The organism is Methanohalophilus levihalophilus (assembly GCF_017874375.1).
Taxonomy (GTDB): domain Archaea; phylum Halobacteriota; class Methanosarcinia; order Methanosarcinales; family Methanosarcinaceae; genus Methanohalophilus; species Methanohalophilus levihalophilus.
Map to the genome: position 1 here is coordinate 115,343 of NZ_JAGGLK010000001.1, position 111,588 is coordinate 226,930.

Annotated in this window: 133 protein-coding genes, 4 tRNA genes and 2 pseudogenes (2 of these 139 only partly in view); 83 read left to right on the top strand and 56 right to left on the bottom strand. The window is 42.5% G+C overall.

All coding sequences use genetic code 11. The annotated features are described in order from the left end of the window. Together J2755_RS00540 and J2755_RS00545 are read right to left on the bottom strand one after the other, a co-directional pair. Nucleotides 1–216, bottom strand: the beginning of a protein-coding gene (locus tag J2755_RS00540) for a metal ABC transporter ATP-binding protein (protein WP_209678022.1). Its footprint begins 534 nt before the window's first position; the window shows 216 of its 750 coding nt (coding positions 1–216); it begins with the start codon at nt 214–216; its stop codon lies off the left edge, out of view. Between the two features lie 12 nt (nt 217–228). Continuing rightward, nucleotides 229–1,188 carry a metal ABC transporter solute-binding protein, Zn/Mn family gene (locus J2755_RS00545; protein ID WP_209678023.1) on the bottom strand — a complete coding sequence of 320 codons (960 nt, stop codon included), beginning with the start codon at nt 1,186–1,188 and terminating at the stop codon, nt 229–231. A gap of 272 nt (nt 1,189–1,460) precedes the next feature. Between J2755_RS00545 and J2755_RS00550 the strand changes: the two genes are divergently transcribed. Beyond that, entirely contained in the window at nt 1,461–2,618 is a 1,158-nt protein-coding gene (locus J2755_RS00550; RefSeq protein WP_209678024.1) for an LL-diaminopimelate aminotransferase, read from the top strand. A gap of 39 nt (nt 2,619–2,657) precedes the next feature. Here the strand turns inward: J2755_RS00550 and aroC are convergent, their stop codons facing one another. From aroC to J2755_RS00575, 5 genes are all read right to left on the bottom strand, one after another. Next, complete coding sequence (gene aroC, locus J2755_RS00555) at nt 2,658–3,755, bottom strand: chorismate synthase (protein WP_209678026.1); 1,098 nt, start codon at nt 3,753–3,755, stop codon at nt 2,658–2,660. Nucleotides 3,756–3,803: 48 nt separating this feature from the next. After that, nucleotides 3,804–4,667: a cation diffusion facilitator family transporter gene (locus J2755_RS00560; RefSeq protein ID WP_209678027.1), complete on the bottom strand. Its 864-nt coding sequence runs from the start codon at nt 4,665–4,667 to the stop codon at nt 3,804–3,806. A 342-nt stretch (nt 4,668–5,009) separates the two neighbouring features. Then, complete coding sequence (locus J2755_RS00565) at nt 5,010–5,435, bottom strand: sensor histidine kinase (protein ID WP_209678029.1); 426 nt, start codon at nt 5,433–5,435, stop codon at nt 5,010–5,012. Nucleotides 5,436–5,486: 51 nt separating this feature from the next. Then, nucleotides 5,487–6,368 carry a GAF domain-containing protein gene (locus tag J2755_RS00570; RefSeq protein ID WP_209678044.1) on the bottom strand — a complete coding sequence of 294 codons (882 nt, stop codon included), beginning with the start codon at nt 6,366–6,368 and terminating at the stop codon, nt 5,487–5,489. Between the two features lie 63 nt (nt 6,369–6,431). Beyond that, nucleotides 6,432–7,682: a PAS domain-containing protein gene (locus J2755_RS00575; RefSeq protein WP_209678047.1), complete on the bottom strand. Its 1,251-nt coding sequence runs from the start codon at nt 7,680–7,682 to the stop codon at nt 6,432–6,434. 312 nt (nt 7,683–7,994) lie between these two features. Here J2755_RS00575 and J2755_RS00580 point away from each other — a divergent pair, with 312 nt between their 5' ends. Beyond that, a complete protein-coding gene (locus J2755_RS00580; RefSeq protein WP_209678050.1) occupies nt 7,995–8,771 on the top strand; it encodes an ATP-binding protein in 777 nt (258 codons plus the stop codon). Nucleotides 8,772–8,781: 10 nt separating this feature from the next. Here the strand turns inward: J2755_RS00580 and J2755_RS00585 are convergent, their stop codons facing one another. Further along, a complete protein-coding gene (locus J2755_RS00585) occupies nt 8,782–9,351 on the bottom strand; it encodes a YbhB/YbcL family Raf kinase inhibitor-like protein (protein WP_209678053.1) in 570 nt (189 codons plus the stop codon). Between the two features lie 103 nt (nt 9,352–9,454). Between J2755_RS00585 and J2755_RS00590 the strand changes: the two genes are divergently transcribed. Next, complete coding sequence (locus tag J2755_RS00590; RefSeq protein WP_209678056.1) at nt 9,455–10,129, top strand: 4Fe-4S binding protein; 675 nt, start codon at nt 9,455–9,457, stop codon at nt 10,127–10,129. Nucleotide 10,130: 1 nt separating this feature from the next. Here J2755_RS00590 and J2755_RS00595 read toward each other — a convergent pair whose 3' ends face one another. Beyond that, on the bottom strand, nt 10,131–11,456 hold the full coding sequence (locus J2755_RS00595) for a tripartite tricarboxylate transporter permease (protein ID WP_209678059.1): 1,326 nt from the start codon (nt 11,454–11,456) through the stop codon (nt 10,131–10,133). 139 nt (nt 11,457–11,595) lie between these two features. Between J2755_RS00595 and J2755_RS00600 the strand changes: the two genes are divergently transcribed. Beyond that, nucleotides 11,596–12,489 carry a TIGR00269 family protein gene (locus J2755_RS00600; protein ID WP_245312577.1) on the top strand — a complete coding sequence of 298 codons (894 nt, stop codon included), beginning with the start codon at nt 11,596–11,598 and terminating at the stop codon, nt 12,487–12,489. A 1-nt stretch (nt 12,490) separates the two neighbouring features. Here the strand turns inward: J2755_RS00600 and J2755_RS00605 are convergent, their stop codons facing one another. Then, entirely contained in the window at nt 12,491–13,396 is a 906-nt protein-coding gene (locus J2755_RS00605) for a DUF7847 domain-containing protein (RefSeq protein WP_209678065.1), read from the bottom strand. 115 nt (nt 13,397–13,511) lie between these two features. Here J2755_RS00605 and J2755_RS00610 point away from each other — a divergent pair, with 115 nt between their 5' ends. Further along, nucleotides 13,512–13,964 carry a hypothetical protein gene (locus J2755_RS00610; protein ID WP_209678068.1) on the top strand — a complete coding sequence of 151 codons (453 nt, stop codon included), beginning with the start codon at nt 13,512–13,514 and terminating at the stop codon, nt 13,962–13,964. 533 nt (nt 13,965–14,497) lie between these two features. Here the strand turns inward: J2755_RS00610 and J2755_RS00615 are convergent. Beyond that, nucleotides 14,498–16,516 carry a sodium-translocating pyrophosphatase gene (locus J2755_RS00615; protein ID WP_209678071.1) on the bottom strand — a complete coding sequence of 673 codons (2,019 nt, stop codon included), beginning with the start codon at nt 16,514–16,516 and terminating at the stop codon, nt 14,498–14,500. 293 nt (nt 16,517–16,809) lie between these two features. On the opposite strand from J2755_RS00615, the gene J2755_RS00620 reads away from it, so the two are divergent. Together J2755_RS00620 and acs are read left to right on the top strand one after the other, a co-directional pair. After that, entirely contained in the window at nt 16,810–17,253 is a 444-nt protein-coding gene (locus J2755_RS00620) for a hypothetical protein (RefSeq protein ID WP_209678074.1), read from the top strand. Between the two features lie 222 nt (nt 17,254–17,475). Continuing rightward, the gene (acs, locus tag J2755_RS00625; RefSeq protein WP_209678077.1) at nt 17,476–19,413 is read left to right on the top strand and encodes an acetate--CoA ligase; all 1,938 of its coding nucleotides are present in this window, start codon (nt 17,476–17,478) and stop codon (nt 19,411–19,413) included. 30 nt (nt 19,414–19,443) lie between these two features. On the opposite strand, the gene J2755_RS00630 is transcribed toward acs, so the two are convergent. Then, on the bottom strand, nt 19,444–19,923 hold the full coding sequence (locus tag J2755_RS00630) for a bacteriohemerythrin (protein ID WP_209678080.1): 480 nt from the start codon (nt 19,921–19,923) through the stop codon (nt 19,444–19,446). A gap of 191 nt (nt 19,924–20,114) precedes the next feature. Between J2755_RS00630 and pyrF the strand changes: the two genes are divergently transcribed. The 7 genes from pyrF to J2755_RS00665 all read left to right on the top strand — a co-directional run bounded on the left by pyrF (nt 20,115) and on the right by J2755_RS00665 (nt 25,099). After that, complete coding sequence (pyrF, locus tag J2755_RS00635; RefSeq protein ID WP_209678083.1) at nt 20,115–20,768, top strand: orotidine-5'-phosphate decarboxylase; 654 nt, start codon at nt 20,115–20,117, stop codon at nt 20,766–20,768. Nucleotides 20,769–20,837: 69 nt separating this feature from the next. Further along, nucleotides 20,838–22,019: an adenosylcobinamide amidohydrolase gene (locus J2755_RS00640; protein ID WP_245312579.1), complete on the top strand. Its 1,182-nt coding sequence runs from the start codon at nt 20,838–20,840 to the stop codon at nt 22,017–22,019. 54 nt (nt 22,020–22,073) lie between these two features. Further along, complete coding sequence (locus tag J2755_RS00645; RefSeq protein ID WP_209678087.1) at nt 22,074–22,946, top strand: HD domain-containing protein; 873 nt, start codon at nt 22,074–22,076, stop codon at nt 22,944–22,946. Nucleotides 22,947–22,978: 32 nt separating this feature from the next. Continuing rightward, nucleotides 22,979–23,761, top strand: coding sequence for a helix-turn-helix transcriptional regulator (locus tag J2755_RS00650; protein WP_209678090.1), 783 nt, complete (start codon nt 22,979–22,981; stop codon nt 23,759–23,761). 110 nt (nt 23,762–23,871) lie between these two features. Further along, nucleotides 23,872–24,069: a hypothetical protein gene (locus tag J2755_RS00655; protein WP_209678092.1), complete on the top strand. Its 198-nt coding sequence runs from the start codon at nt 23,872–23,874 to the stop codon at nt 24,067–24,069. Nucleotides 24,070–24,136: 67 nt separating this feature from the next. Then, entirely contained in the window at nt 24,137–24,658 is a 522-nt protein-coding gene (locus tag J2755_RS00660) for an Hsp20/alpha crystallin family protein (protein ID WP_209678095.1), read from the top strand. Between the two features lie 84 nt (nt 24,659–24,742). Beyond that, the gene (locus J2755_RS00665) at nt 24,743–25,099 is read left to right on the top strand and encodes a response regulator transcription factor (RefSeq protein WP_245312581.1); all 357 of its coding nucleotides are present in this window, start codon (nt 24,743–24,745) and stop codon (nt 25,097–25,099) included. On the opposite strand, the gene J2755_RS00670 is transcribed toward J2755_RS00665, so the two are convergent. After that, nucleotides 25,100–26,113 (bottom strand): methyltransferase domain-containing protein, encoded by a 1,014-nt coding sequence (locus J2755_RS00670; RefSeq protein WP_209678098.1) that lies wholly within the window; start codon nt 26,111–26,113, stop codon nt 25,100–25,102. It abuts the gene before it with no gap. 400 nt (nt 26,114–26,513) lie between these two features. Between J2755_RS00670 and rpl3p the strand changes: the two genes are divergently transcribed. The 30 genes from rpl3p to J2755_RS00820 all read left to right on the top strand — a co-directional run bounded on the left by rpl3p (nt 26,514) and on the right by J2755_RS00820 (nt 44,704). Then, the gene (gene rpl3p / locus J2755_RS00675) at nt 26,514–27,527 is read left to right on the top strand and encodes a 50S ribosomal protein L3 (protein WP_209678101.1); all 1,014 of its coding nucleotides are present in this window, start codon (nt 26,514–26,516) and stop codon (nt 27,525–27,527) included. A 5-nt stretch (nt 27,528–27,532) separates the two neighbouring features. Further along, nucleotides 27,533–28,294 (top strand): 50S ribosomal protein L4, encoded by a 762-nt coding sequence (gene rpl4p, locus J2755_RS00680; RefSeq protein WP_209678104.1) that lies wholly within the window; start codon nt 27,533–27,535, stop codon nt 28,292–28,294. Then, a complete protein-coding gene (locus tag J2755_RS00685; RefSeq protein ID WP_209678107.1) occupies nt 28,291–28,539 on the top strand; it encodes a 50S ribosomal protein L23 in 249 nt (82 codons plus the stop codon). The genes rpl4p and J2755_RS00685 overlap by 4 nt, the downstream gene beginning before the upstream one ends. Before the next feature lie 11 nt (nt 28,540–28,550). After that, a complete protein-coding gene (locus tag J2755_RS00690; protein WP_209678110.1) occupies nt 28,551–29,264 on the top strand; it encodes a 50S ribosomal protein L2 in 714 nt (237 codons plus the stop codon). Between the two features lie 16 nt (nt 29,265–29,280). Beyond that, nucleotides 29,281–29,694, top strand: coding sequence for a 30S ribosomal protein S19 (locus J2755_RS00695; RefSeq protein ID WP_209678113.1), 414 nt, complete (start codon nt 29,281–29,283; stop codon nt 29,692–29,694). Between the two features lie 10 nt (nt 29,695–29,704). Beyond that, nucleotides 29,705–30,160, top strand: coding sequence for a 50S ribosomal protein L22 (locus J2755_RS00700; RefSeq protein WP_209678116.1), 456 nt, complete (start codon nt 29,705–29,707; stop codon nt 30,158–30,160). 1 nt (nt 30,161) lies between these two features. Continuing rightward, nucleotides 30,162–31,133, top strand: a complete 972-nt coding sequence (locus J2755_RS00705; RefSeq protein WP_209678118.1) for a 30S ribosomal protein S3 — start codon at nt 30,162–30,164, stop codon at nt 31,131–31,133. 2 nt (nt 31,134–31,135) lie between these two features. Continuing rightward, entirely contained in the window at nt 31,136–31,339 is a 204-nt protein-coding gene (gene rpmC / locus J2755_RS00710) for a 50S ribosomal protein L29 (protein WP_209678120.1), read from the top strand. A 1-nt stretch (nt 31,340) separates the two neighbouring features. Continuing rightward, the gene (gene rnp1, locus J2755_RS00715; protein WP_209678122.1) at nt 31,341–31,646 is read left to right on the top strand and encodes a ribonuclease P protein component 1; all 306 of its coding nucleotides are present in this window, start codon (nt 31,341–31,343) and stop codon (nt 31,644–31,646) included. 5 nt (nt 31,647–31,651) lie between these two features. Further along, on the top strand, nt 31,652–31,981 hold the full coding sequence (locus tag J2755_RS00720) for a 30S ribosomal protein S17 (protein ID WP_209678124.1): 330 nt from the start codon (nt 31,652–31,654) through the stop codon (nt 31,979–31,981). Further along, nucleotides 31,978–32,376, top strand: a complete 399-nt coding sequence (locus J2755_RS00725; protein WP_209678126.1) for a 50S ribosomal protein L14 — start codon at nt 31,978–31,980, stop codon at nt 32,374–32,376. Before J2755_RS00720 ends, J2755_RS00725 begins: the two co-directional genes overlap by 4 nt. A gap of 11 nt (nt 32,377–32,387) precedes the next feature. After that, entirely contained in the window at nt 32,388–32,741 is a 354-nt protein-coding gene (gene rplX, locus J2755_RS00730) for a 50S ribosomal protein L24 (RefSeq protein WP_209678128.1), read from the top strand. Nucleotides 32,742–32,748: 7 nt separating this feature from the next. Continuing rightward, nucleotides 32,749–33,456: a 30S ribosomal protein S4e gene (locus tag J2755_RS00735; protein ID WP_209678130.1), complete on the top strand. Its 708-nt coding sequence runs from the start codon at nt 32,749–32,751 to the stop codon at nt 33,454–33,456. Continuing rightward, on the top strand, nt 33,453–33,962 hold the full coding sequence (locus J2755_RS00740; protein WP_209678133.1) for a 50S ribosomal protein L5: 510 nt from the start codon (nt 33,453–33,455) through the stop codon (nt 33,960–33,962). Before J2755_RS00735 ends, J2755_RS00740 begins: the two co-directional genes overlap by 4 nt. Further along, a complete protein-coding gene (locus J2755_RS00745) occupies nt 33,962–34,114 on the top strand; it encodes a 30S ribosomal protein S14 (protein ID WP_209678136.1) in 153 nt (50 codons plus the stop codon). Before J2755_RS00740 ends, J2755_RS00745 begins: the two co-directional genes overlap by 1 nt. Nucleotides 34,115–34,125: 11 nt before the next feature. Next, nucleotides 34,126–34,518 carry a 30S ribosomal protein S8 gene (locus J2755_RS00750; protein ID WP_209678139.1) on the top strand — a complete coding sequence of 131 codons (393 nt, stop codon included), beginning with the start codon at nt 34,126–34,128 and terminating at the stop codon, nt 34,516–34,518. Nucleotides 34,519–34,532: 14 nt separating this feature from the next. Then, nucleotides 34,533–35,063 (top strand): 50S ribosomal protein L6, encoded by a 531-nt coding sequence (locus J2755_RS00755; RefSeq protein ID WP_209678142.1) that lies wholly within the window; start codon nt 34,533–34,535, stop codon nt 35,061–35,063. Between the two features lie 15 nt (nt 35,064–35,078). Next, nucleotides 35,079–35,510, top strand: a complete 432-nt coding sequence (locus J2755_RS00760) for a 50S ribosomal protein L32e (protein WP_209678145.1) — start codon at nt 35,079–35,081, stop codon at nt 35,508–35,510. Nucleotides 35,511–35,512: 2 nt separating this feature from the next. Then, nucleotides 35,513–35,959 carry a 50S ribosomal protein L19e gene (locus J2755_RS00765; protein WP_209678148.1) on the top strand — a complete coding sequence of 149 codons (447 nt, stop codon included), beginning with the start codon at nt 35,513–35,515 and terminating at the stop codon, nt 35,957–35,959. Between the two features lie 46 nt (nt 35,960–36,005). Next, entirely contained in the window at nt 36,006–36,527 is a 522-nt protein-coding gene (locus J2755_RS00770; protein ID WP_209678151.1) for a 50S ribosomal protein L18, read from the top strand. 9 nt (nt 36,528–36,536) lie between these two features. Further along, a complete protein-coding gene (locus tag J2755_RS00775; RefSeq protein WP_209678154.1) occupies nt 36,537–37,169 on the top strand; it encodes a 30S ribosomal protein S5 in 633 nt (210 codons plus the stop codon). 2 nt (nt 37,170–37,171) lie between these two features. Further along, the gene (locus J2755_RS00780; protein WP_209678157.1) at nt 37,172–37,633 is read left to right on the top strand and encodes a 50S ribosomal protein L30; all 462 of its coding nucleotides are present in this window, start codon (nt 37,172–37,174) and stop codon (nt 37,631–37,633) included. A gap of 5 nt (nt 37,634–37,638) precedes the next feature. Continuing rightward, nucleotides 37,639–38,073, top strand: coding sequence for an uL15m family ribosomal protein (locus J2755_RS00785; RefSeq protein ID WP_209678160.1), 435 nt, complete (start codon nt 37,639–37,641; stop codon nt 38,071–38,073). A gap of 76 nt (nt 38,074–38,149) precedes the next feature. Next, on the top strand, nt 38,150–39,628 hold the full coding sequence (secY, locus tag J2755_RS00790) for a preprotein translocase subunit SecY (RefSeq protein WP_209678163.1): 1,479 nt from the start codon (nt 38,150–38,152) through the stop codon (nt 39,626–39,628). Between the two features lie 15 nt (nt 39,629–39,643). Next, entirely contained in the window at nt 39,644–40,291 is a 648-nt protein-coding gene (locus tag J2755_RS00795) for an adenylate kinase (protein ID WP_209678166.1), read from the top strand. Between the two features lie 26 nt (nt 40,292–40,317). Further along, entirely contained in the window at nt 40,318–40,938 is a 621-nt protein-coding gene (locus J2755_RS00800; RefSeq protein ID WP_209678169.1) for a DUF106 domain-containing protein, read from the top strand. 1 nt (nt 40,939) lies between these two features. Then, nucleotides 40,940–41,470, top strand: a complete 531-nt coding sequence (cmk, locus tag J2755_RS00805) for a (d)CMP kinase (RefSeq protein WP_209678172.1) — start codon at nt 40,940–40,942, stop codon at nt 41,468–41,470. 15 nt (nt 41,471–41,485) lie between these two features. Continuing rightward, the gene (locus J2755_RS00810; RefSeq protein WP_209678175.1) at nt 41,486–42,490 is read left to right on the top strand and encodes an RNA-guided pseudouridylation complex pseudouridine synthase subunit Cbf5; all 1,005 of its coding nucleotides are present in this window, start codon (nt 41,486–41,488) and stop codon (nt 42,488–42,490) included. A 28-nt stretch (nt 42,491–42,518) separates the two neighbouring features. Further along, nucleotides 42,519–42,602 (top strand) — tRNA-Ser (locus tag J2755_RS00815). A gap of 146 nt (nt 42,603–42,748) precedes the next feature. Then, nucleotides 42,749–44,704, top strand: coding sequence for an ATP-binding protein (locus J2755_RS00820; protein WP_209678179.1), 1,956 nt, complete (start codon nt 42,749–42,751; stop codon nt 44,702–44,704). A gap of 202 nt (nt 44,705–44,906) precedes the next feature. Here the strand turns inward: J2755_RS00820 and J2755_RS00825 are convergent, their stop codons facing one another. Together J2755_RS00825 and J2755_RS00830 are read right to left on the bottom strand one after the other, a co-directional pair. Next, entirely contained in the window at nt 44,907–45,086 is a 180-nt protein-coding gene (locus J2755_RS00825; RefSeq protein ID WP_209678182.1) for a hypothetical protein, read from the bottom strand. Between the two features lie 13 nt (nt 45,087–45,099). Further along, the gene (locus tag J2755_RS00830) at nt 45,100–45,933 is read right to left on the bottom strand and encodes a TrmB family transcriptional regulator (RefSeq protein WP_209678185.1); all 834 of its coding nucleotides are present in this window, start codon (nt 45,931–45,933) and stop codon (nt 45,100–45,102) included. Nucleotides 45,934–46,096: 163 nt separating this feature from the next. Between J2755_RS00830 and J2755_RS00835 the strand changes: the two genes are divergently transcribed. After that, on the top strand, nt 46,097–46,843 hold the full coding sequence (locus J2755_RS00835; protein ID WP_209678188.1) for a class I SAM-dependent methyltransferase: 747 nt from the start codon (nt 46,097–46,099) through the stop codon (nt 46,841–46,843). Between the two features lie 58 nt (nt 46,844–46,901). On the opposite strand, the gene J2755_RS00840 is transcribed toward J2755_RS00835, so the two are convergent. Beyond that, nucleotides 46,902–47,114, bottom strand: coding sequence for a hypothetical protein (locus tag J2755_RS00840; RefSeq protein WP_209678190.1), 213 nt, complete (start codon nt 47,112–47,114; stop codon nt 46,902–46,904). 191 nt (nt 47,115–47,305) lie between these two features. Between J2755_RS00840 and J2755_RS00845 the strand changes: the two genes are divergently transcribed. The 4 genes from J2755_RS00845 to J2755_RS00860 are packed head-to-tail and all read left to right on the top strand — an operon-like array spanning nt 47,306 to nt 50,760. Continuing rightward, nucleotides 47,306–48,238, top strand: coding sequence for an NAD(P)-dependent alcohol dehydrogenase (locus J2755_RS00845; protein WP_209678192.1), 933 nt, complete (start codon nt 47,306–47,308; stop codon nt 48,236–48,238). 51 nt (nt 48,239–48,289) lie between these two features. Then, on the top strand, nt 48,290–48,748 hold the full coding sequence (locus tag J2755_RS00850; RefSeq protein WP_209678194.1) for a flavodoxin family protein: 459 nt from the start codon (nt 48,290–48,292) through the stop codon (nt 48,746–48,748). Nucleotides 48,749–48,762: 14 nt separating this feature from the next. Continuing rightward, a complete protein-coding gene (locus J2755_RS00855) occupies nt 48,763–49,743 on the top strand; it encodes an NAD(P)-dependent alcohol dehydrogenase (protein WP_209678195.1) in 981 nt (326 codons plus the stop codon). A 15-nt stretch (nt 49,744–49,758) separates the two neighbouring features. After that, the gene (locus tag J2755_RS00860) at nt 49,759–50,760 is read left to right on the top strand and encodes an NAD(P)-dependent alcohol dehydrogenase (RefSeq protein WP_209678198.1); all 1,002 of its coding nucleotides are present in this window, start codon (nt 49,759–49,761) and stop codon (nt 50,758–50,760) included. A 46-nt stretch (nt 50,761–50,806) separates the two neighbouring features. On the opposite strand, the gene J2755_RS00865 is transcribed toward J2755_RS00860, so the two are convergent. From J2755_RS00865 to J2755_RS00875, 3 genes are all read right to left on the bottom strand, one after another. Next, on the bottom strand, nt 50,807–51,334 hold the full coding sequence (locus J2755_RS00865) for a DJ-1/PfpI family protein (RefSeq protein WP_209678201.1): 528 nt from the start codon (nt 51,332–51,334) through the stop codon (nt 50,807–50,809). A gap of 63 nt (nt 51,335–51,397) precedes the next feature. Continuing rightward, nucleotides 51,398–52,090: an HAD family hydrolase gene (locus J2755_RS00870; protein ID WP_209678203.1), complete on the bottom strand. Its 693-nt coding sequence runs from the start codon at nt 52,088–52,090 to the stop codon at nt 51,398–51,400. 18 nt (nt 52,091–52,108) lie between these two features. Next, nucleotides 52,109–54,031: a PAS domain-containing hybrid sensor histidine kinase/response regulator gene (locus tag J2755_RS00875; protein ID WP_209678206.1), complete on the bottom strand. Its 1,923-nt coding sequence runs from the start codon at nt 54,029–54,031 to the stop codon at nt 52,109–52,111. A gap of 266 nt (nt 54,032–54,297) precedes the next feature. On the opposite strand from J2755_RS00875, the gene J2755_RS00880 reads away from it, so the two are divergent. The 5 genes from J2755_RS00880 (at nt 54,298) to J2755_RS00900 (ending at nt 56,656) form a co-directional block, all read left to right on the top strand. After that, a complete protein-coding gene (locus J2755_RS00880; protein WP_209678208.1) occupies nt 54,298–54,744 on the top strand; it encodes a 30S ribosomal protein S13 in 447 nt (148 codons plus the stop codon). A 12-nt stretch (nt 54,745–54,756) separates the two neighbouring features. Next, nucleotides 54,757–55,311, top strand: coding sequence for a 30S ribosomal protein S4 (locus tag J2755_RS00885; protein WP_209678211.1), 555 nt, complete (start codon nt 54,757–54,759; stop codon nt 55,309–55,311). A gap of 16 nt (nt 55,312–55,327) precedes the next feature. Next, nucleotides 55,328–55,708 carry a 30S ribosomal protein S11 gene (locus J2755_RS00890; protein ID WP_209678214.1) on the top strand — a complete coding sequence of 127 codons (381 nt, stop codon included), beginning with the start codon at nt 55,328–55,330 and terminating at the stop codon, nt 55,706–55,708. 17 nt (nt 55,709–55,725) lie between these two features. Beyond that, the gene (locus J2755_RS00895; protein ID WP_209679828.1) at nt 55,726–56,529 is read left to right on the top strand and encodes a DNA-directed RNA polymerase subunit D; all 804 of its coding nucleotides are present in this window, start codon (nt 55,726–55,728) and stop codon (nt 56,527–56,529) included. A 39-nt stretch (nt 56,530–56,568) separates the two neighbouring features. Beyond that, nucleotides 56,569–56,656 (top strand) — tRNA-Leu (locus tag J2755_RS00900). Between the two features lie 44 nt (nt 56,657–56,700). Here J2755_RS00900 and J2755_RS00905 read toward each other — a convergent pair. Further along, nucleotides 56,701–57,078: a VOC family protein gene (locus tag J2755_RS00905; RefSeq protein WP_209678217.1), complete on the bottom strand. Its 378-nt coding sequence runs from the start codon at nt 57,076–57,078 to the stop codon at nt 56,701–56,703. A gap of 368 nt (nt 57,079–57,446) precedes the next feature. Between J2755_RS00905 and J2755_RS00910 the strand changes: the two genes are divergently transcribed. Together J2755_RS00910 and J2755_RS00915 are read left to right on the top strand one after the other, a co-directional pair. Beyond that, a complete protein-coding gene (locus J2755_RS00910; protein WP_209678221.1) occupies nt 57,447–58,313 on the top strand; it encodes an amidohydrolase family protein in 867 nt (288 codons plus the stop codon). A 157-nt stretch (nt 58,314–58,470) separates the two neighbouring features. Then, nucleotides 58,471–58,629, top strand: coding sequence for a hypothetical protein (locus tag J2755_RS00915; RefSeq protein ID WP_209678224.1), 159 nt, complete (start codon nt 58,471–58,473; stop codon nt 58,627–58,629). A gap of 454 nt (nt 58,630–59,083) precedes the next feature. Here the strand turns inward: J2755_RS00915 and uppS are convergent, their stop codons facing one another. The 3 genes from uppS to J2755_RS00930 all read right to left on the bottom strand — a co-directional run bounded on the left by uppS (nt 59,084) and on the right by J2755_RS00930 (nt 61,396). After that, a complete protein-coding gene (gene uppS, locus J2755_RS00920) occupies nt 59,084–59,914 on the bottom strand; it encodes a polyprenyl diphosphate synthase (RefSeq protein ID WP_209678227.1) in 831 nt (276 codons plus the stop codon). Between the two features lie 13 nt (nt 59,915–59,927). Next, complete coding sequence (locus J2755_RS00925) at nt 59,928–60,233, bottom strand: DUF2551 domain-containing protein (protein WP_245312649.1); 306 nt, start codon at nt 60,231–60,233, stop codon at nt 59,928–59,930. Between the two features lie 80 nt (nt 60,234–60,313). Next, on the bottom strand, nt 60,314–61,396 hold the full coding sequence (locus J2755_RS00930) for a radical SAM protein (RefSeq protein WP_209678233.1): 1,083 nt from the start codon (nt 61,394–61,396) through the stop codon (nt 60,314–60,316). Nucleotides 61,397–61,481: 85 nt separating this feature from the next. On the opposite strand from J2755_RS00930, the gene J2755_RS00935 reads away from it, so the two are divergent. After that, nucleotides 61,482–61,664, top strand: coding sequence for a 4Fe-4S binding protein (locus J2755_RS00935; RefSeq protein ID WP_209678236.1), 183 nt, complete (start codon nt 61,482–61,484; stop codon nt 61,662–61,664). Between the two features lie 126 nt (nt 61,665–61,790). Then, nucleotides 61,791–61,865, top strand: a tRNA-Arg gene (locus J2755_RS00940). 18 nt (nt 61,866–61,883) lie between these two features. On the opposite strand, the gene J2755_RS00945 is transcribed toward J2755_RS00940, so the two are convergent. Both J2755_RS00945 and J2755_RS00950 read right to left on the bottom strand, forming a co-directional pair. Continuing rightward, entirely contained in the window at nt 61,884–62,372 is a 489-nt protein-coding gene (locus tag J2755_RS00945; protein ID WP_209678239.1) for a sensor histidine kinase, read from the bottom strand. A gap of 69 nt (nt 62,373–62,441) precedes the next feature. Next, nucleotides 62,442–63,820 (bottom strand): annotated as a pseudogene (locus J2755_RS00950) (PAS domain S-box protein); the annotation flags it as partial. A 543-nt stretch (nt 63,821–64,363) separates the two neighbouring features. On the opposite strand from J2755_RS00950, the gene J2755_RS00955 reads away from it, so the two are divergent. Next, on the top strand, nt 64,364–64,834 hold the full coding sequence (locus tag J2755_RS00955) for an N-acetyltransferase (protein ID WP_209678243.1): 471 nt from the start codon (nt 64,364–64,366) through the stop codon (nt 64,832–64,834). Between the two features lie 32 nt (nt 64,835–64,866). Further along, a complete protein-coding gene (locus tag J2755_RS00960) occupies nt 64,867–65,811 on the top strand; it encodes a nucleotidyltransferase domain-containing protein (protein ID WP_209678246.1) in 945 nt (314 codons plus the stop codon). Here J2755_RS00960 and J2755_RS00965 read toward each other — a convergent pair whose 3' ends face one another. Both J2755_RS00965 and mptA read right to left on the bottom strand, forming a co-directional pair. Then, nucleotides 65,812–66,126, bottom strand: a complete 315-nt coding sequence (locus tag J2755_RS00965; protein WP_209678249.1) for a DUF2098 domain-containing protein — start codon at nt 66,124–66,126, stop codon at nt 65,812–65,814. Nucleotides 66,127–66,143: 17 nt separating this feature from the next. Then, the gene (mptA, locus tag J2755_RS00970) at nt 66,144–67,097 is read right to left on the bottom strand and encodes a GTP cyclohydrolase MptA (RefSeq protein ID WP_209678263.1); all 954 of its coding nucleotides are present in this window, start codon (nt 67,095–67,097) and stop codon (nt 66,144–66,146) included. A gap of 240 nt (nt 67,098–67,337) precedes the next feature. On the opposite strand from mptA, the gene J2755_RS00975 reads away from it, so the two are divergent. Then, on the top strand, nt 67,338–67,628 hold the full coding sequence (locus J2755_RS00975) for a non-histone chromosomal MC1 family protein (RefSeq protein ID WP_209678276.1): 291 nt from the start codon (nt 67,338–67,340) through the stop codon (nt 67,626–67,628). 135 nt (nt 67,629–67,763) lie between these two features. Continuing rightward, nucleotides 67,764–68,654 carry an acetylglutamate kinase gene (argB, locus tag J2755_RS00980; RefSeq protein ID WP_209678279.1) on the top strand — a complete coding sequence of 297 codons (891 nt, stop codon included), beginning with the start codon at nt 67,764–67,766 and terminating at the stop codon, nt 68,652–68,654. A 398-nt stretch (nt 68,655–69,052) separates the two neighbouring features. On the opposite strand, the gene J2755_RS00985 is transcribed toward argB, so the two are convergent. The 4 genes from J2755_RS00985 to J2755_RS01000 all read right to left on the bottom strand — a co-directional run bounded on the left by J2755_RS00985 (nt 69,053) and on the right by J2755_RS01000 (nt 71,915). After that, a complete protein-coding gene (locus J2755_RS00985) occupies nt 69,053–70,096 on the bottom strand; it encodes an archaeosine biosynthesis radical SAM protein RaSEA (RefSeq protein ID WP_209678296.1) in 1,044 nt (347 codons plus the stop codon). Next, nucleotides 70,093–71,007, bottom strand: coding sequence for a glutamine-hydrolyzing GMP synthase (gene guaA, locus J2755_RS00990; protein ID WP_209678297.1), 915 nt, complete (start codon nt 71,005–71,007; stop codon nt 70,093–70,095). The genes J2755_RS00985 and guaA overlap by 4 nt, the downstream gene beginning before the upstream one ends. Nucleotides 71,008–71,242: 235 nt before the next feature. Beyond that, entirely contained in the window at nt 71,243–71,581 is a 339-nt protein-coding gene (locus tag J2755_RS00995) for a type II toxin-antitoxin system PemK/MazF family toxin (RefSeq protein WP_209678298.1), read from the bottom strand. Between the two features lie 13 nt (nt 71,582–71,594). Beyond that, on the bottom strand, nt 71,595–71,915 hold the full coding sequence (locus tag J2755_RS01000; protein WP_245312584.1) for an AbrB/MazE/SpoVT family DNA-binding domain-containing protein: 321 nt from the start codon (nt 71,913–71,915) through the stop codon (nt 71,595–71,597). Nucleotides 71,916–72,116: 201 nt separating this feature from the next. Here J2755_RS01000 and recQ point away from each other — a divergent pair, with 201 nt between their 5' ends. Continuing rightward, nucleotides 72,117–73,916 (top strand): DNA helicase RecQ, encoded by a 1,800-nt coding sequence (gene recQ, locus J2755_RS01005; RefSeq protein WP_209678300.1) that lies wholly within the window; start codon nt 72,117–72,119, stop codon nt 73,914–73,916. Here the strand turns inward: recQ and J2755_RS01010 are convergent. Both J2755_RS01010 and hxlA read right to left on the bottom strand, forming a co-directional pair. Further along, on the bottom strand, nt 73,906–74,667 hold the full coding sequence (locus J2755_RS01010; RefSeq protein WP_209678302.1) for an A24 family peptidase C-terminal domain-containing protein: 762 nt from the start codon (nt 74,665–74,667) through the stop codon (nt 73,906–73,908). The two genes, recQ and J2755_RS01010, sit on opposite strands and share 11 nt — an antisense overlap. Before the next feature lies 1 nt (nt 74,668). Beyond that, nucleotides 74,669–75,949, bottom strand: a complete 1,281-nt coding sequence (hxlA, locus tag J2755_RS01015; protein ID WP_209678304.1) for a 3-hexulose-6-phosphate synthase — start codon at nt 75,947–75,949, stop codon at nt 74,669–74,671. Nucleotides 75,950–76,056: 107 nt separating this feature from the next. On the opposite strand from hxlA, the gene pyrB reads away from it, so the two are divergent. Both pyrB and pyrI read left to right on the top strand, forming a co-directional pair. Then, a complete protein-coding gene (gene pyrB / locus J2755_RS01020; protein WP_209678306.1) occupies nt 76,057–76,983 on the top strand; it encodes an aspartate carbamoyltransferase in 927 nt (308 codons plus the stop codon). Further along, the gene (gene pyrI, locus J2755_RS01025) at nt 76,980–77,450 is read left to right on the top strand and encodes an aspartate carbamoyltransferase regulatory subunit (RefSeq protein WP_209678308.1); all 471 of its coding nucleotides are present in this window, start codon (nt 76,980–76,982) and stop codon (nt 77,448–77,450) included. The genes pyrB and pyrI overlap by 4 nt, the downstream gene beginning before the upstream one ends. Before the next feature lie 2 nt (nt 77,451–77,452). On the opposite strand, the gene dapB is transcribed toward pyrI, so the two are convergent. The 4 genes from dapB to J2755_RS01045 all read right to left on the bottom strand — a co-directional run bounded on the left by dapB (nt 77,453) and on the right by J2755_RS01045 (nt 79,721). Then, entirely contained in the window at nt 77,453–78,247 is a 795-nt protein-coding gene (dapB, locus tag J2755_RS01030) for a 4-hydroxy-tetrahydrodipicolinate reductase (RefSeq protein ID WP_209678310.1), read from the bottom strand. Then, nucleotides 78,244–79,119 (bottom strand): 4-hydroxy-tetrahydrodipicolinate synthase, encoded by an 876-nt coding sequence (gene dapA / locus J2755_RS01035; RefSeq protein WP_209678312.1) that lies wholly within the window; start codon nt 79,117–79,119, stop codon nt 78,244–78,246. The genes dapB and dapA overlap by 4 nt, the downstream gene beginning before the upstream one ends. Nucleotides 79,120–79,132: 13 nt before the next feature. Further along, a complete protein-coding gene (locus J2755_RS01040; protein ID WP_209678314.1) occupies nt 79,133–79,327 on the bottom strand; it encodes a 30S ribosomal protein S17e in 195 nt (64 codons plus the stop codon). A gap of 82 nt (nt 79,328–79,409) precedes the next feature. Then, a complete protein-coding gene (locus J2755_RS01045) occupies nt 79,410–79,721 on the bottom strand; it encodes a hypothetical protein (RefSeq protein WP_209678315.1) in 312 nt (103 codons plus the stop codon). Nucleotides 79,722–79,818: 97 nt separating this feature from the next. Between J2755_RS01045 and dinB the strand changes: the two genes are divergently transcribed. Further along, on the top strand, nt 79,819–80,907 hold the full coding sequence (gene dinB, locus J2755_RS01050; RefSeq protein ID WP_209678328.1) for a DNA polymerase IV: 1,089 nt from the start codon (nt 79,819–79,821) through the stop codon (nt 80,905–80,907). On the opposite strand, the gene J2755_RS01055 is transcribed toward dinB, so the two are convergent. From J2755_RS01055 to J2755_RS01070, 4 genes are read right to left on the bottom strand one after another with little or no spacing between them, the layout of a single operon-like run. Further along, nucleotides 80,908–81,663, bottom strand: coding sequence for a heparan-alpha-glucosaminide N-acetyltransferase (locus tag J2755_RS01055; RefSeq protein WP_209678331.1), 756 nt, complete (start codon nt 81,661–81,663; stop codon nt 80,908–80,910). Between the two features lie 27 nt (nt 81,664–81,690). Further along, a complete protein-coding gene (locus J2755_RS01060; RefSeq protein ID WP_209678334.1) occupies nt 81,691–82,116 on the bottom strand; it encodes a Zn-ribbon domain-containing protein in 426 nt (141 codons plus the stop codon). A gap of 52 nt (nt 82,117–82,168) precedes the next feature. Continuing rightward, complete coding sequence (gene mtnP, locus J2755_RS01065) at nt 82,169–83,026, bottom strand: S-methyl-5'-thioadenosine phosphorylase (protein WP_245312586.1); 858 nt, start codon at nt 83,024–83,026, stop codon at nt 82,169–82,171. Nucleotides 83,027–83,035: 9 nt separating this feature from the next. Then, nucleotides 83,036–83,734: a phosphoribosyltransferase gene (locus J2755_RS01070; protein ID WP_209678337.1), complete on the bottom strand. Its 699-nt coding sequence runs from the start codon at nt 83,732–83,734 to the stop codon at nt 83,036–83,038. Between the two features lie 129 nt (nt 83,735–83,863). Between J2755_RS01070 and J2755_RS01075 the strand changes: the two genes are divergently transcribed. From J2755_RS01075 to J2755_RS01105, 8 genes and pseudogenes are all read left to right on the top strand, one after another. After that, nucleotides 83,864–83,938, top strand: a tRNA-Met gene (locus tag J2755_RS01075). Nucleotides 83,939–84,040: 102 nt separating this feature from the next. Further along, complete coding sequence (locus J2755_RS01080) at nt 84,041–84,607, top strand: DUF4386 domain-containing protein (protein ID WP_209678340.1); 567 nt, start codon at nt 84,041–84,043, stop codon at nt 84,605–84,607. A 52-nt stretch (nt 84,608–84,659) separates the two neighbouring features. Then, nucleotides 84,660–85,352, top strand: coding sequence for a class I SAM-dependent methyltransferase (locus J2755_RS01085; RefSeq protein WP_209678343.1), 693 nt, complete (start codon nt 84,660–84,662; stop codon nt 85,350–85,352). An 82-nt stretch (nt 85,353–85,434) separates the two neighbouring features. Then, complete coding sequence (locus J2755_RS01090) at nt 85,435–85,941, top strand: hypothetical protein (RefSeq protein ID WP_209678346.1); 507 nt, start codon at nt 85,435–85,437, stop codon at nt 85,939–85,941. 39 nt (nt 85,942–85,980) lie between these two features. Continuing rightward, a pseudogene (locus J2755_RS11575) lies at nt 85,981–86,091 on the top strand (hypothetical protein); the annotation flags it as partial. A 39-nt stretch (nt 86,092–86,130) separates the two neighbouring features. Beyond that, on the top strand, nt 86,131–86,631 hold the full coding sequence (locus J2755_RS01095) for a hypothetical protein (protein ID WP_209678348.1): 501 nt from the start codon (nt 86,131–86,133) through the stop codon (nt 86,629–86,631). Nucleotides 86,632–86,687: 56 nt separating this feature from the next. Beyond that, nucleotides 86,688–87,548: a DMT family transporter gene (locus J2755_RS01100; protein WP_209678351.1), complete on the top strand. Its 861-nt coding sequence runs from the start codon at nt 86,688–86,690 to the stop codon at nt 87,546–87,548. An 86-nt stretch (nt 87,549–87,634) separates the two neighbouring features. Then, nucleotides 87,635–88,954 (top strand): signal recognition particle protein Srp54, encoded by a 1,320-nt coding sequence (locus J2755_RS01105; RefSeq protein ID WP_209678368.1) that lies wholly within the window; start codon nt 87,635–87,637, stop codon nt 88,952–88,954. 9 nt (nt 88,955–88,963) lie between these two features. On the opposite strand, the gene rpiA is transcribed toward J2755_RS01105, so the two are convergent. After that, on the bottom strand, nt 88,964–89,659 hold the full coding sequence (rpiA, locus tag J2755_RS01110; RefSeq protein WP_209678371.1) for a ribose-5-phosphate isomerase RpiA: 696 nt from the start codon (nt 89,657–89,659) through the stop codon (nt 88,964–88,966). A gap of 20 nt (nt 89,660–89,679) precedes the next feature. Beyond that, the gene (gene aspS, locus J2755_RS01115; protein WP_209678374.1) at nt 89,680–91,011 is read right to left on the bottom strand and encodes an aspartate--tRNA(Asn) ligase; all 1,332 of its coding nucleotides are present in this window, start codon (nt 91,009–91,011) and stop codon (nt 89,680–89,682) included. 263 nt (nt 91,012–91,274) lie between these two features. On the opposite strand from aspS, the gene gyrB reads away from it, so the two are divergent. From gyrB to J2755_RS01140, 5 genes are all read left to right on the top strand, one after another. Beyond that, on the top strand, nt 91,275–93,182 hold the full coding sequence (gene gyrB, locus J2755_RS01120) for a DNA topoisomerase (ATP-hydrolyzing) subunit B (RefSeq protein ID WP_209678377.1): 1,908 nt from the start codon (nt 91,275–91,277) through the stop codon (nt 93,180–93,182). 11 nt (nt 93,183–93,193) lie between these two features. Next, a complete protein-coding gene (gyrA, locus tag J2755_RS01125) occupies nt 93,194–95,674 on the top strand; it encodes a DNA gyrase subunit A (protein WP_209678381.1) in 2,481 nt (826 codons plus the stop codon). A 57-nt stretch (nt 95,675–95,731) separates the two neighbouring features. Next, nucleotides 95,732–96,628, top strand: coding sequence for a pyridoxal 5'-phosphate synthase lyase subunit PdxS (gene pdxS / locus J2755_RS01130; RefSeq protein WP_209678384.1), 897 nt, complete (start codon nt 95,732–95,734; stop codon nt 96,626–96,628). 20 nt (nt 96,629–96,648) lie between these two features. Beyond that, complete coding sequence (pdxT, locus tag J2755_RS01135) at nt 96,649–97,248, top strand: pyridoxal 5'-phosphate synthase glutaminase subunit PdxT (RefSeq protein WP_209678386.1); 600 nt, start codon at nt 96,649–96,651, stop codon at nt 97,246–97,248. A 65-nt stretch (nt 97,249–97,313) separates the two neighbouring features. After that, on the top strand, nt 97,314–97,718 hold the full coding sequence (locus tag J2755_RS01140; RefSeq protein ID WP_209678397.1) for a pyridoxamine 5'-phosphate oxidase family protein: 405 nt from the start codon (nt 97,314–97,316) through the stop codon (nt 97,716–97,718). 3 nt (nt 97,719–97,721) lie between these two features. Here the strand turns inward: J2755_RS01140 and J2755_RS01145 are convergent, their stop codons facing one another. The 5 genes from J2755_RS01145 to J2755_RS01165 all read right to left on the bottom strand — a co-directional run bounded on the left by J2755_RS01145 (nt 97,722) and on the right by J2755_RS01165 (nt 103,423). Then, nucleotides 97,722–98,501: a helix-turn-helix transcriptional regulator gene (locus tag J2755_RS01145; RefSeq protein WP_209678400.1), complete on the bottom strand. Its 780-nt coding sequence runs from the start codon at nt 98,499–98,501 to the stop codon at nt 97,722–97,724. After that, nucleotides 98,498–98,866, bottom strand: coding sequence for a DUF4389 domain-containing protein (locus J2755_RS01150; protein ID WP_209678402.1), 369 nt, complete (start codon nt 98,864–98,866; stop codon nt 98,498–98,500). Before J2755_RS01150 ends, J2755_RS01145 begins: the two co-directional genes overlap by 4 nt. 27 nt (nt 98,867–98,893) lie before the next feature. Then, the gene (locus J2755_RS01155) at nt 98,894–100,300 is read right to left on the bottom strand and encodes a tetratricopeptide repeat protein (protein WP_209678404.1); all 1,407 of its coding nucleotides are present in this window, start codon (nt 100,298–100,300) and stop codon (nt 98,894–98,896) included. A 134-nt stretch (nt 100,301–100,434) separates the two neighbouring features. Then, nucleotides 100,435–102,111 (bottom strand): PEGA domain-containing protein, encoded by a 1,677-nt coding sequence (locus J2755_RS01160; RefSeq protein WP_209678407.1) that lies wholly within the window; start codon nt 102,109–102,111, stop codon nt 100,435–100,437. 22 nt (nt 102,112–102,133) lie between these two features. Next, on the bottom strand, nt 102,134–103,423 hold the full coding sequence (locus J2755_RS01165; RefSeq protein ID WP_209678410.1) for an SPFH domain-containing protein: 1,290 nt from the start codon (nt 103,421–103,423) through the stop codon (nt 102,134–102,136). Between the two features lie 111 nt (nt 103,424–103,534). Between J2755_RS01165 and J2755_RS01170 the strand changes: the two genes are divergently transcribed. Genes J2755_RS01170 through J2755_RS01185 form a run of 4 tightly spaced genes read left to right on the top strand, consistent with a single transcriptional unit; the run spans nt 103,535 to nt 106,689 of the window. Further along, a complete protein-coding gene (locus J2755_RS01170; RefSeq protein WP_209678413.1) occupies nt 103,535–103,690 on the top strand; it encodes a hypothetical protein in 156 nt (51 codons plus the stop codon). Then, on the top strand, nt 103,690–104,265 hold the full coding sequence (locus J2755_RS01175) for a hypothetical protein (protein WP_209678416.1): 576 nt from the start codon (nt 103,690–103,692) through the stop codon (nt 104,263–104,265). Before J2755_RS01170 ends, J2755_RS01175 begins: the two co-directional genes overlap by 1 nt. A 34-nt stretch (nt 104,266–104,299) precedes the next feature. Beyond that, entirely contained in the window at nt 104,300–105,454 is a 1,155-nt protein-coding gene (locus J2755_RS11505; protein WP_209678419.1) for an ATP-binding protein, read from the top strand. A gap of 5 nt (nt 105,455–105,459) precedes the next feature. Then, on the top strand, nt 105,460–106,689 hold the full coding sequence (locus J2755_RS01185; RefSeq protein ID WP_209678422.1) for a hypothetical protein: 1,230 nt from the start codon (nt 105,460–105,462) through the stop codon (nt 106,687–106,689). A 19-nt stretch (nt 106,690–106,708) separates the two neighbouring features. Here the strand turns inward: J2755_RS01185 and J2755_RS01190 are convergent, their stop codons facing one another. The 8 genes from J2755_RS01190 to J2755_RS01225 all read right to left on the bottom strand — a co-directional run. After that, nucleotides 106,709–107,122, bottom strand: a complete 414-nt coding sequence (locus tag J2755_RS01190; protein WP_209678424.1) for a 30S ribosomal protein S6e — start codon at nt 107,120–107,122, stop codon at nt 106,709–106,711. A 37-nt stretch (nt 107,123–107,159) separates the two neighbouring features. Beyond that, a complete protein-coding gene (infB, locus tag J2755_RS01195; protein WP_209678427.1) occupies nt 107,160–108,935 on the bottom strand; it encodes a translation initiation factor IF-2 in 1,776 nt (591 codons plus the stop codon). Between the two features lie 31 nt (nt 108,936–108,966). Beyond that, nucleotides 108,967–109,416, bottom strand: coding sequence for a nucleoside-diphosphate kinase (gene ndk / locus J2755_RS01200; RefSeq protein ID WP_209678430.1), 450 nt, complete (start codon nt 109,414–109,416; stop codon nt 108,967–108,969). A 14-nt stretch (nt 109,417–109,430) separates the two neighbouring features. Continuing rightward, a complete protein-coding gene (locus J2755_RS01205; RefSeq protein WP_209678433.1) occupies nt 109,431–109,619 on the bottom strand; it encodes a 50S ribosomal protein L24e in 189 nt (62 codons plus the stop codon). Nucleotides 109,620–109,625: 6 nt separating this feature from the next. After that, nucleotides 109,626–109,841 carry a 30S ribosomal protein S28e gene (locus J2755_RS01210; RefSeq protein ID WP_209678453.1) on the bottom strand — a complete coding sequence of 72 codons (216 nt, stop codon included), beginning with the start codon at nt 109,839–109,841 and terminating at the stop codon, nt 109,626–109,628. 27 nt (nt 109,842–109,868) lie between these two features. Then, entirely contained in the window at nt 109,869–110,222 is a 354-nt protein-coding gene (rpl7ae, locus tag J2755_RS01215; protein ID WP_209678456.1) for a 50S ribosomal protein L7Ae, read from the bottom strand. Nucleotides 110,223–110,439: 217 nt separating this feature from the next. Next, a complete protein-coding gene (locus J2755_RS01220) occupies nt 110,440–111,282 on the bottom strand; it encodes a hypothetical protein (protein ID WP_209678460.1) in 843 nt (280 codons plus the stop codon). Nucleotides 111,283–111,369: 87 nt separating this feature from the next. Continuing rightward, nucleotides 111,370–111,588, bottom strand: partial view of a PAS domain-containing protein gene (locus J2755_RS01225; RefSeq protein ID WP_245312589.1) — the 3' end only. Its footprint extends 2,367 nt past the window's final position; only the last 219 of its 2,586 coding nucleotides appear in the window; its start codon lies off the right edge, out of view; its stop codon occupies nt 111,370–111,372.

Here is a 111,588-nt window from a genome sequence, read left to right on the forward strand (position 1 = left end):
TCTTGCTTTTGCAGGCACTTTTCCAAAAATCCGCACATCTCCGCTATCCGGTTTTATCAGGCCCAGCAGGACTTTGAGCAGTGTGCTTTTTCCTCCGCCGTTGGGGCCTATAATCCCGAGGAAATCTCCTTTGTCTACTTTCAGGTTCACCTCTTTTAAGGCAGGAATTCTCCCATAGTAAACAGATAAATTGCGGACTTCAACTGCTTCTTCCACTTGCTTTTTCCCTCACTCAATAGCTGTAGCAAAGACTGTTGTTACATTATCCAGATTCTCTATATAGTCCTTTGCAAGAGGGTCTATCTGAATAACCTGGCCATCGATTTCCTCTGCAATTGCTTCCGCACTCTGTGTGCTGAATTGTGACTGGACAAAAATAACCTTAATCTCATGTTCCCTGGCAGAATCAACTATCTTGCTTAGCTCTTTTGCGCTTGGTTCTTTGCCTTCAGTCTCGATGGTAAGCATATTAATTCCATATTCATCGGCAAAGTATCCCCAGGAAGGATGGAATGCCATTATGTAAGCTCCTTCTTTACCTTCAAGTGAGTCTCTTATGCGACTGTCAAGTTCCTCAAGTTCTGCAAGGTAGCTTTCCTTGTTTTCAGTGTAATACGTTTCATTTTCAGGATCAATTTCAACAAGGGCTTCATGGATGTTTTTGACCATTATTTGAGCATTCAGGGGATTTGTCCAGATGTGTGGATCAGTCCCCTCGTGACTGTGCATTTCTTCTTCATCTGCATGCTGGATGCTTTCCCGTTGCTCTTCGTCATGCTCTTCCATTTCCCTGAGCTCAATCCCTTCGGAACAGTCTACAATAATCATATCTTTGTTGATATCTTGCAACTTTTCAAGCCACACTTCCTCGAAAGGTAAATTTGATCCAACAATCGCATACATTCTGGCATCGGATATTTCCTGAAGCTGTCCCGGGGTAGGTTCATGTGTTGCAGGGCTTGCTCCGGGCGGGATCATAAGAACGGTTTTAACCCGGTCGCCACCTATTTTTTCCACAAACTCCTGCTGTGGAAGAATGCTTACTGCTACAATGATTTTTCCGTCAGAATCTTCCATGCTTTGGGTGGATTCGTTCTTTCCATTGTCAGAAATACAACCACAAGTTGCAATTAGTATGATTAATAGTATTGTCAGGGTAATTTTCTTTGAGAAATTATGGCTTAGCATTAGGAATCCTCGATTTTGGGTATGTGCCAAATATTCATGTTTGAATTGATCTTTTTGTTATCAGTAATAATGAATTATTGGCTTTGTTGTTAGTATTTTTATTTATGCTATGTTTAACCTGTATTGATATAAAAGTTGCTTATTTTTGGCATATATCAAAAATAACAATTTGCTTAATTGAATCAGATTGCAACTTTCAGGTCATCCATGATTTTTAAATAGCTGTGTTGCAATTAAGGAAGCAATCAAGAATCTTCTAACTAGGTGATTTAATGTACGCAGATAGGATCAATGCACTACCCCCATATTTGTTCGCAACGATAGATGAAGCCAAGGCCAACATGATTGCAAAAGGTGTTGATGTTATCGATCTGGGTGTAGGAGACCCGGATATGCCTACACCATCCCATATCGTGGATTCCATGTGTGAAGCTGTCAAAGATCCAGCTACGCACCGCTATCCTTCATACACAGGTATGATGGAATTCAGGGAAGCAGCAACCCAGTGGTGCAAGGACACTAAAGGTGTGGACCTTGATCCGGCAACTGAAGCTCTCACAATGATCGGCTCCAAGGAAGGAGTTGCACACATTCCTCTTGCTTTTGTAAATCCGGGAGATATTGCATTGATTCCTGATCCTGCATATCCGGTTTACAAAATCGGGACACAGTTTGCAGGCGGAGTTCCGCACATCATGCCTCTTCTCGCAGAGAATGACTTCCTTCCTGATCTGGATGCCATCCCAGCCGATGTCCTCGCAAAATCCAAATTAATGTTCCTCAATTATCCAAATAATCCAACATCAGCAACGGCAACCAGTAAATTCTTCGAAGAGGTTGTTGACTTTGCACGCGAGAACAATATTGTTGTTGTCCATGACAATGCATACTCTGAAATGGTTTATGATGACTACAAGGCTCCAAGCTTTTTAGCAGTTGACGGTGCAATGGATGTTGGTATTGAGCTCTATTCTCTTTCCAAGACCTACAATATGACCGGCTGGAGGATTGCCTTTGCAGTTGGTAACCGTGAAATGATAAGGGGTTTTGGGAAAGCTAAATCAAACATTGATTCAGGTGCATTCGACGCTGTCCAGAGGGCAGGAATTACCGCACTTAGCAGCTCCCAGCAGTGTGTTGATGACATGAACAAGATTTATCAGGAAAGGCGTGATGCATTGCTTAAAGGTCTGGATGCTCTTGGAATCGATATGAAACCTCCAAAGGCAACTTTCTACATGTGGGCACCTGTTCCTGAGAAATATAATTCGATGGACTTCTCAAAGCTGCTTCTGGAAGAGGCCGGCATTGTCGCAACACCGGGTGTCGGTTTTGGCGACTATGGTGAAGGATACATCAGGTTTGCGCTGACCCAGTCTGTTGAGCGCATCGAAGAAGCTGTGGAAAGAATGGAAAAACTCGACGTATAATTAACACATATGGCAGGTTTTCCTGCCATCACTCTCTTTTTATTCTGTTATTTTGTCCGGGTGAATGTGCCCGCTTCTGATCATATGATCAACTATCACAAGAGCCATCATAGCTTCAGCAACCGGAACCATTCTTGGAGGAATAGTCGGGTCATGCCTGCCGGTTATGGTAAACTCTTCTTCCTTCATCTTTTCCATGTCAACGGTTTTTTGTGGCAGGGAAATTGATGGTGTTGGTTTTACAGCACAGCGACAGATAATCGGCATTCCACTGGAAATGCCTCCGAGTATTCCGCCTGCATGATTGGTACAGGCTACAATTTTGTCGTCTTCAATACAGAATGGATCGTTCATCTGGCTTCCCTTCATGTGGGCAGCTTCAAATCCGACACCAATCTCGACACCCTTGACAGCCCCGATTCCCATCATGGCTTTTGCGATGTCAGCATCGAGTTTATCAAAAACAGGTTCACCGAGTCCTGCAGGAACTCCGAATACAACAGTTTCAACAATTCCTCCAACACTGTCGCCTTTGACTCTTTCTTCCTTGACCATCTCAAGCATTTCTTTTGCAGCTTTCGGATCTGCGCAGCGGACAGGATTCTTTTCGATGTTTTCTTTCATTGCCAGAATGTCCGGGACATTAGCTTTGATGCTACCGAGTTCCGTAACGTGGGAGATTATTTCAATTCCTTTTTTCTGAAGCAGTTTCTTTGCAATTGCTCCGGCAGCGACTCTCCCAATTGTTTCACGTGCGGATGAACGTCCTCCGCCGCGGAAATCCCGGAAACCGTATTTTTCCTCATAGGTAAAATCAGCATGGCCGGGCCTGGGGAAATTACGTATTTTCTCATAGGCGCTGGAATCCGCATCCCGATTAAAAACAACTAAAGAAATAGGAGTTCCGGTTGTTTTTCCCTCAAAGATACCGGAAAGGATTTCCACGCTGTCACTTTCTGATCGTGGGGTTGTGACTGCACTCTGGCCGGGTTTGCGGCGATCCAGATCTTTCTGGATTTCTCCTGCTGAGATTTCAAGACCTGCAGGAGTGCCGTCCACAACGACACCTATAGCTTTGCCGTGTGATTCTCCCCATGTAGTTATTCGGAATGAGTGGCCAAAAGTGTTTGCTGCCATGATACTTATGTTACACACTCCGATATTTATGGATTTGCACAACACTTTTTACTTATGTTTGCCGGGCTCTATGTGTACCACCACATCATCCACACCTTCTATTTTTTCTTTAAGCCTGTCAGTTACCATGTGGGATATTCTGTGGGCTTCACTTACATGCAATTCCGGATTAACCCAGATATGGAGATCGATGTAGTAGTCACCAACAGTTCCCCGGGTTCTTATTTTGTGACAATCCAATACTCCGGGAACTTCTTTTGCAATATCACAGATGAAATCATTGTCAAGTGGTGCTTCATCACAAAGAACTCCAGTGCTGCTTCGAATAATATCGATAGCTGCTTTGCCTATTAGTGCAGCAATAATTAAGGCTATTAATGGATCAACAATTGGATATCCAAACTTTATTGCCAGAAGTCCTGCGATAACTGAAAGTGAAACATATATGTCGCTCCGGGTATGCATGGAATCGGCAATCAGCACTTCGCTTTTGAGTTCTTCACCCTTCCGTTTTTCATAAGTGGTTACTGCAAGATTGATGCCAATGGTTACAATCATTACGACAAAACTCAATGTCGTTATTTCAGGGGTAGTCATTGTGGCAAATCTTTCGACAGACTGTGAGATGATTTCAAACGCTACGAATACCAGAAGTACAGCAATAAATACAGAAGCAAGAGTTTCGTATTTCTGATGGCCGTAAGGATGGCTTTCGTCAGGGGGTCTTGAAGCAATTTGTATCCCAATGATTCCAACTATGTTTGAAATGCCATCAAAAAGGGAATGATAACCATCGGATTGCATACTGAGGGTATTGGTTATTGATCCATAGACGATTTTAGCGAAGGATACGGCTAAGTTCAGGACTAAAACGAGTATTAGTATTCTCCTGATTTTAGCATATCTTTCCATATTTTTCTGCCACCTTCACGTCTGAAATATGTGATGATGTCAGGTATATACCTTAAGGTTTATGCTGTGAAGGTTGTTGCAAGCGCATTCTTATCATTGGAGGTATGTATATTGAATTACATTTGTGGTGACCTTTCTCGTAGATTATGATTACAGGATACCTCTGTAACCTTAATCTCTCATTGAATATTGAAATTGGCATTATTGCCACAGCAGGTAATATATCGATTTTTTTGGGCTTAATCGAATGTGAAAGTATCTTTATCAGATATCTTCAATGAAAAATTGAACCGGATATTTCTACTAATCCGGCTTCAGAAAATAAACATTTTGTATTTATTGTTATATAGATTTTTGAGACGGAAGTGAAAAATAAAAAGAACTGCCTTTGCCTTCTTCACTTTCAACCCATATTTTTCCACCATGTGTTTCAACATAATATTTAGTAAGTGCAAGTCCCATTCCAATTCCCGAAAATCGCTTTGTTAAGAACTCCTCAAATTGATTGAAAGGTGAAAATAAATATGTCATTTTTTCTTTTGGAATTCCAATTCCGTTATCGGAAATTTTGACTGTTATTGCATCATCTTCACTTTCCAGATTTAAGGTAACCATTCCACCCTTTGGAGAAAATTTGATTGCGTTATCTAAGAGATGATATATAATTTGAACGAAGATTCTTTTATCCGCAAATATTTCATCGGCATTATTTTCAAGATTATTTTCAAGAATAATTTGAGATTTTTCTAGTTTGTTCTTAATCATCATTCTCAGATCATTAAAGGCTTCATTCACCCCAAAAAGTTCGGGTCTAATCTCCTATTCACCAAAGTTAATAGCAGAATACTCCAAAATGGTATTAATAATATTCAGGAGCGAGTAGCCACTATCAGATATCCTTTTGAGATAATTGATTTGGTTGTCAGTTAAATTTTCATTGGATGACATAGCATCGGAAAAGCCTATTATTGCATTGAGGGGAGTTTTGAGTTCGTGACTTATATTGTTTAGAAAATCGGATTTTACTTTAAGTGCACTTTCCTCTAGTAATTTTGCAGTCAATAAAGCATTTTCTGCCTGAATTCTTCCCAATGCATTGCCAATATAATCCGAGACTAAAGATAAAAGGTATATGTCTTCTTTCTCCCACTTTACAGCCTTTGTAATGTCATCAAGACCCACAAATCCGACAAGATCATTTTCTATATGCACAGGAAGTGCAATTAGTGATTTTATGTTTTGCATCTGTAAAATTTCTTTTTCAGCTGAAGCTTCTTTTGGTAGCGAATCAACATCCGTAATATGAATTGTTTCCAGATTTGCAAGTTTTTGCATCCACCATGGAAACATATCGGGTGGTAAATCCTTTAGATCCTCTTTTTGGGATTCCACTCCTTCGGCACACCATTCGTGGGTATTATCCATAATTTCGCCATTGTCCCTAAATAAGAAAAGATAAGACCGGCTTGCACCTGTTAAATCACCGAGTACATTCAAAACAGTTTCAAGATATTCATCTACATCGGCCCGTTTCAGAAAAACAGACTGGATACTGTTAATTGCTTTTTGTATCTGATACTTTGAATCAAGTTGACGCTTATAGTCTTCTTTATGGAGCGTCCTTCCAACTATGTGAGAAATTGTCTGAAAAGCATTAAAGTCCTTTTCATCCCACTTTTCTGTTTCAGTTGGATTTTTCAATCCAATAAAGCCGAAAAGTACTTTTTCTTTCTATATGGGAAGTACAACGAGTCTTCTCGTATTCTATATGCTCAGTATATCTTTTTCAACTGCAGCTTCTTCTGGGAGAGAGTCAGTATTTTCAATATAGATTATTTCATCTTCGGTGAGTTTTTTCATCAACCATGGGAAGCGGTGGGATGGTAATCCCCGGAGGCTTTCCTTTTGTGATTTAATTCCTTCATCACACCATTCATGGGTGTTATCCATAATTTTATTATCATCTCTGAAAGAGAATAAGTAAGTTTGACTTGCACCGGTCAGGTATCCAAGAGTCAAAAGGACATTGTCAATTGCTTCATCAATATCTTCAGGGTCGAAGCATATGGAGCTCACAATTCTAGTTGCTTCTTTTATTCTAATATTGTTCAAAAGGCGCTTTTCATATTGTTCTCTTTTCCTGATTTCAAGATTCAACTCATAATTGGATCTTTTCAGTTTATTCGTTCTTTCAAGAACCATATGTTCCAATCTATCTTGATGGTCGGCCTTTTTCATTTCCAATTCTTTTCTGGATGTTATGTCTTCATGTGTTCCGGTCATACGCAAAGGTACTCCAGGACTACTCCATTCAACAACTTTCCCTCGGTCATGAATCCATACCCAATTCCCGTTTTTATGTTTCATCCGAAGATCACAATCATAGAATTCTATATCTCCTTTAAAGTGGGATTCAAGCATTTCACGTGAATTATTAAGATCATCTGGATGTGTGAATTCCATCCATGTATGAATGCTAACTGGCTCTAGCTCTTCTAGTGAATAGCCAATTATTTCAGCCCATCGTTCGTTAAATTTTGTTTCTCCGGTTTTTATGTTCCAGTCCCACAATCCTACGTTTGTTCCATCGATAACAAGTTGAAGTCTTTCTGCTGTATCTTCTAATTCAGCTGCCATTTCCATTCTAAGCCTAATATCCCTAGATATTCCAAAAATAACTTCTTTTCCATCCCACCTACCTTTTGAAACTCTAGTTTCAACAGGTATCAACATTTCGTCTCTGGTTTGTAGTGGCAAGGTGCAATAGGATAGCGTTCCCTCTAGCATTTTTTCAATAGTATCAATGACTCTATCTACTTTGCTTTCGGGATGAAGATCAGTTACGTTCATCGTTACCAATTCTTCACTGGAATAACCCAGTTTCCTCTCAGCTGCATTATTCGTTAGAAGCACGCTGCCATTTTCATCAAGGACAAAAACCAAGTCATCGATCGTGTCGATAAAGCTTATAATATTTTCTTGAGACCATTTTTCAAGAATATTTACACCCACCATTACTCTGTTTAATATACTAAGTCTGCCACTTTCATTGGAATAGACAACACCTCTATTGCACAATGGGTTTTATCTCACACAACTAGGATATATTTTATGTATTTTATATATAAGAGTTGTTATTACCGAATGTTTTTTCTCTGGCATTTTAGTACAGGATACTATCAACGGCATTATGGGATGTTTTCTGATGCATGAATTCTTTCTTTAATTGCAGGTTATTCCGTGATTTCTTCATCTATAAAACCACATATTTCTTGAAAATGCCATATCTGGGTAACCTATATACAAACAAAAGGCTAAATTGAATTGATGATCAAAATCGCAATTACAGGAAAAGGCGGTGTGGGCAAAACTACTTTTTCCGGAGTTATGTCCCGGCTGCTCGCAAGGGATGGCTATGATGTACTTGCTATAGATGCGGATCCGGATATGAATCTTGCATCCTCTCTGGGGATCGCAGAACCTCCCAGACCACTTACCGACTACAAGGAACTCATCGAAGAGCGGGCAGGGGAACCCGGCGGGATGTTCAAATACAACCCTAAAGTTGATGATGTTGTTGACAAATTCGGTGTTATAGGTCCGGATGGAGTAAAAATGCTTGTGATGGGAACCGTAGAGAGGGGAGGCAGTGGATGTATGTGTCCGGCATCATCTTTCCTGCGTGCCCTGCTTCGTCATGTGGTTCTCAAGGATAGCAGTGCCGTAATCATGGATATGGAAGCAGGAATTGAGCATCTCGGGCGTGGCACCACAAAAGGCATCGATTTAATGATTGTAGTGGTAGAACCCGGAATGCGTTCCATTGAAACGGCTGAGCGCATCAAGAGGCTTGCAGGTGAGGTTGGGGTAAAACACCTTGCTGCCGTTATCAATAAGGGGACATCTTCCGACGTTAAGCCAAAACTGGTAGAGATGGGAATTCCTGTGCTTGGCGAAATTCCGTTTTCACCTGATCTCATGACTGCTGACTTTGAAGGAAAAGCACCACTGGATGCAGACGTGGAAAATATTGGTTCATTTATTGCAATAAAGGATTCAATGTTGGAAATGATCAAGGATTTCAGTGAAAATGAAACTGAGTGAATCCAAATTTTTAGCTTCTTGAATAAGTCCCCATTAAGTCTCCTTGAGCGATAATATGTCCCTGCATTTCCTGCTCAAGGACGTTTCTTTCCGAGCCAGATGGTATTTCCAGAGTGGTGTCCAGAGCATAAATCCTGAAGAAATACCTGTGCATGCCTGAAGGAGGGCATGGCCCCGAGTAATCGGTTATTTTGAAATCGTTTAGTCCCTGTACTCCAGGAATGCTGTCTTCACTGATCACTGCCCCTGGTTCTATATTCCAGACAATCCAGTGAGTGAATGTCCCCATTGGTGCATCCGGACCATCAACTATCAGAACGAGACTTTCAGTATTTCCGGGTAGATTTCCGATTATCAGTTCAGGGTTTATATTCTCTCCGTCACATGTGTGGCGTGGAGGTATTGCTTCTCCCTGTTCAAAAGCACTGCTAGAAACACTGATTGTGTTCACCTGTACTTGCGACTCTTCTGATTCGACGTTTGTATCCTGTATTTCTTCAGATTGTTCGCTTTCGGAGCATCCTGAAATTGCTACTAACAGGATAACAAGAGCTGCCATAAAAACTGTAAAATACTTCATTTTGCTCTCCCCATGGTATATTATTTGGAACTTGATGGATTATATACCAGATTGTCTTTCCAGTTATTGCGTGATGATTCCTAAAAAAGGATGGTTATCTTTCTTGGAACAAAGGAACAGTATCACTTCAAAACTGAAAATCTCAAAAAGACGTGAAACCTACAGGCTTATTTTCCAGCTAATCGGGCTTTCAATCTTCGTTTATTTCGGAAGGGAGTCAACGATATATGTCATTCTCCTGACCCTTCCCCTGGCAGTACTTATAGGTCCTGCTTATTGTGGATGGATGTGCCCGAGGGGGATGTTCCAGAACATTGCAGGCATTGTTGGAAGGAAGTTTCTTGGCAAGCGATATAACCGGTTGGTTTCCCGAAAGGTGCACGATAAGTTGAGATTCTTCAGGTATGTTCTCCTGCTTTTTGTATTGGCAACCGTGATTCTTTATGAGTTTGAAGTACTTGGTGTATCTGTAGAAGCGGCTATTGCTGACGGGCTTGTTGCAATAATGGTACTTTCGATTCTGCTTTCCTTTTTTGTTGACAGGGCAGCGTGCAGATATTTTTGCAAGGATGGGGCATTTGCATCTCTGGTAAATCTGGTTAAAATCAGGAAAATCAGGCGTGATAAATCCCTTTGCAATTCCTGCGGGATATGTGACAAGGTCTGCCCAATGTGGATTGAAGTTTCAACTAAGGGTGCTGTGGAGGATCATTCCTGCATAAGCTGCTTCAAGTGCATTTGTGCTTGTCCTCAGGATGCTCTTAGCATAGAAGAGTAAGTTACAGGAAATATAGTATCACCGGCAACAGGATTACTCCCATTGCATGTGCTCTTCTGACTTTCATAAATGGTGGTAACATGCCGATGGTAGTGGCAATCACAAAAAGAAGGAGGCCGTAAAAGCCTGTTAATACTGTTACTGTAACGCAAAGAAACGCAAGAACGCCTTTGCAAACCTTTGAATATTCAATTTTTTCCAGTACTCTGTGGATGTTATTTCCGATAGCTACCGTTGAGATGTAGGAAAAAAGTGACGCTGTCAGGAGTGCAATAATACACATAAGTATGAATGTGCTGTTAATTCCGGTGCCGGAGAGCAAACTATCTATTGCAACCATTGCTCCGCTTCTTGTTTTTTCAATTATTGCAAGTGCGAATAAACCGAAAATGGCATTGCTTGTATTTACACCTGAAACAGAGACAATAAACTCCTTCGCTTTTTCAAGCAGATCCTCGTCATTTTGCTCTTTTGAAAAGTTCTCCGGAATCATAAGTCTGGTCATAACAGTTGCAGTGGATGATGATACTCCGGGTAACCATGCTACAAGAGAACCTGCAAGGCTTCCTGTGAAAATTCCTCTGGCGATGTTTTTGGATGGAAGCTTCATCTGCGAGATGTTTTTGGTGGGAACATGTGCATCTGACATCATACTGATGATCAATTGTGAAGCTCCGAATAAGCCGCTCAAGAGCGGAAGCAATACGGTGGGCTCTCCGATATCGAGTATGGGTTTTGCAAGATACTCCGTTCTGAATGCAATATAACCAAGGCTCCCGCTTATCAGGAAAATTAAAAGCGCATAAAAAACGAAACGAAGCCGGGCCAGTGACCCCTGTCCGGGTACCGTTTCTCCCTTTTCCGTAATAATCAGGACAGTCGAGATCAGAATAAGTATTAACGCCATGTTTTCCTGTACCAACGAATAATTATTTGCAAAAAAGAAGATGAGGGGAAGTGCAAGAATCACAGAAAATACAACGGAGCCTGCACTCCCAAGGGCTGAAAGCCGTACGGCTTCCGCACCATAACCATCCAGAAGCAGGCGATGTCCCGGGAGTACAGCAAGTGCGACATCATCATTTGGTGCTCCAAGAAATATTGCAGGTATTATATCGTGGAACGTGTGTGAAATTGAGTTGGAAAGAATTGCCACGGCTACATATATCGGAGAGATTCCTAACTCGATGAAAATTGGTGATAGGGAAAGTAGGAGAAGTGCGAAGTTATTAGTGTGTATTCCCGGTATGAGGCCGGAGATCACTCCAAGTAGGTATCCGATAACAATGGAGGCAACAAGATATGTGATTGTTATATTTTCGTACATTATTAACAGAGAACTTTATTTTTTAGTTTTCAACAATTCATTTCAATAATAATTTATTTTATTTAAACTGAACCAAGGTTACTGCTTTATACCAGAACCCCAATGGAATGATTTAATGTCCCACCCTGCCAAAAAATGCATGAAATGCAATGCTGATGCCATTATTTTCCAGAAATATTCAGGAATGCACCTGTGTAAGAAGCATTTCATCGAGGATGTGGAGCGCAAGGTCAAGCTCACTATACGCAAGCATTTCAATATTGGGAAAAATGAGACACTGGCTGTTGCGCTAAGTGGCGGGAAAGACAGTTGTGTGGTTCTTTACATCATGCACAAGATTTTCAGCGAACGCAGGGATCTTAACATCGTGGCGATAAGTGTTGATGAAGGCATCAAAGGATACAGGGAACAGTCCCTTGAATATGCAAAGGAACTTGCTTCAAGTCTTGGGATAGAGCACATTATCCGTTCCTTTGATGATGAATATGACACTACCCTCGACGATCTCACAGCAAAGAATCGTGTTCTGGGAGCATGCAGCTATTGTGGTGTCCTGAGGAAATCAATTCTAAACAAGGTTGCGCTGGAAATTGGTGCGACAAGACTTATCACCGGTCACAATCTGGATGATGAAGCCCAAACAATTCTTATGAATCATCTTGCAGGGGATGTGGATCGCCTGGTGAGGCTTGATCCGCCACGTGAAATTGAAGGCATGGTTCTCAGGGCTAAACCCTTGCGCAAAATCCCTGAAAAAGAAGTTGCACTTTATGCTCTTGTGAATGACATACCGGTTGATTTTGAAATTTGCCCATATGCTCATGAAGCGCTTCGGGGGGAAGTTCGCGACATGCTCAATGGGTTTGAAACCAAACACCCCGGTACAAAATATTCTCTTCTCAGGGGTTTTGATAAAATGGTTAAGGTACTGGCTGCGGATTTTCCGCAGGCGAACATCAGCCAGTGCAGGGTCTGCGGACAGGCGTGTAATGCCGAAGTATGTCAGGCCTGTCGTTTACTTGGAAAAGGATGATTCAGACGTATTCGAGATACTCGTCAATATCGTAGATTTCTTTTCCTGTCCTTCGCATAAACATTCGTGTCCACCATATGGCTGTAAGCGGTTGAATTACTGCGAAGGAGATAACAAAGTCTGTAAAGGACCAGAGTGTTCCGAGAGCTTCAATTGTTCCCATCATCTGGCCAATCAGTGCAATCAGGATTGAAATGCTTATTATGAAAAGCCAGAGCAGAAATGTATCTAGTTTATTTTGCATAAATACACTGAAACCTTTTTCAAGGGCAGTGACCGGATCAAGATTTTCGACAACTACAGCGTATTCGGAGTAAGTGAAAACCAGTTCTACGACCATTATGTACAGAGTCCATAACAGCATTCCAAAAACAAGTATTAGTGCCCCTGAGGCTGCTTCTTCCGGGTTAAGGAAAAATCCTTCAAGATCTCCTACACTTAGTATCCCGGGAACGATAAAAATAATTCCTGTAAGCATTATCAGGAGAAGTATGAACTTGATAAGGAAAAGGTTTACAAAATTCTCCCTTCCGTATGTGAACATGTCTCCGATTGTAGAGGTTCCTTTTTCAGAAGCTTTTTTTGCCATTCCAATAGCTCCCGCTTCAAAGTAGGAGCCAATAATTGTTAGCAGAATTACAGCTATCAAAGCAATAAGTCCCATCAGCAGGAAATTGTCATAAAAGGAAGAGTTCAGGATTCCAATTACCATTTCGGGTTCTATAGCATCCGGGTTTTCAGGGAGTGAAGGCATTGCGGGGAGAATAAGTAAAGCAATAGCAATTACAAATGTACCAAAAATCACAAACATCCCGAGGAAAACATTCAGGAAAAAAGGGATGCAGATGTTTAGGTTATGAGTCCATGTCTGGAAGCCTTTTCTTAATGTCAGGCTTATACTTTCCATTTGAAAAATCTCTCCGATTGCACATCGTGATTGTTATATCCTTCTTTAGCCTAATGGGATACTTGCCTCTAATGCGTTCTTATGCTATAAAAATGTTGTAAAAGGTATGGTGAAAATGGATTCCGAGAAACATACTTTGCTGGTTGTATCACATTGTCTTCTGAATCCCTCCTCAAGACTTTCAGGAATAAAACATCCTTCCAGAATTGATGTTGGGAAGTCAAATATTATGCAACTTCCATGCCCTGAACTGATATTCTTTGGCTCAAACCGGAGAGAAATAACAAAGGATCAATTGCAGCATGCATCATACAGGCGTTTCTGTCATGACCTTTTTGAACCATTTGCCGATATGATCGAAGAGCTGTATAATAAGGGGTTGGAGATCAAAATCGTTGGTGTTGGGAAAAGTCCTTCCTGTGCTGTTGAATATACTACAGTTGGAGGTCCGGCAGGCAAGGTTTTGGAGTTCTCTCATCAGCATGTAAAGGGTAAAGGTGTTTTTTTTGAGGAAATTGAAAGAGAGCTTTTTGAAAGAGGTATTTCCTTTCACACATGTGAACATTAAAAAGGTCCGATCAATTTAGAAATACTTATATAGCATTGCAAAGTCCTACAGTTGTGCTGGTGGGTTAAACTCTAATTTTCTTCAAACCCCACTCCCCAAATACACCAAACCCCCCATTAAACCCACCAGCTTTCTTCTATACTTTTTTGTTAATCTTTAACATCAAGTTGTAGGGATATTCCATGCTTTTTTGGATAGTCTTTTTAGCTCTGACTTTTTATATGTAGGATAAGTTGTTCCCCATAGCGAGATGAAGTAGTTAAGTTCAAAAAATGATTCACCTATTTTTACTGAATAATCGGTCAAGAAAAGGATTATTCCCAAGCCCCACATTCCGGAAAAAATGCTCAGGCTTATTGGATTTGTAAGTCAATTATGATAGTGAAAACAAAGTCAGCCAGTTTTTCTTGAAATCACTTTCTTTTTTTAAAAACGTAGTCCAACCAATTTATAGCACTCTAGCTGGAGCTCAAGGCTATTAGCAGTCAAATATCAAAAAAGAAAAATGGAAAAAAGAAAGGTCATTTGACCTTTCAGAAAATACCTGCTCCGATGAACAGGGAAGCGAACAGGATGGCCACCATGTTAACTACCTTGATAAGGGAGTTAAGTGCCGGACCGGCTGTGTCCTTGAATGGGTCACCAACGGTGTCACCAACGACTGCTGCTTTGTGAGCATCAGAGCCTTTTCCACCGTGTTGTCCATCTTCAATAAGTTTCTTTGCGTTATCCCATGCTCCGCCACCGTTGTCCATTGTAAGGGCAAGCAGAAGACCGGATGCAATAATTCCGATAAGGAGTCCTCCGAGTGCAAGCGGGCCGAGTACAACTCCTACGATCAATGGGGTTGCGACTGCAAGGAATCCTGGAATTGCCATTTCACGAATAGCTGCTGCGGTGACAATGTCCACACATTTTCCATATTCCGGTTTTGCAGTTCCTTCCATGATTCCGGGAATTTCACGGAACTGGCGACGTACTTCATTTACAATTCCAAACGCAGCCTTTCCGACTGCTTTCATGGTTACTGCACTGAAGATGAATGGCAAAAGAGCACCGATAAACAGGCCTACGAGAACCACAGGGTTATCGAGGCTGAGTGCACCCATGTCAAGATCAACCTTGTGACGGTAGTCTGCGAAAAGTGCAAGTGCACCGAGTGCTGCAGAACCGATTGCATATCCTTTTGTAACAGCTTTTGTGGTGTTACCTACTGCGTCGAGAGCATCGGTTGTGTTACGGACTTCTTCTGGAAGACCTGCCATTTCAGCAATTCCGCCGGCATTGTCAGTGATTGGTCCGTAGGAGTCGAGTGTAACAATCATACCTGTTACTGAAAGCATTGCAGCTGCTGCAATTGCAATACCGTAAAGACCCATTGCTGGATCTGCGGCTCCACCGACAACAAAGAATGCTGCAAGGATACCGATTACAATAATTGCAAGAGGCAGGGCTGTACTTTCAAATCCGATTGCAAGACCTGAAATTACATTTGTTCCTGCGCCGGTTTCTGATGCTTTTGCAATGGTCTTAACCGGACGGTAGCTGGTTGAAGTGTAGTATTCTGTAAATACCACCATCAAGACCATAATTGCAATACCTATAAGGGATGCGTAATAAAGTGTGATGCTCATTCCCAGGAAAGTTGTTACAAAATAGAATGCACCGAGACAGAGAACTGCCGATACAACAACTCCTTTGTAAAGCGCTTTCATAATCTTGCCATCATCACCGACTTTCACGAAGAATATGGAGATGACTGATGCAAAGATGGCCACTGCACCGAGAATGAGTGGATAAAGAATAGCGTTTGGATAAGCTGTAAGAAGCTGGCTTCCCAGCAACATTGAAGCAAGGACGGTTACTACATAGGTTTCGAACAGGTCAGCACCCATTCCTGCACAGTCCCCGACATTGTCACCGACGTTGTCAGCAATGACGCCGGCATTACGTGGGTCGTCTTCAGGAATTCCTGCTTCTACTTTACCTACAAGGTCTGCTCCTACATCTGCAGCTTTGGTGAAAATACCGCCGCCAACCCTTGCGAAGAGACTGATAAGACTGGCACCGAAACCGAATCCTACTACCTGGTCAACGTCTCCGAAGAGGATGTAGAACACACTGGTTCCGAGGAGAGCTAATCCTACTACTGCAAAACCGGTAACTGCTCCTCCCTGCACAGCAACGCTCATTGCGTCCTGAAGGCTACGGGAAGCTGCGTTAGCAGTCCTTACATTTGCACGTACGGATACGTTCATACCGATGTAGCCTGCGAGTGCGGAACTTGCAGCACCTACAAGGAATCCGATAACTACCCTGCCGCTGTTTTCTGCGATCAGGAAGTATATCATGAAAGCCAGAATAACGGCTACGATTGCTACTGTTTTATATTGACGATTCAGAAATGCCATTGCCCCTTCTTGGATAGCCTTGGATATATCCTGCATCTTCTCATTTCCGGTTCCTTCCTTAAGAACACGGCTTGCGAAGAATGCGGAAAATACAAGACTTATGATACCTGCCAGGGGGGCCAGATATATTATATTCTCCATTACAAAACTCCTCTGGTCCTGTTATTTGGTTTAGTATTGTATTTGATCAAAGTTAATTGATTACTGGTAACGGGCAGGAATTGGGTGTATAATATAAATTATTTATACTCCTGCCGGAAGGCAGGTTGAAATAGTACACACCAGATATGAATGTATCGCTTGTAAAATTTTTACGTTGTGAGTGATCAATTCTGTTTTGGGTCCAATTGTCGTGTTCGTTCTGGGATAAAAAAATTGGTATTTATGGTAAAAAACCATATTGCTTATAAACAAGTACTATTTATAGTGACATAATGCGATTGGTTGCGCTCGTCTTTACATGTTTGCTTGTTGCATCATTTTTCCTCACTCCTGCGTTAGCTCAGGAAGAGGGTGAATATCTCCATATTAAGGAGATGTCCCTGCGCTTTGACGGTGATGATGCTACCGCAACTATCTATTTTGATCTGGATCTCTTTGGTGACTTCTACGTTTTTGCTTTTGGAAGCCGGCATCTTGAGCCTGAAATTGTAAAGGTTTTTTCAGATTTTGAAGAACTACAGGTTCAGGAAATCGGCAGGGAGAATGCTATTATTTCACTGAACAATGTCTCGTATAAATCCGATGAATTCTACCTGTTCAATGAAAAGGAACTGGGTCTTGTTGTTGAAGATCTTGTTGTTATTTATCCTTCGGGCCCTTCCAAAACCCTGTCAAATGTAAATACCATTCCGAATCTATTTTATGAAGATTCTTGATTTTTCACTTCGTCTTTCTGGCTAAGTAAGGTGTTTTCAATTTGTCATGTTTATTCCTTGACTATATATATCATCAGTTACTGTTTCTTTATGGGTGCTGAACAACTTTCGACATTTCCATCGGCCATGGTGCTTATATTCACTTGATACTGAAACTGTTTCAGTCTGGGATTTTGTGTTAATGGCTTGTGGAAGAAAATGGAGTATTTGAGGGTACATCACATGGATGAAATGATAGAATCTTCCTTAAAAGAACAATTGGTTTTGAATCCTCCGGAAGGATTTTCCAGATCTGCAAATATAAGCGATCCTGAAATTTACAGGAGGTCGGAAGAAGATCCTGAAAAATTCTGGGGAGAACTATCCAAAAATATAGACTGGTTTGAGGAATGGGATCAGATCCTTGACTGGAAACCGCCACATAGTAAATGGTTTTTAAACGGCAAGTTGAATGCTTCTTATAATTGTCTTGACCGGCATCTTCAAAACAAGAAGGATAAACTTGCCATAATCTGGGAAGGGGAAGATGGTGCTGAGAAAACATACACTTATGGTGAATTGTATGATGCAACCTGTCGCTTCTCTAATGTTCTCAAAAAAATGGGCGTTGAAAAAGGGGATATTGTTACCATTTACCTGCCCATGATTCCTGAAGCTGTTATTGCGATGCTTGCATGTGCCCGGATTGGTGCTCCTCACAGTGTAGTATTTGCAGGATTTTCCCACGAAGCTCTTGCTCAAAGGGTCACTGATGCCAAAAGTGAATATGTAATTACCTGTGACGGATATCATCACAAGGGTAAGCTCCAGACTCAAAAAGAGAAAACAGACAAAGGGCTGGAAAAGGTTTCAGGTGTCAAAGAGGTTCTTGTTGTCCAGCATGCGAATAATGAAATTGATATGAAGCCCGGGAGGGATGTGTGGCTTCATTACCTTCTTCATGGGGTTAGCAACGAGTGTCCTGCTGAACCAATGGATTCGGAAGATACGCTTTTCCTTATGTATACCAGTGGGACAACCGGAAAACCAAAAGGTGTTGTTCATTCAACCGGTGGCTATCTTGTGAGTGCATACACAACCGCCAACTGGGTTTTCGATTTAAAGGACGATGATATCTACTGGTGCACTGCCGATGTTGGCTGGATTACCGGTCATTCATATATTACATATGGCCCCCTGCTCAACGGTGCAACAATACTAATCTATGAGGGATCACCGGATTATCCAGGGAAGGCGCGTTTCTGGTCTCTTATTGAGAAGTATAAGGTTACAATTTTCTATACGGCACCGACTGCGATACGTATGTTTATGAAGTGGGGTGATGCTCTGCCTCAAAAGCATGATCTTTCTTCCCTGCGCCTGCTTGGTAGTGTGGGGGAGCCAATAAATCCTCGTGCATGGCTCTGGTATTATGAACAAATTGGTGGCAAACGTTGTCCTGTTGTAGATACCTGGTGGCAGACGGAGACAGGTATGATTATGATCACATCCCTGCCGGGCATCACTCCCATGAAACCGGGAAGTGCTTCAAAGGCGTTTCCGGGAATAAAGGCAGTTGTCCTTGATGAGGCAGGTAATGAAGTTCCTGTTGGAAAGGGAGGTTATCTTGCCATCAAAAACCCATGGCCAAGTATGATTCGTACTGTTCATGGAAATGAAGAACGTTTCCATAAGACTTACTGGAGTAAGTGGGGCGGTGATATCTACATGTCAGGTGACGGTGCCCGTGTGGACGAAGATGGTTACATCTGGGTGCTGGGAAGGCTTGATGATGTCATTAAGGTTGCAGGGCACAGGCTTGGAACCATGGAAATAGAAAGTTCCCTTGTCTCGCACCCGGCAGTTACGGAAGCGGCGGTTGAGGGTAAAGCCGATGAAATCAAAGGAGAAGTAATTGTTGCCTATGTTATCCTTGAGGCTTATGTGGAACCCTCTGACAAACTCAGGGATGAATTGAAAGCACATGTTGCGGATGAAATCGGGCATATTGCAAGACCTGCCGATATAATTTTTGCCGAAGATCTCCCCAAGACTCGCAGTGGTAAGATTATGAGGCGTATCCTAAAAGCAATTACAAACGGCGAGGATGTAGGGGATGTTACCACTCTTCAGAATCCGGATATTGTGGAAGAATTGAAGCGTAAGGTTGGCGGAGAATGACGGAAAAAAGAAACAAAAAGTGGACTGAAATCAATTCAGTCCATTTTCATTAAAGCACTGGATGTATCTTTGATCTGAACCTTTTATATGTTCAACAAGCCAATTTTTTAAGAAGTTCATAAGGTCAATTGAAAGGTTTGCCGTTCCATCATCAAATTCCTGTTTAAATTTGGAAACCTGATTTACGAATTTTTTGTGCTCGTGTTTATGTCTTGCGGATTCTTCAAAACCAAATTTATCAAAGTATTTTTCTTCGGTTCCAAAATGTTCGACTGTATATTCTGTAAGATCATTAAGTAGGGGGCCGATTACATCTTTGCCTTTACCTATTTTCATCATATCGTACAGCTCATTTAGCATTTCAACTAAAGTCTGGTGCTGTTTATCAATTTCAGCCACTTTTACACTAAAACTTTCATCCCATTTCATTATCGGCATGTTAATCATCTCATTAAGCATTATATTATCAGCATTAATATTTATATTCTTTGATTTTATTAATATCTTCACAGAAACTAAATATGCAATCTAAACTCACTTTCATCACAGATATGACATTTCAAACCTCAATTAGCGTTTTTCATACTGCTTTCAATTGCAGGTGCTATGTCCGGATTCCGGGCTTCAAACCTGCTCCTTACCAAAACTTAATGAACGATATACTCATTGGGGTATTTGCTTGAATTTTTGAGGTGTTCAGGATGGAAAGAGAGACAGGGCTCATAGTTGCGCTTGATGTATTAGAACAGGATAGTGCCATCCAAATTTCTTCTGAGGTGGCGGAGTATGTAGATGCAATAAAAGTTGGATATCCGCTTGTCCTTTCCGAAGGGATTGAAATAATTTCAAAACTTGCAGATTATGCTCCGGTAATTGCTGATTTTAAGGTTGCTGATATCCCGAATACTGATATGCTGATCTGTGGGGAAGTTTTCAAGCAAAATGCAAGTGGTGTGATAGTTCATGGTTTTACCGGGGAAGACAGTCTCAGAACCTGCGTTGAAGTTGCAAATGCAAACCATGGCGATATCTATGTAGTCTCAGAAATGAGCCATCCCGGAGGAGAGCGTTTCTTCCAGACGGTTGCAGAGGAAATTGCTGAAATGGCTAAACTTCTGGGTGCCACAGGTGTGGTAGCTCCGGCAACCCGTCCTGAAAGACTCAATGTAATCAGGAATGCAATAGGCGATTCACTCTCAATAATCTCCCCTGGAGTAGGTGCACAGGGCGGGAGTGCTTCGGATGCCATTGCTGCAGGGGCTGACTGGGTAATAGTTGGCAGAAGCATTTATAACTCTGATAATCCCAAAGAATCAGCAGAAAAAATCGCTTCGGAAATTAAGCCCTATTTGTGATCTGATAGGTGCCTGTGATGAAAGATTATTCTGAAAATATGATGATCCCTATGAGTCCTGAGGCACCATTTGGATATTTCCGGACTGCTTGAATTAGTGGTAGGTATTTTGATGAGCCTTTCCCCAGATTATCCGGTTGAAAAAGCTGAAACCAAGGTTCTTTTTGAGACCTCTTCAGGTGAGCGTATATTACTCCATGATGATTACAACCTGATAGTAGCACTTCCTCCGGGAAGAGTATGCATGAGCACTTCCTGGCTGAATGGGGGAATTAACGAAAACCTTGAGGCGATTGTCAACCATTGCATTCCGCGTAAGATATGCCATGAACAGGAGCTGGAGGGTGGTTCTCTTGAGAATTATCTTGGAGTTGTAGCTTCCAGTCTTGGTTATAACTCTTCTTCAACATCAGTACTACTTACTGCGGCCAGTATGAGGAATGCTTCGGTGGTTTCTCATTCTTACAGGGGCCTTGAGGTTTCTGCAATCGTGACTGCAGGTATAGAAGTAAATGGCTGTCGTGTGGGAGATCCGGCTTCCTATTATCAGGAAGATGGGCAATGGAAACCTTTTGTAGGTACAATAAATATCATGCTTCTCATTGGTGCCGCTTTGCCTCAGTATGCACTTTCCAGAGCAATAATAACTGTAACGGAAGCAAAAGCTGCTGTCTTGCAGGAACTTATGATTTCAAGTCAGTATTCTTCAGGTATTGCTACAGGCACAGGCACGGATATGCTTGCCATAGTCTCAAATTCCGATAGTAATCTTAACCTGACCGATGCAGGTCCGCATTCCAAGTTAGGAGAACTGATCGGAAAATGTGTGCATGAAGGAATTCGTGATGCACTTTTAAGGCAATCTGATATTTCGGCTTTGGCCCAAAGGGATACGCTTGTGAGGCTGGAGCGCTTTGGAATCACTGAAGCTTCCTTCTGGAAAGCTTCAACAAATCTTGAAGGGGAAAACAGAAAAAAACATTTTATTGCTACGCTTAGGGATTTATCTTCTAATCCATCCGTTGTTTCGCTTACTTCTTCGGTACTTCATCTTGTGGATGAAGTTTCCTGGGGTTTGCTGCCGGAAGCATCTGCAAGTAAAATTGCTGTCTCATGCATGAGATGCCTGCCAAAAATAATTAGTACGGAAGCAGATTCTATACCCGATGATCTCTTTGAGATTCGCGATCCTATACTGGATAATTTTGTTCGTGCTATGGCATGGACTGTAAAAAACAAAATTTATGATTGATACTTGATATTTCCAACACTATTGATTTTATTCCTAGTAACAAGAGGACTTTAAATGAGGTTAAGTGAATTCATCTCCGAAAATAATCTGAAAACAGAAAAAAAACCAATGGGTTTACAGATCCACACCGGTGAAATAGAAGATCCGGAATTTCCAATTCCTGTCAGGTTCACATATATGCAGGAATGGTCTGATGCACCTTCAAGGAAAATCTGGATGAGTCAGCCTTACCGTTCAATAATCCTTTATGAAAATGGTACAGTTTCTGTCTATGAATATGTGCGAAATGCAGATTTCCGTCTCCAGCTTCTTGACATCAAGGAGAAATATGCTTCCTCAGGTGTCGGTGGTTCTTCAGGAACCCTTCAGGGAGCATTTGAATTTGCTCTCGACTCCCACAAAAGCATGCATAGGAAATGTTCTAAAGCACCATATATCACACATCCTATGGATGTTGCATCCATTCTCCTCAAGAACGATGCACCTGATTTGCTTGTGATTGCCGGTTTTTTACACGACGTTCTTGAAGACAGTAAAGTTAACAGCACTCTTTTGCGGTATTCCTTTGATGACAGAGTAGCTGATTTAGTGATGGCGGTTTCAGAAGTAGATTCTAAAGGCAACCTTGCACCTCATGAGCAGGCAAACTGGAGAGAACGAAAGGAATTATCAATTAAAAAATTGATAGATGCAGAGCGTGATGTCAAACTTCTGGTATGCGCTGACAAACTTGCCAATATAAAAGACATGTTTGATGATCTCGATTATCTGGGTGACCGGATGTGGGATTACTTCAATGCCCGAAAGGATGAACAAAAGTGGTATTATACTTCTGTAGTTGAAGCCCTTAAATCCGGTTCTCACAGTGTGGAAGATACCAAAATGTTCCTTCAACTCCAGAAATATATAAATATGCTATTTAGCTAATTTATATATAGTTCCTTTTTCGGGTGAAGCGAATGGATGACTGCTTACTTGATATTGCTTGTAGATCCGATAAACGAAAAGGCTTGCTTCTTTACTTACTTGAAGGTCCCCATAACCTTGAAGAAATAAAAAAAGCCCTTCATGTAACATCCACGGGAATGCTTCCCCAGATAAAGATCCTAAAGGATGATGGGTTTGTTGAACAGGATGGTGATTATTACCAGCTTTCCATTCTGGGAAGAATTGCTGCAAACAAATTACGTTCATTTCTGGATATCACAGAGACCCTTGACAAAAACTATGATTATTGGTCAACGCGCGATATTTCTTCAGTTCCTCTGGAACTTCAGGAGAAACTTGGGATGCTCAAAGACTGTCAAATTCTGTCTCCAAGTCTTGATAGTTTGTTTGAAATTCCGAAACAAATAGTTGAATTGCTATCTTCTTCCATGGAGGTCTGTGCTGTCGCATCTCATTATCATCCTTTATATGTCTCTATTTTTGACAGACATGTTTCCAAGGGAAAAAAGTTTAGCTGTATTATTTCTGAGATCGATATTTTTCAGGAAAAAAACCAGGAGAATTTCAAGTTTACAGTTGAAAAATCCACTTTTTACCTGAGTGAGATACCGATGTCTTTCTCCTGGTTTATTGTATCTAACAATTGTCTTGTATTTGCACTGTTGAATTCTAAGCATGAATATGATGGTTTTGTCTTATTCGGTGAATCTTCTGAGGCTATTGCATGGGGTAATGAGTTCTTTGACTACTATGTGAAGCATTCTCATAGAATCAAGGAATCTGATCTGGACTGAATAAATTGATTTTAAGGGATAACATTATTATATTATGCTGGGAATATATCAATTAGGTGGAAATCTAGGTGGAATGAAATTTGCCATTTGATATCGAAGAGTATAAGGAGATGGTCGAGAAGACCAAGATGCTCCATGACGATCTTGTGAAGCTGTCTGACAAAATGGATAGCATGCTTAACGACATGGAGAACAGAGGTCCGGACACAAAATCACATGGAGCACCGAAAGGTTTTGTTCCATTGAATAAGAGTGAGACAAAGGGCTTCGTGGAGCTAGGAAAATCTGCACGTGGTCATCTTAAGTAACCTACAATTTCGTTTACCTGTCTGGAATAGGGTTTGGAATTAAATTATTGTAGCGGAGGCTTCGCCTATGGTTGATAAAAGGGAAAATGACAAATCACGTGACAAGGATGCATTGCAGGATTTTTCAGAAATCATAAAGAAGATGCTGGATAGCCTTGGTATTGATCCAAAGGAGTTGTCTGGTGAGCCTTTTGTCTGTGGTTTTTCCATAACAAATCTTTCAGGCGAAAGCCCTGAGATTAGTGAATTCGGAAACTTTTCTCCTGATTTTGATATGGGGGATGATTTTGTTCCCGATATCCAGTCCAACGTGGGTGATTGCAAACCGCTAATTGATATTCTGGAAACAGAAGATCAAATTTACATAACTGCTGAGCTTCATAATGTTGAGAAAGAGGAGATCCAGCTTTCAGTATCCAGTGAATTTATCGATCTAAACACTTATGAGGAAGGTGTGCTGTCAGAGACGCTAATTCTTCCTGCAAAAGTAGATCCCAGCTCGGCAAAAGCTTCTTACAGAAACGGTGTTTTGGAAATTATTCTGACAAAGGAAGGGGACATTCATATGTTTGATGTTTCAATTGATTAATCTTTATATACCTTCCAACAAATCCTAATTGTTAACCTTTTATAGGTGTAATTTCCGTGGGGTGTCCTTATAGTATATAGTGTAATGGTAGTTGATGATGATCAGGACGTTCTCTTCCTGATAAAAACGGCATTGGAATTAGAGGGTATGGATGTAACTACTGCTACTAGCGGTTATGAATGTCTTTCTCTTCTTGATTCGATGAAGCCCGATGCTCTGATCCTTGATATCATGATGCCTAAAATGGATGGATGGGAAACCTTTCACCAGATAAAAGAGAAGTATGAAGAGTTGCCAATTGCTATTTTTACCGCAAAGGATCAGGAATTTGATAAAATGATGGGAATTGAAGTATTGGGTGCAGATGATTTTATTCCCAAGTCTTCCGATATTGATTCAATAATCAGCAGGGTAAAATCCCTTCTTGGGATTGATGAATAATCAAATTTTCCTGCAAATGATTGCTTTTTCAGGTGTGAGAAACAGGTGGAACTTTGTTTCCCCTTCTAAGCCATCTTCGACAATATTCCTGAACTCCCAGTAATGTTTTGGATTGACGTTTCCTCGCAAAAGAGCGTTTCCGGCTTTGTGCTGTCGAAGCTTTTGGTTGATTGTCGTGGGATCAGGATCAACAATATCAGTAACTTCATAGCAATTCTTAAAAAAAGGATGCATGCAATTGTTTTTAGAAGTAAGCAGCATTCTCTTGCTATCTACTATATAAGCTTTCAATGAGCATTCAGTTTCAATACTATCGCTGAGTTCTCCAAGCAAACCTGCCTGCAAAATGACAGGATCCGGCTCAAAAGCAAACATTTCCAGCTTTTCTGCTTCTTCAACATTTGTTTTGCTTCCTGTGGAACACAGTGTCTCTTCGGAAGGAAGTGTAGTAGCCGATATGTCACATTTTTTCAAATCACCGAAGTAAAGGTTAAGTCTGTTTAGTTTACCTTTGAAAGAGAGGTATTCCTTTTCACATGAAAACGGTATTCTCTCTGGTGTAAGTTGTGGAGGAACTTCAAAAGCAAAACTTGTCGTCTTGTGGGCATAGGCTTCCATCACTTTGTCTATGGGGGGCTGAAGATTTCTTATATCTCTTCTTTCTTCGGAAGGTGGGCGTGCAGGGTCCGAAAATATAATGTCCACTTCGGGGATTTTGCTTATTATTTCTCTGGAAAGTGCATCTCCGCAAAAGAATTCCACGTTTGTTATTCCATACCTGCGGCAATTTTCTCTTGCATGTTTTACTTTAACAGGATCAAGATCGATTGCAAAGACTTTCTCACATTGCTTTGCAAAAGCAATTGTCTGTCCTCCGATGCCACAACTTATGTCGGCAAGAATGTTGCACTTTAATCGTTTTGCCCGATATTCTGCCACTTCCTCGGGGGTCGCAAATCTCAATCCGGGTTTATCTGCACTGATTTCCTTGCTGTATTTTTTCTTTCTTGCCATGTGCAGGACAAAAAAGGTTCGTTTGCTTAAATCTATTATCCTTCATGCGGATGTTTGTTGCAAAGGGTTTATATATCTGCTAGACGTCATAGCCCTCCTAACCGAGAATACAGTATGTAACATTCATACTTGTCGCAGGTCGGAATAAGAAGTGCAGACACGTGGGATTTAACAGCAACCTGTCATGGGCCAATTCGTGGAATGCCCTCATACATGCGTAATGGCGTATGTGTGGATGGTGAATGTTTAAATCTTTTCGAGAGAGGCGGCATAGCATCTGCCTTTGGAACCAGAGTACACGGTTTAACCGTGATTGATATCCCTTCACGGGGAATTCCAAATACACTCTTTTTAACCACCTGCAATACACTCTATATAAAAACAAATAAGGAGAAGACAGATGTCAGATACACACAGGCCAAGACGTGGTTCACTGGCTTTTAGCCCAAGAAAGAAGGCAAAAAGTCACATTCCAAGATTTAGGTCATGGCCAGAATCAAATGCTGAACCCAAATTGCAAGGGTTTGCAGGCTATAAGGTGGGTATGACCCATGTGGTCATGGTAGATGATACCAAGAACAGCCTTACCGAAGGAGCTGAGATTTCTGTTCCAGTCACTATACTTGAAACTCCGGCAATCGGGGTTGCAGCTATCAGGGCTTACAAGGATTCTTCCTATGGTGAAAAATCCGTGGGTGAAGCATGGGCAACAGACTTAGATGCAGATATTCAGAAAACAATTAAGACTCCCGTTAATTATGATTCCGAGAAAGCAATCGAAAAACTTGCTTCACTTGTTGAATCAGGAGATGTCTCAGATGTACGTGTAATTACTTACACACTTCCATCCTCTCTTACCGGTGTTCCAAAGAAGAACGCAGATATCATGGAAACCGGAATTAGTGGCAAGGATGTTGCAGCCAAATTTGAGTATGCAAAATCAATACTTGGTTCTAAAGTAAACATCAACGACGTCTTTAATGGTGGACACATGGTTGATGTGGCTGCAATCACAATCGGTCACGGAACCCAGGGTCCTGTTAAGAGATGGGGTATCCAGTTGCAGAAGCACAAACATTCCCGTCAGGGAAGTTTGAGGCAGGTAGGGACCCTTGGTCCATGGCATCCTGCTCACGTAAGCTGGAGAGTTCCATTGATGGGTCAGATGGGTTATCACCAGAGAACTGAATATAACAAACGCATTTTGAAGATCTCTTCTGATGCTGATGAAATCAATCCTGACGGCGGGTTTGTAAACTACGGACTTGTTCGTGGAGACTATGTATTGATTAAAGGTAGCGTTCCGGGACCCTCCAAGAGGTTAGTAAGACTCAGGGAGCCTACAAGGTCAAAAGTATCTGGAATTGGAGAGCCTCAGGTTCTGCATATCAGCACACAGTCCAGGCAGGGGTGAATTGAATGGTTACAGCAAATATTATCGATCTTTCCGGTAATTCCAAAGGTGAGGTCACATTGCCTGCAGTTTTCGAAGAAACATACAGGCCTGACATAATTAAGAAAGTTGTTCTTTCATATCAGGCAAACAGGTACCAGCCATACGGTCCAAAAATGTATGCAGGTATGGAAACTTCTGCAAGGTCCTGGGGTTCAGGAAGAGGTGTTGCCCAGATTCCACGTCTCGCAAACGGAAGTCGCGCAGCAAGGGTTCCACAGGCAATAGGCGGAAGGCGTGCCCATCCTCCAAAACCGGAAACTGACCGCACTGAAAAGATCAACAAAAAAGAGAAAAAGATGGCTATAAGGTCTGCTATTGCAGCAACCATCAATGAAGAGCTGGTTAAAGCCCGCGGACACAAATTCACAGGGGCGTTACCTCTTGTTGCAGATGATGCACTTGAGGCTGTTGAGAAAACCCGTGATGTCGTAAGTTTCCTGAAAGCAGCAGGTCTTTATGATGATGTTATCCGTGCAAAAGAAGGTCGTACAATCAGGGCCGGTAGGGGTAAACTCAGGGGCAGGAAGTACAAAGGCCGCAAGAGTATTCTTATTGTAGCGGGTTCCAAGAGTTCCATTCAGAAGGCTGCTAATAACCTTCCGGGTGTTGATGTGACAACTGTTGACTTCCTGAACGCCGAATTGCTGGCACCGGGAACTCATGCAGGCAGGCTCACCATCTGGACTGAATCAGCACTATCCAATCTGGAGGGTATGTTCGTATGAGCGTTATTGAATACCCGTTCATCACAGAAAAAGCTATGATGCACATGGAAGACAACAAATTACAGTTTGTTGTTGACACCAGATCCAACAAGGATCAAATCAAAGAAGAAGTCACAAAGATGTATGGTTTCAAGGTAACCGATGTTTGTACCATGACAACTATGAAAGGCAAGAAGAAAGCCCTTGTGACTTTTGAAGAACCAGATGCAGCACATGAAATTGCAACCAGAATTGGTTTAATGTGAGGTGAATACTAATGGCAAAAAGAATTATTTCACAGAACAGAGGCCGGGGTTCACCAACCTACAGAGCTCCCTCACACAGGTTCAAAGCTGCTCTGCGACATCCTGTTAAAATAAATGAAGGTACTGTTTCAGCAACAGTCGTAGACGTTGAGCATGATCCTGCAAGGTCTGCACCAATTGTAAAAGTTTCCTTTGAAGATGGCAGTGAGAAATTGATTCTCGCACCAGAAGGTATTGCAATTGGCGATGTAATCGAATGCGGCGCAGAAGCTGAAATCAAACCAGGGAATGTCCTTCCACTCTTCAGGATTCCTGAAGGTGTACCAATTTGTAATATCGAGTCAAAGCCTAATGATGGCGGATGCTTTGCCAGAGCTTCCGGCGCTTATGCAACTCTTGTAGGGCACGAGAAGACTCGTACATCAATACAGATGCCATCCGGTGAACTGAAATGGTTCAACCCTAAATGCAGAGCTACAATAGGTATTGTGGCAGGTGGCGGTCGTGTAGAGAAGCCTTTCCTTAAAGCCGGTAAAAAATACCACAAGCTTAAGACAAGGGCAGCAAAGTATCCGAGAGTTTCAGGTATTGCCATGAACGTTATTGACCACCCATTTGGTGGAGGTAACAGGAAACATCCGGGTAAACCCACGACTGTAAGCAGGAATGCTCCACCTGGACGTAAGGTTGGACAGATTGCAGCAAGGAGAACCGGAAAGCGTTAATCAAGAGGTGTATATCATGGCAAAGAAATCATCATCAAGGTTACCAAAGAGGAAAGGCGAGTATCTCTTCAGGGGTAAAACCATCGAACAGCTCAAGGAGCTTTCCATAGAAGAGTTCGCCGAACTTTTGCCTGCAAGGCAGCGTCGTTCGATCAAACGTGGTCTTACTGACGGTCAGAAGCTGGTCCTGCAAAAACTCAGGGACGGCAAGGAAAGTGTACGTACCCATAACAGGACAATGATTATTTTCCCTGAAATGGTAGGTAAACAAATCGAAGTATACACTGGAAAAGAATTTGTGAAGGTCGAAATTCAGCCTGAAATGGTCGGCCACAGGTTCGGTGAATTCGCTCCAACCCGCAGCCGTGTATCCCACGGAAGTGCCGGTGTAGGTGCAACTCGTTCCAGTAAATTTGTGCCATTGAAGTAAGGTGATGTAAATGGCAAGAATAAAATACAGTACTGAACTCGAACCTGAAACCAGCTCCAAGTCAATGGGCTCCGAGTTGCACATTTCTCCTAAGAAATCAAGGGAACTCTGCAAGGCCCTCAAAGGAATGCGTTCAACAGTTGCAAGAAAGTATCTGGAAGACGTCATTGAAATGAAGAGAGCTGTTCCATTCAGGAAACACAACGACAGCCTCGGACACAAGAAGGGTCCAATGGCAGCAGGTCGTTATCCGGTGAAAGTGGCACAGGAAATGCTCAAACTGCTGACAAACGCAGAGAGCAACGCTGAGTACAAAGGGCTTGAACCTGCACGCATGCACATCGCACACATTTCAGCAAAGAGAGGTCGTGTGATTCATGGAATGCGTCCAAGAGCTCGTGGTAGAGCTAGCCCAAAGAACACCGAGACTGTGAATATTGAAATGATTCTTAGCGAGGTGCGCTAAAATGGCTGTTGAGAAGAAATTCGTTAAAGAAGGATATGTTAAAGCTTCACTTGACGAATATTTCGCAAAACAACTTAATCGTGCAGGCTATGGTGGAATGGAATTAAACCGTACACCAATGGGTACACAGATTGTTGTGTATTCCGAAAAGCCCGGAATGGTTATTGGTAAGGCTGGAAAAGTTATCCGTAAACTTACCCGTGATATCGACAGGATATATGAACTGGACAACCCGCAGATTGATGCACAGGAAGTTCGCAGGCCTGAACTTAATGCCCAGATGATGGCTACAAGGCTTGCTTCCTCCATTGAGCGTGGATGGTATTTCCGAAAAGCAGGTCACAATGCAATGCGCGCAATTATGAATTCCGGTGCATTGGGATGTGAAATTATTATTTCCGGAAAACTGACCGGTGCAAGGTCAAGGGTAGAAAAGATGGTTGATGGTTACATCAAACATGCCGGTAAACCTGTTGATGATATTGTAGATGAAGGCTTTGCAGTCGCTGTCAAGAAACTTGGTACTCTTGGCTGCAAAGTAAGGATTATTCCTCCTGGGGCAGTCCTTCCCGATGCTTATGACATGGTGAAGGTAGAACCAGAGGCAGAAGCACCTTCAGAGGTTGCAGAAGCTCCTGAAACCCAGGGTGTTGAAGATCTTGTAGAAGCTGAGGCAACAGGAGAAGTTGCAGAAGCCGAAGATGTTGAATCTACTGAGAAAGCTACAGAAGAGCCCGCAACTCCAGCTGTGGATGCTGAAGCGGCTGAAGCCCCAGAAGCGGAAGTTAAACCTGAGGAAACTGTTGCAGAAAAAGCTGAAGAAACAGCTACTGAAGCAGGAACACTTGAGGAAGCTGCAACTGAAGAGGCTTTGTCCGATGAACAGCGCAGGGAAGTTGATGGTGTCTGGCAGCACAAGCATGAAGAGCACAACTACTGGCATCCAATAGCCCGTGTTCACAAGGAGGCATAAAAATGGCCATTCTTAAAACAAAAGAAGTCAGGAACATGTCCCCAAATGAACGCATGGATGAAGTAGAAAAGCTCAGGACTGAGCTTATTCGTGAAAATGCACTGGCATCCGCTGGCGGAGCACCGGATAATCCGGGACGTATCCGGGAGCTTAAGAGAACCATTGCACGGATCAAGACAATCCAGAAAGAAATGAAGGAGATCTGAATTGGCGCTCACACCGTGGAACCTGATCTATAATGAGCTCATCGGGCTTGAAGTAGAAGTGACAGATTCCACGAATAAATGCGTCATCGGAATACGCGGCAAAGTGGTTGATGAAACAAGAAACATGTTGGTGCTGGAAACCCATACTACGTTTGAAAAAATGGTTCCAAAATCCGGCAGTACGTTTGTGTTTCATTTACTGGATCCTTCAAAGGGCAACGTTACATATGTGGAGGTTAATGGCAACCTCCTTATCTCACAACCCGAGAACAGGACGAAGAACATCAGGAAATCACGCATGAGGTAATAATCATGGTAAAAGATATCGGATTGGATGTTCCGACACCGTCTGAGGAATGCGACGACGTAAACTGTCCATTCCATGGCGAACTTCCGGTAAGAGGACAGATCCTCACCGGCACAGTCGTCAGTAACAAGATGGACAAGACGGTGGTTATCCAACAGAAATATGAGAAATTCATCAATAAATACCAGCGATATGAAAAGCGACAATCCAAGATTCATGCCCACAATCCACCTTGCATCAATGCAAAGGTAGGCGATGTGGTCACGATAGCAGAATGTCGTCCGTTGAGTAAGACCAAATCATTTGTGGTCATTAACGCGGAGGGTCAGGCATGAAAGGAATCAGGTCGACCATTCCACGTGCACTGAACGCCGGTGCAAAGATAGAATGTGTAGATAATACAGGTGCACGTACAGTAGAGATTATCTCTGTCAAAAAGTACAGAGGTGTCAAGAACAGGCAGCCACGGGCTGGCATTGGTGACATGTGTGTTGTATCCGTAAAGAAAGGAACTCCTGAAATGAGGAAGCAGATTCTTCATGCCGTAATTGTCAGGCAGAAGAAAGAATTCCGCAGGCCGGATGGTCTCAGGGTTTCATTCGAGGACAACGCAGTAGTTCTTACCGACACAGACGGGATACCAAAAGGTACTGACATTAAAGGTCCGATTGCCCGTGAAGTGGCAGAGCGCTATCCAAAGATAGGCACCACTGCATCCATAATCGTGTGAGGTGTGTAAAAATGGTTTCAAAACAGCCACGAAAACAGCGTAAGGCACGCTACAACGCACCTCTGCATGTGAAGCAGAAATACGTGTCTGCTCCACTTTCCAAAGATCTGCGTTCAAAATACGGTCGCAGTGCAAGGGTTGCAGTAGGTGACAAGGTAATTGTTACAAGAGGAGATCACGCAGGTACAAAGGGAGAGGTAGAAGTTGTTTCTCTCAAGAACGGTACCATTGTCGTGGAAGGTATATATGTTACAAAAGCTGATGGAACCGAAGTTCCAAGGCCGATATATCCATCCAATGTGACTATCACAGACCTTAATCTGGACGATAAGCAGAGAGCAGCAAGATTATCAAAGAGCAGGTGATTTCGGAATGGGTAAACATCAGAAAAGAATATCTGTTCCACGCAGCTGGCAGATTTCCAAGAAATCCAACAAATGGATCACGGCTACAAGACCAGGTCCCCACAACAAGGACCAGAGTGTTCCTCTGGCAGTCTTGCTTAGGGATATGCTGGGAATAGTTAACAACCGTGCAGAAGCAAAGAGAGTTCTCTCAGAAGGAAAAGTACTGGTCGATGGGATTGTCCGCAAGGATCTCAGATTCCCAATTGGCTTAATGGATATTATTACCATTCCTGAAAACAATGTCTCCTACCGTGTCCTTTTCGACAACAAAGGTAGGCTTATACTGAAACAGCTTGATGGTATTGAAAACACCAAGCTTTGCAGGATTAACAATAAGACGTATGTAAAGGGCGGCAAAATCCAGCTTAACCTCAATGATGGAAGTAATATCCTTGGTTCAAATGATTACAAGACCAAGGATTCCATTGTGCTTTCACTTCCTGACAGGGAAGTCGTTAAACACATTGAGTACAAGGAAGGTAGCCTCGCAATGATTGTTGGCGGAGGTCACACCGGTGAGCTTGGTACTATCAGTGCCATCAACCCGGTACGCAGTTCCAGAAGCAACAAAGTTTCAATTTCAGGAGACTCTGATTTCGATACAATCGAAGATTACGTGTTTGTTGTCGGAGAGACAGAACCGGAGATTAATCTCGGCGGTGATGTTGTATGAGTAATCCGATGAGAAACCCTAAAGTCGAGAAAATCGTTGTTCATATGGGTGTTGGTGAAAGCGGTCAGAGGCTTGTTGATGCTGAGACCATTCTCAGTGACATAACAAAGCAGACTGTTATCAGATCCTATGCAAAACGTACTCTTCCGGCATTTAACATCAAGAAGAACGAGCCCATAGGCTGTAAGGTAACTCTTCGTGGAAACTCTGCTGAAGATTTCCTGAAAACTTCCCTTGGAATTGTCGAAAACAGGTTAAGCGAAGGGCAGTTTGACAACAACGGAAATGTTTCTTTTGGTATTGAGGAACACACAGATTTCCCAGGAATGAGGTATGATCCTAATATTGGGATATTCGGAATGGACATCAGTGTAATTGTCAATCGTCCCGGATACCGTATTAATAAGAGAAGGGTTGTAAAACGCAAGATCCCAACTTCTCACAGGATCACAAAAGAGGACACCATATCCTTCTTCCAGGATAAATACGCTGTGGAGGTTGAATAATGGTACAAACCAAGAAAAGTTTCGGACGCGGAGCAAACGAATGTAAACGTTGTGGCCGCAAGCAGGGTTTGATACGCAAATATGGTATCTATCTCTGCAGGCACTGCTTCAGGGAAATCGCCCACGATATGGGCTTTGAAAAGTATACATGAGGTGAATGATTATGGTACTGCTCGACCCACTTGCGGATGCGTTATCAGTTATCAAGAATGCTGAGGCTGTTGGGAAACCGTCCTGCACATTGAAACCCGCATCCAACCTTATTGGAAATGTACTGAAGGTCATGAAGGATGGAGGATACATTGGTGAGTTCGAATTCGAGGATGATGGAAAAGCTGGCATATACCGTGTAAATCTGATAGGACAGATTAACAAATGCGGTGCTATCAAACCCCGTTATTCAGTAGGAGCTAAAGATTTCGAGAGATGGGAAAAACAGTTCCTTCCCGCAAAGAATTTCGGCACACTGATCCTGACAACACCTCAGGGTGTAATGTCCCAGTACGAAGCACGTGAAAAGAACGTTGGCGGCCAATTGCTTTCATTCGTCTACTGAGGAGGAAAGTTACTATGGCTAAAGAGATGAAAAAGGTCATCCCAATTCCTGAAGGGGTAAATATTTCCTACGAAAAGAGGTTATTTACCGCAACAGGCGGGAAAGGAACCAATTCAAAGAGTTTGTGGTATCCTGGGATTACAATAACCGTAAGCGATTCAGAAGTAGTCGTTGATTCCGCTTCTACTCGCAAGCAGCAGAAAGCAATGGTTGGGACAATTTCATCCCACATCGCTAATCTGATGAAAGGAGTAGCTGATGGATATGAATATCGCCTTAAAGTGGTCTACGCTCACTTCCCTATGCAACTGAAAGTTGAAGGCGATAAACTGATGATCAGCAATTTCCTCGGGGAAAAGAACCCGAGATCTGCCAAAATCATCGGGGATACCAAGGTAAAAACATCTTCCGACGAAGTTGTGGTTACCGGTATCAACAAAGAAGATGTTGGACAGACCGCTTCTAACATTGAACAGGTTACAAGGATTAAAAGATTTGATCCCCGTGTTTTCCAGGATGGAGTCTATATAGTTGAGAAGAGTTGAATGTAGGTGATCTGAATGGGAAATAATAACACAGGTTCTTCCGGAAGCAGGACTTTTACCGATGACAAGCAGAAAAAGCTTTTCAAGGTAAGGAAAGTCCAGAAAGGCAGTAAGCCTACTTTCAGAAGGGCAAACCATCATAAATTCCAGCGTCTGGATTCAAATTGGAGACGTCCCCGTGGTTTACAGGGTAAACAGCGCCGCCACTATAAAGCAAAAGGTGCAATTGCTCAGGTTGGCTATGGAAGCCCTAAAGCTGTAAAGGCACTCCACCCATCCGGGTATGCTGAAGTCCTTGTAAACAACCTGAACGATGTTGATTCAGTAGATGCTGAAGTTGAAGCTATCCGTATTGCTGCAAAAGTAGGCGGACGCAAGAAAGCTCTCATTGAATCAAAAGCTGCAGAACTTGGGATTAAGATCCTGAATCCTTCAAGGAGTGAGTAATTATGTCAAATCTCGCCAACCAGAAGAAACTTGCATCCAAGATCCTGGGTTGTGGAATGAACAGGGTCTGGCTTGACCCGGACGCTGCAGAGGATATTGCAGGGGCAATTACCCGTGCTGATATTCGTGATCTCATAGAAGCAGGTCAGATCAAAGCTGCTCCTGTTCGCGGTGTAAGCAGGGGTCGTGCAAGGGTAAGGGATGCCAAACGCAAGTATGGACATCGTAAAGGACACGGTTCCAGAAAAGGACGTAAAGGCGCCAGGAATCCACGTAAAGAGCAGTGGATGAAGAAAATCCGTGCTCTTCGCAGGAGACTTAAAGAAATGCGCGATGAAGGTGAACTTGACAGGTCTACCTATTGTCTGGTATACCGCAAGGCAAAAGGCGGAGAATACAGAAGTGTTGCCCACCTTGAAGCACACCTTGCAATCGAGAAAGAGGAATGATGGCGCAGAGCTATCGATTAAATTATAATAATCTGGAGGATTCATAATGGCAACAGGACCCAGATATAAAGTACCTTTCCGCAGGCGAAGGGAGGGAAGGACTGATTATCATCAGCGCCTCAGGCTGCTCATTTCAAGGGAGAACCGTCTGGTAGTACGCAGGAGTGCGAAACACATTCGCATACAACTTGTGGTACCAAAACCAGAAGGTGATTCTACCCTTGTTTCAGCAATCTCAACAGAATTAAAGAAATACGGATATGAGGGATCTACAGGAAACACTTCCGCTGCATATCTTACCGGTCTTCTTTTCGGAAAGAAGGCTCTCAATGAAGGATATGAAAGCGGTGTTCTTGACATGGGACTCTATTCCCCGTCACCCGGATGTCGTATCTACGCAGCTCTCATGGGCGCAGTGGATGCAGGTCTGGATATACCCCATAATCCATCCGTATTCCCTGATGAAGAAAGGATACGTGGAGAACACGTAGCAGAGCACATGGACATGGCGGAATTCCCGGAAATGTTCGATGCTTCAAAAGAGAAAATCCTTTCGGATTTCAACTAAGGTGATTATATGGCATATCAATATGAAGAAGAATGGGTTCCCAAGACAAGACTTGGTGTACTTGTTTCAGAGGGCCAGATTACTTCAATGGATGAAGCTATTGATTCCGGTCTTCCAATCAGGGAATCAAAGATTGTGGACATTCTCTTGCCGGAGCTTGAAGATGAGGTTCTTGACATTAACATGGTACAGAGGATGACTGACTCTGGACGCCGTGTTAAATTCAGGGCTACTGTCATTGTCGGTAACGGCGATGGGTATGTAGGTCTTGGACAGGCCAAGGACGTACAGGTCGGTCCGGCTATCAGAAAAGCTATCGATAATGCAAAGATTAACATTACCAGAGTACGCCGCGGTTGCGGTTCCTGGGAATGCGGTTGTGGACTGCCTCACACTGTTCCTTCTGAAGTCAGAGGGAAAGCAGGCAGTGTTACAGTCGAACTGAAACCTGCTCCACGTGGACTTGGCCTTGCTGCCGGTGACACAGCACGTAAAGTGCTTGAAAAAGCAGGAATCAAGGATGTCTGGACCAGAACCGAAGGGCAGACAAGGACTACCCTTAACTTTGCTAAGGCAACTTACAATGCACTCGTGAATACCGGTACAGTCCGTATTCCACAGACCTGTGTTGAGGAGGCCTGAAAATGTACGCAGTTGTTCGGGTACGTGGTAGCATTAACGTAAGGGGTTCAATTGCTGACACCCTTTCCATGCTTCGCCTTCACAGGATAAACCACTGTGTGATTCTGGAAGATAACCCCCATAACAAGGGTATGATCCAGAAAGCAAAGGATTTCATTGCATATGGCGAAATTGATGCTGAAAACCTTGCACAGATGCTCACAAACCGTGGAAGGCTCGAAGGCGGTGACCGTCTTACTGAGGCATATGTAGCTGAGAACACAGACTTTGACTCGATTGCTGCTTTTTCAGAAGCAGTCATTGAGGGTAAAGCCAGTCTGAAAGACATACCCGGTCTCAAACCGGTTTTCAGGTTACACCCTCCAAGAAAAGGGCACGATGGTATCAAGAGAACCTTCCAGCAGGGTGGTATTCTTGGAAACCACGGTGAAGAAATCACTGTGCTCCTTAACAAAATGAGGTGAAGTGTATGAGCAAAACTAGAACCAAAAAGTTCAGAGGCTCCCGTACTTGCGGTGGCGGCACTACCAAAAACAGGCGTGGTGCAGGAAACCGTGGCGGACGTGGAAAAAGTGGTGGAGTCAAACACCATTATGTCCTCGCGCTAAAGGGCGGTTACACTCGCGGTAAATATGGCTTCAAGCGTCCGCTTAAATCCATAAACTCAGTTTCAATTGTGAACGTGGGTGAGCTTGATGAACTTGCAGATCAGCTTGTGGAAGATGGATTTGCAAAACAAGAAGATGGTGTGTATCACATAAACCTTGAGGATCTTGAAATAGAGAAGGTTCTCGGGACTGGTCAGGTCTCAAAGAATATGGTAGTAACTGCTGCAAGCTTCTCGGCAACAGCCCAGGATAAAATCGAAGCTGCAGGTGGTAGCTGTCTTGGGATCGATGAGTAATGCCTAAATGGCATTACTCCAATATCCATCTCAATTAAAAAATAGTTTACTGGATATCTGACAAAAGGGTGTCGTAATGAGTTTAAAAGAGACTTTGGGGCCGTTTTTTAACAGGCTTCCAGCTGTAGCTAGTCCGGAAGGGCATGTTCACTTCAAGAACAAAATGATGTGGACACTGGCAATTTTGATGCTTTATTTTGCACTTGCTAATGTTCCACTGTTTGGACTGTCTGAAAATTCCATTGACCTGTTTGAGCAATACCGTGCATTCTTCGCCGGTGCTTCAGGTTCACTGATGCTTCTAGGTATTGGTCCAATTGTTACTGCTTCTATTGTGCTGCAGCTGCTTGTGGGGGCAGACGTCATTAAACTCGACATGTCTGATCCGGCAGATCAGGCTCTCTTCCAGGGAGCACAGAAATTCCTTGTCTTTATTATGATTATAGTGGAAGCTCTTCCACAGATTCTTGGTGGTTACATACAGCCAGATGCTAACATAGCTTCTATTATGGGTGTAAGCCCCGGAGTGCTAACATTTATCATATTCCTGCAGATTTGCATTGGTGGCGTTCTTATCCTGTTCATGGATGAGATTGTATCCAAATGGGGTATCGGTTCAGGTGTAGGCCTTTTCATCGTTGCAGGTGTTTCACAGCAGATTGTAACTGGTTTGATTAACTGGATCCCTGATTCATCCGGACTTCCAGTAGGTATCATCCCGAAATGGCTTTACATAGCACAAAATGTAGATGCCGGTTTCCTCTTTTCCGCGGATGGAATAGGCTTCATGCTTATAAGCGGAGGCATACTGGCTCTGGTAGGCACTGTGGCCATTTTCCTGATTGTTGTATTTGTTGAAAGTACAAGGATCGAAATACCACTTTCACACAGCGCTGTAAAAGGTGCAAGGGGAAGATTCCCTGTAAAACTTATCTATGCTTCAGTTCTTCCAATGATTCTGGTTCGTGCATTGCAGGCCAACATACAGTTGATTGGTTTGCTTCTTGCAGGTCGTGGAATCACTTTTTTGGGTGAGTATTCAGGCTCAACCCCTGTAAATGGTATTATGTATTACCTTGCTCCAATTAACAGTCCTTATGACTGGATTCCTTCTTTAGTAAGGGAAAACTTTGCAAGCTATGGGTATGCAGCACCTGCAACCTGGCAGATTGGATTGCACGTATTAATGGATGCTTTCATCCTGATTGTCGGAGGTATTATCTTTGCATTGTTCTGGATTGAGACAACTGGTATGGGTGCAAAACCAACCGCAAGAAAAGTGTTCAATTCGGGGATGCAGATACCCGGTTTCAGAAGGAATGTAGGAAGTATTGAAAAAGTAATGCAGAGGTACATCCCGAAAGTAACAATAATCGGTGGTGCTTTCATCGGCGCCCTGACTCTCCTTGCCAGTCTTATGGGTACTCTTGGAGGTGCAGGAGGTACAGGTCTGTTGCTTACGGTAAGTATCGTTTACCGTCTCTATGAAGACATTGCTTCCGAACAGATGATGGAAATGCATCCAATGGTGCGTTCATTCTTCGGACAGGAGTAATGTGAGGCTAAAAAAATGAATGTTGTATTATTCGGGCCACCGGGTGCTGGTAAAGGCACCCAGGCCAAAGAACTTTCAAAGCACTATGATATTCCCCACATTTCCACAGGGGATATCCTTCGTGCAAACGTAGCAGAAGGAACCGATCTCGGGAAAAAGGCAGCCGAATATATGAATAAAGGCGAGCTTGTCCCGGATGAAGTTTTGATAGGTATTATCAAAAACAGGATTGCTGAACCAGATTGTAAAAGTGGCTATCTTCTTGACGGTTATCCAAGGACTGTTCCTCAGGCAGATGCCCTCTCAGATATCCTGAAAGATATCAACATGCCACTTGAAGTTGTATTGAACATTGCGGTACCTGACGAAGAGCTTGTTATAAGACTTGCAGGCCGTTACAGTTGTAAATGTGGTGAAAGCTATCACATCAAGTTCAATCCTCCAAAGGAAGCAGGCATTTGTGATGTTTGCGGAAAGGAGCTTTACCAGCGTGATGATGACAAGGAAGAAGTCATTCGTCAGCGCCTTGTTTCATATAAGAGGAATACCCAGCCACTCATTGACTATTATGAAAAGGCAGGTCTTCTTGTGAATATCGAAGGTGCCGGTGAAATTGATGAAGTCTTCGGGCAAATCATTAATGTACTGGACCAATATAAGTAATCATAAATGAGCGGCGGATGATCGACTTGGTAACTGCACACTTCAAAAAGATACTTGAAAGATTCATTTTGGCTCTTGGAATCTCTCTTATGTTCGGGATTCTCCTGCTCGGTACCGAAGGAAGGGAAGCAATTGGTACTATGGTGGGAACAGTTATGGACCCACTTATTTCAGCAGTTGGGGAGTCTAATTTCCATATTGTACTTTTCATAATGGCTGGAATAACTGCTTTATATGCTTCCCTGATCCAGAAATATACTATTGATTGGGAGCTGATGCGCAGTACTCAGGAAAAGATGAAGGCTTTCCAGAAGGAATTCCGTGAAGCCCAGCTTTCCCAGAATAATTACATGGTCAAAAAGCTGGAGGAAGAACGCTCCAAAATGATGGGAGACCAGATGGAAATGTCAAAACAGCAGTTCAAGCCAATGGCATACATCAGTATTATTTCCCTTCCATTGTTCATGTGGGCTTATCATTTTATTAGTCTTCACGAGGCTGCATCCCTGACTTTCCCATTTTGGGGCGAAGTGATCCTCGTTGATACTATTATAGGGCCAATCCAGTACTGGATTTTCTGGTATTTCATAACTTCTCTTGCTATCAGTCAGGTTGTAAGGAAAGCCCTGAATATTGGCGGCGTATGAGATGCTTGTTACCGTAAGCGGACTTCCCGGAAGCGGGACTACCACCGCAGCAAAATTGCTGGCGGAGAAGTATGGAGTTGAAATGATCTCAGCAGGGGATGTTTTCCGCACCCTTGCAAAAGAGAACTCCATGTCCCTTGCAGAGTTCGGGAAACTTGCCGAATCCGATCCTTCTATTGACAGGATGATTGACGAGAGACAAAAGAAGATTGCTACTGAGCGGGATAATATTATTCTTGAAGGCCGGCTTGCCGGTCACATGGCTCAGGATGCACTGCGCATCTGGTTACACGCACCTCAGGAGGAGCGTGTCCGCAGGATTGTGGAACGTGAAGGTTCTTCCTTTGAAATCCGACTCTCTGAAACCGTTGAAAGAGAGCTTTCCGAAGCTGTCAGGTATCAGGAAATACATGGAATTGATATTGGTGATCTTTCCATCTACTCCCTGGTGATTGATTCCACCACATGGGATCCGAATGGAATATGTATGATAATTTCTGCAGCAATTGATGGTGCAGGCGGATTTTCCTGAATCGGGTGATCAGGAATGCCGGATTCTTTATTTTGCGAAAAGCAAGGTCATCTTTTGAAGGCAAATGCAACTACTGATTTGCGTTATGGTTGCGACCCTTACCAGCGTCCCATTGAACAACATCTGATGTATGGAGTTGTAAACCTCAACAAACCAGCAGGACCTACAAGCCATGAAGTGACTGCGTGGGTTCGTGATATGCTGGAATTGCCCCGAGCAGGGCATTCGGGTTCCCTTGACCCGAAGGTTACAGGTGTATTGCCCATCATGCTCGGGAAAGCGACAAAGGCGGTCTCTGTTCTCCGGCTTTCAGGGAAGGAATACGTTTGCATGATGCGGTTGCACAAGAAGATGCCTGCATCGAGGGTAAAAGCCGTGTGCGCGGAATTCGTGGGGCCGATTTACCAGACCCCACCGATTATTTCTGCGGTAAAACGTGCTTTGAGGGTCAGGAACATTTATTCCCTTGAGGTTCTGGACATTCAGGGTCCACTTGTCTTGATGAAAGTCAGATGTGAAGCGGGTACTTACATTCGCAAACTCTGTCACGATATTGGATTGGTGCTTGGCTGTGGCGGTCACATGCAGCAGTTGATAAGAACAGGCACAGGTCCCTTTAATGATAGTACTGCGGTGACTTTACACGATCTCAAGGATGCCTATGTGCTCTGGAAAGAGGATGGTTGTGAGGATGAGCTGCGCAAAGTCGTAAGACCCATGGAGGAAGGGCTCACACACTTGCCTGCGATTACTATCCGTGATTCGGCAATCAATGCAATCTGTCACGGGGCTGCCCTGGCAGTAACCGGAGTAGTTGGTGTGGATGAAGGCCTTGGAAAAGATGCACCTGCCTGCATATTTTCCCTGAAGGGCGAGGTTGTTGCACTGTGCAATTCAAAGATGAACGCGGAGGAAATCCTTGCCAGTGAGCATGGAATCTGTGCAGTCACCGAAAGAGTAATAATGGATGCCGATATTTACCCATCAGGATGGAAGTCAAAGTCGCAAGGCAGCGACTGAATATCCGACTTTATTCGCTTAGTTTCGTGCCGAGGTAGTCTAGTGGTAGGGCGCAAGCCTGGAAAGCTTGTGGGGCATAGACCCCTCGGGAGTTCGAATCTCCCCCTCGGCGCTCTGATTTCTTTTCGTTTTTGTACCTTTTTGCACTTTGAGGCCTTGGTTGAAAGCAATTCGAGTCTTACTTACAAAAAAGTATTATACTAAATTGAAGTATTAATTGTAACTAATTATTATTTCTGATTTTGTAGGTCGCTTGTCATGATTAAAGATGAATCCCAGCCAAATTTGTTTCATCCTCGTTTTAGTAGTCGTTTTTTTGAAAACTATGCTGGAAAAATGATAAGCGATCCTAAAGTAGCAATAATAGAATTAGTAGCAAATTCATGGGATTCTGGAGCAACAGAAGTTAGAATTAAGTGGCCGATTTATCCAGACAATTATTTTGAGATATCTGATAACGGCTGTGGGATGACCAAGGACGAATTTTTAAAGTATTGGAGTGAGTTTAATTATAATCGTGTAGGTGTCCAAGGATCAACTGTAAAAGTTGTAGGGATTAACAAAGACATTGAACGACGAGTTTTTGGAAAAAATGGTAAAGGACGTCATAGTCTTTTCTGTTTTTCAAAGGATTATCAGGTTGAAACTTGGAAAGATGGTTGCCAATCTCTTTTCAATGTATCAATGTCTTCTGGTGATGCTCCTTATACCATTGAATTAGTAAATCGCAATAAACATGATGGAAATGGGACCAAAATACACAGTACTTTCAGCAAAAAATTAGAGCTTTCAAAGTGGTTAGAAATTGGTGAAGTTAAGGACTTGCTTGGAACAAAGTTTATTGTAGATCCCGTTCATTTTAAAATATATTTAAATGATGAACTAATTGAATATTCAGACATATTAGAACATGCAAAAGAATACGTGTATGAATTACCTGATTTTGGAGCTATTAACATATATCTAATTGATAGCAAAGTTGTTGGTAGAACCACTAAGCAGCATGGAGTTGTATGGTGGGTTAATGGTCGATTGGTGGGTGATCATTCTTGGAAAGATTTTAGTGGTAGCTTCTTAGATGGAAGGACAAGTGAAGCAAGAAGATATACAATAATTGTAAAAGCTGATATTTTAGTAGATGATGTTAAAGATGATTGGACTGGATTTAATGAAACTGAAAGGGTAAAACAAGTTAAAGAAAAAATTAACACTTTTATTCTTGAAACAGTTTCAGATTTAATGAAAGATGTTCGGCGTGAGGAAAAAATAAGCATTTTGCAGACTCAAAGGAAAACGCTTAAACAATTGAGTACACCTTCGAGAAATTCGATTGGACATTTTATCACTCAGGTTCAACAAAAGTGTCCTACCATAAAAACAAGTCACTTGGAAAATGTTGTTGAAGTTTTGGCAAACATGGAAAGAAGCAAATCTGTGTATAAATTGTTACGACAGTTGTCTCAATTAACTCCCAATGATATGGACTCCCTATCTCATATTTTGGATGAATGGGATATCATGGATGCAAAAATGGTTTTAGATGAACTTAAGAAAAGGTTAGATTTAATTGAACAGCTTGAAGACATAGTAGAAGATCCAAAAACAGATGAATTGCATGAACTTCAGCCTTTATTTGAATATGGTCTTTGGATATTTGGACCAGAGTATGAAAGTATAGAGTTTTCATCAAATAAATCATTGTCAACAGTCTTAAGAACACATTTTGATAAGCAGGGTGTGAAGGATCTTAGAAATCCACGAAAAAGACCTGATTTTGTTGTTCTTCCTGATTGTTCTTTTGGAGTATATAGTAGCGATAAATATGGTGAAGACGGAGAAAACGTTGAAGTCTGTGGCACTTCTAAAGTTTTAATAATAGAGCTTAAACGGGGTGGTTCAACAATTTCATCTGATCATCTTTATCAAGCTAACAATTATGCGTCTGAGATAAAAACATCAGGGAAAGTGGAACCTGATACTGCAATAGTATGCTACGTATTAGGAACAAAAGTAGATCCAAATTTAGATTGCCTTTCAATGGGTTCGATAACTGTTTGCCCACGGTCCTTTAATTTAGTTTTACGTCAAGCACATTCGAGAACCTTTAAACTAATGGAAAAAATAAAGAAAACCAAGGATATCGAAGACTATTATGACGAAGAAGTTGAAGAAGTCCTTAAGCAAAAAGGCTTTGAAGACTTTGAATATACTTGATTACAAATAACTTAAATAGCAAATAAAAAACCAGACGCTTCATCCTTTCAAAGCTTCTACGACAGTCTCACCGAATTTCTTTGCGCCCATGGGATCACGCCCGGTTACAATCCTGCCTTCCCGGATTAAATCAACATCCTCATACTTGGCATCGTTTTTCTCCAGGAAAACAAAATGGAATGATTATGGTAGAATACTGCCATCACTGCCTGCTTATGTAATAATATCCGAAAGCAGTCAAGGCGATAATTCCAATGAGAAACGCTATTCTCATCCCTCGAGACATTTGAAGCCTTTCTTCTTCGATATCCAGTGAGCTGTTTTCACTGGTGTTTTGCACATCCTCAGCAGCCATTGCTGCATGCATCAATAAAAAGCTCATAACCTGAACCAGTTTATGTGAAATTAACTCGCTTTCCCTTAGTCCAGAGTTCGTCGAATTTATCCTTGAAACGATTTGTATATGACTCATCCTGAATTTGCGTCATACCGAGACTGGTGCCCGTATTAACCTGATCTTCAATATCAATAAAGATAGTCTTTGAATCAAAGATTACAAAATCATAGTCTGTTTCCAAAAACCTTATTTCCATGAATTTCTGGAACTTACTTTTGATTGATTCATCTTCTATTGAACTAATAAGTTCTTTTATTGACGGCAACAGTTGAGAATGGGAATCCAGGATTTTAATATGAACGCCACGTTGTGCCAAATCTAAGTAAGCCTTGCTGAACATTAATATTGAATTATCATACTGCTCTGATGCGCCGGGCTTATACTTAACGGGAGTAACAACACATATCTCATGCTTAATATCCTCAAAAAATGAATTCAACATCTCTTTTAGTTCATCATCATGGAACTTGTCGGGCCAGATTATTGTTTCAACATTCTTTGGAGAATCCCCATTGGAAAGTTGCCGCTTAATTTCAGCAAATGATTCCCTGAGTAGTTTGAGCTCATTGATTGCCTCTTCTTCTCTTCTTTTGTACATTAGTTCAAAAGCGATTTTCGGATCAACAATCCTGTATTTTCGTGGTCTTGAAGGTTTTATTTCCACAAGGCCATACTTGTTTAAATCCCTCAAAATCTCATAGATCTTTCCAATGGGAACTCGTGACAACTGTGATAATTTACTTGCTTCGAGATCTCTTTCTTTCAAAAGCGTCAAATAAACAGATCTCTCATATTTACTTAACCCGATATCTGCAAGTAACTTTTCATCCATCTTTTCACTACTTCTGAGTTTATTGTAGAGTAAAATTGCTAAATAGTCTGCGTGATATTAAGAATCACTGCTTGAACACATAAAATTGTAATTGTCAAAAATCATATTGACTTTATTGCACATTCATATCAAGCACCATAAATGATGATTATAGGTGTAAAAAATGGAATCACCAATTTTTGAAATTTTTGATGGGATGCCCAGACAGGGTCCGGGTAGTAATGAGTGTACTGAAAAAGCCTTTAATTTACTTTCCTCTCTTCCTGCAGGCAGTAAGATCCTTGACATTGGTTGCGGTGTCGGCATGCAGACAGTTCATCTTGCGAAAATCTGCAATGACTGTCACATCACTGCAACTGACATTTACCAGCCTTATCTGAACAAACTGATGGAAAATGCAGCTAAAGAGGGAGTTGATGACAGGATTACCACAGTTTGTGCTTCCATGGATGACCTGCCTTTTGAAGCAGGAGAATTCGACGTAATCTGGTCAGAAGGCTCAATTTTTATTATTGGTTTTGAAAAAGGACTTAGCTACTGGAAACAATTCCTGAAAGAAGGAGGTTATGTGGCTGTTTCAGAGAGTACCTGGTTCACGGATGAGCCTTCTCCTGAAGTGGTTCAATTCTGGCAGGACTGTTATCCTGATATCAAGAATATAGCTGACACTGAAAAAGTTATCGTGGCGGCAGGATATGATATCATTGACCGCTTCAGTCTGCCGAATTCTACCTGGTACGATTTTTACGCCAATCTGGAAAAAAGAGTTGATGAAATCGGTGATAAGTATAAAGGAAATGCCGATGCAGAAGCAATAATTGAGTTTAACAGACGGGAGATAAAACTCTTCAGGGAACACCCGGATGAATATGGTTATACGTTCTTCATTTTACAGAATAACAGAGATTAATGATATGTTACTAATGAGCAATTAAGTGACTCTGAAATTTTAAAAATCAAAGCAGCAATCACTGCCTGCTTATGAAATAATATCCGAAAGCAGTCGAGATGACAATTCCGATGAGAATCGCTGCTCCTACCTTTGGAGGGATTTGAGGATTTTCTTTTTCCATTTCCAGCGAGCTGTTTTCACTGGTGTTTTGCTCATCTTCAGCAGCCATCGCCACAGGTATCATGCAGAGGCACAACACCAGAGCAATTGATATCATCAATTTCTTCATTTTTCCACTAATCCTATTATTCCCGTATTAGATAGAATTTGTTGCTTAGAGGGGAATGATTTCAATAGGGTTTTTTGTCCTTGGGGATGTTGTGGAAATCCAGACAAAACCATCGGTATCAATGTGGTTCCTTTGGAGAAACAGCCACAAACTAAATTACATAAGCAGTCCAAAATAAATAAGGGTGTGCTATGAAAGCCTTTGTCTACAACAAATACGGATCAGCCGATGTTCTCCAGCTCAAAGAAGTGGATAAACCGATTCCCAGAGACAATGAAGTCCTCATCAAAATCCATGCGACAACCGTGACCATCGGGGATACGATAATGCGAAGCTTTAAGCTTCCCACCCCTCGCTGGCAATGGATTCCGGCACGACTTTACCTGGGTATAAGAGGTCCAAGACGGCATGTTCTCGGAATGGAGCTTGCCGGAGAGATTGAAGCCTTGGGACAGGATGTGACACGCTTTAGTGTCGGGGATCAGGTTTTTGCATCCACATTCAGGGAGAATTTTGGTGGGCATGCTGAGTACAAATGCATGCCTGAAGACGGGGTTATGGCACTAAAACCGGAGAATCTCACTTATGAGGAAGCCGCTGCCGTTCCCGGTGGAGGGATGACGGCACTCCAACTTCTCAGGAAAGGCAATATCGAGAGTGGCCAGAAAGTCTTGATCAATGGTGCTTCAGGGGCGGTGGGTACCAATGCGGTACAGCTTGCAAAGCACTTTGGCGCGGAAGTAACCGGTGTGTGCAGCACTGCAAATCTGAAACTGGTAGAATTGATGGGAGCCGATAAAGTCATTGATTACACAAGAGAGGATTTTACTCAAAACGGGGAGATGTATGACATTGTTCTTGATGCGGTGGGCAAACTTCCTTCTTCAAAAGCCAAGCAGGTTCTTAAGCAAGGCGGAGCCTACATCAATGTTCTTGCTTCAGCAGATGATGGTGATACCATTGAAAACTTAACTTTCCTCAAAGAGCTAATTGAGGCAGGGAGGTTGAAACCTGTCATTGATCGAATCTATCAGTTTGAGCAGATTCCCGAAGCTCACAGGTATGTAGAGCAGGGGCACAAGAAGGGGAATGTGGCTATAACCGTTGCAAGTGACAATACATAAGCCGGGAAAACAATTACACATTGCATCCATATTACCAAAGGAGAATGAGCAATGAACTCTCTCATAATCGTCAAATCCATACATCAGGGAAATACCCTGAAAATTGCGGAGAGGATGGCACAGGTATTGGGTGCGGATCTAGTCGGGCCTGAAGATGTAGATTTGCAGAAAATCAATGACTACGACCTAATTGGCTTTGGCTCAGGTATCTATTCCAACAAGCATCATGATTCTCTTTTCGATTTGGTGGATAAGTTACCGAATCTAAATGGGAAGAAAGTGTTTGTATTCTCCACCTCCGCAATGATAAGGAAATCCGATCATAGTAAATTAGAAAGCAGTTTGGAAGAGAAGGGTGCAGTGATCGTAGACGAATTCTTTTGTAAAGGCCTCAACAAGAACAGCTTCATGAAATACATCGGTGGGATGAATAAAGGCAGACCCAATGAAGATGATTTCAAAAGAGCTGATGAATTTGTAGGTAAAATGAAAGGCAATAATTTCGATTGATAGGATGTCATGTCATGAAAGCTGTTGTAAATGAAAGATACGGATCACCTGATGTACTTGAACTAAAAGAGGTTCCTAAACCAATTCCAAAAGACAATGAGATTCTCATCAAAATACATGCGACCACAGTGAACAGGACCGATTGTGGATTTCGAAATGCAGATCCTTTTTTTGTAAGATTTTTCCTTGGCATTACGAAACCAAAACAGAAAATACTCGGGAGTGAATTTGCCGGGGCAATTGAATCCATTGGCAGGGATGTAACGTTGTTTCAGGTGGGTGACAAAGTTTTTGGACACACCGGGGACAAAATGGGTGCACATGCAGAGTATATCTGCCTGGCCGAAGACGATCCTATTGCGATAAAACCGGAAAACCTGGATTATGAAGAAGCCGCTTCGATATGTGATGGGGCTTCCCTTGCATTAACCTATATCAGCAGATCAAATCTCCAAAAAGGAAAACGCATTTTGATCTATGGTGCTTCCGGATCCATCGGTACAGCAGCGGTTCAGCTGGCAAAGTACTATGGGGCAGAAGTTACCGCAGTCTGCAGTACCACAAATCTGGAAATGGTAAAATCCCTCGATGCTGACAGGGTCATTGATTACACTCAAGAGGATTTTACAAAAGATGACCAAACACATGACATCGTTTTTGATGCGGTTGGTAAAAGCTCATTTTCACGCTGTAAAAGCCTGCTGAAAAAGGGTGGAATCTATTTTTCAACAGAACTGGGATTTCTGGCCCAGAACCCCCTCTTACACATATGGACATCGAAAATTGGAAGTAAAAAAGTGATGTTTCCGCTCCCCAAATATACAAGGGAGGATGTGGCTTTTTTCAGGGAACTTATTGAAGAGGGTAAGCTCAAACCGGTAATTGACAGGAAGTATCCGCTGGAGCAAATTGTCGATGCTTACAGATATGTTGAAAAAGGGCATAAGAAGGGAAATGTAGTCATAACTGTAGGAAAGAGTAACAATACCGAATAATTAGGAAGGCTACTGATGAAAGCAATTGTATGCACAAGATACGGCCCACCTGAAGTTCTTCAGCTTAGAGAGGTTCCAAAACCCATCCCAAAAGATAATGAAGTTCTCATAAAAATCCATGCCACATCAGTAACAACCGGTGACTCCAATGCCCGGGATTTTGTTTATATTCCGCCCGGTTTAGGACTTCTGGCGCGCTTGATGCTTGGCATCACAAAACCAAAGAAAAGCATGCTAGGATCTGTGTTTGCCGGAGAAATTGAAGCAGTTGGAAAAGACGTTAAATTGTTTAATGTGGGTGACCGGATCTTTGGAGGTGATGGTGATGGTATGGGTGCTTATGCAGAGTACAAATGTATGTCTGAAGACGGATTGCTTGCAGCAAAACCGGCTAATCTGACGTATGAGGAAGCTGCAGTAATTCCTTTCGGCGCTCTGACTTCCTTGTATTTCCTCAGAGACAGGGCAAATGTTCGAAATGGACAAAAAGTCCTTGTAAATGGTGCTTCAGGGGGGGTCGGTACTTCTGCTGTACAAATTGCCAAAGCCTTTGGTGCAGAAGTAACAGGTGTATGCAGCACTCGAAATCTGGAATTGGTGACGTCTCTGGGTGTCGATAAGGTAATTGATTATACGAAAGAGGATTTCACTAAAAACGGCGAGTCTTATGATATCATTTTGGACACGGCAGTGGGAACAACATCGTTTTCAAAATGTAAAAAATCGCTGAGTCAGGATGGTTTCTATCTTGCAGTTGCAGGTGGTTTAAAAGATCTATTTCAAATGCTCTGGACTTCGAGAATTGGCAGCAAGAAAGTGATCTTTGGCGGAGGAGGGGCATGCGAGAAAAAAGAGAATTTGTTTTTCCTCAAAGAGCTTCTTGAATCTGGAAAATTAAAACCGGTTTTAGACAGAAGCTATCCGCTGGAACAAATTGCAGAAGCTTTTAACTATCTTGAAAAAGGCCAAAAGAAAGGAAACGTGGCTATAACTGTAAAACACAATGATGAAAAATAAGAGAATTTGGAAATATAAATCCTGAAAAGAAAAAGTGGGTGAAAGCTTATCCCTTCAAAGCTTCCACGACAGTCTCGCCAAATTTCTTTGCGGCCTTTGGATCACGTCCGGTCACTATCTTTCCTTCCCGTAGTACATCAGTATCTTCGTATTTGGCACCGTTTTTCTTAAGGGCCTTAATGGCAGTTTTTTCCGCAAAAACGGTACTCTTTTTGCCTTTCAGAAGTCCTGCTTTTGCAAGTACCACCGGGGACAGGCAAATGGCTGCAACAACCTTTCCGCTTTTCTCTGCATCTTTTGCAAGACTCCTGAGTTTCACGTTATCCCACAGGAACTTAACGGAACCTCCGCCTCCCACTATCACAACTGAATCATAATCATCTGCATTTGCATCTGCAATTGCAATGTCAGGTTTTACTTTCTCACCCTTCGCTCCCCGTGCCGTTTCGGTTGAATTGCTGGCAACTGTTACATCATAACCATTCTTCTCGAAAACTTTCCGGGGATCCAGATATTCCTCATCCCTGAAGTTTTCCTGTGCTATAACCATCAGAATTTTCTTACTGTCGGCCATTCCTTGATCACTCCTGCACTACCTTCATGTCTATTGGTATATAGCAATAGCGGGAATTCGCTCTCAAAGGCTTGTTTTTTCCAGTTTTTCAAGAATAGTTGTCAGTTCCTTAATGTCCTGAAGGACAAAATCAGCTGTACCATTCTTTTCCTCATGATCATTCCGGTCACCATACGCAGCATGGGCTGTAATCATACCTATTTTCTTTGCGGGTTCAATATCCCTTCGCATGCTGTCCCCCACATAAATACAGTTCTGGGGCAGAAGATCGCATTTTTCCAGTGCGAATCTGAATACTTGCTCAGACGGTTTTTTTGCTTTTGTCATGTCACAGGTAATAATTTCATCTACCATTCCCAGAATCCCTGTTTTTTCCAGCCGGTACAATGTCCCGTCAGTATGGGCATCTGTCACAACAGCTACCTTGAGTTCCCTGCGATTGATGCTGCACAGTGTATCTTTCACATTCGGATATAGCTCAATATTCTCAAGTTTTACTTTCTCGTAGATGGATATGCATTCCTCAAAAACATGCTCAGTAAACAGTTCCTTTTCATGCAGGTAATCACTGATGTTTAGCGGATGCTCAAAATCATAGACTCCTCGTCTGAAATAACTAAACAATTCTTCAGAAGAACCTTCCCCTAGATATTCAATTACTACCCTGCAGGCTTCAAGTTTCGCGCTTACAAAATCAAAAAGGGTGTTATCCATATCAAGGAAAACTCCCTCTATTTTAGCGACTCGGGTAATCATGTTTTCTGTTCCTGAAAATCAGGCAATATGTAAGGAGCTCAATTCCTTTGCAAGATCGATAAGCTCTTTGTGATTGAATTTACCCTTGTTCAGGACAACGGTAACATTTTCCCTGAGCATTTTATTATTGTCCGATGTCAGCTCCTTTGCAGTACAAACCAGAATGGGAATATTCGCTGTTTCTTCCTCCGCTTTCAAAGTTTCAATCACGTCAAAACCGGAAACTTCCGGCATCATTAAATCCAGGGTTATCAGGCATGGTTTCTCACTTTTTGCGAGTTCAATTCCTTCTTTGCCTCCCCTTGCCTCGATGATCTCATAGCCTTCCGGTTTCAGGATGGAAACAATAAGCTCCCTATCATCCGAGTTATCATCAATTACAAGTATCACTGGATTTTCTGTGGTGCATGAGTGACGAAATCTTTCAAGGGTATGGAGGAGGTCTTCCCTGTCAACAGGTTTTACAAAGTAATCTTCCGCATTGACTGTTTTATTATTATAGCACTGATCCAGAACGGAAATCATAATTACGGGAATGTCTTTTGTTTCTTCGTCTTCTTTCAATTCCCTGAGAACCTGCCAGCCATCCTTTCCAGGCATCATTATATCTGTTGTAATGGCAAATGGTTTCACTTTTTTGACAGCCTCCATAACTCTGTCTCCTCTGTCCACTTCTACTACATCATATCCCAGTGAAAGCAATGTGGCGGTGAGTAATTCCCTTGCATCATCTTCATCCTCTGCAACCAGTATTGTTGAATTTTTGTTCTTATTTTCGGATGTAATTGGAATTTCGGGTTCAAATGCCTCTTTCTCCTGCGCAAGATTTGTTTCGGTAGCTGTTTGCTGATCGGGGATTGTAAACGAAAAAGTGCTTCCTTTTCCTACCTCACTCTGCACAGATACCCTTCCTTCATGCAGGTCCACGAATTTCTTCACAAGAGCAAGACCAAGGCCTGTTCCGCCGTATTTGCGATCTGCAGAAGAATCCAGTTGCACAAACGGTTTAAATATTTTCTCCATGTCATCGGGAGCGATTCCAACACCTGAATCCCTTATGGATACCTGTAATTCCCCATCTTTTTTTTCGGCAGTAAGTTCAATTTTTCCTCCTTCCGGAGTGAACTTGATTGCATTGTTGAGTAGATTGTAAAGTGTCTGCTTGAATTTACCTTTGTCAGCAAGCACCTCTCCTGCATCACGTGAATCAATATTCAGTTCGATTCTGCTTTTTGCTGCAAGAGGAGATGCAACAGTTGTTACTTCACTAATTGCTTTCTGGACTTCAAATATCTCAGGACTGAGTTTCACCTTCCCAGCTTCAATTTTAGATAAATCAAGAATGTCATTTATTAAATCAAGGAGATGCTTTCCGCTTTTATGTATGTTGGCCACATACTTTTTTTGCCTGTCATCAGGAGTTAAAGGATCACAATCGATCAATAATTCTGAAAAACCAATGATTGAATTTAGTGGCGTGCGCAATTCATGGCTCATGGTTGCGAGGAATTCACTTCTTGCCCGGTTGGCAACTTCGGCAGCAATTCGTGCTTCTTCAATTTCCAGTTTTGTATCTTCTTTTTCAGAGGTGTCTGTTACGATGCAAAGTATTGCATGGTTTTCATTATATTCAATCAGACTGCAATTTGCTTTTGCTGGAAAAGTATGTCCGTTTTTCTCCAGGTGGTGATAATCAAAAGCCACTTCTTTTTTTTCCTGGATTTCATTGAAAGAATCAGTAACTATGGCTGCGGATTCTGCGGCACATAGTTCTTTAAACCTGATGCCATGAATCTCTTCTTCCTGATAGCCTAGTTTATCACACGCAATTTTGTTTGCATCAAGGATAGTCCCGTTTAGATCACTGATGAAAACTGCATCATTGGTATTTGTAAAAAGAGCCCGAAACAAATTCTCCGGTTTGGATGGTTTTTTCACCATTATAGGTTCTCCCTTAATAGTCACTTTTTCTTTGATGTTATTTTATTTATAGGAGCTTGCTCTTCCATGGGAATAAACCTCCTGCCCAATACAATATTTCCCGGAAACATCAGCTTCTTTTTGTGACAATTAAGGTTATATACCTAAAAGGGTATATTGAGCCAAGCCTTTCAGGTCTTATAAATATTTTATAAAGCTGAATGGCTGTGCCGAAAATAATTTTTCGGGGCTACGGGATGTGTTTTGCATCCTTAAGGAGGAATATAATGGCAGAAGATGAAATAAGACATCTTGTCCGTATCATGAATACGGACCTTCAGGGCAGCCAACCTGTCCAGTATGCTCTTACCGGTATCAAGGGCATCGGCAGGAGAACTGCACGTATTATCACAGAATCTACAGGTGTAGATCCTACTGCAACTATCGGTTATCTTCCAGATGAGGACATTGCCAAACTGGATGAAACCATTAGCACTTTTGAACAGCATCTTCCAAACTGGATGCTCAACAGGCGTAAAGATTTCGCAACCGGTGAAGACAAGCATCTCCTTGGTCAGGACATCGCAATGACCATAAGGGAGGACCTCAACGATCTCAAGAAAGTTCGTGCATACCGTGGTATCAGGCACGAGAGAGGTCTTAAGGTGCGTGGTCAGAGGACAAAGTCCACTGGCAGAAGAGGCTCAACTATTGGTGTCAGCAAGAAGAAGTGAAGGTGATTAGGAATGGTTTATCCAGGAAAAAGACGAAAAAGCTATGACACCCCAAACCACCCATGGCAGGCTGCCAGGATGGCTACTGAAGTTGAACTTGTCAAGAAATACGGTCTCAGGAACAAGAAGGAACTCTGGAAAGCACACAGTATCCTTCGTCGCTACAGGGCTGACGCAAGGCGTCTTTTGGCCGAATCTGCAGAAGCTGAACTTTCAGGACATGCAAAGACAGAAGCAGATCAGATTCTTTCAAAGCTTATAAGATACTCAATTCTCAAACCAGACTCCAATGTCGATGATATCCTTGGTCTTACTACTGAAACTGTACTGGAGCGCAGGTTGCAGACTATTGTCCACAGGCTTGGTCTAGCAAGAACTCCTAAACAGGCTCGCCAGTTCATCACACATGGACACATTGCAATCGAAGGAAAGAGAGTTACAGTTCCAAGCATGCTGATCTCCAAGGAAGATGAAATGAATATCGACTACTACACCAAATCACCAATGGTCAGTGAATCCCATCCGGAAAGGCCTGCTCAGGTGGCATCATCCCTGGTTGAGGAGTAAACAGGAGGTTTAAATTATGGCAGATGGAATTTGGGCCGTTGCACATATTAAATGTTCATTCAATAACACTATTATCACCATAACTGATGTTACTGGTGCTGAAACTATTGCAAAGTCATCAGGTGGTATGGTTGTTAAAGCTGCAAGAGACGAGAGTTCTCCGTACACTGCTATGCAAATGGCAGGGCAGCTGGCTGATACCCTTAAGGACAAAGGCGTAATCGGAGTTCACATCAGGGTGCGTGCACCGGGTGGAAACAAACAGAGAAGCCCCGGTCCAGGGGCACAGGCAGCCATCCGGGCATTTGCTCGTGCCGGAATAAGGATTGGTCGCATTGAAGATGTAACTCCTGTCCCACACGACGGAACCCGTCCAAAAGGCGGCAGACGCGTATAATAAAGGAGCTGAGGTTCCTGAATATGGAAGTCGATTTACTGGAATTATCGGACCGTTCTGCAAGATTCATTCTCTCCGGAGTAGATGCATCATTTGCAAACGGATTGAGGCGGGCTATGCTCGCCGATGTTCCCACATTGGCAATTGAAGAAGTTGGAATTTATAACAACACTTCAGTGCTTTATGACGAACAGATAGGTCTGAGAATGGCACTCATCCCAATTGCTACAAACTTTGAGGAGTTTGTACCTCATACTGAGTGTTCATGTGAAGACGGTTGTCCGGCATGCAGTGTAGCTTTTACCCTAAGTGTGGAAGCGGAGGACGAGGAACGTATGGTTTACTCAGGTGACCTTGTTTCTTCAGATCCAAAAGTTTCTCCTGCAGATTCCAGTATTCCTATAGTCCTGCTTAAACCCGGTCAAAAGTTGGTTTTGGAAGCAACTGCAACCATGGGATTTGGACATGATCATGCCAGATGGCAGGCAGGTGTTGCTTGTGGTTACAAGAACATGCCTGTGATTGACATTCATGATTGTGACCGCTGTGGTGCATGTGTTACAGTCTGCCCGAGAGACATCCTTGTTCTCGGGGAAGAATCTGCAGAAGTTGTGGAAGATGGCACATTGCGATGTTCTCTTTGCAAGCTTTGTGTAGGTTCCTGTGACATTGATGCCATTGATGTAACAGAAGATGTAAATTCATTCATTTTCACTATGGAATCCGATGGCTCCTACAGTGCTCAACAGTTAATTATAAATGCTGTTAGTACTATTAAGGAAAAAGCTTCCAGCCTCGATATGATTCTGGGAGAACTGTAACGGAAAGACGTCAAAATCTTTCCTTTTTTATACCCCTGTGCGGGGGTTGCCGAGCCAGGCCAAAGGCGCTAGGTTGAGGGCCTAGTTTCGTAGGAATCCGCGAGTTCGAATCTCGTCCCCCGCACCAAACACTTTTTTACTGATTTTTTTGCACGAAGAAATTTTATTTTTTTATTTCATAGCTGGTTCCATTATGCCAATCAGGTTACCTTCAATATCATTAATTCGGGCATAGCTTCCCACGCCTGGAATATCGACAGGTTCCATCACCATTTCTGCGCCTGCATCCTTTGCCTTATTCAGGGATTCCTGCATATTTTGTACAACAATAACAAGTACGGGTGATTCGGCAGGATCTTCAGTTGCCATCCCTCCGTTTATGCTCCCAACCTCTTTTGGCATGAATTGCTCATCGATTTCGGTTGTGTAAATCATGGTGTAGTTCATTTCCGGAAGGTCCTGGAACTGCCAGTCGAAAACGTTGCCATAGAATTCTTTCATCTTTTCCTTGTTCTTTGCCGGTATTTCAAAATGTGCTACTGGATCCATTTAATCAAACCCCATTTGTCAATACAGGAAGGTTAAGGCTACGCCTATTTTGTATTCAAATTTAAGGCACCAACTATTCCCACCTGTGTAAGATAATTCTTGCTGTTTTCTATATAAGCATTTTCTTCAAGAGCACTTCATTAACTTCGTAACAAAGTATTCTTCCTTTTGAAAAGTACAACGCCATTTGAAAACTTTTAAACCATTTCGCAATTTGATCTCCGTTAGGTTATGTATCATCAATCATAATGATTTATTGTTCAGATTTTGTAGGTGGGGTCCAGACTCCCTCTGTCTGCATCTTCACTTATATTGCGTAAACAGGATAGCTGTAGCTTTGCATTTTCCTTGATATTCGGGTGGTAAAAATGAAAATCAGGATCAATGATGCTCACTGTCACTATGGTACTAATTCAATGTTAATGACAATGGCTCTGCGCCCAACAAAAAAGTTTAGTAATGACTTCGGGGAGCTGGAGGGCATTATGGAAAGTAACAACGTGGAGAACTGTGTTCTTTTTTCTCAGCCTGAACCTGCAAACACTTTTGGTCACATATGGAGAGGGCTTTACTATCATCTCTGGAACGTTTCTACGGATTCCCAGGAGCCATATTTCGGATGGAGAATAAATTACACTAAAGCTAATGAGAAAATCTCTAAGATTAAAGATAAGCACGTGAATTTCATACCATTTCTCTCAGCCAGTGATGGCATCGAAGAGATAGAGAAATATGTAGATGAACGTGGCAATTCTCCACGTGGGATCAAATACTACGGAATCTACGGCGATATTCCAAATTTGAATATTCTCCAGTATCTCAATGAACATGAAATGAGTATGGTACTCCACCTTCCCATGAAATGCAGAAAATGTCCTCAGAAACTCCTTGACACAGTAGGCAGGTATCCTGATCTAAAATTCCAGCTTGCACATATGGGTGATGGGATTCCTGAGATATTGAGCTCATTGTGGGAGTTTGACAATCTATATCTTGACACTGCGATGATAACCAATGAAGCCTACCAAAATTTGTACAGGAAACAGGGAACCACAATGGAAGAAATGATCCAGAATGCACCTGAAAGTAAAATTTTGTTTGGTTCTGATGAGCCCTGGGGTTCTCTTGGGGAGCAGGCTAAAAGCATTGTAGACTTACAATTTAGCGGTATCCTTTCTGCAAGAGATGTTGACAATATATTGTATCAGAATGCCAGAACTGTCTGGGCACTCTAATCACCTCTTTTTCAGGCAATGATACAATAATGCTCTTGCAGTCTTTTTTTCTATATTTTATTTATTTAATTTTGTATTTATGAAACAATACTTATGCTTATATATTATAACTAAGAAACACATTTCCACCACTTTATCGATAAAGTGGAGGTTGTCTATGGATCTAAAAAATAAAAACGGAGAACTTTTGAATCGCGATAGTAGTGAAACTCCTTCTCTTTTACCTGTATACCGGGGTTTTCTTCTAGCTAGCTACAAGGATGCAAAGAAGGTTCATCCAAGATTGAGCAATTTCTCTTTGTTTTTGCTCAGTTAACTCAACACAAAAGAAGCAACGTTCGATAGTGACTCTTTTCGTTACAGCCTTGTGCTGCATGGCGGGAAGAGTCTGTTTTGTATTTAGCAAATGCAGCATTGTTCTTATCTGGAATGCTGATGAAGTCTGATGAGGCTATTTTTTGTGGAATACTCCGTCTCTTCGATAAAGGGATGAAATATACAAAACGAAAGTTGGTTTTGATTTTTCTGGCAACTTAAATACTTTCACCCTGCTTGGCACGTCTTATAATATTCTAACTGCCTACTAGTATCTGAGGTGAATTAAAATGGATGAATTCTTCAAAGGACTTGTTGAGAGGACCGAACAATACGAGAAATACGATCATTTCAGGCATTCCAAAGAAAAAACCAGATAATCTATAACCATGGCTGTGTTTCCATCCTCAACCCGTCATTCTTTTGACACAGCCATTTTCTTCTAAATCTTATTTTTAGTTATGAGATTCACAGGATAGGCGGTGTGTCCTTTTTGAAAGTAATTTTTCTTTCTCAGCAGTTCTTTGCTGGTAAAGCCTTATTGACCTGAGGAAATCAATTTTCCTGAAATCAGGCCAATATGGTGCACAAAAGTAGGTTGCACATTCATTTCCACTGGCTTGCCATGGCAGGAAATTTGACAACCTTTCATCTCCACCTGTACGGATAATCAGGTCCACATCGGATACAGGAGCATCTTTTTCTGGGTATAGATGTTGCGATATTGTGGAGTCTGTCAGTTCAGAAATCTCCATTTCATCTTTTTGCACTTTTTTTGCAATTTCCCTGATTGCCTGCACAAGATCCTGTCTCCCTCCGTATGCGATTGCAACATTGAGGGTAAATTCATTGTATCCTGAAGTAACCTGTTCAACTTTCCTAACGCTTTTCAGCAAATCTTCCGGAAGAAGTGTCCGATCTCCTATAACACGCACTTTTAGTTCACGCTGGTGGGTCCTTTCATCCGTACACAATTCTTCGAGTTTTACTTTGATTAAATCAAAAATGCTGTTCTTTTCCGACTGTGGCCGATGAAAATTCTCAGTTGAAAATGCATAAACTGTGAGTTCATTTATCCCAATATCATAAGCCCATTCGATAACATTTTCCGTAATGTTTGCACCAACACGATGGCCGTAATGCTTCATTTTGCCTAATTTCTGTGCAAAACGCCGGTTGCCATCCATAATAATTGCAACATGTGACGGGAGAGGCGCTTTCCGAATCTCCCTTATTAGAAAATCTTCGTATCCCTTATACACCAGCTCAAGGAGCTTGTTTGGCATTTCTATCACGTTTTTAATAGTTTTCCAGAACAGAATCAACGATGTTCCTGTAATCATCTTTCAACAGGTAAATATTATGATCGCCGGTAACATCAATGCTAAGAATGCCAAGGCGTGTGTTCATAAGCCCGACCATGGCTGAAACTCCCCGGTAGCTTACATCGAAGTCTTTCTTGTGAAGAAACTCATAGATATCTCCGGTGGTATATCGACCACCATCTAAAAACAATTTAAGAACAACCTTACGGATGCCTGTGTCATCACGACCCAAGTACTTGATAAGCCTTGCCCGCACCCTGTCCTCAATGGTTTCCTCCAGCCCGAACACCTCAACTAAATTATGTTATTTTGGTTTATATATTTATTCTAAATGACAATATGCTATGCGCTTCGGGAATCTTATCCATCTATAGCGTTTTTATTTATAAGTTTTGGGTTTAAAAGTGGCATACTTTCTACAATTATCCCATCTTTTATGGGATATTTTTCTACGATTGTCATACTTCCGTATCCCTGGATAAATTCTGCCATTTCTTCAAGGACCCATGCGGCAATCTCTATGGATTCTCCGATGATTTCATAGAGGTCTTCAGGAACTTCGTTTTCCAGCAGGATTTTCTTTACTTCATCTGTTTTGTCTGTGTTGATAATCCCAAACACAATGGTGCCATCATCGGTAATCATCTCAAATGGTCGACTACTGACCTCGGCAGTTCTTAGTAACCTTTTTCGTAATTGTATAGCGTCTTTGTATCTGGATGAGCAAAAATGCCCTTTCATTATCCCGTTAATAGCCTTTATAGCAGCGCTACGTGATCCAAGTACCGCATTTGATATATCGTCCACAAGAACAAAACTGCGCTCTTTTAGGGCTTCTGCATTAGTATCAGAAAATTCCAGTTCATTGAGATTCACAAAATAATCATTTTTTGAAGCAAATTTGATTAAAGCTTCAACTCCTTCAATCGAAGGCAGCTCAAATCCGGTTTCAATTCCCAACTTGCTGGTTTCGGCCATGCTCCCTGCGTAGGGTGTATCTTTGATTTTTTCCCATACACTTTGAGGAGGATGAAACCTTATTTCATCCAGACCGGCTTCGGCAAGTTCAGAAACAGTAGTTTTGTCCGGTGCAGATGCAGTATAAAGGTGAATATGATGTTTTTTTCCGAAAGTATTTTTTAGCAAATTGATGTAGCGCAGTACTAACTCTTTCTCAATTAGGGGTTCACCACCAGTAATGCCTGTACCCAATGCATCCATTCGATTTGCTTCTTCAATTATGTCAAGATCCTTTGATATCGGCTGCTCGTTAGCATAGACCTGTTTCCCCTTTCTTTCCTCTGATATAGGGCAGTAAAAACAGCTTTTGTCACAAATTCCTGTTACAAACAGGACCATTTTTGCTCCTTCCTGGCAGAGCTTACAGCCTTCGGTAAGATAAGTATGGAATGAATCGGCATCTCCCTGTTTGATATCCCTCATTATGCTTTTCGGATGCCTCTATCATTATATAAATCCTTCTTCAAGATCGTCAGGATTATTAGTAATCAACCAGTGCATTAACTCCATGACAGATGAACAGTATCTTGGGATTATCGGCTGCAGGGGTTGTTTCAAATGTCTGGAAACCTGTCCTGAAGGTGCAATTAAGAATAAGGGTAGTTACGTTACTATAGATCGTGACAAATGCACTATGTGCATGAAATGCGTTGAAAGTTGCCCTTATGGTTCGATTGTCTGCCTTGATTGATCAATTACATTTTTTGGCCTTTTATATTATATGATCGTAGTTTTCCGGATATAAATAGCAAGCTCAGAGCTTTTTCAACCAATAAACTTAAAAGTGAGATTAACCATTCAGAAGTGTTACCTCTAAGGGCGTGTGGCCTAGCCAGGATATGGCGGCAGCCTCCTAAGCTGTAAGTCAGGGGTTCAAATCCCTTCACGCCCGCTATAACTTTTTTGCAAATCAACTAGTTTTTATCACATTTGCTGGCACAATTGGTATTGTAAAAGTAAAGGTACTCCCTTTTCCGGGCTTACTGTCAACTTTTATGGTTCCGCCCTGTAATTCGACCATTTCTTTTACAAGCGTTAGACCAAGGCCGATTCCGGAATAGGTACGGTTTCTGTATTCCTGAAGTTGTCTGAAGGGTAAGAAAATTTCTTCCAGCTTTTCTTCCGGTATTCCAATCCCATTGTCAGATATGGAGATTACTGCATTGTTGTCGCTTTTATGAGCAGCGATTTTTATTATCCCGTTTTCTCCTGTAAACTTAATCGCATTGCTCAAAAGATTGTACAAAATTTGTTTTGTCTTTGTTTCGTCTGCATATATTTGCGGAAGATTTTCATCTATCAATATTTCAACTTTCTTTTTTCCCATAACAATATCTGGATCAGTAAGCTCTTTTACATCTTCTATTAAATCACGTATATCTATGTTTTTCTGAATCAATTCTGTGTTACCCGATTCAATTCGTGATACATCCAGAATATCGTTAATGAGCGTAAGCAGGTGTTTCCCCGATTTCAGGACATTTCCTATGTATTTTTCCTGCTTACTATTAAGTTCCCCGTATCTTCCATCAATAAGTATTTGGGAGAAACGATTACAGAGTTAAGGGGTGTTCGCAGTTCATGGCTCATAGTTGCAAGGAATTCTGTCTTTGCTCTGTTTGAAAGCTCAGCAGCAACTTTGGCTTCTGTTAACTTAACTTCGGCTAACTTCCGCTTATTAATGTTTTTAATAACGCCACTAAGTTTGATTCGATTTCCATTCTTGTCAGCTTCCACCACTTTTCCTCTTACAGTATGCCATATCCATTTTCCATCTCCTATGTCCACACGATAATCAATCTGGGCAGACTTATATCTATTTTTCACACAGTCTATTATCCCCTCAAATATCTTTTGGTGGTCATCAGGGTGGATAATTTTGAGGAAATCATTAAATGAGAAGTTTTCAAGCCCTTTCTGCTGATACCCGAATTTTCTAAACATATCTGCATCAAAATTCATTTTTCCTTCGGGAAGTTCGAGTTCCCACCAGAGAAGTTCTCCGGCCATCAGTGCCTGCTGAAGACGCTCATATGCAGTTTTCATGTCCTGCTCTACTTTTTTCTTCTCGTTGATGTTAATAGATAATCCATTAATTGATTTTGGAGCGCCATTGAAATCCTTTTCTACAACGTATCCAATTGACTGAAACCACTCCCACTCTCCACTATTTGACATTCCTTTATGAGTAGCCTGACAAATGTCTTTTTTGCCTTCTATACATTTTTTTAATTCTTCAGAAACAAGTTCTCTGTCATTGGGATGAATAATTTCCAGAAAATCGTTGTATTCCTCTGCGAATCTATTAGTAAAGAAGCCAAAATCGTCTACTCCAAAGTCAAATCCAACTGTTCCTGATTCAATGTCTATTTCCCAAAAACTGACAATTCCCGTTTTTACAACGTTGTCCAGCAGACTATAAGCTTTATGTATCTGCCTGTCCTTATTTCTTCTTTCTGTAATGTCTCTTACAATACTGAAAACAACAGGCTTTCCCTGAATGGTAGCAATTACGGCATTAATTTCCACATCTATTTTTTTTCCGGACTTTGTAATCTGCGCCGATTCAAAACGGAGTTTTCCTTCTTTGAAAACCTTTTTCATCCGTTGGGAAAACATTTTTTTTTGATCGTCTACTTCAAAAAGTTCGGGAGTTTTCATTAATAATTCTTCTTTTGAGTAGCCAAGCCTGTTGCATGCATTCTGATTTATGTTTATTATCTTCCCATCTAAATCATGGACAAAAATCTCGTCAGGCGAATTATCAAAAAACTGGTTAAATGAATTCTCCAGATCCCTTCGTTTATATTCAGTTGAAACCTGTTTTCCAATATCCCGGCATGCCATGTAAAAAAGGCTTTTTTCTAAACTAAAATCGTATTTAGGGTGCTTCTTACTTATTAATACTTCAAACTGGAGTTTTTTGTTTCCATTCACCGAAACTTCATCTTTAAACAAGGAAAAAGATTCCTCGTCTGGATTTGATCCATATTTATTATCTTCCAGACTTAATTTTATAGAAACAGCACCTGGAAATGGAAAAAGTAAAGTAAGTTTGGGGGGAATTTTTTCTAATTCGGATTCAAAATCCTGGCTATTGAAAGAACTGATTACATCGTCAACTATACTGATCTTCGAAATAGCTCCCTTGCCAATTTCCAATTGCTGTGCCCCCCGGCATCTGGTGATTTACTTCCACAACATTTTCTATTTAAATAATATGTGGTATAGTGATATAAAAAAGTTTATGCAAGAGGTATATATTGTAATATCCATCTCATATATCTGTTAAAATGTTACCGGGGTTTCTGTGATTCCAGTTTTTCTACTTTAATACGATATTTTTATCTATCACCTGTGCATCTTTCCTGAATTATCACTGGAGGAATAATGGCAGGTTTACAGGCTGGATTAGTACGTAAGGCGACAATCAATGATATTGAATCAATTAAAAATATCATTAATGGCTATGCCAAAAAGGAATTGATGCTTCCACGCTCCATAGGGGAGCTACACGAATCCATACGCAATTTCCATGTATATGAAATAAATGGCGAAGTTGTGGGCTGTTGCGCCCTGCAGGTTGTCTGGGAAGATCTCGGTGAAGTTCTCTCCTTTGCTGTTGTGCAGGATCACAGGGGAAAAGGCATTGGTTCTCTTCTGCTTCAGGCGACTATTAAAGACGGGAAAAAACTTGGAGTGCGTAAAGTCTTCACGCTTACGTATGTTCCTGAGTTCTTTGAAAAAATGGGCTTTAAACGCATTGAGAAAAGTGATTTGCCCCATAAAGTCTGGATTGGGTGCATTAAGTGTCCGAAGTTCCCGGATTGCAATGAAGTTGCTCTCTCAAGGACTATCTGACTTGTGGACTTTTTGTATTTAGAGGATTGTTTATGAAAGCCAGACTGCGGGATTTTCTTGTTACCGATGAAAACTATATCTTTGCAGTTGTAGATTATTTTCATCCCCGGGAAGGGATACGTTCAATTCTGCGCTATGTGCCGGACAAAAATGGCGATCGGATAAGATCTGGTGCCAGGTTCAGAAAATGCGATTTTGATGTTGCTTTTGAATTCATGCGTCATGCTCATCCTGAATGGGTTGAAGATGTCCATATTGTTCCCGAAAATCGTGTTAGGGAGATCTTGCATCCTCCAGACAGGATTGCTGAATTAGCTGAATCAGACAAACGGGTTTTCCATATTGTGGATGTTCTCAGGAAGGCTGGTGTCCCGCTGTCAATGATGGGAGTAACCGGTTCCATGCTGCCGGGTTTGCAGGATGCGAGTTCTGATATTGATTTCGTGGTTTATGGGGATGAATGGTTCCGTGCAAGGGAAGCCATTGAAAAGGCAAAGGCAGATCCATCTATTCCGATCGAGCCAATTGATGACAACATGTGGCAAAGGATCTACGCAAAAAGGATTCCGGAAATTTCTTACGAGGAATTTGTTGTTCACGAGCTTCGGAAAGGCAATCGTGGAATGGTTGCAGGGACGTATTTTGATCTTCTTTTTGTAAGGGACTGGGATCAAATCCAGCACCCTCTTCTTCGGGGAAAGGATGGCGAGGCAATGGAGATTGAAGCAGTAGTCACAGATGCAACCTTTGCTTTTGATAATCCTGCGTTTTACAAAATAGAACATGATGAAATCGATCACATTCTCTCCTACACCCATACCTATTCGGGACAGGCAATTGAAGGTGAAACAATCCAGGCCAGGGGAATAATTGAAGATCTAGGGGATAAAAAAAGATTGGTAATAGGCACGTCAAGGGAACCCAAAGGGGAATGGATGCGTTCCCTGACATTGCTTGAAGAAAACAACCTCTTGTAATTAGCCTCCACCTGTGAACTGCCTGACCGCATTCAGATCACGTGCTTCAGCTTCCTCTTCCATTTGTTCCAGATATTCTTTGACATCCCGGGATGTAGCCTCTTTTTCGTGTTCTTCAGGAGCCTCTTCAGTTGTAAGTACCAGGGTCTCAGGTTTGTAATAGAGTTTCGTAGTATCAAGTAAAACCCAGATGCCCTCATCGTCTTCAATGATTTCGGATGCTTTTCCCAGGGTCCCGGTTTTGATATATTTGAGTTTTGCTCCGAGTTCAATGGGTTCATCGTTTGCATCCCTGACATCAGGTTTCTCTTCCACTGGCAAAACCTCCGTAATCATCCCTGTGAGATTTCCTTTTTCAGATCGCCAAATTCTGCAACCCTTTCCGCAAATGCATTGTGGCGGTGTATGCTTTCTTCATTGATCTGCTTGATTGTAATGACTGCATCATCAGGCAGGTAATCGAATTTGTCAATAACATTCCTTGCCATGGTGCGCACGCAGTCTTCTACAAATTTTGGATTTCTGTGAGCAGTTTCCACCACAAACGCTTCATCTTCACGTTTCAGTAGCTCAACGATACTTGAACTCATGGAATTTTCGATAATGTGAATTATTTCATCAAGTGAGACTTTAACGTCTCCACGAGTCTTTACAGAAATAATTCCCCTACCACGCTGGTTATGTGTTGGCATAGGCATAGTTTGCAGGAATTTTGAGATGGTATGTGGTTCGACTTCAAGTTCCTTGAGAATATTTGCTGCCTTTTCACGCATAATTTCCTGGGCGCATGGGCATGCAGTCATTCCGAGAACTTCTGAACCGATGAGTTTTTCCACGTCAATTGAGTCATCTTCTTTGCGAATTGCAATTGCTTCGGCAAAAATATCCACGACTTCCTGACATTCCATTTTTTTGACGGGTGATTCCCTTTTCACGACATATTCGCTTTTCATTCGAACTTCTGCCTGGGTGGCGTATTCATGTCTTGTAAGAAGGTTTTTAGCGACATCGCTGCAGAGTTCTTCAATTTCGTAAACAGGTAAGTTGATAGCTTTTTCAAGGACTTCATCTATTGCCTCAAAATTTCTGGAAAGGTTTGCTCCTTTCCTGTCAGAAGGCAGATCCACAAAAATGTCAAAAACAGAGATAAGTACGATGGGACGTTTGTCCTTTCTTTTTATTTCCACAAGTTTTTTGACATCAGTTACACCGACGCGGGTGAGGTTTATGGGGATCTTTGGTTTGGTTGCCTGTACATCAGGTAATTCTAGCACTGGAAGTTCCATATTAATTAACCTCACAATAATGGGGGAAGTAAAGAATATAAGTGAAACATGTTCATTGCATGTAAACTTTTCCCGCCAAATCCAAATCTGGAGCGGGAAAGTTCTTTCTCAGAAAAGTAAAAAGTTGTTAAATTTCGTTATTTTGGGAAAACATTACCCATAGACCACATTAGAAGAAAAATATTTATACTCCATGTGAACAACTACTTAATAACCGGTAACGGTAAACAAGGTGATAGGATGACTAGCACGAGGAATTTCGTATTAAGGGATGAAAAAGGCAACGAACATGGAGTGTTCACCGGAAAGCAGCCAAGGCAGGCAGCATTGAAGGTCGCAAACCGTGGAAAAGGAACCAAGAGCAAGCCACAGAAAATTATGCTTCGCGAAAGGGGTACCAAGAAGATCCACGTCTTCCTCGGATGGAGGGACAAAGTTGCAGCTCCAAAGAACAAACCTGACTGGATGCCTGACAAAATCAACAAGCCCTTTGTAAAGAAAGAGAAAATCATAAAACTGGATAAAATCTAAATTTAAGTAACAATTGGTTGGTTTTTATTATTTTTGTTGGAAAGGAAATTTTTCCTTTCCCTTTTTACCCTTTTACATGTTTTGCAGCATTTCATATACAAAACATTTAAACACTTTAATTTTAATCTAAACCGTATGTCAGACCTTCCTGATTGCCAGATTGAAAAAGTTTTGATAGAGGCTTTGCCATATATTCGGGATTTTTATGGCTCATATATGGTCATCAAGGTAGGCGGCCATGCAATTATAGATCCTGACGTGATGAGTGCGATTGTAGAGGATCTTGTGCTTCTTCGCTATGTTGGCATCCATCCGATAATCGTGCACGGGGGCGGCCCGGAAATAACCGAAAAAATGGAGAAGTTTGGCAAGAAACCCGAGTTCATCGGCGGACTCCGTATCACCGATGATGAAACCGTGGAAATTGCGCGGATGGTGCTTGTCGGAAACATAAATACACGTCTTGTATCACTTATCGGAAAGCATGGAGGCAAAGGTGTCGGCCTTTCAGGTAAGGACGGGAAAATGATAATTGCCCGTAAAAAACCCACCCAGAAAGTACTGATAGAAGACAAGGAGCACAGCGTGGATCTTGGATGGGTGGGAGATACCGAAATTGTAAACCCTGAATTGATCTATATCCTTACCGAGAAAGGATATATTCCTGTGATTTCACCAATTGCTATGGACAGCGAAGGCAATGCTCTCAATATCAATGCTGACACCGTAGCCGGTGATATAGCCAAGGCCCTTCATGCCAAGAAACTGGTTTTAATGACAGACGTGCCGGGTGTTCTAAAAGACCCCTCCGATAAATCCACCCGTATCTCAAGAGTCCAAGTATCTGAAATTGAGGATATGATTTCAGAAGGAATACTTGGTGGCGGAATGATCCCCAAGATGCGCAGCGCTGCAAACAGTGTTGAAAACGGCGTGGAACGTGTGCATATTATAGATGGAAGTGTTGCTCACTCCCTGTTGCTTGAGCTCTTCACAAACCGCGGAATCGGGACTATGGTTTATTGATGGTTTAATCGAATTGAATTTTGATTAAAACCTATTTTTTTTAGTACTTGCAAGTAACGTTTTGGGGATTATTTTGCCAACATTGTTTTACGCCGATTCCCTCCAAAGGGGGTCAATAGACAGACTTCACCGTCCTCACAATTAGTTACAATAAATTTGACGGCGAAATGTCACTAAAAGTCGTGCTTTCAAAATCAAAAGTGCAGTCTGCGAAGCAAGTTTGACATCTTATTGGAAAACCGGTACCTTATTTCTATTAATAAAATAAGTAATACCATCGCTATTATAAAATACCACAAAAAATCAATTGCTGCATAAGCGATATCATACTGTTCTGTTGTGAGTGATACACTCATATTCTAATGTTATGTTGCTATGGTATAACTATTTGGCCCGCATCAGTCCATAATAGGCGAACCAAAAGTCCTGTCATCCAGTTCGAGAACTGTTTTCCAGAGCCCTTTGCATTCACAATTAGCTTTGCTCAGGATGGCTGTATCTTGCGTCAGGGAAAAATCCCTGATGACATCTGCAATTTCACGACTGCATTTACGGCAGTTGCGAGGACCGCGCTTTGAGCCAGCCCCAACAGGGTCGGATGTGATAACAAGCTCAGGATGCTTTTCCTTGCCCTTTTTCAGGATTTCCACGATGCTCCAGAGCCAGGGAGGTCGATATTGATCCCTTTCCCACAGTTGCTCCACAAGGGTTCCCCGCTGAACGTTGCAGAGATTAATGGAAATCGTCTGTGCTTTGTCAGCAACGTCGTCAATGGTTTGAAGGATATCTTCAATCGCCTCACGTTCCGAAAGGAATGGTGGCTTGAGGAGGAGATATGCTTTGACCGATGTCCCAGTCTCTTTTGCAGCCAACGCTGCTTTTTCGAAGGACGCAAATGTAAAACCTTTGTTAATTGAACGGGCACGGATATTATCGGAGCTGGTTTCCAGTCCCGTTGCAATTTCAAATGGCTTTCCACCGAGAATTTCGGTGCATTGTTTCAGGACATCTTTCGTTGCAAATACCGGTCTGGTTTCAACAATCACCTTTATGATACGCTTGTCTTCAGCCATTTTTTGCAACAATAGTATTCGGGCTTCTTCACTGATTTCCTTTTCATCGAGGAAACTGCCGGATGTAAAGATCTTAAGTATGAAATTATCAAGTTTGTCTGCTCTTGAAAGAGCTCTCTCATACTGCTCTTCAAGATCAGATGTATTTGGAGGTGTGGTTGCTTTGTCGTAGACATAGCCACACATGCTACACCCGCCAATATTTCCCCACCAGCATCCGGCTGTCCGGAAAATAATTGTCAGTGTGTCTGAAACCCCGCCTTCGTGATGATCCTTGCCGGTCCATGTGGCTGCGGGTTCATTTGAGGGAGAAGGTTTTATCCTTTGCCTCTCCCTGATATCCAGAATAAGATCGTTTAATGTGCTCATTCAAACTCAATGGTTGCAGGTGGTTTTGGTGTGATGTCGTAGACAACCCTTGCTACGGATGGGATTTCGCCTGTAATCCTTGAACTGATTTTTTGGAGGGTTTCCCATGGAAGGTTCATAGCATCAGCAGTCATACCGTCCCTTGAACCAACAGCACGCACAGCGACTATCCAGCCGTGTATCCTCAGGTCTCCTTTAACGCCTGTTCCTTTTCCAAGCACTGCAGCAAATGTCTGCCATGGACCGAATTTCTCAAGCAATTCTTCCTCAACAATTGCGTTGGCTTCCCTGACAACATCTACTTTTTCTTCTGTGACTTCACCGATTATCCTTACGGAAAGACCCGGGCCCGGGAATGGCATTCTTTCACAGATTTCCTCAGGAAGATCCAGTGCGTGTGCAACTTCCCTGACTTCATCCTTGTAGAGGTCGGCAATTGGTTCTACGATTTCCTTGAACTTAATATGCTCAGGCAGCCCTCCAACGTTGTGGTGGGACTTTATACCGCCTTCGGATTCAATCTTATCGGGGTAAATGGTTCCCTGTATGAGGTACTCAGCTTCTAATTCGATGGCCTCGTCTTCGAAAACCCTGATAAATGTTTCACCGACGGCCTTACGCTTTTCTTCAGGGTCTTTTAAGCCTACAAGGGCTTCGAGGAATCGATCTTTTGCGTCTATGACCTGAAGGTTCATATCACCAAAAATCTCGCTAATCCTTTCGGTTTCTCCTTTTCGCATAAGCCCTGTATCTATGTAAATAGGTGTCAGGTGCTCACCGATTGCACGGTGTGCAAGAATAGCACATACGGAACTGTCCACTCCTCCTGAGAGTGCGATAATAGTTTTGCCTTTTGCGGCTTCTTTGATATGTTCAATAGCCCGGGGTATGAATTTATCCACTTTTACCATTGGGGAGAACTCCAGTTTTGGTTATTGGAAGTATGAATATGTTGTGCCTGTATGTGTTCGGGATATATTAATATGACCGTATTCCGGCTCCTTATGAACCTTCGAATATGGATTATGCTTTCTGGTAATAAAGGGATAGTTAAACTCAAAGAAAGAAAATCCTCTTGAAATTCTGTGGAGGAATTTTAATGTTTGAACAATAACGTCGGCTTTATCGACGATAAAGAATAATTCTTCAGGCGGTAAACACCTGAATAATTCTCTCTTCGATTTCCCGTATTTTCTTTTCTTTCAAAACCCCTGCTTTTGCTTGGATTTTGTTTACGTCCAGCGTCATTATCATATTTGTTTTGACCAGACTGGCGACAGGTAACGATCCTTCCTCGAAATCTACCGGATTCAGGGCCACTGCATATTCGTCATCGCGTGCCATCTGACTTGTTACCTGACATACTATCACGTTTGTGCCTCTTGGGTATGCAGTTACTAACACTGGACGGGTTTTTGTGGCCGAAAGGTCTGTGTAGGGAAATGGTATTACTACCACATCACCTTTTGAAATTGTTCTTGCCATAGATGTTCAAACCTCATTTTTTGTTCTGTTCGTATTCCAGAGCATGGTCAAGCAGGTCTTCCCACGCTTTGTCTTCCTCTGGTGTGTCCCACTCTTCTGCAAATGAAGGCTCGGATATTAATGCACATTCTAATTTTTCTAATACGTAGGTGAGTGGGCGAATTTCTATATGATCTGCGTATGCAATTACTGCAGCCTGTGAGCCTTCCGGGAACGTGCCTTTTCGGAGTTCTTTTGGGATGACTATTTGGCCTTTAGAAGACACAGTTACATCCTTAAGCCCCAGTATTCCTGACACTTTCTCACTCTCCATTTTCATTCCTTTTTCTTTCATTCTTCTTTTAGTTCGAAGCAATCACATGTAAGACGTGGTCTTACTTCAATAGAGTTTATGAGATTTTCTTATAAATAGTTGATGATTTGCTTTATTCATCCTGCCTTTGGGCACTATTTCCATGTTTTCCAGAATATTACTTTCACTTCGCTTTTATAAGCTTTAAGTAACTGTAATCATTTTTCATAATGAGGAGAATGGATGTATCAGGAGCTAAAACAGCATTTTGGTTTTGATGGTTTCCGCCTGTATCAGGAAGATGCTATTAATGACTTGATTTCAGGCAGGGATGTTCTGGTTTTGATGCCTACCGGTGGGGGTAAATCACTTTGTTACCAGCTTCCCGCTGTTCTTCTTGAGGGGGTGGCTGTGGTGGTATCCCCTTTAATTTCCCTAATGAAAGATCAGGTGGACAGCCTGAATTCCAAAGGAATCAAAGCTGCTTACCTCAACAGCACACTTGATGCTTCTGAATCCAGGCAGGTCATGAATGATTTTCGTGAAGGAAATATCCGGATTCTCTATGTCGCACCTGAACGTCTTGTTATGCCCTCCACTCTCAAGCTGCTTGATTCCGCCAATATAAGTCTCTTTGCAGTTGATGAAGCACATTGTATTTCTGAGTGGGGAAATGATTTCAGGCCGGAATACAGACGATTGGGGATGTTGCGTACTCGTTTTCCTGATGTTCCTATGATAGCGCTAACAGCAACTGCCACACCCGCAGTTCGCGAGGACATAAAAAAGCAGCTTAGGATGCGCTCTGCTTCAACGTATGTATCAAGCTTTAATCGTCCGAATCTCAATTACGAAATAATCCACTCCACGAATCCACTTTCAGGAATCGTAAATTATCTGAAAAAGCACACATCTGATTCAGGAATAATTTACTGCCCCACAAGGAATACGGCCGAAGAAACCGCTTCAAGGCTCAAATCAAGGGGATTTAATGCAACTTCGTATCACGCTGGTCTTTCCGATGATACAAGAGCTAGGCGTCAGGACGCCTTCCTGAAGGGCAAGGTCCGCATAGTGGTGGCAACAGTTGCTTTTGGCATGGGTGTGGACAAGCCCGACGTGAGGTTTGTTATACACTACTGCCCTCCTCAAAACCTTGAGAGCTATTACCAGCAGACCGGCCGTGGCGGTCGTGACGGGCTGCCATGTGATTGTCTCCTTTTCCTCAGCGGGAAGGACTGGCATCGTTTAAGGTATTTTATAGACCGGATGGAATCTCATCGGGAAAGGGATGTGGCATTCTCTAAACTGCAACAGATGATGCGCTATTGCGAGGCAACCAAATGCCGCAGACGTCTTCTTCTGGAGTATTTCGGGGAAAGCATGGAAGAGGATTGTGGAACCTGTGATGTTTGCCAGAGTCCCCCAAGTCTCAATGATGCGACTGAGCAGGCCCAAATATTGATTAATTGTGTAAAAGAGGTTCGGCAACAGTTCGGGATAAATCATGTTATCGATATCATTGGTGGTTCAAGATCCCAGAAAATAATAAAATATTCTCATCACAGGCTCAGATCCTATGGAAAAGGATCAGGAATTCCCAAAACCGTATGGAAAGATATGGCTCGGGAAATGATTGGTCATGGGATGCTTGAAGTCAGGGGTTCGAGATATCCGATTCTAAAAATGAACCAGAAAAGCCGTGACATACTATCTGGTAAGTGTTCAGTACAACTCAAAAGTCTTCCTTCAGGAACAGCAATACCTACTAAACCAGCTCCTGAGACTAAAATCCAGAGGCGTGATCCGACTGAGCTTTTTGACAGGCTGAAAGCCCTCAGGACATCTGTTGCCCGGAAGGGAAAGGTCAAACCATATGTGGTTTTTGCAGATACGAGTTTGAGGCAGATGACTACTGATCTCCCAGAAACCCCTGAACAGATGCTGAAACTTACAGGTGTAGGGGAAAAGAGAATGCAAAAATATGGGGATCTTTTTCTCTCTGAAATCGATAATTATCGCATGGAAACTCTTAGCTCATAAACAAGAATGCTATCTTGAAAATAAGATCTCCGTAGAATATTGCGGTAAGGAATCCTGCGGTTATAGGGATTATGAAAGGGAGGCCTGGTGTAACCCATACTTTTTTTCCGATTTTACCGCTGTCTGCGTATGACTGGATTGTATGAATGGTTTCCTCATCAATAGTTCCTCCACCTCTTGAATACTTTGTTTTGACTTCTCCATCTTTCTCTTCCATGACTTCAAGGAGCCGAACATGTTTTAGTTCTTCCAGCTTGTCAACATCACAACGGTATCCAATAAACATAAAATAGGGTTTCTTCAGGGTTTCGGAGAGATTTGGTCTTGTAAGGTTATGAAGGAAAAGCCCCAACGGGACGATAACTGTGAGAAGCACGGAATTCCCGAACAATGTCATGGTAAAAAGGCTGACCACCGGGATTCCTTCCAGCGGGAACACGTAGCCTGCAAACATGATTTCGGGGTATATAGGGAAAATAATAGCCAGCGTCATCAAAGCTTTTGCATCTGCTCCTCCGAAAGCCCCCAGGTAAAACAGTATGTATACAAATACAAAAATGATAGTAAATGAAATCCCTATCATTAAGAGGTGTGAAAGGCCATTGGTTATGATTTCATAGAGGATGAATGGGGAAAATACGGCCAGCATTACAATCCAGACCTGGTTTATTACCCTTCTACTCTTGATGTCGGAGTAACATGCATAAATCAAAAAGGGCATGCAAAGCAGGATTTTGATTTCCTCTATCATTTTAATATTTCTCCCATTTTTTCAGTTTCAGGATTTCCGACAGGGTACTTCCTCTTTTGATTTCATCATAGAGGCGCATTTCAGTTTTCCTGACTTCATTTGCACGTCTGGCAATTTCATAGGCCTTTTCTTTAGGAACGACAACAACACCGTTATCATCACCGATTATATAGTCTCCGGGTTTTACATCCTGACCGCCACAACGGATTTCGGCATTGATTTCCCCGAATCCTTTTGGATCTCCTGCATTTGGTACGATATTTGTAGCAAAAAGAGGGAATTTAAGGTTCCTGATTTCATCTACATCCCTGACTGCGCCGTCAATCACCACACCGGCAATTCCCCGATTGATACAACTAAGACTTGCCAGTCCTCCCCATGGGGCAATATCAGGACTGCCGTTGTAGATAACGATTACATCGCCTTTTTCCGCTGTCTCAATAGCCTCAACGGTCTTGGCCCAGTCTCCCTCAAATGTCTGGACAGTAATTGCTTTGCCAACCATCTTAACATCCGATACAATTGGGTGAATGTTGCGCATGGCACCTTTACGATGCATTGCATCGGTGATGTTCGGTGTCGATGCTTCCTTAAAAAGAGTAATTATTTGCTCATGTGCAGAAGAAGTGGCCTTTGTTGTGACTTCAAGATTATCCACACTTTCCCGGATTCGGGACGCTGCTTCAGTCACATTATCGGATCTGATTATGTTTCCTCCGATAATTATGATGCCTGCTCCGGCTTTTACGACCTGTGCGGCATTTTCGGCATCCAACCCCCCGGCAGCTGCAACAGGGATGCTAACGACCTCTGCAATTTTGCTGACGATATCAACAGGGGTTTTTCCTGTCATTTGCTGGTCAATGCCGTAATGGATATTGATGATATCAATTCCGAGATTTTCCAGTTCCTTAGCCCTTGCAACCGGATTTCCAACATTCATGAGATCTGCCATCAGGCGAATTCCATATTTGTGAGCTGATTGTACTGCGTCAGCAATGGTGGAGTCGTCGGCTTCACCCAGTATCATAACAATATCGGCTCCGGCTTTTGCAGCCATTTCAACTTCCAGTGCGCCTGTGTCCGCAATTTTCATGTCCGCAAGCAAAGTGCTCTCAGGAAACTCATTCCTTAAAAGGCGAACAGCATTCATACCTTCACTTTTAATGAGGGGAGTGCCGGCTTCTATCCAGTCAATCCCGCCCTCCAAAGCCTCCTTTGCTATCTGGATTCCCCTGTCGATTTCAAGAATGTCAAGGGCTAGTTGTATTATGGGGCGCATAGAATCACTTTTGTGGGTGTTTGTAACTAGTAGTATGAAACAGATAATAAATTTACCTGCAATATCTTTAGCAAAAATTATATCCTTTTGGCGTGCATTTCCATGAGATGATGTTTAAAGGCACTCATATCATATCCATGAAAGATTTCTCCCGGGATATGATAGATCATGTTCTTGACGTGGCTGAACAACTGGAGCATATTGCCAGCAACAAAGAACAGTCCGACATATTGGCCGGAAAGGTTCTTGCAGTGTTGTTTTTCGAACCAAGTACGCGTACCCGAATGTCTTTTGAAACTGCTATCATGAGACTTGGGGGCAACGTGCTAAATCTTGGTTCAGTAGATGCAAGTTCAATTGCAAAAGGGGAAACCCTTGCGGATACCATCAGGGTCGTTGCGGGATATGCCAATGCCATAGTGCTACGCCACCCCATGGAAGGTGCTGCAAAACTTGCTTCTGAATTCTCTCCTGTTCCGATTCTCAATGCAGGTGACGGAGCAGGACATCATCCAACGCAGACATTCCTTGATCTTTACACAATCAAAAGGGAAAGCCATCTTGAGGGCCTGCAAATTGCTCTTGCGGGAGATCTCAAGTATGGACGCACAGTTCATTCACTCTGCTACGCTCTTTCACACTACGGAGCAGAAATAACTCTTGTTTCTCCGGATGAATTACGTATGCCGGAGGAAATCATCAATGATCTAAAAAGCCGTGGGCTTAAGGTAACAGAAACGGATTCCATGGAATCTGCGATAGAAGACATTGATGTCCTGTACATGACAAGAGTCCAGAAAGAGCGTTTTCCTGATGCTGCAGAGTATCACAAAGTTGCAAACCGGTTGAAAATAACTCCCGAACTGCTTGAAAATGCCCGTCCGGAAATAAAGATCATGCATCCCCTGCCACGCACAACAGAAATCGATCCGGGTGTTGATTCAACTCCACATGCCTGCTATTTCCAGCAGTCTTTCTATGGTGTCCCGGTTAGAATGGCACTGCTTGCGCTTGTAATGGGGGCGATGGAATGAGTAATCCTACAAAAGAAATCAGGGTTCAGCCGATTGAAAACGGCACTGTTATCGATCATATAAAGGCAGGACAGGCCTTGAATGTGCTGAAAATCCTTGGAATTTCCGGGATTTCGAACGGAGTTGTGAGTGTTCTTATAAATGCACCCGGTGAATTCGGAAATAAGGATGTCGTCAAGATTGAAGGCCGTGAACTTAGAATAGATGAGGCAGACAGGATCTCACTAATAGCTCCCAGTGCAACTATCAATATTATACGCGATTTCGATGTACTGGAGAAAAAGAAAGTCGAGATTCCTGCACACGTTGCAGGCGTCGTGAAATGCATAAACTCCAACTGCATTTCCAATAGTAACGAGCCAGTCACGTCTAAATTCGAAGTTATGAACCTGGAATCAGGTATTGAGCTCAGGTGCGACTACTGCGAACGTGTAATCTCAGAAAATATCGCAGAACACCTGCTCTAAACTCAGTTAAATCCAAGGATATCTTCCATGGAATAAATGCCAGGCCCCTTAGAAGCTACCCATTCCGCAGCTTTAACAACACCTGAAGCAAAAGCCTGCCTTGTATGTGCCTGGTGTTTGATTTCTATTCTTTCACCGCTTCCGGCAAAAAGAACGGTGTGATCGCCTGCAATATCGCCACCACGGACTGCATGAATTCCTATTTCATCGCCTCTTGGGGCTTTGCCATGCCTTCCATAAACAAACTCGGTTTTGTTAACCTCTTCTGCAATTACTTCTGCAGCTTTCAGGGCAGTTCCGCTGGGTGCATCTTGTTTTTGGTTGTGGTGGGCTTCAATGATTTCAATATCGTTGTCAGCAAGGTATTTTGCCGCTTCCTTGATAATCCTGAAGAAAACATTCACCCCAACTGCATAATTTGGCGCTATAACCGCGGCAATATTGTTTTCGGCAATTGAACTCTCAACAATCTCTTTCTGCTCAGGATTAAGTCCGGTAGTTCCGATTACCAATTTGACTCCGCAGGATGCTGCTATTGGAGCATTAACGGTTGTAGCATCGGCGATTGTAAAATCAATTAGTACATCGGTATTTGAGTCCTTAAGGACTGCTCCAAGATCATTGATATCAGAGATTGGAACTCCAAGGTTGCCTGCCTGTGCAACTTCTCCTGCATCCATTCCGATTTTCATGAGATCAAAAGCGGATGAAAGCTCCAGGTTTTCGTTTTTGACAATGCTCTGGATTATCAGACTACCCATCCTTCCGGAGGCTCCGAGTACGCCGACTTTAATCATTCAAGACACCCCGCATTTCTCAGTGCTTCAACAAGATTCTTCTCATTCTCAGGGCTGAGAGGGGCAAGCGGGAGCCTAAGAGGTCCTGCCGCAAGTCCCATAATTTCCATTGCACGTTTTACAGGAATTGGATTTGTCTCGGCGAATAATTGTCTTATCAGGGGTGCAAGTTCAAAGTGCAGTTTTTTAGCAGTTTCAAAATCCCCTAATTGTGTAGCTTTTACGAGTTCCACTGTTTTTGCAGGAGCCACATCTGCAACTACGGAAATAACTCCTACGCCGCCCAGTGCAACAATCGGGAAGATCAGGTCATCTTCACCGGAAAAGACGATGAATTCCTCGTCAGCAGTTTCCTCAAGGATCCTTGTAACTTTCGGGATACTTCCGCTGGCTTCCTTTATTCCCACAATATTACTGACTTTAGCCAGTTCGGTTATTACTTCAAGGGACATGTCCTGCCCTGTTCTGGAAGGGACATTGTAGAGAAGTATGGGGATATCCACAGAAGCTGCAATTGCCTTGAAGTGTCTGATAAGTCCTTCTGGATTTGGCTTGTTGTAATAGGGAGAAATGACGAGTGCACCATCAGCGCCTGCATTGGCAGCGTATTTTGTCAGCTCAATTGCTTCTGCAGTGTTATTGGAACCGGTTCCTGCGATTACCGGTACGCTGGCGTACTCAATGGTAAGATCGATTAGTTCTTCGTGCTCTTTTATAGAAAGGGTCGCAGATTCTCCGGTAGTGCCACACGTTACTACTCCGGATACTCCTCCGTTTTCAACAAATTCAATGTTCCGCTTGAGGCCTTCCCTGTCAATTTTGCCATCGGCAGTAAAAGGAGTTGTTAGAGCAGGTAGGACGCCCTGGAACATAGGATCACACACTTTAAATTGTCTGTTTGTGGTTCATTTTTCTGGTAACGTAACCAGCTACACGGTTCCTGATTACCTTACTTTCAATGGAAGTGAATTTCTCTACAAGCTTCTTGTTCTCATCGAAGTCGCCTGTAAATGAATCTTCGTATTCGTTAATCAGTTTGAATGCAAGTCTTTTGATGTTGGTTGGTCTAATATTTCCCATGTTGTTGCTCCAATTAATATTAGTGTAAAATTACTCTAATCTGCGTTATGTGAACCGGTTTTATGTATTTATAGCTTTTGGATTATTCAGGATTTGCATCTTCTTTCATGATATCTGTTTTTCCCAAAAGCCGGTCAAATGCGGTTGCATCGGTAAAGATCTTTTCCCGAACTCCTTTCTTATTCACAAAAAGCCCTATCAGAACAAACAATAAGCCTATATTAGGAGATGCTGAAACAATAAGAACTCCTATCAGGATGATTGTTGATGCTATGATTCCTCTTGTAGCGCCTTTGCGATAGGAAGCAAATGCAGTGCGCCTGTAGATCCTTATGTCCCTGACAGTAAGGAAAATTGTCACAAAATAAGCGGCTGCTGCAATGTAGATGTACATAGCCGATAAATGGGAGCTTTATATTAAAAAGGCTTTGTACTTTACTTTCAGCCGGCTAATGAAATCGTTTTATCGGATAATAACAAAACATCATCCAATGGGTTCTGATTCTATAATTTTCCATATTGACATGGATGGCTTTTTTTCATCTGTTGAAGTCCGTGAAGACCCTTCGCTGAAAGGGCTGCCTGTAGTTGTGGGATCAGATCCAAAAGGGGGCGAAGGCAGGGGTGTGGTAAGCACGTGTTCCTACGAAGCCCGTGAATATGGCATTCATTCTGCAATGCCCATATCAAAAGCCTATAGGCTATGTCCGGATGCAGTTTTCCTGCCTGTCAATATGCAACTCTATCATCAGGTTTCAGAAAACATTATGGAACTCCTGAAAAGTTATGCGTCTGGATTCCAGCAGGTTAGTGTGGATGAAGCGTATCTGGACGTTACAGGAATAGTATCCAATTATGAAGAAGCCGCCAAACTGGCAAGAAAGATAAAAGATCATATCCGGACTTCAGAGGGAATTACCTGTTCTATAGGAATTGCGCCTAACAAAACGGTTGCAAAAATAGCTTCAGATTACGAAAAGCCGGATGGTTTGACTGTGGTAACACCGGATTCGGTACGTGAATTCCTCTACCCTCTTGATGTTTCCAAAATTCCAGGAGTCGGTGCAAAGTCACAGATAATTCTTGAAAAGATGGGGATAAGAACTATTGGTGACATTGGGAGGACTGATGTCCAGCTTCTTATCGCAAAATTCGGGAAAAGCGGCATTCGATTCAAGAAAATCGCTAATGGAACATATTCCTCAGAAATTGTGGAGCATCGTTTGATAAAGTCCATAAGCAAGGAAGATACGTTTGAAGAGGATGTAGCCGATACCAATGTTGTGAAAAAGACGCTTGCGATTCTTTCAGAACAGGTTCATACGAGGCTTCTGAGAAAGGGTTTTGTTTTCAGGACCGTAAACCTGAAAGTTCGTTTTTCTGATTTTAGCACTTACACGAGATCTGTCACCCTGAGTGCTTACAGCAATGACAAAATGTCCATATATCGTACAGCACTCCGTATGTTTTCAGAATTTGAAGGTATGGGGAGCTTCAGGCTTGTGGGGGTAGGGGTTTCGAAACTTGTAAAAATGGATGAAAAGCAACGACGTCTTGACGATTTTTTTGATGTGGATTAATTAGAAGAATGGAAGTTCTATCAATCCCAGAAGGTAAAGGATGACGATTATCATAGGTTGGTGTATGAGGTAGATTAAAAGAGATCTTCTCCCAAGTTTCGCCATTGTTGTGAGGAGTATTCCATCGGTATTGTAAGGAAGTGAAAACTTTCTTCTGTGTCCTGGATACCGCGCATTTCCCACTGTAATTCCCATCAGGAAAACAGCAAACCAGGGGAATATGGGGAAGTAGTCCAATGTAGTGAATCCGGGGGAATGCAACCCTAACCATAAAAACCAGTCAGTTGAAGTCCTGATGCCTCTGAATGCAAATCCTAGGATAATGACAATCAGGGCAATGGGTATGTTAATGCTTTTCGAATTAAGGAAAAAGTATCCAAGGACTGCTGCCACACCAAGAAAGTGAAGAATTCCAAAAAGAATGGTTGCTTCGGGTACCAGTATCCACGTTACAAAAGTTATCAGGATTCCCAAATTGAATATGCGGAATCCTCTCTTAAGATATTTCCCGAATGCTTTTTTGTTTCCGGTTTCGATTCTATATTTTGAATAGCTTAATGAGAGGGAAATTCCGGAAGTGAATATAAAGAGAATCGCTGCGCTTCTTCCAATTACCCGGAGTATTCCGGAATTCACTGCAAAATCAAAGTTACCCAAATAATCCAGATCAAAAAAAATGTGATAAATTACCATCAAAAGAATGGCAAGGCTGCGCAGGATGTCAATTTCCGGGAAACGGTTTTCATTAATGGGCATGATTTCTCCCGGGAAAAGAGGCGAAGTTTATTCTTTCTTATTCTTTTTACCCTTGAATACGGATGGAAGATCTACCGCATAAGTCCCATCTTCCTTTATTGCCATCACAATTTCCTTGCGGTTAAGGAGGGAGTCCAGGTTAAGCTCATAGGAACCAGGACCAAGTATCCTTACAGATTCCACTTTTTCCCCGTTTTCTTCCGTGACACTTCTTTCCTGTTCCTCAATGCCGATTAAGTCATCGATTTCCTTGATGAACTCTTCCGATGGGATATTTTCTTTCTTTTCTTCGGAAACCTCTGCTTCAACCTGCTTTTCCTCAACTTCTTCTTTTTCCTCTTTTTCAGGCATGACGTAGAGGAATTTATTCCAGCCGCAGTTGGGGCAGCCGTTAAGGATAATTGAGGCGCCGTCTTCAAAGATTGATTCGCATCGGGTACATTTGTGTGGCATCTGTTCACCGTTTCAGTATGAAATTCACTTTTACCTATATCTCAGGTAGTTTTCACCCTTTAAGATACTTTCCGATAAGAGGCATTAACTCTTGTTTTGATTCATCGGGTATAAAATCTTCCGCAGTAGTTATTGCTCCTGCGAGGGCACTTTGGCATGGGCATGTATCGTCTGGTTGAAGTTTCTCAAGGGCTTCAGCAATGATTTCGCGTACAGCCTTTTCATTTTTCATCACATTTTCAATGATTGTCTCAATGTTGACATCTTTCTCATGCCATACGTCATAATCAGTCACAGTGGCAACAGTTACATAGCAGATTTCAGCCTCTCTTGCAAGCTTTGCTTCGGGGATAGCTGTCATTCCAATTATGTCAAATCCGAGATTCTGATAAACCCTTGATTCCGCTCTTGTAGAAAACTGTGGTCCCTCAATGCAAACGTAGGTGCCACCGTTGTGTGTTCGATAACCTTTGGATGATGATATGTCGTAGAGCATTTTTGACATGCTTGGGCAGAATGGATCTGCAAAGCCTGTGTGGACTACAAAATCATCGAAAAATGTTGTTGGCCGAAGTTTGGTGCGATCGTATATCTGATCAGGAATTACGATGTCCAGGGGTTTCAGATCCTCTTTCAAGCTTCCAACAGCTGACGCTGCAATAATCTGTTTCACTCCAAGTTTCTTAAGTGCGAATATGTTGGCCTGGGAATTGAGATTGGATGGGGATATGCGATGGCCGCTTCCATGTCTTGGCAGGAACGAAACTTTCCTGTCTCCAAAAGCTCCTACTGTAATCAGATCAGAGGGTTTCCCGAAAGGTGTATCGATGTCCACCTGTTTCACATTATCAAACAGGCTTACGTCATATACTCCGCTGCCACCAATTATTGCAATATCCACATTTTCCATTATTTTCCCTCAGAGTTTCTTCCAGAGTCCTTCACCCTTCTCTACTTTTTCAACAATGTCTCTTCGTTCCATCTCTTTAAGAATTTCTGTCATCCTTCCGGGTTGGGTCATCTCGAAATACATAGGCTCAATCGAATGGTTTTTCCAGAGGACATGTTTTATTGTGGGAATATCCCAGACATCATGTTCGGTATCTTTCTGCATAAGACCGCTTATGATGTCCGTCAGGTCTTCGATGAAGTTCCAGGGATACACAATCCAGGCCCATTCATCGACCTTTTCTCCACAATAGTCAGGTTCAAATATGGAATTATAGAGAAATTGGAGAGTTGCGGTGCGAACTTCCTTTGGTTCCTGCTGCAGGACATATTCTTTGGCATGTTTCATGCTCTGGCCGGTATCCGTGATATCGTCAACAAGCAGCACATTTTTTCCGGCTGCAACCTTGTCGGCAAGAGGATACTTAATATGTGGCTCATCGCCATGTTCTGCAGCACCGATGTAGTGCTCTATTTTGAGACTTGTGAGGTCGTCAAGGTTCAGGAAATCGCAAAGAACCCTGCCTGCAAACCATCCTCCCCTTGCAAGCGCAATGATGATGTCGGGTTCGTATCCGTCTTCTTTTACGTCATCAGCAACGTTCCTGCACAGGTTGTAAATGTAATCCCAGTTTGTCACAACGCATTTGAAATTATCCGGCAATGCCATTACTTCACCCTCCGATTATGGATAAATTAGGATTCTGGTGTTTATATTGTTTCGCATACTGCATACGAAATCATACGCAAGCTTTATCAGTAATGACCATGTTATTGAGGTTCCACGGCACAACATCCTAGCGGGGTGGGGTAGCCAGGAGATCCCGACGGGCTCATAACCCGTAGACCGATGGTTCGAATCCATCCCCCGCTATTCTTCTTTTGATTTTATTCTCTTGCAGATTGTTCTGAAATTTCATTCGTCCATAATTTTAAATAGGCACTGCGATTACCATTTTAAGTGGTTGTGGGTTATATGGATGAAATCAGGAAAAAAGCCATAATTGTAGGGTCACTAATTTTATTTGCTTATGCTGTTTTGGCCAGCAGTGTAATTGAATCAAAAATAATAGTAATGCTCGCTGAGGCACTTAGCGGTGTTGCGGTTATTGCAATTGCAGTCATCATGTTTCCTCTCTTTAGACCATACAACGAAAACATATCTCTTGGGTACATTGGTTTTAGAGGCATTGAAGGCGGACTTATGATCATTGCCGGAGTTTTATCTTTATCCTCAGATGCATTTTTGATTAGCATATATGATGGTATTTATGTAATCCATGCATACATTTTTGGAATCGCTGCCCTGTTTTTTTATTATCTGTTGTATCAATCAAAACTGATTCCAGGATGGTTGTCAGTATGGGGCTTTGTCGCATCAATATTGCTAATTCTGGTGAATATTTTAGAAATAGCTGGTCTTATTTCCAGTTCGATGCTATTCTATTCTCCAATAATATCAAATGAAGTGGTTTTGGCCCTATGGTTGATATTTAAAGGATTTAACAGTTCAGCTATTGAGCCCTGTAAAACTATTGATTAATTGAATAAACTCATCATCGCCTTCATTAAAAGTAAATACCGGAACCTAAATCATGGAAAAGAATGACAATTCCACTCCTTACAATGCAGCAGAGTACGATATGAATGTTCGTAAGACTCTTCCGTTTTACGAGACGTTCCACTCGGAAGTAATTGATTTTGTCAAAAATGTGAACCCGGATGTTAAAGTCTGGCTTGATACTGGTTGTGGTAGCGGCTCACTTGTCAGTAAAGCACACTCTGAGTTTCCGGAAACTCTTTTTGTTCTGGCAGACCCTTCTGAATCAATGCTGGAGCAGGCGCGGAGCAAATTAAAAGACATTCCGAATGGTAATCTTCACTTCCTTTCTCCGGCTCCTACACAGGACATTCGTTTTGATCTTCCCGACAACCCGGATGTCATTACAGCAATCCTTTCTCATCATTATTTCAGTCCTGAAGAAAGGAAAAAAGCTACAAAACGTTGTTTTGATCTCCTGCCACCGGGTGGTATATACATCACGTTTGAACACATTCATCCTTCCTCAAAAGCTGCTATCGATCTTACCATAAATCGATGGAAGAGTTACCAGCTCTCACAGGGCAGGGACGAGGAAACGGTTGACGAGCATCTAGGCCGCTTTGATAATGCATTTTTCCCGATTTCCATAGAAGAACATCTGGAACTCCTGGGATCTTCCGGTTTTAGTACAACAGGGCTACTGTGGTTTTCCCATATGCAGGCTGGGTTTTATGGGATCAAGTGAAACTCCATCTCTTTAGATCTGTCTGATTTTAGCTACAACTTTTAAACAAAAATTAAATAAGATAAAATAATTCATTAGGTTAATGGATACGGTTGTAAAAATTCTTATTCTGAGCATTGTTTTGGTTATCGCTAACACAGCATATATTGAATTTACACAACCAGATTCTCCTCCACTAATAGATTCAGATGGTGATCGTGTATCTGATGATGTAGAATTACTTCACGGCACTGATCCTCATGTTTCTGATACTGATGGTGATAGATTAACTGACTATGAAGAAATCTTTCGCTACAAAACCGATCCTTTGGAAATTGATACTGATGGAGATAGGCTGAACGATGAATTTGAAATATTCGTTGTAGGGACTGATCCGTTAAATCCTGATTCTGATGGGGATGGTTTATATGATCTTGAGGATCCTCTTCCTCTTGAACCCATAACGCTTGATTCTGATCACGATGGAATTAGCGATGATGATGAAAAACATATTGGAACTGATCCCTTTACTTATACCAATCGACAACTCTTCACTGATTCTGATTTAGATAATGACGGATTAAGCGATTATGAAGAAATTATTTACTAGGGAACTGATCCAATCAATCCTGATACAGATGCTGATGGGATAACTGATGGGGATGAACAGGATCTTTATAGAACAAGCCCAACAAATCCCGATACTGATGACGATGGATTAACAGACTATGAAGAAATTTTCATCCACAAAACCAATCCAAATCGATATCGTGATGGACAGCTTATTTCTGGAAAAGTATTGGAAGAAGCTGTTTATTTTTTACCTCATATCTTGATTTTCTTTATATTTTCATTAATTGCCATATTCTGGATGAACCGGGGAAGGCCCAAAAAGACTAAATTTCAAGCTAGAACAACTTATGCTATTCTTAATTCAGAAATAGAAAAACAGAACGATAAACCATTAGACGGTTCAACTTTAAAGAAGTATTCGAAATTACTTCCCTCATTGATTGTCATTCTATTTGTAGCTGGCTATTTTGTACATCCAATTTTTATAGTGCCATGTTTGCTCACTATCTTAGTTGAGTTTGTATTAAAAGGCTCAGGAGATCTTTTAGGACACTTCGATAGCCTGGGACGTAGAAAAAAAGCTCTTAATATCGCTGTAGAAAGGACTAACGATGAAGATTTAAAATATGAACAGAAGCACTTTTATAGGACCAACTATCTCCTTGTATTAATTTTAATAGTGTACATTATTTTAGTTTATATTTTTGAGGTCTATATAAGATCTTAAGAGTTGAACTCAGACATCGTTAACTATATCTGGCAAACTTCCGTTTTCCTGCAAGTATGGAAGCTCTGGCATTTATACCTGCTGAAATCCTTGTGGTAATACTGGGACTTGCAGCTGCTGCTTCCTGGGGAGCTGCAGATTTCGGTGGCGGGGTGGCTACAAAACGTGCCAGTGAATACATGGTCGTCATAATTACCCAAGCTGTTGGAGCTGTCCTGCTTTCGGCCCTTGCCCTCTCTTTTTCAGAAACGATGCCGGCATTTGATAACGCATTCTGGGGTGCCTTTGCCGGAATTTCCGGGAGTCTTGGACTGATTGCTCTCTATCGCGGTCTTTCCCGGGGGCGAATGGGAGTTGTGGCTCCACTTTCTGCAGTTGTGGCGGTTATCCTTCCGGTTCTCCACAGTGCGTTTTATGAAGGGTTGCCTGCCATTCACCAGATGTTCGGGTTTCTCATTGCGATTGTTGGTATCTGGTTTATTGCGGGTACAACCGAGAAGGCGGAAACACATTTTGATGACTTAATTCTTGCACTTCTTGCAGGCTTTGGTTTTGGATTATTCTTTATTTCCATCGGGCAATTCAGCGGAGATTCGCTTTTCTGGCCTCTGGTCATTGCCAAGCTCTCAGCAGTTATCCTGCTGCTTTCATTTGTTCTTGTAAAAAGATCAATAAAGCTGCCTTCAAGGGATGTACTTCCTGTGATAATCGTCGCCGGGATTTTTGATACGGGCGGAAATCTGTTTTTCGCGGTAGCAACCCAAATGGGAAGACTCGACATTGCAACTGTAACTTCTTCCCTTTATCCGGGAGGTACTGTGTTGCTTGCGTGGCTTATCCTGAAAGAACACCTGTCTTCAAAACAATGGCTGGGAGTTGGGCTGGCACTGATTGCACTCATGTTCATATCAGTCTGAAGCTCTTTAGTGATTTTTTTTCACAAAATTATTAAATACGGCGACACAATACTATTGGAGAGACAATAAAAAGGACGAACCCGAAAATGGTAATGGACAAACTTGGAACTTCGCTTCAGGATGCCCTCAAAAAATTAGTTGGAGCAGGGCGTATTGACGAGCGTACAGTCAATGAGGTCGTAAAAGATATCCAGAGAGCTATGCTTCAGGCTGATGTCAATGTCAAGCTGGTAATGGCTCTTTCTAAGAACATCAAAGACCGTGCCTTGAATGAAGAGGTCCCACCGGGCACAGGCGCCCGTGAGCATGTTATCAGGATTGTCTATCAGGAAATGGTCAATATCCTCGGCGAAGGTACTGACATTCCCCTTACTCCACAGAAAATTATGATGATAGGGCTGCAGGGTAGCGGTAAAACCACCACTACATCCAAACTGGCCCGTTATTTCCAGCGTAAAGGTCTCAGGCCGGCTGTGGTTTGTGCCGATACGTTCAGGCCCGGTGCTTACCAGCAACTCAAAACCCTTTGTGAAGGCCTCAATGTTCCTTTCTACGGTGAGGAAGGGAATCCTGATGCAGTAGGTATTGTCGAAAGAGGATTGAAGGAAATCGACAAATACGACATCAAGATCGTTGACACTGCCGGAAGACACTCCCTTGAAGCTGATCTTATTGACGAGATGGAACAAATCCATGCAGTCGCAAATCCGGATTACAAGCTGCTTGTCCTTGATGCAGGTATTGGCCAGCAGGCAAGCGAACAGGCCCGTGCGTTCAATGAATCTGTTGGAATCTCCGGGGTTGTAATTTCCAAACTAGATGGTACCGCAAAAGGTGGTGGCGCTCTTTCAGCAGTTGCCGAAACCAAATCATCTATCGCTTTTATCGGTGTAGGAGAAACACCGGACGATCTTGAGAAATTTGAGCCGGACAGGTTCATTTCCCGTCTGCTTGGAATGGGTGATATCAAATCCTTAGTTGAAAAGGCTGAGGAAGCCCTGTCCGAGGAAGAGATGGACATTGAGTCCATGATGAAGGGCAAGTTCACTCTCAAGGACATGTACAACCAGCTCGAAGCCATGAACAAGATGGGTCCAATGAAGCAAATCATGCAGATGTTGCCTCTGGGTGGCATGGGTATCAAGGTATCTGATGAAGCTTATCAGGTTACCGGGGATAAAATGGGCCGCTTCCGTGTTCTCATGGATTCCATGACCGAAGAAGAAATGCTAAATCCGCGTCTCATCGGAAGTTCAAGAATCAAACGTATTTCCCGGGGTTCAGGTTGTGCACCAGAAGAAGTCCGTGAACTCCTCAAGTATCACAAAACCATGCAGAATGCCATGAAAGGACTTCGTGGCGGTAAATTCAATATGCAAAAAATGATGAAGAAAATGGGGATGTAATCCCCGAAATTACTTTTTAAGGACTTTTACGTTTCCGTCCTTGTCCCCGATATAAACTTCATCTACGTTTGTAAAAATACCGTGCTCAACGAGCCCTGCACATTTTGAAAGGCTTGTTGACAGCTCTTCCGGATTTTTGATTTTTCCGAAGTCAGCGTCAAGTGTGAAATTACCGTTGTCTGAAATAACCGGTCCGTCCTTCCTTGAAGCAGCCCTGATTTCGGCTTTACCACCAAGATCAGCAATCTGTTTTTGTACCAGCTTGTAGGCATAAGGCAGGACTTCAATGGGTATTGGCATTTCCAGCTCTTCCACATACTTGGACTCATCAGCTACGATTATGAAACGCTTTGCAGAAAGCGAAACAATCTTTTCCCTTGTGTGGGCGGCCCCGCCGCCCTTTATGGTATCAAGGTTGGGGTTTACCTGATCTGCACCGTCGATTGCAATATCCAGCACAGGATGTTCTGCAAGGGAGGTCAGGGGAATTCCGGCTTCGATTGCCAGCATCTCGGATTGGTATGACGTGACAACGGCAAGGATGTCCAGTCCTTCCTTTACCCTTTTTCCGATTTCCTTAATCGTGTAGGCGGTCGTGGAACCCGTTCCGAGTCCTACAATCATGCCGTCTTCAACAAGATCCGCTGCCTTTTTTCCGGCAGCTTCCTTGCCGGGATGGTAACTGGGTGAACTCCTGTCTGCCATATTGAAGCCTCAAATCTGCTTTAGGGTGACAACCTCTTCCTGTCTCTTGGGAAGAGTACCACATCACGAATGTTTTCAGCACCAAGCATTGTCATAACAAGCCTTTCACATCCGATACCCCATCCTGCATGTGGTGGCATTCCGTACCTGAAAGTCTTGAGGTAGAACTCAAATCCGTCCGGGTCAAGTCCCTGGTTTTCGATGCGGGTCTTAAGCAGGTCATGTTGGTGGACACGTTGTGCACCGGATGAAAGTTCCATTGTCCTGTGCATCATATCGAATGATTTGGAAATTTCCGGATCGTTTTCATAAGGCAGCGCATAGAATGGCTTTATCTCGGATGGCCAGTCTATGATGAAATAATGTTCTTCTCCGGTTTTATCAAACACATGCTGTCCGATGGTGTGCTCCGCAAGGGTTGACAGGTCATCTCCCCATGTGAGCTTTTCATCGGTATTTGCGTTGACAATTTCAATTGCTTCACTGTATGGTAATTTCAGGAAAGGTGTCTTTGGAACCTGAAGATCAATCTCGAGGTCTTCGAGGAACTGGGCGGCATTTTTCTTAACTTCGGTGTAAACAAAAGCAACCATTTCCTCAAGAATCTCCATTACATCGAAGTGATCCATGAAGCTTGCTTCAATATCAATTGATGTAGCTTCATTGAGGTGGCGCCTTGTATCGTGTTCTTCCGCACGGAAAATGGGTCCGATTTCAAATACTCTGTCCATTCCGCCGGACATAAGGATCTGTTTAAAAAGCTGTGGGCTCTGGTTGAGGAATGCTTCTCTGTCAAAGTAGGTGATTGGGAAAAGGGCAGTGCCGCCTTCTGTTGCGGTTGCGACGACTTTCGGGGTTGATGTTTCAAGGAAACCGTTGTTGGAGAGGAAAGTCCTTACTGCGTTGAGCACTTCATGACGTATCCTGAAAACAGCATGTGATTTCTCACGCCTTAAATCCATGTATCTTGAATCAAGTCTTGTGTCAAGTTCTGCATCTACTTTCCCGGTGGTATCCATTGGGAGTGGTGATTCCGCTTCATTGAGCAATTCAATGGTTTCAGGAATCAATTCATAGCCATTAGGAGCTTTTGCTTCCGGCTTCACTGTTCCTGTGACTGAAATAATAGATTCACGGATGAGTTTACGTGCAAAGTTGAACAGTTCCCTGTCAATTTTTTTCTTAACAAGGGTAACCTGTGCCCTTCCGTCACGATCCCTTAGTACTACAAAACAAATACCGCCAAGATCACGGACTTCGTGTACCCATCCTGCAAGAGAGACTTTTTCATCTCCAATCTCTTCGGGATTAACCTGTGTTGAATAGTGTGTCCTTAATTCTGCCAATGACATATGTTCACCCTAATCCGGGATTTATTATTAATAATAAGTATCTGTCGTTTTGTATCCTAAAATACATTCTTATTGATATAGCTAACCATTTAAGGGATGCTGAAAAGCAATCTTTATTATCTATGAATACGTAGTGATACCCGAATCTAGAGGAATAATGGGGATGAAAGATTTGATGGTTTTTTCACATCTCTTTTCATGTTCCCCGAAAGAACCAAAACACTGTATCCCTGCTTATTCAGCATTACACGGAGACTATCACGATGAGCGACAGAAATGACTATGATGCAACGCATATTCAGGTGCTTGAGGGGCTGGAAGCTGTCAGGAAGCGTCCAAGCATGTACATTGGCAGCACCGATAGTCGGGGATTGCATCATCTGGTTTACGAAGTGGTGGATAACAGTATAGATGAAGCACTCGCAGGTTTCTGTGATTCCATTGACGTCTCCATCAATGAAGATGGATCAGTAACCGTGACGGACAGCGGTCGTGGCATTCCGATTGATCCCCATCCAAAATATAAGAAATCAGCTCTTGAAGTGGTTATGACAGTACTGCATGCAGGCGGAAAATTCGATAAGAACACCTACAAGGTTTCCGGTGGTCTGCATGGGGTTGGTGTTTCTGTCGTAAACGCTCTTTCCGAATGGGTTGAAGTTGAAGTTCGTCGTGGCGGGCAAATTTATTTCCAGAGATATAACAGAGGAGCCCCTGAATCTGAAGTTGTTCAGGTGGGAGGAACCGATGGGACTGGAACCCGTACAACTTTCAAACCGGATGGAGACATTTTTGAAACACTGGATTTTGATTATGACACTCTTGTTACAAGACTTAGGGAACTGGCATTCCTCAACAAAGGTCTAAGGATTGCAATTTCAGATAATCGGGATGAAGAAGATATTCATAAAGATGAATTCCACTATGAAGGCGGAATAGTTTCTTTCGTTGAACATCTCAATTCCAGCAGGAATGCCCTCCATGAAAAACCTATCTATTTCGAGAGGGAAAAAGAAAGTACTGAAGTGGAGATTGCCATTCAGTACACTGACAGTTATTCTGAGCACGTTTACTCGTTTGCAAACAACATTAACACGCACGAAGGTGGCACTCATCTGGCCGGCTTCAAGGCTGCACTGACTCGTGTTGCTAACGATTATATCAAAAAGAATAACCTTTCAAAAGATGATGCCAAGCTCTCAGGTGAGGATATTCGCGAGGGTCTGACTGCAATCATCAGCGTAAGGCTCACAGAACCCCAGTTTGAAGGGCAAACCAAGACCAAACTCGGAAACAGTGAACTCAAGGGAATTGTTGAGTCCATGGTTGCTGAAGGTCTTGCTGAGTTCCTTGAAGAGAATCCAAAGGTTGCTGCCATTATTCTCCAGAAAGCCCTTGATGCAAAACGCGCAAGGGAAGCTGCAAAGAAAGCACGTGAACTGACCCGCCGTAAAAGCGCTCTTGAAGTCAGCACACTTCCGGGTAAGCTTGCAGATTGCTCTGAAAAAGATCCTTCTATGTGTGAAGTGTACCTTGTGGAAGGAGATTCTGCAGGTGGTTCTGCAAAAATGGGACGTAACAGGCGTTTTCAGGCTATTTTGCCATTCAGGGGTAAAATCCTGAATGTTGAAAAATCCAGGCTTTCAAAAATACTGAAAAACAACGAGATTCTTTCCCTGATTACGGCAATGGGTACAAGTATTGGGGAAGATTATGATATCGAGAAGGCAAGATACCACAAAGTCATCATAATGACTGATGCTGATGTGGACGGCGCTCATATCAGAACGCTTATGCTAACATTTTTCTTCCGTTACATGACACCACTCATCGAAGCGGGATATGTCTACATTGCTCAGCCTCCTCTTTACAGCCTTAAGAAAGGTAAAAAACAACATTTTGCTTATTCAGATCAGGAAAAAGCAAAAATCCTTGAAGAAATCGGTGACAAAGGAGTTTCAATCCAGCGTTACAAAGGTCTTGGTGAGATGAATCCTGATCAGTTATGGGAAACAACAATGAATCCTGAAACCCGGACTATTTTACAGGTAACAATGGAAGATGCTGTGGCAGCGGATGAAATGTTTTCAATCCTGATGGGTGACGATGTGTCCCCTAGGAAAAAATTCATTCAGGATCATGCGAAGGATGTCACAAATCTGGATATTTGAGGTGAGGAACGATGGAAGAGGATAACAATATTAACGATTTTGAATCCGCTGGTGACATCGAAGAAGATGTTTCTTCTGGTGAGAGAGTAGTTCCGATCCTTATTCAGGATGAGATGAAACGCTCCTATATTGACTATGCAATGAGCGTTATAGTCGGACGTGCCCTTCCGGATGCAAGAGACGGTCTGAAGCCTGTGCATCGTCGTATTCTCTATGCCATGAAAGAGGCAGGTATCACTTACGATAAGGCACACAAAAAATCCGCCCGTGTGGTTGGTGACGTGCTCGGTAAGTACCATCCGCATGGTGATTCTGCTGTTTATGACAGTCTTGTGAGGATGGTACAGGATTTCTCCCTTCGCTGTCCACTAATTGATGGTCAGGGTAACTTTGGTTCCATTGATGGCGATTCTGCTGCGGCAATGCGTTACACCGAAGTGCGTATGGCCCGCATCACGGATGAAATGCTTGTCGACATAGACAAGGATACTGTGGATTTCAGACCGAACTATGACGGCTCTCTCAGCGAACCGGAAGTTCTGCCTGCAAGATTGCCAAACCTGCTTATTAATGGTTCTACTGGAATTGCAGTGGGAATGGCAACGAACATGGCTCCCCATAATCTGGGTGAAGTCATAGATGCGATTGTAATGTTGATAGATAATCCTGAAGCAACCATACAGGAGTTAAGATCTGCTATATCCGGTCCGGATTTCCCTACCGGTGGAATCATTATGGGCTCCAGTGGTATCCGGGATGCTTACGAAACCGGAAGGGGTCGAATTCACCTTCGTGCGGTAGCCAATATTGAGGAGATGAAAAACGAAAAGTTCCGCATAATTGTCTCTGAGATTCCATATCAGGTAAATAAATCACGTTTAATTGAGTCTATTGCCAATCTTGTACGGGACAAGAAAATAATTGGAATTTCCGATTTGAGGGACGAATCGGACAGGGATGGAATACGTGTTGTAATTGAATTAAAGCGTGCTTCCAACCCTCATGTTGTACTCAACCAGCTCTATAAACACACACAGCTTGAGACAACCTTTGGAATTATCAATCTGGCTCTTGTGGACAATGTTCCAAGGGTTTTAGGTCTTCGGGAATTGCTTGAAATATACCTCAAGCATCGCATTGAAGTAATCACCCGTCGCAGCGAGTATGAGCTGAGAAAAGCAGAAGAACGCGCCCATATTCTCAACGGATTGAAGATAGCCCTTGATCATATTGATGAAGTTATTTCCCTTATCCGGGCTTCAAAAACCGTGGATGAGGCCAAGGCCGGACTCATCGAAAAATTCGGACTGGATGAGATCCAGGCAAAGGCCATTCTGGATATGCGTCTCCAGCGTCTTACTGGTCTGGAAAGGCAGAAAGTTGAAGAGGAATACGATAGTCTCCTCAAGGTCATTGCAGATTTGAAGGATATACTTGCAAACGATTCCCGCAAATATGCGATTATCCGCGAAGATATTATTGTCCTAAAGGAGCGTTTCGCTGATGAAAGGCGGACGAGAATTGAAGGAAGCAGGGAAGAGATCGAAGATGAGGATCTGATTCCGGAAGAAGATGTTGTGGTTACATGGACAGATGGTGGCTACGTCAAACGTATGCCAATTGATACATACAGCCAACAGCATCGCGGTGGCAAAGGCATTCGCGGAATGGAAACCAAGGAAAACGATTCAGTGGGAAGCATATTTGTTGCTTCAACTCACGATTATTTGCTTTTCTTTACAAACCGTGGTAAACTTTACTGGCAGAAAGTCTATGGACTTCCACAGGGAAGCAGGCAATCCCGGGGTAAAGCGATTGTCAACATCCTCGAACTCTCTGAAGGTGAGTATGTCAGTGCCATGATTCCTGTAACCAGCTTTGATGAGGAAACATATCTTTTCATGGCAACAAGAGGCGGAACGGTCAAAAAATGTAGCCTCTCCGATTTCAGTAATCCAAGGAAGGCAGGTATTATTGCAATTTCTCTTCTTGATGCAGATGAGCTTGTTAATGTTGTTCAGACCGATGGTTCCAAAGATATTGTCATGGTATCAAGGTTTGGAAAGGCTATTCGTTTCCATGAAGATGACGTAAGGGCTATGGGAAGAACAGCCAAAGGTGTCAGGGGTATGAAACTTGCCGAAGGGGATGAAGTTGTAAGCCTTGATATCGTTGACGCAACTGCAAGCTTGCTCACTGTCACTGAAAACGGTTACGGAAAACGTACACTGTTTGATGAATATCGCTCCATGAGGAGAGGTGGACAGGGTGTGATGACCATTGTAACCAGCATAAGGAATGGTCCGGTAGTTAATGTCACAGCAGTCCATGATACTGATGAAGTGATTCTCACCAGTTCAGAAGGCATAATTATCAGGCTTCCTGTGAAAGATATCCGTGTGCAGGGGCGTAACACTCAGGGAGTCAGGATAATGAAAGTCAGCAATGGTGACAGGGTTGTCAGTGTGGCAAGAATTGAAGGAAATGAATAACTTTAAGTATTACACTTTTAACTATTGAGCAATAACCGATCCGGGAAGATGATTTTAATGGAACTTGAAAATTTAAGACATGGTACTGAGCTTATCAAACGCGGCTTTGCAAAGATGCAGAAGGGCGGCGTCATTATGGATGTCACCAATGCCGATCAGGCACGTATTGCTGAAGAAGCAGGTGCTGTTGCTGTCATGGCTCTTCAGGCTGTACCTGCAGATATCAGGAAAGCCGGTGGCGTTGCAAGGATGGCAGATCCTGTAATTGTTTCTGAAATTGTTGAAACCGTCACAATACCTGTAATGGGTAAAGCAAGGATTGGTCACTTTGTGGAAGCGGAAATTCTTGAAGCTCTTGGTGTAGACATGGTTGATGAGTCCGAAGTATTGACTCCGGCAGACAACAAATATCACATTGATAAAACCCAGTTTACTGTCCCATTCGTATGTGGTGCCAGAAACCTTGGTGAAGCCCTTCGCCGTATCAATGAAGGGGCAGCTATGATCCGTACTAAAGGTGAGGCCGGTACCGGGGATGTAAGTGAAGCTGTAAAGCACATGAAGAAAATCATGGGTGAAGTACGCGAACTTGCAGGCAAGAACAAGGAAGAGCTCATGATGGTTGCAAGGGAAATCGAAGCACCAATTGAGCTTTTAATGGAAACTGCAGAAATGCAGCGTCTTCCTGTTGTAAACTTCGCTGCAGGTGGAATTGCAACTCCTGCTGATGCAGCACTTATGATGCGTCTTGGTTCTGATGGTGTCTTTGTGGGTTCAGGTATTTTCAAGGCGGAAAATCCTGAGCAAATGGCATCAGCAATTGTTGAGGCAGTTAACAACTATGATAACCCTGAAGTACTTGCAGAAGTTTCCAAGGGAATCGGTGCTGGTATGAAAGGCCAGAGTGTGGATTCCATTCCTGAAGAGCAAATCCTGCAAACACGTGGCTGGTAATTATTCCGGGTGAAATCAGAATGCTTATTGGTGTGATTGCCATTCAGGGCGACGTGTCTGAGCATGTCCATGCGATAGACAATGCGCTCGCGCAGCGTGGTGAAAACGCCGATATTGTTGAAATTAAACATAGTGGAATTGTACCTGAGTGTGATGCCATTGTCCTTCCCGGAGGAGAAAGCACTACGCTCGGGCGCCTACTTTTAAAAGAAGGTATTTCAGAAGAAATAAAGCAGGCAGCTGCAGCTGGTATTCCTGTGATGGGTACCTGTGCAGGTTTAATTTTGCTTGCACAACGTGGAGACAGTCAGGTTGCAAAAACCCATCAGCATTTACTCGGGCTTATGAATACACAGGTCAACAGGAATGCTTTTGGGAGACAGCGTGATTCCTTCGAAACTGATCTGGAATTACCATTCCTTGATTCTTCCTACAGGGCCGTTTTTATCAGGGCTCCTGCAATAATTGATTATGGTCAGGATGTAGAAATCCTTTCAAAAATAGATGACAGGGTTGTTGCAGCAAGACAGGGAAATGTTCTTGCCCTTGCTTTTCATCCTGAACTAACGGATGACTTGCGCGTTCACCAGTATTTCCTTGATATGGTTAAAGGCAATTAATTCCCGGGATCATAAAGGTAATATATTGCGCTTGTAAATCCCTTTAACAAACTGAGGTTTTAATAATGGTAAAATTAACTGAAGAAATGAAAGACGGTTTCTCTAAAGTAAAGATTTTTCCTTTTGCCACAGCATCTAAAGATGGCGTTCCAAATGTAATTCCAATTGGAATGTGTCAGCTTGTAGACGATGAAACAATCTGGGTTACGGATAATTACTTCCTCAAGACCCGGGAGAATCTTGAAGAAAATCCGAAGGCTTCTATTTTTGTCTGGGGTCCTGAGGTTGGTGGATGTTTCCAGATCAAAGGAGATGCTGAAATTAAAACCGAGGGTGAAGACTATGAAAAAGCCCATGCAATGGCCAAATCAAGGAACGACAAACTCCCTGCCAAAGCTCTCATTGTGCTGAAAATAAACTCTGTTTATGAGTGCAAATCCGGTGCAGATGCAGGAAAACAGATTCTCTGATAATCATTTTACAAGAGTTGATTTTTCCAGGTAATACTGAAAAAGGTCATCTCCCCATTTTAAGGCCCTTTTATCTTTGGAATGAAGGACAGAAAGGTCATACGTTTTTTTATCTGTAAAGAGGGAAACCAATACAAATCTGTCCGTACAGATTATGGTGGAAAGGCCACTTTCGTTATCATAAATATATAAATTTGAATTTTCCAAACCCATAAAAAGGAAAGGAAGTTGCGGATAATCAGTCTTAACTTTTTCAAAAATATCTGTTCCCATAACTAATTCTATTCGAACTCCTTTTTCCAGCAAATCTGCGTATATGAGTGGATAAGCAGGATGGTAAATTGTTACAAATGTTTTTATTGTCTTTGACTTTTTCAACTCTTCAACCACAACTGAGTAAGGATCAAAGGCTTCAGCAGGTTTCGGAGTCCTGAGTTCCATTTCTTTAAGTTCACCAATTCTCTCTAAAAGATGCATTGGGATGCTGGAACTTTCATGGGTTATCAGGTATTCCTGATGCTTTTGCATTGCTTCACAGGTGCTATTCAATTTATCAAGTTCTAAAGCCACAAGTCTTCCAATATCGGTAAGATGGTACCCTTCTTTTGTCTGGCAGACAAGTCTGTATTCCTTTAGTATCTTTATTTGAGGAAGAATGGAGGGTGATGATTCGTTCAATTTTTCCCTTATTTCCTCAAGCATCTTATTTCCTTCAAGAAGCAAAAGCAATACTTCTTTTCTCTTTTCGGAAAAAGTCGTGATATTGAGGAGTGGTTTTCTCATACATCTTCACCGTTGTGAATTACCTCTGTTGTATCTTTTTCATAATACAGTTTCTTCTCGTATATCGCAATTGAGGGTGGCATTATTCCAGGTCTTTTATCTGAAGTAAGGTACACATATCCTGCTATATGGGTGTAATAGCGAAGATACCCACTGATCACATTGCTGATAACTGCAATCCTTCTTCCGGCAATAAGGATGATGATCCATTGAAGAAGCAGGCAGATTCCTGCCAGAATGCTGTAAATGTACAGGACTATAACGATTGGTATGGTATAGACCAGTCTTATAAATAGTTCAATACGGCTTGCTTTTTTCTCATAAGCAAATAATTCTTCTAACTGAACTCCATTTGAAATATTCATGTTCAGACCCCTCTCTGACAAACATTTTCATTTTGTTTGTCTTCTGTAATAAATGATTACCAATAAAACCAGTATTGCAGCTATCAGTATAAATGGCCCATATTCTGAAACCCAACTGTCCCCGGCTCTTAGCTGTGCTCTTTGAAGCCCTTCAATGGCAGTTTCATTTTCATCCTCAATAGAAAGTGCAATGTTAAAAGCATCTACTGAATCCTGATATAGCTCCAACTCATAAAGGGTGTTTCCAAGCCCGTTCCATATATCTATATTGCTTTCTTCAATGGATGCCGCCTCTTCGAAGGCAAGACGCGCTTCTTCATATCTTCCAAGATCATAAAGAACCGCACCAAGGTTATACCAGGCTTTTGCAATTGTTGGATCTCCCTCTACTGCTTTACTGTAGGCAAAAGCAGCATTTTCCAGATCACCAAATTCTACGAAAATATCTCCTTTTCCTATCCATGCATTGGCATATCTGGGATTTGCCTCAGTAGCGTTATTGAATGCTTCAAGAGCGTCTTCCAGATTTCCAAGCTCGTACAGTGTATAACCAAGCCCACTCCATGCATTGGCATAGTTTGGATTGAATGTCGTGGCGTTTACGAATGAAAGATAGGCTTGCTGGTAGTTTTCCAGTTCAAAATAGGCGTATCCTTTTCCATTCCAGGCAGTTGCAATTGAAGGCTCGAGGATGATTGCATAGTCATAATATTCAATAGCTTCAGGGTAATTTCCACGCTCATGTTCAAGGTTTCCCAGACCTACCCATGCAGCAGGGAAATCAGGATCAAGTTCCAGCGCTTTTTCAAGAGATGCCTCTGCATCGTCCAATACCCCGATTCCAATTTGTGCATACCCAAGCCCTGTTATGGATGGTACGTGTGCCGGAGCTAAATCAATTGCCAGGGAATAGGCATCGATTGCTTCATTATAAATTGCATTTATTCTAAGGATTTCTCCTGTGCGGTACCAGACCCTGAAATCATCCGATTTCAGATCGAGAAGCCCTATAAGCAGACTGCTGGCTTCATCATATCTTCCAAGCGTCTGCAATGTCAATGCTTTTGCAGCAATCGCTTCGGGGTATTCCGGCTGGAGCATCAGGGTATGCTCATACGCTTCAAGTGCAGCTTCATAATTCCCGGATAAATAGGCTGAATCACCTTTAAGTTTAAACTTCAAGGGATCATTTTGGCCATACTCGGTAGCTTTTTCAAAAGCATCAAAGGCATTTTCATATTGCCCCATTGCAAAATACGTATTTCCTTTGCCTTCCCATGCCTGTGGATTTGAAGGATTTATGGATAATGCCATATCAAATGCATAAAGGGCATCAGCATAGTTTTCTCGTTCTAATTCCGCATTTCCTGCTGCCACCCATTCGAGACTGGATGGGGCTGCAGAAGCCTGAATTGCAAATAGGCAATATGCCAAAAAAATGAATAATATGACTTTTGAAAAGGATGGTTTTTTCCCTTTGGAGCAGTGATGCAAATAATCCCCTCTCTTATTGATTATTAAGTGATACTCGTTGATCTCTGTATAAATCACTTTCTAAATTTTCCCGCTCAATCCAGTTGTTCTCCACATTCAGTGCAGAATTTTTGCCCATTTTTCACTTCAACCCCGCATGATGGGCAATGCTTTTTCTCATTACCTATGTTTGAGCGTTGTATGAGGCTATCCTGAATAGTTGTATTATTAATGTTATACTGGGTAAGTCCCTCGTCAACAAATAACTTGATATCAATTCTCTTTTCAATTTCTTCAAGCATCTTATGATAAAATCCAGTTAAGGAACTTTCTTTTTCAGCCCAGACTTTCAGTATGAGTCGTGATCTTCTTTTTCCTACAACTTCGATATATGCTGCATAATGCATGCCTGCAACGCCTTCTGCGAAAAACCGTCCTACGGCAGTGTAGAGCTGTGGAGTCGATGTTATCTCTGGCTCGATCATAAAGAGATTCATATCCTTCAGGACTCTTGAAACAATGCTGAAAAGATTCTCCGCAGGGATTTCAAGATCCTTGGAGTCTTCGCCTGTAGAGATCATGTCACGCACATATTCTCTCCAGTCGTTTTCGCTAATTTCTTTGCTTTTAAGAACTGGACAGATGATATTGACAAAACGGCTGCCAACTTCTGCGTCTTTGCGTTTTTTGGTTCCGTAATCATAATACTCAATATTCCCGGAAACCTTGCATTCTCCGCATTCACCGGTAGGTCTTATCGAGAAAGTTACGGTGGAACCTTCTCCGGGTTCGAGCATGGCTATTACCTTTTCTTTTTCCTTTAAATGGAATACGTCCGGAACAAAAAGCCTTATGCGGATATCTCCTATTGGTTCAGTGGTCTGGTTTTCGACTTTGACTTTATATTCAACCATAGATCCTTTGTAGGAGAACGCTGTTTTTGCAAGAACTTTTTCATTACCTTTTTCTTCTGTAGCTGCAGGTGGTGAGGCTACCGGTGAAGATGTTACCGGCGGTGCTCTGTCTTCTTCAGGCATCTTGTTTTTCTTATTTTTCCTTCTACGCAGAACTTTTAACAAAATTGCTGCAACAATTATTACGATTATTACGCCAAGCAGCTGGGCTGCCGCTTCGTCATCGGACGCTGACCCGCCATAAGCACCATTTGAATTGGACGATGAATCGCTTGCCCGCAGATAATTTGTATAGTATGTAGGTTCTCCGGAGTAAACGTAAATTGCTTCGGAAATCGTGTCATAACCACGCTTTGAAATCTCAAGTGAATGATAACCTGGCTCGAGATAATTTAGCCATACCATATCATATTCTGTTCCAGTTGTGGTCTGGTAGTAACCATTCAGGTATATGTCTGCATCATCAGGTAATCCGTAGATCACAATCGAACCAGTTGAAGCACCGGTGTATACGTAGGTATTTTTAATTGTTACATAGTCTGTGGTGGCACCTGAATATACATCAACGATGTCAAAACTGACTGCAATAAAATTGTCACTATATGAAAAGACCCCGCCTTCCTCATATATGTAGTCAGAAACAACGGTATCGCCGCTAATAAGTGCAATTTCCACTTCATTGTAGTATGGATCTGCAGACACAATATACAGGATATAGCCTTCCGGGAGCGGCGTATAATATTCTTCTGCAAGGGTTATTTCATCGGAGGATACAGTGACAGCACCTCCGGTCATTGAACATGCTGTCAGGACAATTGCCATGCTCAGGCAAAGTAAAACAATTTTTTTTGTATCCAACACAGACACCTGGTTTGTGATTTTATCTGTCGAGCTTCGTACCACATTGTCCGCAGAAACTGGCTTCTGCAGGTACTGTAGTGCCGCAACCGGGACATTTCTTAACAGTTGAAGAGCGCCTTTCACGGGCAGCTGCCATCATGTCAGCATCCAGCTCTTTGCGCCTGTACGAATCTTCACGTTCCCTATCTTCGACATCCATCATAAACCCTACGCGATCTTCTTCTGCCCTGCGTTTTGCTTCGTCCATTTTTGCCAGTGCTTCAAGCTGCTCAGGTGTCATGGAAGATAGCTCCCTTCCCTGTGCGACAATCTTGGCAACGTCTTCTCCACCACTGGATGTAATATTATTCAGGTATTCCATATCACGGCCGTGCTGCCTGTCTTTTATGTCTTCTTCCAGCTCGAGTTCATCCCTTCTTGCTCCGGTCTTTGCTTCCTTCCAGTCTTTGTAAATCCCAATGCCAGAACGTGCTTCAGCAGCGTCACTTTCAATTTCAATTTGATCAAGACGCTTTTTATGAAGAGCTTCCTTTTCCTCCTCCGCTCTTTCATGTCCTCTCAATGCAGCTCCTGCAGCAACATCTTTTCGAACTTCAGCTACCTGCTCACGGCCTTCTCTTTCAAACCTGCCTTCCTTGCGGAGGGCTTCAATTTCTTCAAGTTCCTCTGAGGTCTGGAATTGGCTTCGGGTTCTTCTTACTTTCTCATATTCAGCAAAATCCCACTCTGCGGTATGCCTTTCAATCTCAAGTCCCCAGTTTCGCAAAGTGTCTTTCAGCTGCATTTCGAGCTCGTTTTCGATTGCAACCTGAAGATCCCGATTCCCATAAATTTCCTCAATTTCTATCTTGTGAACCTCAGGCTCAAGAACCCGGGTTAAAACCTCGCTCTGGAGGTGGCTATAAACATCATCGATGGAAAGGTATCTTTCTCCATGTTTGTCCATTGTGCTGTAGGAAAACAACATCTGGAAGAACCTTTCAACATCCGAAATCCTGAACTTCAGGATTCCTTTACATCCGATTTGCTGACTGTCTCTGGTCCATAGTTCTGCTTGTTCCCAGTCCAGTTCTTTCTCGGAGGTATCAATAAGCGCAACATCTACGTCTTTGCGAATGTTGCCGGGTTTCAACAAGCCTCCTACCCGAATCTTTCCACTGTCTATAACATCTTCAACATTCCCGTTCCTGATCATGACAGCATTTTCATTCGGGGACAGAACTACGGATTTACTGAAAAATCCATTTACTCTGCCCTTTGGAACAACCCTGGCGATATCATCTAATTCCCTTTTCCATTTGAAGGCCATGTTATCAACACCTGTAAGTCTGCGAGTTGATCTTTGGTAACTCTTATATATATTGTTTTCCATTGTATACATAGAGATACAACTCATGGCATCTCGCCGGAGGAAAAATATATGAAACGTTCGTATCCTGTTAGTGCAAGAGTTTCTGAAGATATGAAACAATATCTGGATAGTCTTGTCAATAAGGGGATAGCAATCAATACTTCTGAAGCATTGAAACTTTGTGTACGCTATGCCAAACAGAAGAAAATGGAGGAGGAACTGTAATGGGGCTCACAAATCCTTTCAAGAAAGTCTCACCTGAGGAACTTAAAACCAAGCTCGCTATATCTGAACAGAGATTAACTTCCAGGGAAAAAGAACTGATGAAGAAACGCCAGGGTGCACGTGATTCTGCCAAGGATGCTCTTGCAAATGGCAATGATCGTGAGTTCCGTGTGGCTTCCCGCCGTTATTCCATGGTAGACGGTCAGGTTAACACAATCGGTAGCATGGTAGAGATGGCACAGTCCATGAGTGACGTTATTGAGATGCAGACCGGTCTTAAGGAAGTTGTTGAGATTGGTGAGAATCTTGGACAATGGCAAAAGCAGCTTGGTTTTGATACTGCCAAGATGGAATCCGCAATTACAACTATCCGGACATCTATGGAAAAAGTGAACACAGCTACCAGCATGATGACTTCTTCAATGGATGCAGCGATGGGAGGAGACACCGAGCTTTCCGAGATGCAGGATTCCCTTCGTTCAGAATTACTGGCAGAACTGTCCACGGATACCGGTTCTAAGGATTCCCTGACAAAACGTATTGAATCCGAGATGACAGACGAGGACACTGTCTGATTCCTGACCTCTTTGTTTTGAGGAAGGTGTGCAGGTGGGAGAGTCTGCCGTCCAGATGGCTGCAAAAGCCAGAGGTTATGCAAAAGCTGCCCGTGAGGTAGAAAAGTCGGGTAATTCGGATCGTGCCCGTGAGCTCTATCTTGAGGCAGCCAAGCTTTACAATTCCGCATCGCAAAAATCTTCAGACGTTGCGGAAAGAAATACCCAGCGAGATCTTGCAGAGCACTTGCTTGCAAAAGCACAATCTTTTAAACGCTCTGCTCAACCGGCAACTGGTGGCACTTCTGAGGACAGCGATGAAGGAACAGTTGCAAAAAGTGACTTGTTTCTCAAACAGAAGCCTTCAATTGGTTTTACTGATATAGGCGGCCTTGAGAACGTGAAGGAATCCATTCGCAAGGCAATCATTTATCCCTTTACTCATCCTGAGCTCTACAAGATGTATGGTCAGAGGGCAGGTGAAGGTATCCTTTTGTATGGTCCACCGGGTTGTGGTAAGACCATGATGGCCAAAGCGGCGGCAAAAGAATGTGGTGCCGACTTCCTGAGTGTGAAAACCAGTAGTATTGTCAGCAAATGGGTGGGTTCTTCTGAGAAAAACATCAGACAGGTTTTTGATGCTGCAAGGGATTGCGATAAAGCAATCGTATTTCTGGATGAAATCGATGCAATTGCTCCCCGCAGGAGCGAAAGCGAAGATTATGCAAAACGTATGGTGAACGAGATGTTAGTCCAGCTTGATGGTGTGGACACCTCTGAAGATAGTTTCCTTGTATTGGCGGCAACAAATGAACCATGGGGAATCGATCCGGCACTTCGACGTCCGGGACGTTTCAGCAAACTTGTGTTCATCCCTGAGCCGGATCTTGATGCAAGATATGCCATTTTCAAATTGAACCTGAAGAATCGGCCGGTTGAAGATGATGTAGATGTTATGGAATTGGCAAAGCTAACCGAATCGTTCTCCGGAGCTGATATTGCTGCTATCTGTGGAGAAGCTGCTGACATTCCGCTCGGAGAAGCTCTTCAGGGTGGAGATACGCGTAAAATTCACATGTCTGATTTCAGGAAAGTGCTTGAAGGGCGGACTCCTTCTATCCTGAGCTGGTATGCAGAAGCCCGGGCGCAGATCAAGAAGCACGGTGAAGAAACAACATTTCCTGAATTATTCAGGCAAGCTCAGGGGTGATTATTATGGATGATTTAGAATTACCTGAAAAATCTCCAGATAGGACTCAGACTGAAAACAACCAGAGGATAAAAGAAGTTCTGGGAGAAAACCGTCAGGCCTTTGAAATGCTGATTGAAAAATCTCATCGTGATGGAAATGTACAGGCTACTGCTGATATCCGGGCTTTAAGAAACAGGATTGTGGATTTGCTAAAACGCATAGATGGGAAAACTACTGCTTTTTCAGGTAAAACTGCTTCCAGTCTGGATGAGTTTTATGATGCTGAACAACAACTGATTGCTAAATCCGATTCTTTTTCAGAAATGATCTCCCAAATGCTTGATGGTGAGATGAACATTGAGGCCTTTAAACTAACCATGTCTCTGGAGAGTATTGAAAGGGCAATCAAAGCCCGCATACCTGTTGATCCGGTTCTTATGGGCAAATACTCAGCTAACAGGCAAAGGATTGCAGCGGAGAAAGCTGCATCATCAGAGCCTGAAGTTATTGAAGAGTCACTGGCAATCAAAGACGAACCTGAACAACCAGAAGAATATTCAGTTCAGCAACCTGTACGAGAAACAGTTGAAGAGAAACTTGACACTGAAACTTTATCTGTCCTTTACAATTATCTCAACATCCTTGAGCGGAAATATGGTGATTTTGTGCCGGAAGTGTCTCCTTCAGGTGACTATCTTTCTTCTCCAAAGTGGAAATATAGCACCGATCAAAGAAGTGCTCATGCAGAACTCAAAGGAGGTATTTTTGGTAGTCTTTTGGTACTGGATGCCCGGTGGAATCCAGAAACTGATCTTCGGAAGCTGGTTGAAAAGGTACAGGGGATTGCAAGGGCTGCAGGAAACAATGAATATCGAGGCATATGTTTTATCGCGAATTCATGGGATGACGATATTTCAGAATGGGCAGAAAGCTATACTCATCCAAGATTATCGCTGTTCCTCTATTCCTTAGGTTCTGATGGAGTAATTTACAATTCTGAAAACACTTATTCAAGGTATCTCCAGTTCTGGTATTCTCCACTGGCTTCTGGGAAGGTACGGCTCAAAGATTTGGTTCTGGATCTGTTGCAGGAAAGAGTTAATATTGATGCTTCTGATCTTGCATCTGAAACAGGGCTTAACAAAAAAGGAGCTCAAAAGCTGCTGGATAAACTTGAAAAGAAAGAAATGCTGGTGGACATAGGATTCGGTTCGTCCAAATATGCCCTGTCCAACACTTTTAAAGACAATTAAATAAGATGTGCTGAGGAGTTTACTCTTCAGCAGCTTCTTCTACTTCTTCCTCGGAGCCTCCTCCAAGAATATCCTCAATGGACTTGCCACCATATTCGACAACTTTTGAGTTTATCTGGACGATGTCCGGTGCAATTTCCCTTCCTCTAAGGAATTTGCGGCGACGTGCTCCATTTGCTTTAGGTGAGTAGCCAACTCCACCGGCAACGAGGACTTTCTGTCTTTTAGGGCCCGGAAGGTCTTTTCTCATGACGAAGCCACTGTTGTCGCTTCCGCCGGTGATTTCCAGAGTGTATCCGGGAAGGCCTACAACTTCACCATCTACAGTTTCTCCAATAGCTTTTCCAATAAATTTGTTGGCTTCAGCACCAGTTACATCAAACTGGTATGCTTTTGATTTTGGGTCAGAGACCACAACTTTGAAATCTGCCATAAATTTTCCTCCAATTTGTTAATCTGATCAATTTGATTTATTTAGCCCAGAAAGGATTCTCTCTGCGCTTTATCTCCAAAAATACATCAAGAGTATCGATTTCATCCGGTTTCAGGGTGTCTATTAACTCATGCTCAAGGATTTTTGCATGTTTTTCAGGTATGTTTGAAAATAACACGTCATTTTCCTTGATTTGCCGGCCGACTGTAGGGCCTTCAAGAGCCATTGCAACTTCCATTCCGGTATGTGCTTCCTTGATGTTTTCTCCTTCGGATTGTAATCCTTTTACGACACCTACAACGATTCCCTGATCGTTGGTTACCTGGACGTTTGTTTTAATTGAACCGCCTGTTATCCTGACGCCCACAACAGCAGGTTTGCTCTGCCGGAATGTGCAGCCGGGAAGTAGAGTGAATTTACCGGGTTTCACAATCATCTGAGAGATGTTTTCTTCGGATTTGGCTTTTTGCTCTTTCACCCAATCCTTATATTCATCAATCAGCCGGTAGATAACATTATTCATAAAAAGCTTTATGTTTGCGTCCTGTGCCTTTTCCTTTGCATCAGGAAGCAATTTGACATTGAATCCTATCATCACTGAATAGAAAGGATCTTCAATTGCTGACACTTCAACGATGTCACGTTGTGCAATATCACCAACTTCTGCCTTGCGTATTGGAATTTCTTCCTTTTGCAGCTCATTGACAAGAGCCTCCAGAGATCCAATTGTATCAGCTTTAATAGTAACGCCCATGGAATCAGTATTGATTTGGACGTCTTCTAGTTCCCCTTTAATATCTTCAACAACACTGTCGAGGGTTTCGGGGGTTGCTACTTTCACAGTCGCACCTGAAAGGGCATCGTCCAGTCCTGGCGCTGACAATTTGACTCCAATAGCAGCAGTTACACTGTCGACCTTTTCAAAACGGTCTTCAGTAATAATTTCCTCCAGTGCCCTTGGCTTCAATATTGCCCTGACCTTAGTCTGGATGGGCTCACCGAGGCTTCCGACTACAATAGTGTCTCCTTTGTGGATTGTTCCATCATAGAGGATTATATCGATAGTTGTACCCAGTCCCTTTTCATCCTTTACTTCAAGTATAGTTCCTTCTCCGGGTCCGTCCGCAGTATAATGCAGATTGGATTCAAGGAATTTCTGGGCAAGTCCGAGGAGTACCATAAGTAAATCAGGAATTCCTTCTCCCGTAAGAGCACTTATTGGAATTACGCCTATTGTCTTCTGGAAATCAGCTACACGGTCGTACCTTTCCGAGTTAAAACCGTGATTATAGAGTTCCCCGACAATTTCATAAAACTTAGTATCAAGTGCGGACCTGACGTGTTCGGCCTGGGAATTATATGTCTGAATAAAACTGGACCCGGGTTTTGGATTCCATCCATGGATCCTGTCAATCTTGTTTGCGACAACAACAAAAGGCGTCTTAAAACGTTTAAGGATTTCAAGGCTTTCAATAGTCTGTGGCATAAATCCTTCGTTTATGTCTACAATAACTACTGCTAAATCAGCTAATGCACCTCCTCTGCTGCGCAGGGAAGTAAATGCATGATGGCCGGGTGTATCAATAAAAAGCAGCCCGGGTACAATGAATTTATCTTTCATTGCATCATTGCCACATTTCTCTGCAATAGCATCTATGGGAACCTCAGTTGCGCCTATATGCTGGGTAATAGCTCCGGCTTCCCCCGCTACGACTGCTGAACCGCGAATAAGGTCCAACAGGCTGGTTTTGCCGTGATCTACATGTCCCATCACGCAAACGATGGGAGTCCTGAGGTTCTCATTGACAGACATTGAAAGCTCCCGATTGGATTTTCAGGCTGTCTTATTCGTAGAGACAGGTTTCATCAATTTTTGTGTATCCTGCAATCTCATCTTCAGAGAAGTGGATAGCAATCTCACGCTCCGCGGATTCCACAGAATCAGATGCATGAACTATGTTGCGACCTGTTTCGATTGCAAAATCTCCACGAATAGTTCCGGGAGCTGCTTCCACAGGGTTTGTAGCACCATTGATTGCACGCATAATCTTGACTGCATCCCCGCCTTCAATTACCATTGAAACTGAAGGTCCGGAGGTGATGTAGGATATCAGGGAAGGGAAGAAAGGTCTTTCTTTGTGTTCACTGTAGTGCTCTGTAGCGGTTTCCTCGCTAATGACATTCATCCTCAGAGCACTGATTTTCAGTCCCTTGTTTTCTATCCTGTTGATGACATTCCCGATGAGTCCTCTCTGGACTGCATCAGGTTTGATCATTACATAAGTTCTTTCCATGAAGACTCACCTGCTTATTCTTTTTTCAGGTAAATCCTACCCTGTTCGGTCCAGACAGTACGTCTTGGTAGCCTTCCGAGTTTGTGGTTACTTCTGCATTTGGATGAGCAGAAATAGTATGTTGAACCGTCCCTTTTTGCATAAAGGATACCTGTTCCAGGTTCAAGAAGGCTGCCGCAGAAAGAGCATTTTCTTGCTTCCATTGCTCATCACCGTGTTGTAAGTTTCTTTGCTTCCCTTGAGGTTTCCATCAACATGAGCACGTCGCCCACGCGAACAGGTCCTACACAGTTACGTGTAATAATCCTGCCCTTGTCACGGCCTTCTAAAACCCTGCACTGTATCTGGCTGGCTTCGCCATGCATACCAGTGTTGCCGATGACGTCGATGACCTCGGCAGCAAATCCTGTGTCGTCTTCTGCCATGGTATCTTACCTCTGAATCGTGAATGATTATTTAAGGGCGTTAACCTTTTCGACAAGATCATCAATGATCTCGGAACCTTTACCGGCATCTGTGATAGATACAGCTGCACATGCTACGCCAATACCGCATGCTGCACCGAGTTCTTTCTGTTCCTTCACAAAGATGTAAGGTGCGTTCTTTTCTTCACAGAGTGCAGGGATGTGTGCTACAATTTCTGCAGGCTCTACATCATCTGCAATAACGGTAAGTTTTGCAATACCTCTTTCAATAGCTTTTGTAGCTTCGTTTGTACCCTTCTTTACTTTTCCGGTATCGCGGGCTGCTTCAACTGCTTCGAGAGCTTTGTCAGCCAATTCTTCTGGAACATCGAATTTTGCCATATTTCTATCTCCTTCGAAACCACCGGCACTGGCTGGTGGTTTGTCATTATTCATTGTATAGATGCAAAGCATGAATAATATCAATGCCTCGGATCTGGTTAGTTACGGAATAATGGTTTGAATTGCCACTTGCATATTGTGCTTTGTGACAATACCCATAGAGCGTGGTCAATGCCACGATCTAATATAAATCTTCCTATGGGAAATCAGGCCTGTTTTACATAACAGGCTCTGATGTCAGAGTAAAAAATCTGGATGCATTTGTGGTTATGGTTACTTCTGTAATATTTCCATAGTTGTTAATAGCATACATCAATCCATTTTCTTCCCCGCTGGCAGCGTATTCAGTAATATTCCCGATGGTTGCTTCAGTGGGGTTGAGTAAGACTGTTGTTCGACTATAGTTATTGTTTTGGGTCCCAATTGCTTTCCATGCAATATAATACTGGTCAGCACCACTGTCAGGAATGCCAGCGCTTTCGAGCTGGGCCCCATCCACTGCATATTCAAGGACTTCATCAAATGTGGTAGTTGCCGGAATGTCTCCTGAAATCACATCGATAACCTGCTCAGTTGAATTCACAGGTCCGATGGCAATAGGGCTTCCGATAACAGTATAAAATCCATTTTGTCTCAGCAATACCTGATATCCTTTGTATTGTTCAGGGGAGATGTAATAGGAGAATGCAACAACTTCAGGAGATATTTGGTGGAGCTCAAACCACATGTCTTCGTCGTAAGATGCAGCATATCTGGTTACGACGTTTGATCCGTACAACGTGTCAAAAACAGTAGTATTCCCAATGACAAACTGGAGATGTGATTTTTTTGCTTCTTCAAGGTCAAAGTATTGTACTGCAACAGCTCCAGAAGGTGTAACGGCTATTCCGTCTGATAGAGAGCTTAGTGGGACATTTATTTGTTCTCCACCGACACTGCTAAAGCTCTGGGCTTCAATTGTTTCCGGAGCACTCTGTCTCTGTCCTCCACTAAACAAAAATGGTAATATTGACATTACCATAATACCCGCAAGGAATAATGCTACAACTTTCTGATTCATCCGTTTCACTCCACTTTCTATTTATAATAACGCGATAGGTATCATTTCTTTATCATATATATCCTGTTCGGACAGCCACAAAGGAATTCATGGTTCAAATTTCATTAATGCAATAAAACAGGGTTTTCCATTCCATGTACTTCTGGAAAATATCGTATCCAAGAAGCCTGTATTGCCCGGGAATACAACTTTGACTTTAATTTTAAAGACTCCTTTCTCTGCAATATTCCTGGCAATTTCTTCCATGTTTATACTTTTATCGGCAACCAGATCCGTGAAGTTTTTTCCAATAACTTCTTCACCATC

Excerpts from the sequence above, each read along its gene's own strand:
- J2755_RS00545 (WP_209678023.1), bottom strand. The coding sequence starts at position 1,188 with ATGCTAAGCCATAATTTCTCAAAGAAAATTACCCTGACAATACTATTA.
- J2755_RS00550 (WP_209678024.1), top strand. The coding sequence starts at position 1,461 with ATGTACGCAGATAGGATCAATGCACTACCCCCATATTTGTTCGCAACG.
- aroC (WP_209678026.1), bottom strand. The coding sequence starts at position 3,755 with ATGGCAGCAAACACTTTTGGCCACTCATTCCGAATAACTACATGGGGA.
- J2755_RS00560 (WP_209678027.1), bottom strand. The coding sequence starts at position 4,667 with ATGGAAAGATATGCTAAAATCAGGAGAATACTAATACTCGTTTTAGTC.
- J2755_RS00565 (WP_209678029.1), bottom strand. The coding sequence starts at position 5,435 with ATGATGATTAAGAACAAACTAGAAAAATCTCAAATTATTCTTGAAAAT.
- J2755_RS00575 (WP_209678047.1), bottom strand. The coding sequence starts at position 7,682 with ATGGTGGGTGTAAATATTCTTGAAAAATGGTCTCAAGAAAATATTATA.
- J2755_RS00580 (WP_209678050.1), top strand. The coding sequence starts at position 7,995 with ATGATCAAAATCGCAATTACAGGAAAAGGCGGTGTGGGCAAAACTACT.
- J2755_RS00585 (WP_209678053.1), bottom strand. The coding sequence starts at position 9,351 with ATGAAGTATTTTACAGTTTTTATGGCAGCTCTTGTTATCCTGTTAGTA.
- J2755_RS00595 (WP_209678059.1), bottom strand. The coding sequence starts at position 11,456 with ATGTACGAAAATATAACAATCACATATCTTGTTGCCTCCATTGTTATC.
- J2755_RS00600 (WP_245312577.1), top strand. The coding sequence starts at position 11,596 with ATGAAATGCAATGCTGATGCCATTATTTTCCAGAAATATTCAGGAATG.
- J2755_RS00605 (WP_209678065.1), bottom strand. The coding sequence starts at position 13,396 with ATGGAAAGTATAAGCCTGACATTAAGAAAAGGCTTCCAGACATGGACT.
- J2755_RS00610 (WP_209678068.1), top strand. The coding sequence starts at position 13,512 with ATGGATTCCGAGAAACATACTTTGCTGGTTGTATCACATTGTCTTCTG.
- J2755_RS00615 (WP_209678071.1), bottom strand. The coding sequence starts at position 16,516 with ATGGAGAATATAATATATCTGGCCCCCCTGGCAGGTATCATAAGTCTT.
- J2755_RS00620 (WP_209678074.1), top strand. The coding sequence starts at position 16,810 with ATGCGATTGGTTGCGCTCGTCTTTACATGTTTGCTTGTTGCATCATTT.
- acs (WP_209678077.1), top strand. The coding sequence starts at position 17,476 with ATGGATGAAATGATAGAATCTTCCTTAAAAGAACAATTGGTTTTGAAT.
- pyrF (WP_209678083.1), top strand. The coding sequence starts at position 20,115 with ATGGAAAGAGAGACAGGGCTCATAGTTGCGCTTGATGTATTAGAACAG.
- J2755_RS00645 (WP_209678087.1), top strand. The coding sequence starts at position 22,074 with ATGAGGTTAAGTGAATTCATCTCCGAAAATAATCTGAAAACAGAAAAA.
- J2755_RS00650 (WP_209678090.1), top strand. The coding sequence starts at position 22,979 with ATGGATGACTGCTTACTTGATATTGCTTGTAGATCCGATAAACGAAAA.
- J2755_RS00655 (WP_209678092.1), top strand. The coding sequence starts at position 23,872 with ATGGTCGAGAAGACCAAGATGCTCCATGACGATCTTGTGAAGCTGTCT.
- J2755_RS00660 (WP_209678095.1), top strand. The coding sequence starts at position 24,137 with ATGGTTGATAAAAGGGAAAATGACAAATCACGTGACAAGGATGCATTG.
- J2755_RS00665 (WP_245312581.1), top strand. The coding sequence starts at position 24,743 with ATGGTAGTTGATGATGATCAGGACGTTCTCTTCCTGATAAAAACGGCA.
- J2755_RS00670 (WP_209678098.1), bottom strand. The coding sequence starts at position 26,113 with ATGGCAAGAAAGAAAAAATACAGCAAGGAAATCAGTGCAGATAAACCC.
- rpl3p (WP_209678101.1), top strand. The coding sequence starts at position 26,514 with ATGTCAGATACACACAGGCCAAGACGTGGTTCACTGGCTTTTAGCCCA.
- rpl4p (WP_209678104.1), top strand. The coding sequence starts at position 27,533 with ATGGTTACAGCAAATATTATCGATCTTTCCGGTAATTCCAAAGGTGAG.
- J2755_RS00685 (WP_209678107.1), top strand. The coding sequence starts at position 28,291 with ATGAGCGTTATTGAATACCCGTTCATCACAGAAAAAGCTATGATGCAC.
- J2755_RS00690 (WP_209678110.1), top strand. The coding sequence starts at position 28,551 with ATGGCAAAAAGAATTATTTCACAGAACAGAGGCCGGGGTTCACCAACC.
- J2755_RS00695 (WP_209678113.1), top strand. The coding sequence starts at position 29,281 with ATGGCAAAGAAATCATCATCAAGGTTACCAAAGAGGAAAGGCGAGTAT.
- J2755_RS00700 (WP_209678116.1), top strand. The coding sequence starts at position 29,705 with ATGGCAAGAATAAAATACAGTACTGAACTCGAACCTGAAACCAGCTCC.
- J2755_RS00705 (WP_209678118.1), top strand. The coding sequence starts at position 30,162 with ATGGCTGTTGAGAAGAAATTCGTTAAAGAAGGATATGTTAAAGCTTCA.
- rpmC (WP_209678120.1), top strand. The coding sequence starts at position 31,136 with ATGGCCATTCTTAAAACAAAAGAAGTCAGGAACATGTCCCCAAATGAA.
- J2755_RS00720 (WP_209678124.1), top strand. The coding sequence starts at position 31,652 with ATGGTAAAAGATATCGGATTGGATGTTCCGACACCGTCTGAGGAATGC.
- J2755_RS00725 (WP_209678126.1), top strand. The coding sequence starts at position 31,978 with ATGAAAGGAATCAGGTCGACCATTCCACGTGCACTGAACGCCGGTGCA.
- rplX (WP_209678128.1), top strand. The coding sequence starts at position 32,388 with ATGGTTTCAAAACAGCCACGAAAACAGCGTAAGGCACGCTACAACGCA.
- J2755_RS00735 (WP_209678130.1), top strand. The coding sequence starts at position 32,749 with ATGGGTAAACATCAGAAAAGAATATCTGTTCCACGCAGCTGGCAGATT.
- J2755_RS00740 (WP_209678133.1), top strand. The coding sequence starts at position 33,453 with ATGAGTAATCCGATGAGAAACCCTAAAGTCGAGAAAATCGTTGTTCAT.
- J2755_RS00745 (WP_209678136.1), top strand. The coding sequence starts at position 33,962 with ATGGTACAAACCAAGAAAAGTTTCGGACGCGGAGCAAACGAATGTAAA.
- J2755_RS00750 (WP_209678139.1), top strand. The coding sequence starts at position 34,126 with ATGGTACTGCTCGACCCACTTGCGGATGCGTTATCAGTTATCAAGAAT.
- J2755_RS00755 (WP_209678142.1), top strand. The coding sequence starts at position 34,533 with ATGGCTAAAGAGATGAAAAAGGTCATCCCAATTCCTGAAGGGGTAAAT.
- J2755_RS00760 (WP_209678145.1), top strand. The coding sequence starts at position 35,079 with ATGGGAAATAATAACACAGGTTCTTCCGGAAGCAGGACTTTTACCGAT.
- J2755_RS00765 (WP_209678148.1), top strand. The coding sequence starts at position 35,513 with ATGTCAAATCTCGCCAACCAGAAGAAACTTGCATCCAAGATCCTGGGT.
- J2755_RS00770 (WP_209678151.1), top strand. The coding sequence starts at position 36,006 with ATGGCAACAGGACCCAGATATAAAGTACCTTTCCGCAGGCGAAGGGAG.
- J2755_RS00775 (WP_209678154.1), top strand. The coding sequence starts at position 36,537 with ATGGCATATCAATATGAAGAAGAATGGGTTCCCAAGACAAGACTTGGT.
- J2755_RS00780 (WP_209678157.1), top strand. The coding sequence starts at position 37,172 with ATGTACGCAGTTGTTCGGGTACGTGGTAGCATTAACGTAAGGGGTTCA.
- J2755_RS00785 (WP_209678160.1), top strand. The coding sequence starts at position 37,639 with ATGAGCAAAACTAGAACCAAAAAGTTCAGAGGCTCCCGTACTTGCGGT.
- secY (WP_209678163.1), top strand. The coding sequence starts at position 38,150 with ATGAGTTTAAAAGAGACTTTGGGGCCGTTTTTTAACAGGCTTCCAGCT.
- J2755_RS00795 (WP_209678166.1), top strand. The coding sequence starts at position 39,644 with ATGAATGTTGTATTATTCGGGCCACCGGGTGCTGGTAAAGGCACCCAG.
- cmk (WP_209678172.1), top strand. The coding sequence starts at position 40,940 with ATGCTTGTTACCGTAAGCGGACTTCCCGGAAGCGGGACTACCACCGCA.
- J2755_RS00810 (WP_209678175.1), top strand. The coding sequence starts at position 41,486 with ATGCCGGATTCTTTATTTTGCGAAAAGCAAGGTCATCTTTTGAAGGCA.
- J2755_RS00820 (WP_209678179.1), top strand. The coding sequence starts at position 42,749 with ATGATTAAAGATGAATCCCAGCCAAATTTGTTTCATCCTCGTTTTAGT.
- J2755_RS00825 (WP_209678182.1), bottom strand. The coding sequence starts at position 45,086 with ATGAGCTTTTTATTGATGCATGCAGCAATGGCTGCTGAGGATGTGCAA.
- J2755_RS00830 (WP_209678185.1), bottom strand. The coding sequence starts at position 45,933 with ATGGATGAAAAGTTACTTGCAGATATCGGGTTAAGTAAATATGAGAGA.
- J2755_RS00835 (WP_209678188.1), top strand. The coding sequence starts at position 46,097 with ATGGAATCACCAATTTTTGAAATTTTTGATGGGATGCCCAGACAGGGT.
- J2755_RS00840 (WP_209678190.1), bottom strand. The coding sequence starts at position 47,114 with ATGAAGAAATTGATGATATCAATTGCTCTGGTGTTGTGCCTCTGCATG.
- J2755_RS00845 (WP_209678192.1), top strand. The coding sequence starts at position 47,306 with ATGAAAGCCTTTGTCTACAACAAATACGGATCAGCCGATGTTCTCCAG.
- J2755_RS00850 (WP_209678194.1), top strand. The coding sequence starts at position 48,290 with ATGAACTCTCTCATAATCGTCAAATCCATACATCAGGGAAATACCCTG.
- J2755_RS00855 (WP_209678195.1), top strand. The coding sequence starts at position 48,763 with ATGAAAGCTGTTGTAAATGAAAGATACGGATCACCTGATGTACTTGAA.
- J2755_RS00860 (WP_209678198.1), top strand. The coding sequence starts at position 49,759 with ATGAAAGCAATTGTATGCACAAGATACGGCCCACCTGAAGTTCTTCAG.
- J2755_RS00865 (WP_209678201.1), bottom strand. The coding sequence starts at position 51,334 with ATGGCCGACAGTAAGAAAATTCTGATGGTTATAGCACAGGAAAACTTC.
- J2755_RS00870 (WP_209678203.1), bottom strand. The coding sequence starts at position 52,090 with ATGATTACCCGAGTCGCTAAAATAGAGGGAGTTTTCCTTGATATGGAT.
- J2755_RS00875 (WP_209678206.1), bottom strand. The coding sequence starts at position 54,031 with ATGGTGAAAAAACCATCCAAACCGGAGAATTTGTTTCGGGCTCTTTTT.
- J2755_RS00880 (WP_209678208.1), top strand. The coding sequence starts at position 54,298 with ATGGCAGAAGATGAAATAAGACATCTTGTCCGTATCATGAATACGGAC.
- J2755_RS00885 (WP_209678211.1), top strand. The coding sequence starts at position 54,757 with ATGGTTTATCCAGGAAAAAGACGAAAAAGCTATGACACCCCAAACCAC.
- J2755_RS00890 (WP_209678214.1), top strand. The coding sequence starts at position 55,328 with ATGGCAGATGGAATTTGGGCCGTTGCACATATTAAATGTTCATTCAAT.
- J2755_RS00905 (WP_209678217.1), bottom strand. The coding sequence starts at position 57,078 with ATGGATCCAGTAGCACATTTTGAAATACCGGCAAAGAACAAGGAAAAG.
- J2755_RS00910 (WP_209678221.1), top strand. The coding sequence starts at position 57,447 with ATGAAAATCAGGATCAATGATGCTCACTGTCACTATGGTACTAATTCA.
- J2755_RS00915 (WP_209678224.1), top strand. The coding sequence starts at position 58,471 with ATGGATCTAAAAAATAAAAACGGAGAACTTTTGAATCGCGATAGTAGT.
- uppS (WP_209678227.1), bottom strand. The coding sequence starts at position 59,914 with ATGCCAAACAAGCTCCTTGAGCTGGTGTATAAGGGATACGAAGATTTT.
- J2755_RS00930 (WP_209678233.1), bottom strand. The coding sequence starts at position 61,396 with ATGAGGGATATCAAACAGGGAGATGCCGATTCATTCCATACTTATCTT.
- J2755_RS00935 (WP_209678236.1), top strand. The coding sequence starts at position 61,482 with ATGACAGATGAACAGTATCTTGGGATTATCGGCTGCAGGGGTTGTTTC.
- J2755_RS00955 (WP_209678243.1), top strand. The coding sequence starts at position 64,364 with ATGGCAGGTTTACAGGCTGGATTAGTACGTAAGGCGACAATCAATGAT.
- J2755_RS00960 (WP_209678246.1), top strand. The coding sequence starts at position 64,867 with ATGAAAGCCAGACTGCGGGATTTTCTTGTTACCGATGAAAACTATATC.
- mptA (WP_209678263.1), bottom strand. The coding sequence starts at position 67,097 with ATGGAACTTCCAGTGCTAGAATTACCTGATGTACAGGCAACCAAACCA.
- J2755_RS00975 (WP_209678276.1), top strand. The coding sequence starts at position 67,338 with ATGACTAGCACGAGGAATTTCGTATTAAGGGATGAAAAAGGCAACGAA.
- argB (WP_209678279.1), top strand. The coding sequence starts at position 67,764 with ATGTCAGACCTTCCTGATTGCCAGATTGAAAAAGTTTTGATAGAGGCT.
- J2755_RS00985 (WP_209678296.1), bottom strand. The coding sequence starts at position 70,096 with ATGAGCACATTAAACGATCTTATTCTGGATATCAGGGAGAGGCAAAGG.
- guaA (WP_209678297.1), bottom strand. The coding sequence starts at position 71,007 with ATGGTAAAAGTGGATAAATTCATACCCCGGGCTATTGAACATATCAAA.
- J2755_RS00995 (WP_209678298.1), bottom strand. The coding sequence starts at position 71,581 with ATGGCAAGAACAATTTCAAAAGGTGATGTGGTAGTAATACCATTTCCC.
- J2755_RS01000 (WP_245312584.1), bottom strand. The coding sequence starts at position 71,915 with ATGAAAGAAAAAGGAATGAAAATGGAGAGTGAGAAAGTGTCAGGAATA.
- recQ (WP_209678300.1), top strand. The coding sequence starts at position 72,117 with ATGTATCAGGAGCTAAAACAGCATTTTGGTTTTGATGGTTTCCGCCTG.
- J2755_RS01010 (WP_209678302.1), bottom strand. The coding sequence starts at position 74,667 with ATGATAGAGGAAATCAAAATCCTGCTTTGCATGCCCTTTTTGATTTAT.
- hxlA (WP_209678304.1), bottom strand. The coding sequence starts at position 75,949 with ATGCGCCCCATAATACAACTAGCCCTTGACATTCTTGAAATCGACAGG.
- pyrB (WP_209678306.1), top strand. The coding sequence starts at position 76,057 with ATGATGTTTAAAGGCACTCATATCATATCCATGAAAGATTTCTCCCGG.
- pyrI (WP_209678308.1), top strand. The coding sequence starts at position 76,980 with ATGAGTAATCCTACAAAAGAAATCAGGGTTCAGCCGATTGAAAACGGC.
- dapB (WP_209678310.1), bottom strand. The coding sequence starts at position 78,247 with ATGATTAAAGTCGGCGTACTCGGAGCCTCCGGAAGGATGGGTAGTCTG.
- dapA (WP_209678312.1), bottom strand. The coding sequence starts at position 79,119 with ATGTTCCAGGGCGTCCTACCTGCTCTAACAACTCCTTTTACTGCCGAT.
- J2755_RS01040 (WP_209678314.1), bottom strand. The coding sequence starts at position 79,327 with ATGGGAAATATTAGACCAACCAACATCAAAAGACTTGCATTCAAACTG.
- J2755_RS01045 (WP_209678315.1), bottom strand. The coding sequence starts at position 79,721 with ATGTACATCTACATTGCAGCAGCCGCTTATTTTGTGACAATTTTCCTT.
- dinB (WP_209678328.1), top strand. The coding sequence starts at position 79,819 with ATGGGTTCTGATTCTATAATTTTCCATATTGACATGGATGGCTTTTTT.
- J2755_RS01055 (WP_209678331.1), bottom strand. The coding sequence starts at position 81,663 with ATGCCCATTAATGAAAACCGTTTCCCGGAAATTGACATCCTGCGCAGC.
- J2755_RS01060 (WP_209678334.1), bottom strand. The coding sequence starts at position 82,116 with ATGCCACACAAATGTACCCGATGCGAATCAATCTTTGAAGACGGCGCC.
- mtnP (WP_245312586.1), bottom strand. The coding sequence starts at position 83,026 with ATGGAAAATGTGGATATTGCAATAATTGGTGGCAGCGGAGTATATGAC.
- J2755_RS01070 (WP_209678337.1), bottom strand. The coding sequence starts at position 83,734 with ATGGCATTGCCGGATAATTTCAAATGCGTTGTGACAAACTGGGATTAC.
- J2755_RS01080 (WP_209678340.1), top strand. The coding sequence starts at position 84,041 with ATGGATGAAATCAGGAAAAAAGCCATAATTGTAGGGTCACTAATTTTA.
- J2755_RS01085 (WP_209678343.1), top strand. The coding sequence starts at position 84,660 with ATGGAAAAGAATGACAATTCCACTCCTTACAATGCAGCAGAGTACGAT.
- J2755_RS01090 (WP_209678346.1), top strand. The coding sequence starts at position 85,435 with ATGGATACGGTTGTAAAAATTCTTATTCTGAGCATTGTTTTGGTTATC.
- J2755_RS01100 (WP_209678351.1), top strand. The coding sequence starts at position 86,688 with ATGGAAGCTCTGGCATTTATACCTGCTGAAATCCTTGTGGTAATACTG.
- J2755_RS01105 (WP_209678368.1), top strand. The coding sequence starts at position 87,635 with ATGGTAATGGACAAACTTGGAACTTCGCTTCAGGATGCCCTCAAAAAA.
- rpiA (WP_209678371.1), bottom strand. The coding sequence starts at position 89,659 with ATGGCAGACAGGAGTTCACCCAGTTACCATCCCGGCAAGGAAGCTGCC.
- aspS (WP_209678374.1), bottom strand. The coding sequence starts at position 91,011 with ATGTCATTGGCAGAATTAAGGACACACTATTCAACACAGGTTAATCCC.
- gyrB (WP_209678377.1), top strand. The coding sequence starts at position 91,275 with ATGAGCGACAGAAATGACTATGATGCAACGCATATTCAGGTGCTTGAG.
- gyrA (WP_209678381.1), top strand. The coding sequence starts at position 93,194 with ATGGAAGAGGATAACAATATTAACGATTTTGAATCCGCTGGTGACATC.
- pdxS (WP_209678384.1), top strand. The coding sequence starts at position 95,732 with ATGGAACTTGAAAATTTAAGACATGGTACTGAGCTTATCAAACGCGGC.
- pdxT (WP_209678386.1), top strand. The coding sequence starts at position 96,649 with ATGCTTATTGGTGTGATTGCCATTCAGGGCGACGTGTCTGAGCATGTC.
- J2755_RS01140 (WP_209678397.1), top strand. The coding sequence starts at position 97,314 with ATGGTAAAATTAACTGAAGAAATGAAAGACGGTTTCTCTAAAGTAAAG.
- J2755_RS01145 (WP_209678400.1), bottom strand. The coding sequence starts at position 98,501 with ATGAGAAAACCACTCCTCAATATCACGACTTTTTCCGAAAAGAGAAAA.
- J2755_RS01150 (WP_209678402.1), bottom strand. The coding sequence starts at position 98,866 with ATGAATATTTCAAATGGAGTTCAGTTAGAAGAATTATTTGCTTATGAG.
- J2755_RS01165 (WP_209678410.1), bottom strand. The coding sequence starts at position 103,423 with ATGGCCTTCAAATGGAAAAGGGAATTAGATGATATCGCCAGGGTTGTT.
- J2755_RS01170 (WP_209678413.1), top strand. The coding sequence starts at position 103,535 with ATGAAACGTTCGTATCCTGTTAGTGCAAGAGTTTCTGAAGATATGAAA.
- J2755_RS01175 (WP_209678416.1), top strand. The coding sequence starts at position 103,690 with ATGGGGCTCACAAATCCTTTCAAGAAAGTCTCACCTGAGGAACTTAAA.
- J2755_RS01185 (WP_209678422.1), top strand. The coding sequence starts at position 105,460 with ATGGATGATTTAGAATTACCTGAAAAATCTCCAGATAGGACTCAGACT.
- J2755_RS01190 (WP_209678424.1), bottom strand. The coding sequence starts at position 107,122 with ATGGCAGATTTCAAAGTTGTGGTCTCTGACCCAAAATCAAAAGCATAC.
- infB (WP_209678427.1), bottom strand. The coding sequence starts at position 108,935 with ATGTCTGTCAATGAGAACCTCAGGACTCCCATCGTTTGCGTGATGGGA.
- ndk (WP_209678430.1), bottom strand. The coding sequence starts at position 109,416 with ATGGAAAGAACTTATGTAATGATCAAACCTGATGCAGTCCAGAGAGGA.
- J2755_RS01205 (WP_209678433.1), bottom strand. The coding sequence starts at position 109,619 with ATGGAAGCAAGAAAATGCTCTTTCTGCGGCAGCCTTCTTGAACCTGGA.
- J2755_RS01210 (WP_209678453.1), bottom strand. The coding sequence starts at position 109,841 with ATGGCAGAAGACGACACAGGATTTGCTGCCGAGGTCATCGACGTCATC.
- rpl7ae (WP_209678456.1), bottom strand. The coding sequence starts at position 110,222 with ATGGCAAAATTCGATGTTCCAGAAGAATTGGCTGACAAAGCTCTCGAA.
- J2755_RS01220 (WP_209678460.1), bottom strand. The coding sequence starts at position 111,282 with ATGAATCAGAAAGTTGTAGCATTATTCCTTGCGGGTATTATGGTAATG.